The organism is Maricaulis sp. (genome assembly GCF_017642925.1).
Classification (GTDB): Bacteria; Pseudomonadota; Alphaproteobacteria; order Caulobacterales; family Maricaulaceae; genus Maricaulis.
Window position 1 is genome coordinate 55,506 of record NZ_JAEPOL010000006.1, and the last position, 112,341, is coordinate 167,846.

108 protein-coding genes, 1 other RNA gene and 1 pseudogene (2 of these 110 running past the window's edge) are annotated in these 112,341 nt (G+C 65.2%); 45 read left to right on the plus strand and 65 right to left on the minus strand.

Translation table 11 applies throughout. The features are described 5' to 3' along the window. From JJ918_RS06470 to JJ918_RS06485, 4 genes are all read right to left on the minus strand, one after another. Nucleotides 1-46 carry the beginning of a type II and III secretion system protein family protein gene (locus JJ918_RS06470; protein WP_291884759.1) on the minus strand. Its footprint begins 1,415 nt before the window's first position, so 46 of the gene's 1,461 nt are visible here — the first part of the coding sequence; its start codon is at nucleotides 44-46; its stop codon lies beyond the left edge, outside the window. A gap of 11 nt (nucleotides 47-57) precedes the next feature. After that, nucleotides 58-900, minus strand: coding sequence for a Flp pilus assembly protein CpaB (gene cpaB, locus JJ918_RS06475; RefSeq protein ID WP_291884761.1), 843 nt, complete (start codon nucleotides 898-900; stop codon nucleotides 58-60). Nucleotides 901-1,077: 177 nt separating this feature from the next. Continuing rightward, entirely contained in the window at nucleotides 1,078-1,575 is a 498-nt protein-coding gene (locus tag JJ918_RS06480) for a prepilin peptidase (protein ID WP_291884764.1), read from the minus strand. A gap of 156 nt (nucleotides 1,576-1,731) precedes the next feature. Next, a complete protein-coding gene (locus tag JJ918_RS06485; RefSeq protein ID WP_271186343.1) occupies nucleotides 1,732-1,893 on the minus strand; it encodes a Flp family type IVb pilin in 162 nt (53 codons plus the stop codon). Nucleotides 1,894-2,165: 272 nt separating this feature from the next. On the opposite strand from JJ918_RS06485, the gene JJ918_RS06490 reads away from it, so the two are divergent. From JJ918_RS06490 to JJ918_RS06500, 3 genes are read left to right on the plus strand one after another with little or no spacing between them, the layout of a single operon-like run. Further along, nucleotides 2,166-2,630 (plus strand): pilus assembly protein N-terminal domain-containing protein, encoded by a 465-nt coding sequence (locus tag JJ918_RS06490; RefSeq protein WP_291884767.1) that lies wholly within the window; start codon nucleotides 2,166-2,168, stop codon nucleotides 2,628-2,630. Between the two features lie 25 nt (nucleotides 2,631-2,655). Beyond that, entirely contained in the window at nucleotides 2,656-3,222 is a 567-nt protein-coding gene (locus tag JJ918_RS06495; RefSeq protein WP_291884770.1) for a TadE/TadG family type IV pilus assembly protein, read from the plus strand. After that, nucleotides 3,215-3,754: a TadE/TadG family type IV pilus assembly protein gene (locus tag JJ918_RS06500; protein WP_291884772.1), complete on the plus strand. Its 540-nt coding sequence runs from the start codon at nucleotides 3,215-3,217 to the stop codon at nucleotides 3,752-3,754. Before JJ918_RS06495 ends, JJ918_RS06500 begins: the two co-directional genes overlap by 8 nt. Here the strand turns inward: JJ918_RS06500 and JJ918_RS06505 are convergent. The 8 genes from JJ918_RS06505 to JJ918_RS06540 all read right to left on the minus strand — a co-directional run bounded on the left by JJ918_RS06505 (nucleotide 3,743) and on the right by JJ918_RS06540 (nucleotide 11,837). Continuing rightward, complete coding sequence (locus JJ918_RS06505) at nucleotides 3,743-4,543, minus strand: aminotransferase class IV (RefSeq protein ID WP_291884774.1); 801 nt, start codon at nucleotides 4,541-4,543, stop codon at nucleotides 3,743-3,745. The genes JJ918_RS06500 and JJ918_RS06505 overlap by 12 nt on opposite strands. Beyond that, nucleotides 4,540-5,814, minus strand: coding sequence for an aminodeoxychorismate synthase component I (pabB, locus tag JJ918_RS06510; RefSeq protein WP_291884776.1), 1,275 nt, complete (start codon nucleotides 5,812-5,814; stop codon nucleotides 4,540-4,542). The genes JJ918_RS06505 and pabB overlap by 4 nt, the downstream gene beginning before the upstream one ends. Nucleotides 5,815-5,836: 22 nt before the next feature. Further along, complete coding sequence (locus JJ918_RS06515; protein ID WP_291884779.1) at nucleotides 5,837-6,607, minus strand: tyrosine-protein phosphatase; 771 nt, start codon at nucleotides 6,605-6,607, stop codon at nucleotides 5,837-5,839. Between the two features lie 43 nt (nucleotides 6,608-6,650). Then, on the minus strand, nucleotides 6,651-7,280 hold the full coding sequence (locus JJ918_RS06520; RefSeq protein WP_291884782.1) for a DUF2306 domain-containing protein: 630 nt from the start codon (nucleotides 7,278-7,280) through the stop codon (nucleotides 6,651-6,653). A 127-nt stretch (nucleotides 7,281-7,407) separates the two neighbouring features. Further along, nucleotides 7,408-8,172 carry a MipA/OmpV family protein gene (locus JJ918_RS06525; protein WP_291884784.1) on the minus strand — a complete coding sequence of 255 codons (765 nt, stop codon included), beginning with the start codon at nucleotides 8,170-8,172 and terminating at the stop codon, nucleotides 7,408-7,410. A gap of 177 nt (nucleotides 8,173-8,349) precedes the next feature. Next, nucleotides 8,350-9,558, minus strand: coding sequence for an AraC family transcriptional regulator (locus JJ918_RS06530; RefSeq protein WP_291884788.1), 1,209 nt, complete (start codon nucleotides 9,556-9,558; stop codon nucleotides 8,350-8,352). A gap of 85 nt (nucleotides 9,559-9,643) precedes the next feature. Then, nucleotides 9,644-10,270: a hypothetical protein gene (locus tag JJ918_RS06535; protein WP_291884790.1), complete on the minus strand. Its 627-nt coding sequence runs from the start codon at nucleotides 10,268-10,270 to the stop codon at nucleotides 9,644-9,646. Nucleotides 10,271-10,373: 103 nt separating this feature from the next. Next, nucleotides 10,374-11,837 carry an AMP nucleosidase gene (locus tag JJ918_RS06540; protein WP_291884792.1) on the minus strand — a complete coding sequence of 488 codons (1,464 nt, stop codon included), beginning with the start codon at nucleotides 11,835-11,837 and terminating at the stop codon, nucleotides 10,374-10,376. 171 nt (nucleotides 11,838-12,008) lie between these two features. Between JJ918_RS06540 and JJ918_RS06545 the strand changes: the two genes are divergently transcribed. From JJ918_RS06545 to JJ918_RS06555, 3 genes are all read left to right on the plus strand, one after another. After that, nucleotides 12,009-12,881 carry a DUF308 domain-containing protein gene (locus JJ918_RS06545; protein ID WP_291884795.1) on the plus strand — a complete coding sequence of 291 codons (873 nt, stop codon included), beginning with the start codon at nucleotides 12,009-12,011 and terminating at the stop codon, nucleotides 12,879-12,881. Between the two features lie 73 nt (nucleotides 12,882-12,954). Beyond that, nucleotides 12,955-13,770 (plus strand): crotonase/enoyl-CoA hydratase family protein, encoded by an 816-nt coding sequence (locus JJ918_RS06550; RefSeq protein ID WP_291884798.1) that lies wholly within the window; start codon nucleotides 12,955-12,957, stop codon nucleotides 13,768-13,770. Nucleotides 13,771-13,904: 134 nt separating this feature from the next. Next, nucleotides 13,905-16,478 (plus strand): bifunctional aspartate kinase/diaminopimelate decarboxylase, encoded by a 2,574-nt coding sequence (locus JJ918_RS06555; protein ID WP_291884801.1) that lies wholly within the window; start codon nucleotides 13,905-13,907, stop codon nucleotides 16,476-16,478. A 9-nt stretch (nucleotides 16,479-16,487) separates the two neighbouring features. Here JJ918_RS06555 and JJ918_RS06560 read toward each other — a convergent pair whose 3' ends face one another. Next, on the minus strand, nucleotides 16,488-17,264 hold the full coding sequence (locus JJ918_RS06560; RefSeq protein ID WP_291884804.1) for a DUF3800 domain-containing protein: 777 nt from the start codon (nucleotides 17,262-17,264) through the stop codon (nucleotides 16,488-16,490). Nucleotides 17,265-17,517: 253 nt separating this feature from the next. On the opposite strand from JJ918_RS06560, the gene JJ918_RS06565 reads away from it, so the two are divergent. Further along, nucleotides 17,518-17,823, plus strand: a complete 306-nt coding sequence (locus JJ918_RS06565) for a putative quinol monooxygenase (RefSeq protein WP_291884807.1) — start codon at nucleotides 17,518-17,520, stop codon at nucleotides 17,821-17,823. 6 nt (nucleotides 17,824-17,829) lie between these two features. On the opposite strand, the gene JJ918_RS06570 is transcribed toward JJ918_RS06565, so the two are convergent. Then, nucleotides 17,830-18,276, minus strand: coding sequence for a DUF4396 domain-containing protein (locus JJ918_RS06570; protein ID WP_291884809.1), 447 nt, complete (start codon nucleotides 18,274-18,276; stop codon nucleotides 17,830-17,832). Between the two features lie 77 nt (nucleotides 18,277-18,353). Between JJ918_RS06570 and cueR the strand changes: the two genes are divergently transcribed. Continuing rightward, nucleotides 18,354-18,737, plus strand: a complete 384-nt coding sequence (gene cueR, locus JJ918_RS06575) for a Cu(I)-responsive transcriptional regulator (protein ID WP_291884812.1) — start codon at nucleotides 18,354-18,356, stop codon at nucleotides 18,735-18,737. 81 nt (nucleotides 18,738-18,818) lie between these two features. Continuing rightward, a pseudogene (locus JJ918_RS06580) lies at nucleotides 18,819-19,588 on the plus strand (IS5 family transposase). Between the two features lie 458 nt (nucleotides 19,589-20,046). Here JJ918_RS06580 and ftsH read toward each other — a convergent pair. The 10 genes from ftsH to ybgC all read right to left on the minus strand — a co-directional run bounded on the left by ftsH (nucleotide 20,047) and on the right by ybgC (nucleotide 29,856). After that, on the minus strand, nucleotides 20,047-21,960 hold the full coding sequence (gene ftsH / locus JJ918_RS06585) for an ATP-dependent zinc metalloprotease FtsH (RefSeq protein ID WP_291884815.1): 1,914 nt from the start codon (nucleotides 21,958-21,960) through the stop codon (nucleotides 20,047-20,049). A 133-nt stretch (nucleotides 21,961-22,093) separates the two neighbouring features. After that, the gene (gene tilS, locus JJ918_RS06590) at nucleotides 22,094-23,422 is read right to left on the minus strand and encodes a tRNA lysidine(34) synthetase TilS (RefSeq protein ID WP_291884818.1); all 1,329 of its coding nucleotides are present in this window, start codon (nucleotides 23,420-23,422) and stop codon (nucleotides 22,094-22,096) included. Nucleotides 23,423-23,428: 6 nt separating this feature from the next. After that, complete coding sequence (gene ybgF, locus JJ918_RS06595) at nucleotides 23,429-24,373, minus strand: tol-pal system protein YbgF (protein ID WP_291884820.1); 945 nt, start codon at nucleotides 24,371-24,373, stop codon at nucleotides 23,429-23,431. Between the two features lie 126 nt (nucleotides 24,374-24,499). After that, nucleotides 24,500-25,024: a peptidoglycan-associated lipoprotein Pal gene (gene pal, locus JJ918_RS06600; RefSeq protein ID WP_291884823.1), complete on the minus strand. Its 525-nt coding sequence runs from the start codon at nucleotides 25,022-25,024 to the stop codon at nucleotides 24,500-24,502. A 131-nt stretch (nucleotides 25,025-25,155) separates the two neighbouring features. Next, nucleotides 25,156-26,511, minus strand: coding sequence for a Tol-Pal system beta propeller repeat protein TolB (gene tolB, locus JJ918_RS06605; RefSeq protein WP_291884826.1), 1,356 nt, complete (start codon nucleotides 26,509-26,511; stop codon nucleotides 25,156-25,158). A 24-nt stretch (nucleotides 26,512-26,535) separates the two neighbouring features. Continuing rightward, complete coding sequence (locus JJ918_RS06610) at nucleotides 26,536-27,381, minus strand: hypothetical protein (RefSeq protein ID WP_291884829.1); 846 nt, start codon at nucleotides 27,379-27,381, stop codon at nucleotides 26,536-26,538. Between the two features lie 11 nt (nucleotides 27,382-27,392). Further along, entirely contained in the window at nucleotides 27,393-27,827 is a 435-nt protein-coding gene (locus tag JJ918_RS06615) for a biopolymer transporter ExbD (protein WP_291884832.1), read from the minus strand. 3 nt (nucleotides 27,828-27,830) lie between these two features. After that, the gene (gene tolQ / locus JJ918_RS06620) at nucleotides 27,831-28,499 is read right to left on the minus strand and encodes a protein TolQ (RefSeq protein WP_291884836.1); all 669 of its coding nucleotides are present in this window, start codon (nucleotides 28,497-28,499) and stop codon (nucleotides 27,831-27,833) included. Nucleotides 28,500-28,662: 163 nt separating this feature from the next. Further along, a complete protein-coding gene (locus tag JJ918_RS06625; protein WP_291884839.1) occupies nucleotides 28,663-29,280 on the minus strand; it encodes a nuclear transport factor 2 family protein in 618 nt (205 codons plus the stop codon). A gap of 102 nt (nucleotides 29,281-29,382) precedes the next feature. After that, nucleotides 29,383-29,856: a tol-pal system-associated acyl-CoA thioesterase gene (gene ybgC, locus JJ918_RS06630; protein WP_291884843.1), complete on the minus strand. Its 474-nt coding sequence runs from the start codon at nucleotides 29,854-29,856 to the stop codon at nucleotides 29,383-29,385. Between the two features lie 80 nt (nucleotides 29,857-29,936). Between ybgC and JJ918_RS06635 the strand changes: the two genes are divergently transcribed. Further along, nucleotides 29,937-31,733 (plus strand): ATP-binding protein, encoded by a 1,797-nt coding sequence (locus JJ918_RS06635; RefSeq protein ID WP_291884846.1) that lies wholly within the window; start codon nucleotides 29,937-29,939, stop codon nucleotides 31,731-31,733. Nucleotides 31,734-31,745: 12 nt separating this feature from the next. On the opposite strand, the gene ruvB is transcribed toward JJ918_RS06635, so the two are convergent. From ruvB to ruvC, 3 genes are read right to left on the minus strand one after another with little or no spacing between them, the layout of a single operon-like run. Further along, nucleotides 31,746-32,801, minus strand: a complete 1,056-nt coding sequence (ruvB, locus tag JJ918_RS06640; RefSeq protein WP_291884848.1) for a Holliday junction branch migration DNA helicase RuvB — start codon at nucleotides 32,799-32,801, stop codon at nucleotides 31,746-31,748. Nucleotides 32,802-32,847: 46 nt separating this feature from the next. Further along, a complete protein-coding gene (gene ruvA, locus JJ918_RS06645) occupies nucleotides 32,848-33,495 on the minus strand; it encodes a Holliday junction branch migration protein RuvA (protein WP_291884852.1) in 648 nt (215 codons plus the stop codon). Continuing rightward, nucleotides 33,492-33,992, minus strand: a complete 501-nt coding sequence (gene ruvC / locus JJ918_RS06650; protein ID WP_291884855.1) for a crossover junction endodeoxyribonuclease RuvC — start codon at nucleotides 33,990-33,992, stop codon at nucleotides 33,492-33,494. The genes ruvA and ruvC overlap by 4 nt, the downstream gene beginning before the upstream one ends. 408 nt (nucleotides 33,993-34,400) lie before the next feature. On the opposite strand from ruvC, the gene JJ918_RS06655 reads away from it, so the two are divergent. From JJ918_RS06655 to JJ918_RS06670, 4 genes are all read left to right on the plus strand, one after another. After that, nucleotides 34,401-34,853 (plus strand): hypothetical protein, encoded by a 453-nt coding sequence (locus JJ918_RS06655; protein ID WP_291884857.1) that lies wholly within the window; start codon nucleotides 34,401-34,403, stop codon nucleotides 34,851-34,853. Between the two features lie 17 nt (nucleotides 34,854-34,870). Continuing rightward, nucleotides 34,871-35,428, plus strand: a complete 558-nt coding sequence (locus JJ918_RS06660) for a hypothetical protein (protein WP_291884862.1) — start codon at nucleotides 34,871-34,873, stop codon at nucleotides 35,426-35,428. A gap of 61 nt (nucleotides 35,429-35,489) precedes the next feature. Further along, entirely contained in the window at nucleotides 35,490-36,680 is a 1,191-nt protein-coding gene (locus JJ918_RS06665; protein WP_291884865.1) for a cupin domain-containing protein, read from the plus strand. A gap of 127 nt (nucleotides 36,681-36,807) precedes the next feature. Further along, nucleotides 36,808-37,956, plus strand: a complete 1,149-nt coding sequence (locus JJ918_RS06670; RefSeq protein WP_291884868.1) for an SMP-30/gluconolactonase/LRE family protein — start codon at nucleotides 36,808-36,810, stop codon at nucleotides 37,954-37,956. A 22-nt stretch (nucleotides 37,957-37,978) separates the two neighbouring features. On the opposite strand, the gene tkt is transcribed toward JJ918_RS06670, so the two are convergent. From tkt to JJ918_RS06705, 7 genes are all read right to left on the minus strand, one after another. After that, the gene (tkt, locus tag JJ918_RS06675) at nucleotides 37,979-39,961 is read right to left on the minus strand and encodes a transketolase (RefSeq protein WP_291884870.1); all 1,983 of its coding nucleotides are present in this window, start codon (nucleotides 39,959-39,961) and stop codon (nucleotides 37,979-37,981) included. A gap of 52 nt (nucleotides 39,962-40,013) precedes the next feature. Beyond that, entirely contained in the window at nucleotides 40,014-41,570 is a 1,557-nt protein-coding gene (gene pgi / locus JJ918_RS06680; protein WP_291884873.1) for a glucose-6-phosphate isomerase, read from the minus strand. Between the two features lie 69 nt (nucleotides 41,571-41,639). Further along, nucleotides 41,640-42,743: an AGE family epimerase/isomerase gene (locus JJ918_RS06685; RefSeq protein WP_291884876.1), complete on the minus strand. Its 1,104-nt coding sequence runs from the start codon at nucleotides 42,741-42,743 to the stop codon at nucleotides 41,640-41,642. 38 nt (nucleotides 42,744-42,781) lie between these two features. Beyond that, on the minus strand, nucleotides 42,782-43,543 hold the full coding sequence (locus JJ918_RS06690) for a YebC/PmpR family DNA-binding transcriptional regulator (protein WP_291884879.1): 762 nt from the start codon (nucleotides 43,541-43,543) through the stop codon (nucleotides 42,782-42,784). A 113-nt stretch (nucleotides 43,544-43,656) separates the two neighbouring features. Then, the gene (locus JJ918_RS06695; protein ID WP_291884882.1) at nucleotides 43,657-44,739 is read right to left on the minus strand and encodes a mannose-1-phosphate guanylyltransferase/mannose-6-phosphate isomerase; all 1,083 of its coding nucleotides are present in this window, start codon (nucleotides 44,737-44,739) and stop codon (nucleotides 43,657-43,659) included. A gap of 93 nt (nucleotides 44,740-44,832) precedes the next feature. Beyond that, complete coding sequence (locus tag JJ918_RS06700; protein WP_291884885.1) at nucleotides 44,833-45,108, minus strand: hypothetical protein; 276 nt, start codon at nucleotides 45,106-45,108, stop codon at nucleotides 44,833-44,835. 265 nt (nucleotides 45,109-45,373) lie between these two features. After that, on the minus strand, nucleotides 45,374-46,189 hold the full coding sequence (locus tag JJ918_RS06705; protein ID WP_291884887.1) for a TIGR00282 family metallophosphoesterase: 816 nt from the start codon (nucleotides 46,187-46,189) through the stop codon (nucleotides 45,374-45,376). Here JJ918_RS06705 and JJ918_RS06710 point away from each other — a divergent pair. Genes JJ918_RS06710 through JJ918_RS06725 form a run of 4 tightly spaced genes read left to right on the plus strand, consistent with a single transcriptional unit; the run spans nucleotide 46,127 to nucleotide 48,621 of the window. Next, complete coding sequence (locus JJ918_RS06710; protein WP_291885088.1) at nucleotides 46,127-46,306, plus strand: hypothetical protein; 180 nt, start codon at nucleotides 46,127-46,129, stop codon at nucleotides 46,304-46,306. The two genes, JJ918_RS06705 and JJ918_RS06710, sit on opposite strands and share 63 nt — an antisense overlap. Next, a complete protein-coding gene (locus tag JJ918_RS06715) occupies nucleotides 46,303-47,337 on the plus strand; it encodes a glycosyltransferase family 2 protein (protein WP_291884890.1) in 1,035 nt (344 codons plus the stop codon). Before JJ918_RS06710 ends, JJ918_RS06715 begins: the two co-directional genes overlap by 4 nt. Beyond that, a complete protein-coding gene (locus JJ918_RS06720) occupies nucleotides 47,334-48,191 on the plus strand; it encodes a hypothetical protein (RefSeq protein WP_291884893.1) in 858 nt (285 codons plus the stop codon). Before JJ918_RS06715 ends, JJ918_RS06720 begins: the two co-directional genes overlap by 4 nt. 1 nt (nucleotide 48,192) lies before the next feature. Then, nucleotides 48,193-48,621: a GtrA family protein gene (locus JJ918_RS06725; protein ID WP_291884896.1), complete on the plus strand. Its 429-nt coding sequence runs from the start codon at nucleotides 48,193-48,195 to the stop codon at nucleotides 48,619-48,621. A gap of 8 nt (nucleotides 48,622-48,629) precedes the next feature. Here JJ918_RS06725 and JJ918_RS06730 read toward each other — a convergent pair whose 3' ends face one another. The 5 genes from JJ918_RS06730 to metF form a co-directional block, all read right to left on the minus strand. After that, nucleotides 48,630-50,111, minus strand: a complete 1,482-nt coding sequence (locus tag JJ918_RS06730; RefSeq protein ID WP_291884900.1) for a hypothetical protein — start codon at nucleotides 50,109-50,111, stop codon at nucleotides 48,630-48,632. Next, entirely contained in the window at nucleotides 50,104-51,255 is a 1,152-nt protein-coding gene (rffA, locus tag JJ918_RS06735) for a dTDP-4-amino-4,6-dideoxygalactose transaminase (RefSeq protein ID WP_291884903.1), read from the minus strand. The genes JJ918_RS06730 and rffA overlap by 8 nt, the downstream gene beginning before the upstream one ends. A gap of 72 nt (nucleotides 51,256-51,327) precedes the next feature. Continuing rightward, nucleotides 51,328-53,988: a methionine synthase gene (gene metH, locus JJ918_RS06740; protein WP_291884906.1), complete on the minus strand. Its 2,661-nt coding sequence runs from the start codon at nucleotides 53,986-53,988 to the stop codon at nucleotides 51,328-51,330. A 13-nt stretch (nucleotides 53,989-54,001) separates the two neighbouring features. Beyond that, nucleotides 54,002-55,060, minus strand: a complete 1,059-nt coding sequence (locus JJ918_RS06745; RefSeq protein WP_291884909.1) for a homocysteine S-methyltransferase family protein — start codon at nucleotides 55,058-55,060, stop codon at nucleotides 54,002-54,004. Next, nucleotides 55,060-55,965 carry a methylenetetrahydrofolate reductase [NAD(P)H] gene (gene metF / locus JJ918_RS06750; protein ID WP_291884911.1) on the minus strand — a complete coding sequence of 302 codons (906 nt, stop codon included), beginning with the start codon at nucleotides 55,963-55,965 and terminating at the stop codon, nucleotides 55,060-55,062. The genes JJ918_RS06745 and metF overlap by 1 nt, the downstream gene beginning before the upstream one ends. Nucleotides 55,966-56,206: 241 nt before the next feature. On the opposite strand from metF, the gene metK reads away from it, so the two are divergent. Both metK and ahcY read left to right on the plus strand, forming a co-directional pair. Further along, a complete protein-coding gene (gene metK, locus JJ918_RS06755) occupies nucleotides 56,207-57,373 on the plus strand; it encodes a methionine adenosyltransferase (protein WP_291884914.1) in 1,167 nt (388 codons plus the stop codon). 114 nt (nucleotides 57,374-57,487) lie between these two features. Further along, on the plus strand, nucleotides 57,488-58,915 hold the full coding sequence (gene ahcY / locus JJ918_RS06760; protein ID WP_291884917.1) for an adenosylhomocysteinase: 1,428 nt from the start codon (nucleotides 57,488-57,490) through the stop codon (nucleotides 58,913-58,915). A gap of 65 nt (nucleotides 58,916-58,980) precedes the next feature. Here ahcY and JJ918_RS06765 read toward each other — a convergent pair whose 3' ends face one another. The 4 genes from JJ918_RS06765 to JJ918_RS06780 form a co-directional block, all read right to left on the minus strand. Next, entirely contained in the window at nucleotides 58,981-59,556 is a 576-nt protein-coding gene (locus tag JJ918_RS06765) for a 5-formyltetrahydrofolate cyclo-ligase (protein ID WP_291884920.1), read from the minus strand. 22 nt (nucleotides 59,557-59,578) lie between these two features. After that, a non-coding RNA gene (gene ssrS, locus JJ918_RS06770) (6S RNA) lies at nucleotides 59,579-59,738 on the minus strand. A gap of 36 nt (nucleotides 59,739-59,774) precedes the next feature. Then, complete coding sequence (locus tag JJ918_RS06775) at nucleotides 59,775-60,194, minus strand: cell division protein ZapA (RefSeq protein WP_291884923.1); 420 nt, start codon at nucleotides 60,192-60,194, stop codon at nucleotides 59,775-59,777. A gap of 5 nt (nucleotides 60,195-60,199) precedes the next feature. Further along, nucleotides 60,200-60,490, minus strand: coding sequence for a DUF4164 family protein (locus JJ918_RS06780; protein WP_291884926.1), 291 nt, complete (start codon nucleotides 60,488-60,490; stop codon nucleotides 60,200-60,202). A gap of 206 nt (nucleotides 60,491-60,696) precedes the next feature. On the opposite strand from JJ918_RS06780, the gene JJ918_RS06785 reads away from it, so the two are divergent. Then, a complete protein-coding gene (locus JJ918_RS06785; protein ID WP_291884929.1) occupies nucleotides 60,697-61,278 on the plus strand; it encodes a hypothetical protein in 582 nt (193 codons plus the stop codon). Nucleotides 61,279-61,285: 7 nt separating this feature from the next. Here JJ918_RS06785 and JJ918_RS06790 read toward each other — a convergent pair whose 3' ends face one another. Further along, nucleotides 61,286-62,281, minus strand: coding sequence for a glycosyltransferase family 2 protein (locus JJ918_RS06790; protein ID WP_291884932.1), 996 nt, complete (start codon nucleotides 62,279-62,281; stop codon nucleotides 61,286-61,288). A 125-nt stretch (nucleotides 62,282-62,406) separates the two neighbouring features. Here JJ918_RS06790 and cysQ point away from each other — a divergent pair, with 125 nt between their 5' ends. Both cysQ and JJ918_RS06800 read left to right on the plus strand, forming a co-directional pair. Then, entirely contained in the window at nucleotides 62,407-63,219 is an 813-nt protein-coding gene (gene cysQ, locus JJ918_RS06795; protein WP_291884935.1) for a 3'(2'),5'-bisphosphate nucleotidase CysQ, read from the plus strand. Between the two features lie 93 nt (nucleotides 63,220-63,312). Then, complete coding sequence (locus JJ918_RS06800; protein WP_291884938.1) at nucleotides 63,313-64,632, plus strand: methyl-accepting chemotaxis protein; 1,320 nt, start codon at nucleotides 63,313-63,315, stop codon at nucleotides 64,630-64,632. 11 nt (nucleotides 64,633-64,643) lie between these two features. On the opposite strand, the gene JJ918_RS06805 is transcribed toward JJ918_RS06800, so the two are convergent. Together JJ918_RS06805 and JJ918_RS06810 are read right to left on the minus strand one after the other, a co-directional pair. Next, on the minus strand, nucleotides 64,644-65,135 hold the full coding sequence (locus tag JJ918_RS06805) for a GNAT family N-acetyltransferase (protein WP_291884941.1): 492 nt from the start codon (nucleotides 65,133-65,135) through the stop codon (nucleotides 64,644-64,646). Then, on the minus strand, nucleotides 65,128-65,679 hold the full coding sequence (locus JJ918_RS06810; RefSeq protein WP_291884944.1) for a hypothetical protein: 552 nt from the start codon (nucleotides 65,677-65,679) through the stop codon (nucleotides 65,128-65,130). Before JJ918_RS06810 ends, JJ918_RS06805 begins: the two co-directional genes overlap by 8 nt. A gap of 174 nt (nucleotides 65,680-65,853) precedes the next feature. Here JJ918_RS06810 and JJ918_RS06815 point away from each other — a divergent pair, with 174 nt between their 5' ends. From JJ918_RS06815 to JJ918_RS06825, 3 genes are all read left to right on the plus strand, one after another. Continuing rightward, complete coding sequence (locus tag JJ918_RS06815; RefSeq protein WP_291884947.1) at nucleotides 65,854-66,495, plus strand: MarC family protein; 642 nt, start codon at nucleotides 65,854-65,856, stop codon at nucleotides 66,493-66,495. A 193-nt stretch (nucleotides 66,496-66,688) separates the two neighbouring features. Continuing rightward, nucleotides 66,689-66,946, plus strand: a complete 258-nt coding sequence (locus tag JJ918_RS06820) for a YjhX family toxin (RefSeq protein ID WP_271186275.1) — start codon at nucleotides 66,689-66,691, stop codon at nucleotides 66,944-66,946. Between the two features lie 120 nt (nucleotides 66,947-67,066). Further along, nucleotides 67,067-67,255, plus strand: a complete 189-nt coding sequence (locus JJ918_RS06825; protein WP_291884952.1) for a hypothetical protein — start codon at nucleotides 67,067-67,069, stop codon at nucleotides 67,253-67,255. A gap of 59 nt (nucleotides 67,256-67,314) precedes the next feature. Here the strand turns inward: JJ918_RS06825 and aguB are convergent, their stop codons facing one another. The 4 genes from aguB to JJ918_RS06845 all read right to left on the minus strand — a co-directional run bounded on the left by aguB (nucleotide 67,315) and on the right by JJ918_RS06845 (nucleotide 73,739). Beyond that, a complete protein-coding gene (gene aguB, locus JJ918_RS06830) occupies nucleotides 67,315-68,169 on the minus strand; it encodes an N-carbamoylputrescine amidase (RefSeq protein WP_291884955.1) in 855 nt (284 codons plus the stop codon). Nucleotides 68,170-68,173: 4 nt separating this feature from the next. Beyond that, the gene (locus tag JJ918_RS06835) at nucleotides 68,174-69,346 is read right to left on the minus strand and encodes a serine hydrolase (protein WP_291885085.1); all 1,173 of its coding nucleotides are present in this window, start codon (nucleotides 69,344-69,346) and stop codon (nucleotides 68,174-68,176) included. Nucleotides 69,347-69,352: 6 nt separating this feature from the next. Continuing rightward, nucleotides 69,353-70,387 carry an agmatine deiminase family protein gene (locus JJ918_RS06840; protein WP_291884958.1) on the minus strand — a complete coding sequence of 345 codons (1,035 nt, stop codon included), beginning with the start codon at nucleotides 70,385-70,387 and terminating at the stop codon, nucleotides 69,353-69,355. A gap of 106 nt (nucleotides 70,388-70,493) precedes the next feature. Next, nucleotides 70,494-73,739, minus strand: a complete 3,246-nt coding sequence (locus JJ918_RS06845; protein ID WP_291884961.1) for a TonB-dependent receptor — start codon at nucleotides 73,737-73,739, stop codon at nucleotides 70,494-70,496. Nucleotides 73,740-74,068: 329 nt separating this feature from the next. Here JJ918_RS06845 and JJ918_RS06850 point away from each other — a divergent pair, with 329 nt between their 5' ends. Next, complete coding sequence (locus JJ918_RS06850) at nucleotides 74,069-75,643, plus strand: glycosyltransferase family 39 protein (protein WP_291884964.1); 1,575 nt, start codon at nucleotides 74,069-74,071, stop codon at nucleotides 75,641-75,643. Here the strand turns inward: JJ918_RS06850 and argC are convergent. The 3 genes from argC to JJ918_RS06865 are packed head-to-tail and all read right to left on the minus strand — an operon-like array spanning nucleotide 75,640 to nucleotide 78,910. Then, nucleotides 75,640-76,569, minus strand: a complete 930-nt coding sequence (gene argC, locus JJ918_RS06855; protein WP_291884966.1) for an N-acetyl-gamma-glutamyl-phosphate reductase — start codon at nucleotides 76,567-76,569, stop codon at nucleotides 75,640-75,642. The genes JJ918_RS06850 and argC overlap by 4 nt on opposite strands. After that, entirely contained in the window at nucleotides 76,566-77,903 is a 1,338-nt protein-coding gene (locus JJ918_RS06860; RefSeq protein WP_291884969.1) for an acetylglutamate kinase, read from the minus strand. The genes argC and JJ918_RS06860 overlap by 4 nt, the downstream gene beginning before the upstream one ends. Next, complete coding sequence (locus JJ918_RS06865) at nucleotides 77,900-78,910, minus strand: N-acetylornithine carbamoyltransferase (protein ID WP_291884972.1); 1,011 nt, start codon at nucleotides 78,908-78,910, stop codon at nucleotides 77,900-77,902. The genes JJ918_RS06860 and JJ918_RS06865 overlap by 4 nt, the downstream gene beginning before the upstream one ends. A gap of 188 nt (nucleotides 78,911-79,098) precedes the next feature. On the opposite strand from JJ918_RS06865, the gene kdsB reads away from it, so the two are divergent. Continuing rightward, nucleotides 79,099-79,881, plus strand: coding sequence for a 3-deoxy-manno-octulosonate cytidylyltransferase (kdsB, locus tag JJ918_RS06870; protein ID WP_291884975.1), 783 nt, complete (start codon nucleotides 79,099-79,101; stop codon nucleotides 79,879-79,881). Beyond that, nucleotides 79,878-80,507: a histidine phosphatase family protein gene (locus JJ918_RS06875; RefSeq protein WP_291884977.1), complete on the plus strand. Its 630-nt coding sequence runs from the start codon at nucleotides 79,878-79,880 to the stop codon at nucleotides 80,505-80,507. The genes kdsB and JJ918_RS06875 overlap by 4 nt, the downstream gene beginning before the upstream one ends. On the opposite strand, the gene JJ918_RS06880 is transcribed toward JJ918_RS06875, so the two are convergent. Then, a complete protein-coding gene (locus JJ918_RS06880; RefSeq protein ID WP_291884979.1) occupies nucleotides 80,504-81,379 on the minus strand; it encodes an alpha/beta hydrolase in 876 nt (291 codons plus the stop codon). The two genes, JJ918_RS06875 and JJ918_RS06880, sit on opposite strands and share 4 nt — an antisense overlap. After that, nucleotides 81,379-82,776: an MFS transporter gene (locus JJ918_RS06885; protein WP_291884982.1), complete on the minus strand. Its 1,398-nt coding sequence runs from the start codon at nucleotides 82,774-82,776 to the stop codon at nucleotides 81,379-81,381. Before JJ918_RS06885 ends, JJ918_RS06880 begins: the two co-directional genes overlap by 1 nt. Before the next feature lie 211 nt (nucleotides 82,777-82,987). Here JJ918_RS06885 and JJ918_RS06890 point away from each other — a divergent pair, with 211 nt between their 5' ends. Beyond that, nucleotides 82,988-84,715, plus strand: a complete 1,728-nt coding sequence (locus JJ918_RS06890; RefSeq protein ID WP_291884985.1) for a M28 family metallopeptidase — start codon at nucleotides 82,988-82,990, stop codon at nucleotides 84,713-84,715. A 79-nt stretch (nucleotides 84,716-84,794) separates the two neighbouring features. Here JJ918_RS06890 and JJ918_RS06895 read toward each other — a convergent pair whose 3' ends face one another. From JJ918_RS06895 to JJ918_RS06905, 3 genes are read right to left on the minus strand one after another with little or no spacing between them, the layout of a single operon-like run. Beyond that, the gene (locus tag JJ918_RS06895) at nucleotides 84,795-85,415 is read right to left on the minus strand and encodes a helix-turn-helix domain-containing protein (RefSeq protein WP_291884988.1); all 621 of its coding nucleotides are present in this window, start codon (nucleotides 85,413-85,415) and stop codon (nucleotides 84,795-84,797) included. A gap of 44 nt (nucleotides 85,416-85,459) precedes the next feature. Beyond that, complete coding sequence (locus tag JJ918_RS06900; RefSeq protein WP_291884991.1) at nucleotides 85,460-86,110, minus strand: helix-turn-helix transcriptional regulator; 651 nt, start codon at nucleotides 86,108-86,110, stop codon at nucleotides 85,460-85,462. A 1-nt stretch (nucleotide 86,111) separates the two neighbouring features. Further along, entirely contained in the window at nucleotides 86,112-86,759 is a 648-nt protein-coding gene (locus tag JJ918_RS06905) for a helix-turn-helix transcriptional regulator (protein WP_291884993.1), read from the minus strand. Between the two features lie 234 nt (nucleotides 86,760-86,993). Between JJ918_RS06905 and JJ918_RS06910 the strand changes: the two genes are divergently transcribed. Both JJ918_RS06910 and JJ918_RS06915 read left to right on the plus strand, forming a co-directional pair. Further along, a complete protein-coding gene (locus JJ918_RS06910; protein ID WP_291884996.1) occupies nucleotides 86,994-88,118 on the plus strand; it encodes a hypothetical protein in 1,125 nt (374 codons plus the stop codon). A gap of 97 nt (nucleotides 88,119-88,215) precedes the next feature. Further along, nucleotides 88,216-88,794, plus strand: a complete 579-nt coding sequence (locus JJ918_RS06915) for a helix-turn-helix transcriptional regulator (RefSeq protein ID WP_291884998.1) — start codon at nucleotides 88,216-88,218, stop codon at nucleotides 88,792-88,794. Between the two features lie 6 nt (nucleotides 88,795-88,800). Here the strand turns inward: JJ918_RS06915 and JJ918_RS06920 are convergent, their stop codons facing one another. The 4 genes from JJ918_RS06920 to gcvA form a co-directional block, all read right to left on the minus strand. Beyond that, nucleotides 88,801-89,853 (minus strand): 2-oxoacid:ferredoxin oxidoreductase subunit beta, encoded by a 1,053-nt coding sequence (locus JJ918_RS06920; protein WP_291885001.1) that lies wholly within the window; start codon nucleotides 89,851-89,853, stop codon nucleotides 88,801-88,803. After that, nucleotides 89,850-91,685: a 2-oxoacid:acceptor oxidoreductase subunit alpha gene (locus tag JJ918_RS06925; RefSeq protein ID WP_291885004.1), complete on the minus strand. Its 1,836-nt coding sequence runs from the start codon at nucleotides 91,683-91,685 to the stop codon at nucleotides 89,850-89,852. Before JJ918_RS06925 ends, JJ918_RS06920 begins: the two co-directional genes overlap by 4 nt. Continuing rightward, nucleotides 91,682-93,478: an FAD-dependent oxidoreductase gene (locus JJ918_RS06930; RefSeq protein WP_291885007.1), complete on the minus strand. Its 1,797-nt coding sequence runs from the start codon at nucleotides 93,476-93,478 to the stop codon at nucleotides 91,682-91,684. Before JJ918_RS06930 ends, JJ918_RS06925 begins: the two co-directional genes overlap by 4 nt. Nucleotides 93,479-93,914: 436 nt before the next feature. Then, on the minus strand, nucleotides 93,915-94,850 hold the full coding sequence (gene gcvA, locus JJ918_RS06935) for a transcriptional regulator GcvA (RefSeq protein WP_291885009.1): 936 nt from the start codon (nucleotides 94,848-94,850) through the stop codon (nucleotides 93,915-93,917). Between the two features lie 182 nt (nucleotides 94,851-95,032). Here gcvA and cysG point away from each other — a divergent pair, with 182 nt between their 5' ends. From cysG to JJ918_RS06985, 10 genes are all read left to right on the plus strand, one after another. After that, nucleotides 95,033-96,361: a siroheme synthase CysG gene (gene cysG / locus JJ918_RS06940; protein ID WP_291885011.1), complete on the plus strand. Its 1,329-nt coding sequence runs from the start codon at nucleotides 95,033-95,035 to the stop codon at nucleotides 96,359-96,361. Then, entirely contained in the window at nucleotides 96,358-96,627 is a 270-nt protein-coding gene (locus JJ918_RS06945) for a DUF2849 domain-containing protein (RefSeq protein WP_291885013.1), read from the plus strand. The genes cysG and JJ918_RS06945 overlap by 4 nt, the downstream gene beginning before the upstream one ends. Nucleotides 96,628-96,631: 4 nt before the next feature. Continuing rightward, entirely contained in the window at nucleotides 96,632-98,269 is a 1,638-nt protein-coding gene (locus JJ918_RS06950) for a nitrite/sulfite reductase (protein ID WP_291885015.1), read from the plus strand. Further along, the gene (locus tag JJ918_RS06955; protein ID WP_291885018.1) at nucleotides 98,256-99,371 is read left to right on the plus strand and encodes a phosphoadenylyl-sulfate reductase; all 1,116 of its coding nucleotides are present in this window, start codon (nucleotides 98,256-98,258) and stop codon (nucleotides 99,369-99,371) included. The genes JJ918_RS06950 and JJ918_RS06955 overlap by 14 nt, the downstream gene beginning before the upstream one ends. A gap of 33 nt (nucleotides 99,372-99,404) precedes the next feature. Continuing rightward, the gene (locus tag JJ918_RS06960; protein WP_291885019.1) at nucleotides 99,405-100,421 is read left to right on the plus strand and encodes a cysteine synthase A; all 1,017 of its coding nucleotides are present in this window, start codon (nucleotides 99,405-99,407) and stop codon (nucleotides 100,419-100,421) included. A gap of 45 nt (nucleotides 100,422-100,466) precedes the next feature. Continuing rightward, nucleotides 100,467-101,285, plus strand: a complete 819-nt coding sequence (locus JJ918_RS06965) for a ferredoxin--NADP reductase (protein ID WP_367277658.1) — start codon at nucleotides 100,467-100,469, stop codon at nucleotides 101,283-101,285. 75 nt (nucleotides 101,286-101,360) lie between these two features. Then, nucleotides 101,361-102,113: a DUF72 domain-containing protein gene (locus JJ918_RS06970; RefSeq protein ID WP_291885024.1), complete on the plus strand. Its 753-nt coding sequence runs from the start codon at nucleotides 101,361-101,363 to the stop codon at nucleotides 102,111-102,113. Nucleotides 102,114-102,491: 378 nt separating this feature from the next. Beyond that, nucleotides 102,492-103,484: a homoserine dehydrogenase gene (locus tag JJ918_RS06975; protein ID WP_291885028.1), complete on the plus strand. Its 993-nt coding sequence runs from the start codon at nucleotides 102,492-102,494 to the stop codon at nucleotides 103,482-103,484. After that, nucleotides 103,484-104,422, plus strand: coding sequence for a homoserine O-succinyltransferase (locus tag JJ918_RS06980; RefSeq protein ID WP_291885032.1), 939 nt, complete (start codon nucleotides 103,484-103,486; stop codon nucleotides 104,420-104,422). Before JJ918_RS06975 ends, JJ918_RS06980 begins: the two co-directional genes overlap by 1 nt. 1 nt (nucleotide 104,423) lies before the next feature. After that, complete coding sequence (locus tag JJ918_RS06985) at nucleotides 104,424-105,566, plus strand: PLP-dependent aspartate aminotransferase family protein (protein ID WP_291885035.1); 1,143 nt, start codon at nucleotides 104,424-104,426, stop codon at nucleotides 105,564-105,566. Nucleotides 105,567-106,336: 770 nt separating this feature from the next. On the opposite strand, the gene JJ918_RS06990 is transcribed toward JJ918_RS06985, so the two are convergent. From JJ918_RS06990 to glpK, 3 genes are all read right to left on the minus strand, one after another. Next, the gene (locus tag JJ918_RS06990; protein WP_291885038.1) at nucleotides 106,337-107,203 is read right to left on the minus strand and encodes a hypothetical protein; all 867 of its coding nucleotides are present in this window, start codon (nucleotides 107,201-107,203) and stop codon (nucleotides 106,337-106,339) included. Nucleotides 107,204-107,345: 142 nt separating this feature from the next. Beyond that, nucleotides 107,346-107,804 (minus strand): hypothetical protein, encoded by a 459-nt coding sequence (locus JJ918_RS06995; RefSeq protein ID WP_291885041.1) that lies wholly within the window; start codon nucleotides 107,802-107,804, stop codon nucleotides 107,346-107,348. A gap of 30 nt (nucleotides 107,805-107,834) precedes the next feature. Further along, the gene (glpK, locus tag JJ918_RS07000; RefSeq protein WP_291885044.1) at nucleotides 107,835-109,340 is read right to left on the minus strand and encodes a glycerol kinase GlpK; all 1,506 of its coding nucleotides are present in this window, start codon (nucleotides 109,338-109,340) and stop codon (nucleotides 107,835-107,837) included. Nucleotides 109,341-109,431: 91 nt separating this feature from the next. Here glpK and JJ918_RS07005 point away from each other — a divergent pair, with 91 nt between their 5' ends. From JJ918_RS07005 to JJ918_RS07015, 3 genes are all read left to right on the plus strand, one after another. Continuing rightward, nucleotides 109,432-110,376 carry an alpha/beta fold hydrolase gene (locus JJ918_RS07005; protein ID WP_291885047.1) on the plus strand — a complete coding sequence of 315 codons (945 nt, stop codon included), beginning with the start codon at nucleotides 109,432-109,434 and terminating at the stop codon, nucleotides 110,374-110,376. A gap of 2 nt (nucleotides 110,377-110,378) precedes the next feature. Further along, nucleotides 110,379-111,560 (plus strand): NAD(P)/FAD-dependent oxidoreductase, encoded by a 1,182-nt coding sequence (locus tag JJ918_RS07010; RefSeq protein ID WP_291885050.1) that lies wholly within the window; start codon nucleotides 110,379-110,381, stop codon nucleotides 111,558-111,560. 140 nt (nucleotides 111,561-111,700) lie between these two features. Then, nucleotides 111,701-112,341, plus strand: the 5' portion of a protein-coding gene (locus tag JJ918_RS07015) for an efflux RND transporter periplasmic adaptor subunit (RefSeq protein WP_291885053.1). 427 nt of this gene lie beyond the right edge of the window; only the first 641 of its 1,068 coding nucleotides appear in the window; its start codon is at nucleotides 111,701-111,703; its stop codon lies beyond the right edge, outside the window.

The following is a 112,341-nucleotide window of genomic DNA, read 5'->3' on the forward strand; positions in this document are numbered from 1 at the left end:
GAGCGGCAACCGCCATCGCGGCGAGAAGGATCAGGGAGCGGATCATCGCGTCAGTCCTCACTCGTCTCCGGCCAGCGCGATTTGCTGGGCATGGCCGTAACGGATCAGCGTCACCTGGTTCGTGCGCGGTGACAGGCTTTCGGTCATCCCAGCGGCGTCGGCCACTTCGCCGCCGGTCACAAGAACAGGACCGCCTTCATTGTCGGTCAGGCTGCGCAGCACGAGGCTCACCTCGCCGCGGGCAACCGCGACGGCAACGGCACGGGCCTGCTCCGGAGTCAGCTCAAGCGTGGCGGTATCGCCGATGACATTTTCCTCGCCCTCGCCATCACCGAACATTTCGTCGATGGCCAGCACGCGTGCATTTTCGACGATGGTGCGGGCGACAAAGGCCCGGCGGCCGCCGCGGGCGCCCTCCCCGTCATCCTCGAAGGAGACGATGACATCGACGCGGTCATTGGGAAGAATGAAGCCGCCGGCACCGCGCTCGGCCGAGATCGGCACGGCCACTGCGCGCATTCCCGGCGACAGGACCGCTGCCATGAAGCCGGCATCGCCGGGCTGCACCAGGCGGCGGCCGGTTATCGGCTCACCCTGGGCGATCGGTGCGCGAACAACGGAACCGGCAAAATCCTCGATACCCTGGCCCTGGCCTTCGACGATATAGCCGTTGGAAACGGCTTCTTCGGGCCAGGCCTGCCAGTAGAAATCGGCAGCACCAACGCGCGCGCCCGTCGCCAGGTCGTTACGTGCCGCCAGGATGCGAACAGCCGGGCGTTCTTCCTGAACCTGCACGACCTGCGGAGCATCGGACCCCGACATGGCCTGCTTTACGAAGAAGGCCACGGCGATCGCTGCGATCGCGGCGGCGGCAAGAATGGCAATACGGACAGCGTTCATGGGACGCTTCGAACCTCTTGGGCGCACGAATACGCCCCACAGGAGAAGCCGAATTCCTCAAAGTCGCGTTAATGCTATCCGGACAATCCGTTTGAACTCGGGATTTTTCAGCATGTGCCGGTAATTCCGGATGATTCGCTTGCGCGGCAAGGTTTACCGTGCCCGGGTCTGAGGCACTCAGACAGCCGCAAACAGCGCGCTTCCCGGCAAGGTCCACAAGGCACCCGCGGCGATCGCGATTCCATAGGGGACCGGCGCGCCTTCCGCGATCGCGGTTCGGGCGACCCATCCGGCCGGAAGATCGAAAACGGGAACCATGCGGCGGATGCCGATCAGAAGCAGGACCAGAACACCGCCAGCGAGCGCGGTGTGGAAGGCGAAGGCCGCCAGATCCGCCCAGCCCATCCAGAGCGCGGCCGCGGCAATCAGCTTGGCGTCACCGCCGCCGATCCAGCCCGGCGCGAAGAGCGCGAACCCGAAAACAAGGGCGACAAATCCCGCGAGGACATGCAGGCCGGCATCGGCCCAGCCCAGTCCGGCCGCCAGGGCAACAAGCGGAAATCCGGCGGCGATGACGCCACACAGCCAGTTGGGAATTGTAAAGCGCGTCGCGTCGGAGAACGCGGCGGCCACCATCAGGCCGGCAAAGGCGAGCAGCAGGATATCGGTCAGCATGGTTTCCCTCCTGGACGAGGGCGATGCTGCCGCAAAGGCCTTAATATCGGGTTGGCGTCGCAACAAGGCCGCGCAAGTCATGGCCAGACAAGCGAAAAGAAAAGGGCCGCCCTTTCGGGGCGGCCCTTCCACTGCGCTGGGCAGTTTTTACGCGTCTTAGTTGACCGCGTCAGACACCGTCGTGAAGCCGGTGTTGATGCCCGTACCGAGCGTGGTCACGGCGCCGATGATAACGACGGCGATAAGGGCGGCAATCAGGCCGTACTCGATCGCGGTGGCGCCAGATTCGTCTTTGAAAAAGCGAGAAACGAGTTTCATTTTTCTACTCCCGTGTAGGTACCTCACCATCAGGAGCCGATCCGTCCCGACCCCTCCTGAACGAGGCCCATCAAACACGAGAACGCTTTCAGTTCAGTAAAAATACGTGCTTAATAAAATCTGTACGAACACCAATCTTCGCTATAGTTAACATTGAAATAACAATACCGTCCGATTTCAAAAACAAATACGCGCAGCGCCGTTTAGAAAAGATTCAGACGCGCGCGCGAGACTGGAGGCCATGTTCAGCCGACCGGGACGGAGTGCCCATCATGTTCTACAGGACCGCCGCCGCATTCACCTTGGCCATCGCCTGCACGATGCCGGCCGCTGCCAGCGAACTCTCTGTCGCTGTCGAGCATGCGCAGGTCGTACGCCTGCCCGGCGAGGCGTCTGCCATTGTAATCGGCAATCCCTCGATCGCGGACGCCCTGGTCCATGATGGCCGGACCCTTGTCGTGACCGGCCGCCTGCAGGGCCGCACCAATGTCATCGCGCTGGATCGCGTCGGACGCATTATCTACTCGCGCGAGATCGTGGTGACCAATCCGGTCGAGGGTCAGGTCGCCTATTTCCGCGGCACCGATCGCCAGACACTCTCCTGCGGCGATGTCTGCGAAAACGTCCCGCGCGTCGGCGACGCGGACGAACGCTTCAACCAGCTGACCGCCGCCCAGCAAGCCCGCCTCAGAACGGCCGAGGCCGGGCTGGGCGATGGCGGCGGCCAACCGCAATAGTGGCACCGCAGAACGGAGGCGCAGCATGACGTGTTCAGGCCAGCCGACGTGTTCCGGCTTAGCGGCAAAACGCACGCGCGCATTGCTGCGCCGGTTTGCCCGCAATCGCTCCGGCGTTGCCGCCGTCGAGTTCGCGTTGATCGCGGCCCCTTTCTTTTTCCTGCTGTTTGCGATGATCGAGATTGCGGTCGTGTTCTTTCTCGGCTCGGTCCTTGAGAACGCGGTACTGGAAACCGCCCGGGACATCCGCACCGGCAGAGCCCAGTCTTCCGGCATGTCCCAGGCTGCGTTCCGCACGGCCGTATGCGATCGCATTGTGGTGCTGGGCACTTGCGACAATGTCGAGATCGACGTGCGGGTCTTTGAGGACTTCGACAATGTCGACCAGTCCAGTCCGATCCAGGACGGCGCCATCAACACGGATGATTTCGGTTTCGATCCCGGCGATGCCGGTGACATCGTCCTGGTCCGCGTCTTTTATCGCTGGCAGCTGCTAACACCGGGCTTTACCGGTGCCCTGGCGAATATGAGCGGAAACCAGCACCTGATCACGGCGGCAACCGTTTTCCGCAACGAGCCTTTCGATGACTAGTTCGCTGACGCAATGCCTGCACCGCTTCTGGCGCGACTGCCGCGGCCTTTCAGCTGTCGAGTTTGCGCTTATCGCACCGGTGATGATCCTGCTCTATCTCGGCGCGGTCGATCTCAGCCTCGTCCTGTCGGTCGACCGGAAAGTCACGAGCGCGGCCAGCGCCCTTGCCGATCTCGTCGCCCAGGACGACATCATCACCGATGACGAGATGGTTGAAATTCTCAATGCAGGCGCTGTCATTCTTGCGCCCTTTGACCCGACGCCCATGCAGATCCGCGTGTCCAGCGTGATGATGGACAATGGCGGAGACGTCGAGGTGCAATGGTCGGACGCGCGCGGCATGTCGCCCTATTCGGAGGGGGCCGGTGTGGCGATACCCGGTGGCATCCTGCAGCCGAACCGTTCCATCATCATGGTCGAAGTGAATTACGAGCACGAGACGCTGTTCAGCGAGCTCGGCCTGTCGCGCTTCAACCTGAATGAGGCCTTCTATCTGCGGCCGCGGCGCTCGCTCGTCGTGTCACGCGAATAGTGCGGCGATCCGGGGCGGCAATTCACCGCTGCCCAGCGGCACCCCGTCCAGCGAGACCACGGGCACTGCGCCAATCGCGGCATTGGTGACGAAGACGGCATCGGCCTGCATCAACGCGCCGGGTTCGTAGCTTCCCGTCTCGACGGGAATGGAATCGAGAATCTCGGCCCGCACCGTCCCGGCCAGGACACCGCAGCGCAGGTCCGGCGTGAAAACCTCCTCCCCGCGTGTCCAGAACAGGTTGGCACAATCGCCGCCGGAGAGATTGCCCCGGGTGTCGAGCAGAAGTGCCATGTCGGCGCCGGCGCCGCGGGCCTGCCGCCGCGCCTGCAGATTGTCCATATAGCTCAGCGTCTTGTAGCGAGCCACAATACTCGCCGGAGATCGCCGGATCTCGCTCAGCGCCAGGCGGTATTGCGCTGGCGGGGACGTGAAAGGCGCGGCTGACAGGGCCAGGGACGGGATGATCTCGTCCGGCCGGTCAAGACCGCGCGGTCCCGGCCCGGCCGTCAGTGTCAGACGGACCACCGCATCCTTCAGCGCATTCTCGGCAACGAGCTCGGCAATGAGGCCGGCAATGCCCTCCGGGTCCTTCGGGCCGGGCAGGCCGAGATCGGAACAGCTGCGCGTCAGTCTTTCCATATGCCGGTCGAAACGCAGCACCCGCCCGCGCTCCACGCGCATGGTCTCGATCAGCCCGTCACCCAGCAGCGCACCCCGGTCATTGAGCGCCCAGGCCTTGCGGGTCTCCTCGATCCAGTCGCCGTCCTTGAATGCGATACCGCTCATTCCGCCTCCACGCCGAACGCCCGCCGCAGGGCCGAGGCCTTGGTCAGGGTTTCCTCGTATTCTGCCTGCGGATCGCTGTCGGCGACAATGCCGCCGCCCGACCGCACGCTCGCCCGCCAGCGCCCGTCGACACACCGCAGTGCTGCGGTACGGATCATGACATTGAGATCAAGCGCGGCAGATCCGTCGATCCAGCCGAGCGCGCCGCAATAGGGACCGCGCGGCTCGCCCTCGAGTTCGGAGATGATTTCCATGGCCCGGACCTTGGGAGCGCCCGTGATCGAGCCCGGCGGAAAGCTGGCGGCCAGAAGGTCGAAAACATCGTGATCCGCGGCCAGCTCGCCTTCGACGACAGAGACCAGATGGTGCACATTTGCGTAACTTTCCAGGTCACATAAGTGTGGCACACGTACACTGCCCGGCCGACATACGCGTGACATATCGTTACGCATCAGATCCACAATCATCAGGTTCTCGGCGCGATCCTTCGTGCTGGCCGACAATTCGGCGGCGAGCGCGGCGTCGGCGGCCGGATCGGCCGCGCGGCGGCGGGTGCCCTTGATCGGACGCGCCTCGACCCGGCCATCCCGGACCTTGAGAAATCGTTCCGGCGAGTTGGTCAGCACGACCCGGTCGGCATCGAGCCGGAGAAAGGCCGCATGCGGCGCCGGACTGTACGCGCACAGGCGGCGAAAGACCGCCCAGGGTGTGTCGTCCTCCGCCAGTTCGATATCGAAGGCCTGGGACAGATTGACCTGGAACACATCGCCGGCATGGACATAGTCGCGGGCGCGGCGGGCGGCGGCGAGATAGCGCTCGCGGCTCCAACGGGGTTCAAGCCGGGCACCGGCAACAGACGGAGCCGGGACGCGTTCGTCTTCCCCCAGCGCGCCGGCCAGCCGTTCGGCGGCTGCGGCGGTTTCGCCATGGACGCGGCAGGTCCCGGCTTCCCGGTCGAACTCGGCCCAGGCGGGGTAGCGGGCCATGGCCAGCATCGGCCAGCGCGGATCGAGATGCGGCAGGCGTTCGAAGGCGGCGGCGAGGTCGTAGCCGAGAAGCCCGGCATGCGGCCCGCCCCTGGACCGTGCGGAGTGTGCGAGCGCGTCAAAACCGGCCCGCCCCTCACCGTCGAACACCGCATCCGGGAAGGCGAAAATCCGTGCGCGGCCATTGCGGCCGTCATGCAGCAGGAGCGCGTACGGCTCGCCGGCCAGCGGCGCAAAGGCTGCCAGCGGGTCCCGCCAGGGCAGGTCGATCGATTGGCCCGTCATGTCATGCGCGCCATGGCCGCTCTCAGGACGTAAGCCAGCGCTCGCGCAGCGCCTGGCGCTCGGCTTCGGTAATCCCGAGCTGGCCGGTCACATAACTGCCGGTATCGCCCATGGTGCGGAAGGCCTCGGCCAGATAGTCGGCATCCACGCCCAGGAAGACCTGCATGATTTCCGCCGGCATCGCCTGGCCGTACTGGGCCGTGGCGCGTTGCTGGATGAGCGGGATCAGGCTTTCGAAATCCACCGCCTCATTGGTCAGCAGATAGTCCGCCATCACGGTATCCCGGTCGACGCCGAGCTCCTCCAGGATCAGGGCGCAGAATATCCCCGTCCGGTCCTTGCCGGCGGCGCAGTGAACCAGGAATCCGCCATCCGCCTCGCCCGATGCCAGCGCCCGGTAGCCTTCGCGGTAGACCTCCTGATTGCACGCCTCCATGGGGATGCGGCGATAGGCCGACAGCATGTAGTCGCGCACGGCTTCAGGCGTGTGGACGCCCTTGCGCATGAAGGCCAGGTGCGGCGGCTCGCCGGCATCGCCCAGATCCGAGGCGATCACACGGACGGCCATGTCTTCCGGCCAGGCGGAGGGTTCATTGGTGCGTTCGCGTGCCTTGCGCAGATCGGCGACGACGCGGATACCCAGCTTGCGCATGATCTCCAGATCGGCCGCCGTGGCCCGGCTGTGATGGCCGGAGCGGTAGAGCCCCTCGCGCACTTTCGCGCCGCCGGCTGCGTCATAGCCGTGGAAATTACGAAAATTGTGGACGCCTTCAAGCGGTGTAATCCGTATCATACCATGGAGGTACGCAATCCGCACCGCCGCGGCAAGAGGAGCATCAGGCCGGCGGGGTGCGGCGGGCCGGCGGCCAGCGCAGGATCAGCCATTCTGCGACGAGGAGATTGCCGACCCAGCACAGCCAGGCGGCGATGCCGTAGGCGGCGGCGAATTCCATGTCTGCCGCCAGGGCCAGAAGAAGTGTTTCTGCTCGCAGCGTCACGCCGGAGAAGGCGAGTGCATAGGAGCGGATCATCCAGCGGCGATGCTGCAGGAGATCGCCGGCGATGACGGCGCGGATGCCGGTCGCCGTCGCGACGAACCAGAGCACCGCGAGCATCGCGAAGGCCGCCGTGTTGGATGGCGGGCCGAAAGCATGCCCGGACAGCGCCAATCCGCTTGCAGACGCGCTGACGACGGCGAGCGCATAGACCCAGCCATTGATGCGATGCAGGACAGGCCGGCGTTCACGCAGGCCGCGCAGGAACTGCACCGGTCCGGCGAGGAGCGCGAGCATTCCGCCGGCCACGTGCACCAGCAGCGCCGTGCGATTGGCGGCAAAAACGGCGCTCTGTTCCTCGAAGGGATAGGCATCGGCCGAAACCATGAAGTAGCGCAGCGACACGGCGCACACGGCCAGCGCCGACAGAAAGACAAGCGCCAGCGCATAGCGGCGCGAAAGTGCGGGCATGATTGTCTCCGGTGAACAGAGCGTGATCAGGTGAAGTGGGTACCGGTTCACCGGTTCGATCACGCGACCACTCAGGATCCTGCTCCAGCGGCGCGGGGCGGTCGCAGACCGGCCCCGCCCCGGCGGATCAGAAGCGGACCATCAGCCCAAGAAAGGCGCCATAGCGGGCATCCGCATCGATGATCGGGCTGTCGCGGCCGGTATCCGGTATGGCCTCGACCTCGATTGCACCGACAACGGCGATCCGCTCGGTCAGGGCATAGCGCCCCATGGCCGCCATGAAGGGCGCGACACTGTCATCCGCGGTGTAGGCAGCGCGGCCGGGCCGGACCTCGTCGGCGTAGATGCCGTACATATAGGTGCCCAGATCGCTGTCGCGCCAATAGGCCCCGGCCTCCGCCGAGATCGCGAAACGCGGCGTCAGCGCCGTTTCCGCTTCGACCGACAGGGTGACTTCCTGTCCGTCATGCCGGCCCGAGATATCGGCGAGATAGGCCAGGGACACCGTCACCGGACCGCTGGCCGCTGCCAGGCGAAATCCGCCATCGACAGCAATGTCGCGCTCGATGTCTTCCAGCCCGGCGACATCGCCAGGTTCGGCAAACTGCCAGCGCGGCGCGACCAGCGCTTCCAGCCGGATCGCCTCGCCGCGGTAGAGCGCCATCGCGGCCCCCTCGGGACTGACGGAGAGCCAGTCATTCTCATAGGCGATGTAGGGGATGGCCGTGGCTTCGACATCGTCATCGGCGCCCAGATAGGGATTGGAGTTGACGACAACGCCGAGGCCCGCCGTCCAGCGGAGTTCGGCGTCCTGGGCGGAGGCCACAGCCGCCAGGCAAGGGAAAGCCAGCCCGGCCGCAAGGGACACGGCCGGGAAGAAAGCGGATTTCATGATCGGATACACCTTTGCAGTTCGGGGGATGGCCCGCTGCACCAGGCTGGGGATCGAGAGCTGAACGGTGCGGCGGGCCGCCCGTCTTGTGCCGCGCCGTCGCGGCCGGGTCGTCCGGACGGTCACGCCGGGACGCGGAAATGTCCGGACGCTCACGCCCGGACATGGCCGGTCGATCTATTCTGCCGGTGAAGCCTCGATCCGCGGCAGCCCGTCCGGCCAGTCCGCGGCAGGCTGGCGGCGCCAGGCGCTGGGCGTGGTGCCGGTGTGCTTGCGGAAGGCGGCATTGAAGGTGGAGCGGGAGTTGAACCCGGTCTCGTGCGCCACGTCCAGCACGCGCGCGCCCTCCCCCAGGCGCTGGCAAGCCTCGGCGATCCGCCACGCATTGACATAGTCGAAGAAATTCCGGCCCAGCCGGTCATTGAGCGTCTGGGAGATATAGTTCTGGGAGACCCGGATCGTGTCGGACAATTGCCGCAGCGAGAGCGCCGGATTGCGGTAGAGATGCTGCTCGCGCATGGCCGTTTCGATCCGGGCAGCGATCCGGTCCATGCGCTGAGCGTCCAGCGCCGAGCGGGTGTATTTCGCCGCCTCTACCGGAGCCGGCAAGGTGCGGGCAGGAAAGATCTCGCCCTGGCGGATGCCGAAGAAGGCGAAGGCAAACACCCATCCCATTTCCAGAATACTGGCCAGCGGTCCCTGCCATTGCGGCACCTGGTCGTCGAGCCGCCAGAGCGTGCTGGCCGCGCCCCAGATCCAGGCTGCCGACAGAACCAGCAGGACCGCGCGCACCCAGTTCAGCGACTTGTCCTCGATATTGGCAAACAGGTTCCGCAGGCTGCGCATGTGCGCGAGAAGGCCCCGGAAGGCGAGCAGCAGGGAGGCCAGCGCGATGACCAGGAAGAGGACGCCCAGAATGGCCGGGACCGCTGACGCGATCGTATCCGGCGCGTCGCCGCCTGCGAGCATGGCCAGCTTCTCCTCGCCCGGGCGCAGGAAGAAGGGCAGCGCGATAAGATAGCCGGCCGGAACCGGCCAGGCGTAGCGGGCAAAGCGCGCCGGCGTCATCGGCGGGCGCTCGGCAGCGGTCATGTCGCGGACATAGAGCAGGATGGCCGGGCCGATGATCACGATAAGCGGCCACGCCAGGGCAATGCTCCAGGGATACAGCGCGTATCCGCCTGCATGCATGTAAAGCTCGTCGAACTCCGAGACCGCGGTCGCCAGGAAAAAAAGCGCCAGTCCCAGAGCCCGCATCCGGGCGTCGTGATCGCGGGACAGGAGCAGGAGCGCGGCAAAGCCTGCAATAGCGGCCGTCATCGCGCCGATCACGATCTGCAGGAAGTCCAGCGCTGACAGATCAAGCGGCACGTACTGACCGAGCATTGGGCAAGCCCCGGGACGTTTCGCGCCAGTCTGGCGCAAGGGTGGCGGACCGGAACGTCAGGCCGGTACCGCCGAAAGGATGACTCTAGTCCAGCCCGGCTTCGCGCAGATCTTCAAGCAGGCGGCGGTACTGGTCGATCAGGAAGCGTTCCTGTGAGGCCAGCTCGCTGAAACCGATCTGGGTGAAGCGCAGGCTGGCCTCGAGATCCTGTTCGCGCATCACCTGCGGCCCGGCGAACAGGAGTTCGACGATCTGCCGCCAGGTGGCCTCCACGCCGCTGGCCTGCATGCCGTAGACCCGCGCCGTCCCGGCCACGATGGCGTAGGGCAGCACGTCCAGCCGGCCATGCTGCTGGGCGTGTTGCCAGGCAAAGCTGGACAGGCCGGGCGCATTGACGCCGCGCGGCATGAGGTCGTCGAACTCGTCGAAGGCGACACCGCGGACGGGCTCGCCGGCCGCCGCGATCTCGGCGAGGCGCTCGTCGATCCGCTCGACGACGCTCTCGTGATAATCCACCACCGCTTCGAGCTGGGCGATATTGGTCTCGATCTCGGTGACCACGCGGCCCATCGCCGCTTCGGCCGCACGCCGGTCGGAGACGTCCTCGCGCCATTCATTGACGACGAAACCGAGCACCACCGCGAACACGATGAGTGCCGCCTCGATGACCGCACGGCCAAGCCAGGCCTGGACGGAAGAAGTCTTCGACATGGAGCGCCCCTCGCAAACCAGGGGACATGTACCTGCGGTACGTGTCCCCATCCTCACCCAACGCTTTTACCGGGACACGTACCGCAGGTACATGTCCCTCTTTTCACCGGAAGGGCGGCTCATCGAAACTGCGCAGCTTGCGCGAGTGCAGGGCCGCGCCCTCGTCGCGCTTGAGGATCTCGATTGTCTCGAGACCGGCGGCGAGGTGTTCGGAGACCGAGCGCTGGTAGAAGAGATTGGCCGCACCGGGCAGTTTCAGCTCGCCATGCAACGGCTTGTCGGAGACGCAGAGCAGCGTGCCATAGGGCACCCGCATGCGCAGGCCGTTGGCCGCGATAGTGGCCGATTCCATATCCAGCGCGATGGCGCGCGACTGGTTGATGCGGCGCGACTGGGCGGCATAGGTGAGTTCCCAGTTGCGGTCGGCATAGGTGGCCACGGTGCCGGTACGCAGGCGCGCCTTCAGGGCATCGCCGCTGTCGCCGCTGACCGTGGCGACGGCCTCTTCCAAGGCGATCTGGATTTCCGCGATCGGCGGGATGGGGATCTCGATCGGCAGCGCCTCGTCCAGCACCGCGTCATAGCGCAGATAGGCGTGGGCCAGCACGTAATCGCCCAGACGCTGGGAATGGCGCAGGCCCGCGCAATGGCCGATCATCAGCCAGCATTGCGGGCGCAGCACGGCCAGATGGTCGGTGATATTCTTCGCATTCGAGGGGCCGACACCGATATTCACCAGGGTGATGCCGCGCCCGCCGGGCGCGATCAGGTGATAGGCCGGCATCTGGAAGCGCCGCCAGGGCGCACCTTCCACCAGGGCATGGGCATTGGGCGTATCGGCGTCGACGCGCACATGCCCGGCTGCCGAGAAGGCCTCGTAGTGATTGTCTTCCTTCAGCTGCCGGATGGCCCAGGCGGTGAAGACGTCGACATAGCGGTGGTAATTGGTGAACAGGATGAACTGCTGGGTGTCCTCGTAGGGCGTGCCGGTATAGTGGCGCAGCCGCTGCAGGGAATAGTCGACCCGTGGCGCCTCGAACAGCGAGAGCGGTTTCACCTCGCCCGGCACGGAGGGGCGCTGGCCATTGGGCAGGTCGTCATCGATCCGCGAGAGATCGGCATAGGGGAAGTGACGCACCAGCTCGGCCGGCGTCACCGCATTCATGTCCAGATCGTCAGCGCCGTCGAGCACGTAGGAGAAGGGAATCTCCACCTGCGACGGGCCGGTCTCGATGGTGATCTCGTACTGGTCCGCCAGCAGGGTGAGCTGTTCGATCAGATAGGCGCGATAGAGCTTCGGATGCGTGATCGTGGACGCGTAGACGCCGGTATCGGTGAATTTGCCGAAAGCGCGGCTGACCGGCGGCGGCGGGCCGTCCGGCACGTAGGTAACCCGCAGCTCGGGATAGACGAAAACTCCGGACTTGCGGTCCTGGTCCGATGGCGGCTTCCCACCGGTCAGGAATGTTCTCAGGGCTGTCTGGAGACGTTCAACGGAAGCCTGATAGAGCGCATCGAGCTGCTCCACCGCTTCCTCGGGGCTGTTCGCAACCGTAAAGACTGTCATCGCGCACCTCATGCCCCAATTCTTGCGGGGGGTAAATCTCCCAGATCACGAAATATCGGCGACAGCGCGGGTCCGGGCATCGGGCCCGGCTCGCCTGGCAGGCGAAGTTATTCACAAAGCGTTCAGCTCTGGCGTTTCATCGTGGAGGCTGGAATTAGCGCGGGGGCGTCCATGTTTCTGGTTTTCAACTTCAAGGATCTGAGCAACGCGGTCCTCACCCTGGTACAGCTGCTCATCCTTGCGATGATTTTCATCGTCTTCCCGTTCTGGTTCCTGCAGACACTCATCTATCTCGCCACATCGAGCGGCTGGTATCTCGTTGCCGGCCTGGTCCTTCTCGTCGCGGGCTTCTTTTTCGCCCTGATGAAGAAGCAGATGATGCTGGCAACCCTGCTGGGTATCGCCAGCCTGGCCATGGCTGTTTGTGTCATGGTGGTCGGCAACAATATGCGCACCAACGCCGTCGAATTCGGATCGCCACGCAATGTGCTGTGGGTTCAAAGCCTGGACGCGATCTATCCCTATCCGGTGTGCCGGGATGAGTGCGTCACCTTCCGCCCGATCCTACCGCAAGCCGTCCGGGCCATAACCGACAATGTCAATCTGGATGAGCGCGTCAATTACGATTTCGGCCAGCGCGCGCGCCGCGCACCCGGCTCCATCGAGATCACGAATTATCGCATCACGCCGGAGGATCTGTTCGACCGCTATATCGAGGTCGCCCGCACCGAGGGTGACTGGCTGGCCTTCCACGCCGAATGCGTGCTGGGCGACCGGCAATGCGGTGCCGATAGCGACACGGTCGCCGAAGCCGTCCGGGAGGCCCGTGGCCGCTATGGCATCGATGTGCCTGGCCGCATCGCCGCCCATCTCGGCATGGCTGAGCTGACGCCGGAGACGATGGAAAACTCGGCCGAATTCGCGGCCGCCTGTCACGCCGAGGCCCCCTGCCGCAGCGTCATGGGGGGGATCGGCTGGCCCGTCATTATCGGCGCCGCGTCCGGTCAGCCTGTCGTCGTCCACACGCCGCGCCGCCGCGACTAGACTGAGCCGCCAGCCGTTGGCGGATACCGCCGGAGGCTTTAAGCACGGACGCCTGACACAAAAGGATGGCGTCATGACGCAGCCCCGAACCTTCCACGACCGCGTTGCGGTTTCGCTCAGCGATCATATCGCCCGGATCGAGATGATCCGCGAGGACAAGCTGAACGCGCTCGACCCGGCGATGTTCGACGCGCTGATCGAGGCCGCAGCCTGGCTGCGCGAGCAGCGCGAGGCGCGGGTGGCGATCCTGTCCGGCCGGGGCCGGATGTTCTGCGCCGGGCTGGATTTCGGCAGTTTCGCCGCGATGGCAGGCGAGGACGGGACAGCATCGACCTCGCTGGAGCCGCGCACGCACGGCCTGTGCAATACGCCGCAATACGCCGCTTATGCCTGGCATGAAGCGCCTGTGCCTGTGGTCGTGGCGATCCAGGGCGGCGCGCTGGGCGGCGGGCTGCAGATCGCGCTGGGCGGCGATATCCGCATCGCCGCGCCAGACGCCAAGATCGCCATCGCCGAGACGCAATGGGGCCTGGTGCCCGACATGTCGGGCATGGCCCGCGTGCGCCGCCTGGTGCGCGACGATGTCCTGCGCCGGCTGACCTATACCGCCGAACGCATCGATGGCGGCCAGGCGCGCGAGGCCGGTCTTGTCACCGAAGTGCATCCCGATCCGCAGGCCCGCGCCCTGGAGATCGCACAGCAGATCGCCCATCGCAGCCCCTCGGCCATCCGCGCCTGCAAAGTGCTTCTCAACGGGCTGGACGACGCCAATGCCGGCGAGATCCTGGCCGCCGAGTCCCGCCTGCAGCAGGCGATCATCGGCAAGCCCAACCAGGTGGAGGCCGTGATGGCCAATCTGGACAAGCGGACCCCGGATTTCCGCGACTAGCCAGCACGCAAAATGCGCACAACGGCCCTGCGGACTGAGATTCGCGCAATTATCTGTTGTTGCGCCGCAACAGGGCCTGTATGCACGCCGCGCCCCGAGGGCCACGCCGGCCCTGCGGCGTAATGGAGATAGTCATGAGCAACACGCAGAACTGGGTCGTACTGAAATTCGGCGGCACCAGCGTCAAATCGCTGGCGGACTGGCGTGTTATCTCCAAACGGATCGCCGACGTGCGGGCGGAAGGCAAACGGGTCTTCGTCGTGCACTCGGCCGTCGCGACGATCTCGGACCTGCTCGACACGCTGGTGACCCGCGCGGTCGCCGGCGAGGGCGAGGCCGAACTCGCGGCGATCAAGGCGCGCCATATGGAGCTGGCGACCGAGCTGGGTGTCGAGGGCGAGGCCCTGCTGGCGCCCTATTTCGACGAACTGGACCGGCTGCGGGCCGGCCTGTCGCTGACCGGCGATGTGTCGCCGCGCCTGAAGGCGCGCATCATGGCCCAGGGCGAGCTGATGGCGACGACGCTGGGCCAGGCCTGGCTGGCACGTGAAGGCGTGGCCTCGGCCTGGCTGGACGCGCGCGACCACCTGACCGCCGCCCACGCCTCCGGCGCCCGCGGCTATCTGGCCTGCGACTGCCCCTTCGATGCCGACGCGCATCTGCAGCGCACGCTGGCAGACCTGCCGCCGGTGATCGTCACCCAGGGCTTCATCGCCCGGCGCGAGGATGGCGACACCGCCCTCTTGGGCCGCGGCGGCTCGGATACGTCGGCGAGCTATTTTGCCGCCAAGCTGGGCGCCGAACGTATCGAGATCTGGACCGACGTGCCCGGCTTCTTCTCGGCCGATCCGCGTCTGACCGGCGCCGCCCGCCAGATCCGCTCGCTCGCCTATGAGGAAGCCCAGGAACTGGCCTCGATGGGCGCCGGCGTGCTGCACCCGCGCGCCATCGGCCCGGTGCGCCGCGCCGGTATCGAGATGCAGGTTCTGTGCACGCACCGGCCCGAGATGACGGGCACGACGATCTCGGCCACCCCGTCGGAAGACACGCCGCGCATGAAAGCGGTGTCGGTGAAGCACGGCGTGCGCCTGATCACGCTGGAGACCGACGGCATGTGGCGCGCCTCCGGCTTCCTGGCGCGCGCCTTCGAGCCCTTCTCGCGCCATGGCGTCTCGATCGACCTGGTCTCCACCTCGGAGACCTCGGTCACGGTATCGCTGGACGACGATCCGGGCCTGACGCCGGACGTGCTCGGTGCGCTGGAGGACGAGCTGTCGCAGATCGCCAGCGTCAAGCTGATCGAGGATTGTGCCGCCGTCTCGATGGTCGGCCGCGGCGTGCGCGCCCTGCTCGCCCAACTCGGTCCGGCGATGGAGGCCTTCGCCCATTACCCCGTGCGGCTGGTCTCCCAGGCGGCCAATGACCTCAACCTCACTGTCGTGGTGGATGGCGATCAGGGCCGGCCGCTCTGCCGCCGCCTGCACGACCAGCTGATCCAGCCCAAACCGCGCGACAAGACCTTCGGTCCGTCCTGGCGGGAAATCGGCGAGAACCTGACCGAAGCAGCCCCGGCCGGCGCGGGCACCTGGTGGCGCAACAAGCGTCAGGCGCTGCTCGATCTCTGCCCGGCCGACGGCGCGGTCTATGTCTACGATCTGGAGACCGTGCGCACGCGCGCCGAAGCGGTCTCCGGACTGAAGCATCTCGACCGCGGCTGGTATGCGATGAAGGCGAACGGCCATCCGGACATGATCCGCACCGCCGTGGCTGCGGGCCTGGGCGTGGAATGCGTCTCGATCAACGAGGTCCGCGCGGCCCGCGACGCCGTGCCGGGCCTGGAGGCCGACCGCATCCTGTTCACGCCGAACTTCGCGCCGAAGGCCGAATACGCCGAAGCGCTGGAACTGGGCGTGCATGTCACGCTGGACGGACTGCACCCGCTGCGCGCCTGGCCGGAGATCTTCAAGGGCCGCAAGATCACGCTGCGGATCAATCCGCAGCGCCCGGAAGGCCATCACAAGCATGTCCGCACGGCCGGGCCGGAAGCCAAGTTCGGCCTGCATGCCGACGAGCTGGACGAGGCCCGCACGCTGGCGGCTGACGCCGGCGCGATCGTCAACGGTCTGCACGTGCATTCCGGTTCGGGGATTTCCGACCCGGATCACTGGCGCCGGGTCGGCCTCTTCCTGGTGGAGACGGCGCGGTCGATGCCGGATGTCGAGATCCTCGATCTGGGCGGTGGCCTGTCGGTCGACGAAGCCTCGGGCGTGCGCCGCATCGACATGGCGGCGCTGGATGCCGTGCTGGGCGATCTCAAGACCGCCCATCCGCAATACCAGCTGTGGATCGAGCCGGGCCGCTATATCTCGGCGGAAGCCGGCGTGCTGCTCGCCCGGGTGACCCAGCTCAAACACACCCCGGATGCGCGCTTCATCGGCCTGAATACCGGCATGAACTCGCTGATCCGGCCGGCGCTCTACGGCGCGCGGCACGAGATCGTCAATCTCACCCGGCTCGACGAGGACGCCGCCTGGATCGCCGATATTGTCGGTCCGATCTGCGAAACCGCCGACCGTCTGGGCGCCCAGCGCCTGATGCCGGAAACGCAGGAAGGCGATGTCATGCTGATCGCCAATGGCGGCGCCTATGGCCGCGTCATGTCGTCCAGCTACAACATGCGCGAACCGGCCGGCGAGGTGGCGATCTAGGGAAGCGCCTCAAGAATCCGATTTGAAGGTCTTTTTGCCGTCTGGACCATAGTGGACGTAGCGCGCCGTTCTTTTATGTATCTTACTATGCGTGGACGCTGCATCGACACGTGTCTTAAAATACTTCGTGGCCCATTCCATTTCTGCGTATTCTACAGGAAACTCCTGATGAGTAAGCAAAGGACCGATTATCGATGACACCCAATCTGCCATCTGTATAGTTCCATATAAGTGGCTTTCAACATGATAAGGCGGCTCAACCAAACGCTTGGCTGGCTTTTCTCGAGAAAACATTGTTTTCATAGCGCCTTCCAACAAGCGCGTTCGGGAGCCGTGCTCGTCCATAACTATTAGATAGTTACTTGATTTGGTCGAAAAATATCGCTCAATTTCACGAATAGCGTGACTCAATACGGTTGCATATAACCCTGTCGGCTTCGAACGATCAGGGGTCATATCCTTTACTACTCCATGATAAAATATCTTTCCGCGCCTTTGCTTTATGTTATTTATCAAAGCATACCCAAGGCGCTTATTTTTATGCACTCGCCCAGAGGTAAATAGCGAGTTTCCTTTTTTCTCCCAGACCGACGAATTTGCGCCAGCCAATTCGATATCACGCTCGAAAGCCGCTTCTTTTAGCTTGTGAAACCAATGAGCTAAGTCCCTCACTTGATCGACGTCTAATATAAACCCGCTGACGCCAAATATGGGGCTTGTTTTATATTTTTCGTGATTCTTGGAAACGAAAGGACCTATATGTCCAAATTCGTCTAGAAATACCATATGCATGCGATATTCGTACAAAAGCACGAAAGCCCACACAAGCTATTTGTGTGGGCTCCGGCAACGAGAGCGGGGATATCCCATCGCGTCTCAGACTAGAAACTATGCAAACCCCCTTAAGGTTTCAATAGCGAGCTGCTTTTTTTGCTACACCGCGTGAATCGCTTCACTAGTCTCATTCGATAAATTTTTCCGCTAATTGCGGAACTCTCGCAGTTAAGTCATCTGAAAGCGGCATATCGACAGGACACGCATGTACGGTCTGATCGGGAAGTTCATTGCGGCGGAGGGGCAGCGTGATGCGCTGGTCGATATCCTGCTGGAGGGCATGGCCAGCATGCCGGGCTGTTTCAGCTATGTCGTCGCGCGCGATCCGCAGGAGGCCAGCACGATCTGGATCACCGAGGTCTGGGACAATGCGGAAAGCCACCGCGCCTCGCTGGAACTGCCCTCGGTGCAGCAGGCGATCGCCCGCGGCCGGCCCCTGATTGCAGGCATGGAGCGGATCGCCGAGACCGCACCCGCGGGCGGGCACGGTCTGGCGAAGGAACCGCTCTAGCCGCAATTAGTGGCAGCTCTTTCCCAGCGCGGCGAGGCGCCAGTAATTATAGGGCAGGGGCGCCAGGAAGCCGGCCAGCAGCATGATGGGCAGCACCCACCAGGTCAGCTTGGCACCACCGGTCAGCAGCACATCCACCGAATTCATCACCGCCTCCATGGCGATCATGGAGATGAAGGACATGCCGATGGCGGTCCGGAAGGCGGTCTTCAGGGCCATCTGACGCGACAGGATGAAGGTCTCCAGCGCGATGGAGGTGAGCAGGCCGTTGACGATGGCCAGGCACATGATCGCCAGTGTCGGCCAGGGAATGCCCGTGGCCTGGAAGAAGGCGATGGTGCCGAAATCGCCGATGGAGCAGCCCAGCAGACACCAGGCGGTGTTCTTCGAAGCCCGGCCCCACAGGGGGGCGCGTTGCCAGAAGCCCGGCCGGGCAAGGGAGGTCGCAGTCATGATGATGGTCTCCGGTTTACATCAACTGCCGCACTACCTAATCTTTCCTGTAGCTGGAGAGTCAAGGATATCGCCGCATGAATATCGGAAGCGCTGCCAAGGCCGCCGGACTGCCCGTGAAAACCGTGCGCTATTATGCCGATATCGGCCTGGTCGAAGCGCCGGACCGGACGCAGACCGGCTATCGGCGCTATGATGAGGCGGCTGTCCGCAAGCTGGCCTTCGTGCGCCGCGCCCGCGATTTCGGCTTCTCGATCGAGGAGTGCCGCGAATTGCTCAGCCTGTACGAGGACAAGAGCCGCTCAAGTGCCGATGTCCGCGCCATAGCGGCGGCGCATCTCGAGGAGATCGAGGAGAAGCAGCGCCAGCTGGCCGCCCTGCGTGACGAGCTGGCGCATCTGGTCACCGCCTGCCGCGGCGACGACCGGCCGGACTGTCCGATCCTCGACCGGCTGGGCTAGGTTCAATCGACATTCAGGGATTCACAAAGTTGGTCGGGGTGTGATTCATAGGGTTCCAGATTCATTGATCTGGAGCCTTGGATGTTACGACCGAAGCGCTACGAGCTAAGTGCGGAACAATGGGACCGGATCAAGGATTTACTGCCCGGCAAGGTGGGCGATCCGGGGCGGTCGGGGGCGGATAACCTGACCTTTGTGAACGGGGTGCTCTGGGTCTTGCGGTCCGGCGCGCACTGGCATGATCTTCCGGAGCGTTACGGCAAGTGGAAGACGGTGCACAAGCGCTTCACCCGCTGGGCGAAGGCGGGCGTGTGGGAGCGCGTATTCGCGAATCTGATCCGCGATCCGGACAATGATTATGTCAGCCTGGATTCCAGCCTGGTGCGGGCACATCAGCAGGCAGCCACCGGCAAGGGCGGCGGCCAAAAAGGGGGGACCAGGCTCTGGGGCGATCCCGAGGAGGACTGACCACCAAGATCCACATGGCGGTCGATGCCCTGGGCCGCCCGCTCAAGCTGATCCTGACACCCGGCCAGCGCGGCGATGCGCCGCTCGCCCCGGCCCTTCTTGATGGCCTGTCGCCGCGCCGCGTGCTGGCCGACAAGGCTTACGACTCAAACGCCATCAGAGCGCTGGTCGCAGGCATGGGCGCCGAGGCGGTTATCCCGTGCAATCCAACCCGCAAGCGGCTCATCGCCTATGACTTCGAAGCCTACAAGATGAGAAACACCGTCGAGCGCGGCTTCAACAAACTCAAACACTTCCGCCGCATCGCAACCCGCTTCGACCGCCGCGCAATCTACTTCCTGGGCTTCCTGCAGATCGCTGCTGCCATGCTCTGGATGCGATGAATGTCGATTCAGCCTAGAGCATTTTCAGCAAAAGTGGGGACCGGTTTTGCGGTTCGAAAATGCGACCGCCAAGAACCCGGCATTTTCAGAAAAAGCGGGAACCGGCACCCTGGGGGATATCCGGCAACTTATCCCCGCCCCCTCTCGCTCGCCTATACTGTCTCCACGGTCCGGTGACGCCGGTGCACAGGCGGGCAGGACCGGGTGGCGCTGACGCGGGAAGCGATCGTCCCGCGGCTTAATCCGCTTCACCGGGTTGCAGACGATCCTCCGGGACTTCGCGTGCCCATATCAAGTACCAGATACCCCCCGGCGGGTCGTCTGCAATGCCCGAACCTCCGGCGCCCGGCGCGTGCGGAGCTAGCAGCTTGTGCACCATCTCCCGGACAGTGCCGCAAGAAAAAGCCCGGAACCTTGCGGGTCCGGGCTTTCCGTTTTCGTTCTTACAGTGGCAGCGATCAGGCGCCCTGCGGTTCCGGTCCGGTTTCCGGACCTTCATCCGTCGTCGGCACGGCGCTGGTCGGCGCACTGGGCGGCGGGGTCGGATCGTCTTCCGGGCGGCTCGGCGGCTTGCCGTTCAGCAGGTCGACGATCTCGGCACCGGAGAGGGTCTCGTATTCCAGCAGCCCTTCGGACAGGGTCTCCCAGTCCTTGCGCTTCTCGGTCAGGATGCGGCGCGCCTCATCCATGCCGGCCTGGACCAGACCGCGAACCTCTTCCTCGATCTTGCGGGCCGTGGTGCCGGAGACGGACTTGCTCTGCACCAGCTGCTGGCCCAGGAAGACCTCGCCCTGATTGTCGGCATAGTCGATCGGACCCAGCTCGTCGGAGAAGCCCCACTGGGTGACCATGGCCTTGGCCAGACGGGTCGCCTGCTGGATGTCGGACGCCGCACCGGACGTCACCTTCTCCTTGCCGAACTTCATTTCCTCGGCGACGCGGCCGCCCATCATGATGGCGAGGCGCGAGGTCATCTCCTCGTGCGTCATCGACATCTTGTCGCCTTCCGGCAGCTGCATGACCATGCCCAGCGCGCGGCCGCGCGGGATGATCGTCGCCTTGTGGACCGGGTCGGCCGCGGGCACGTTCAGCGCCACGATGGCGTGACCGGACTCGTGATAGGCGGTCAGCTGCTTTTCCTTCTCGGACATGACCATGGAGCGGCGTTCCGGCCCCATCATGACCTTGTCCTTGGCGTCCTCGAACTCCTGCATGGAGACAAGGCGCTTGTTGCGGCGTGCCGCCAGCAGCGCGGCCTCGTTCACCAGATTGGCGAGGTCGGCACCGGAGAAGCCCGGCGTACCGCGCGCGATAACCTTGGGATCCACATCGGAAGCCAGCGGCACGTCGCGCATATGGACTTTCACGATCTTCTCGCGGCCGGTGATGTCCGGATTGGGCACCACGACCTGGCGGTCGAAACGGCCCGGACGCAGCAGCGCCGGGTCCAGCACGTCCGGACGGTTGGTCGCGGCGATGAGGATGATGCCCTCATTCGACTCGAACCCGTCCATCTCGACGAGGAGCTGGTTCAGCGTCTGCTCGCGCTCGTCATTGCCGCCGCCCAGGCCGGCGCCACGCGAACGGCCGACAGCGTCGATCTCGTCGATGAAGATGATGCAGGGCGCGTTCTTCTTGGCCTGCTCGAACATGTCGCGCACGCGGGACGCACCGACACCGACGAACATTTCCACGAAGTCCGAACCGGAAATGGTGAAGAAGGGCACATTGGCTTCGCCGGCGACAGCGCGGGCGAGCAGCGTCTTACCGGTACCCGGAGGGCCGACCAGCAGCGCGCCTTTCGGGATCTTGCCGCCCAGGCGCTGGAATTTCGACGGATCCTTCAGGTATTCGACGACTTCCTGCAGCTCGTCCTTCGCCTCGTCGACACCGGCGACATCGTCGAAGGTCTTGCGGCCGTGATGCTCGGTCAGAAGGCGCGCCTTGGACTTTCCGAAGCCCATGGCACCGCCGCGTCCGCCGCCCTGCATCTGGCGCATGAAGAAGATCCACACCCCGATCAGCAACAGGAAGGGGAACCAGTTGATCAGCATGGTCACCAGGAAATTGCCGTCCTGGTTCTCTTCCTGAACGCGGATATCGACATCGTTCTCGCGCAGGATGCGGACGGTGTCATTGTCCTGCGGCGGCAGGGTGGCGATGATCGTTTGGCCGGTCGCGGTCTGCGCCCGGATCGTGTCGCCCTGGATGGTCGCCTGGGAAATCTCGTCGCGTTCCACACGGTTGAGGAATTGCGAATAGGTGACCTCGCTGGAAGGCGTCGCGGGGTCGGAGGAATTCTGCAGCAGCTGGAACAGCGCCAGCAGCAGCACGAAGACCAGGGCCCAGATCGCGAGATTTCTCATTTGCATGCGTCAGTTCCGTTCAAGTTTCGGCCGTGTACGACCGATATGTGGGCATTGCGGAGCCATCTTGCCAGCCGGTGCCGCAGTGTGAAAGCGCGTTCGGGAAAGAGCCTAAAGGCGAACTGGCCCGCCTGCCGCGTCATTTTGTATCAAACCATACCGCCGGAGCGGCCGATAGAAGCCGGGTGCAAAATCTGTGCGCCTGCAGCGGTTCGATCTGCACTCGGCTGTCCTGGCTGCCCGGCACGCCTGCCAGGGCGACGACGGTGCCCTCTTTGCACCCGCCTTCGCGCACGGCCAGAAGCCCCGGCCGGGCAAAGCCGGGGATTGCGTCCAGTATATCACGCCGATCAAGGCCATCATATGTCCGGCCCAGAGGTCCGGCCGTGAGGCCGGCACCCAGCCCCGTGACGGCAAAGCGGCCGTCCCAGACACCGTCGGCATCGAGGCTGCCGATGCCCGGACGGTCCACCCGTCCTGTGACGGCACCGGGATCGCGCACCAGCCAGGTGCAGCCCTGCCAGGGCGCCAGCATGACCCCGCCCGCCGTTGCGCGACCTCCCGCAGCCAGAGCCGCAGACAGCCGGCCGATCGCGCGCCGGCCCGGCAGGCTTTCCCGCCCGGAGACGGCCAGCACGGCGGCTTCCAGCACGGCATGGCGGATCACCGGCGCCGCCGCGTTGAGGGCATCGGGATCGATCCTCATTCCGCCCCAGGGCCGGATTTCGCAGGCCTCCGCAGCGAGACGGGCCGCCATTCGCTGTTCGGCATCGCGCAGGGCAGACAGATCGCCCGCCAGCTGCGCCAGCCGGGCGACATCGAAGCCGGTGGCCTCCAATGCCGTGAGACGCTGGCGGATACGCACGCGGGTATAGCGGGCATCCGTGTTGGATGGATCCTCGACCCAGCGCTCGCCCTGCCCCATCAGCCAGTCCCTCAGCACCTGCCGGCGCATCGCCAGCAGCGGACGGTAAAGAACGACATCCCGCCCGTCCGGCCAGACCGGCGACGGCGCGACCGGGCGCATGGCCGCCGCGCCGCGCCAGCCGCCACCGGCCGCAAGCCGCATGGCAAGGGTCTCGATCTGGTCGTCGAGTGTATGGGCGAGGAGAAGCCCCGTCGCCCCGGCCTCGTTGCAGGCCCGGGCCAGCAGATGATGACGAGCCTGGCGCGCGGCCTCCTGCAGACCGCTGGCCGGCTTGGGTCCGGTCCAGACGAGACACTGTGCCGCATGCCCCAGCGCTTCGGCACGGCGCACCACGAAAGCCGCTTCATCGGCGCTTTCGCGGCGCAGGCGATGATCGACCGTCAGGACGTGAAGGGTGCGCCCGGCCTGCGCGGCCCAGCGGCTGGCCGCCAGCAGGAGGGCCAGCGAGTCACTGCCGCCGGAACAGGCGACCGCGAGCGGCCCGGGCGGCACATGCCGGCCGAGCCAGTCGCCGGCCGCGGCCGCCGGATCGCCCGCCATGCGGGATCAGCAGCCGGCGCGAACCGCCTCGCGGGAGGCCCGGGCGCGCGAGGCCGCAGATGCGTTGGGGAACTGGCTGTCGAACCGCTCCAGCGTGCCGCAGGCATCGGCCTGCCGGCCCATGCCGTTCAGCGAGGCCGCCAAGCGCACCAGGGCGTCGGGCGCCTTGTCGCCATTCGGCTCGGCCCGCAGCGCGGCGATATAGGCATCGGCCGCGCCGGTGAAATCGGAGCGTACGAAGAAGGTCTCGCCCAGCCAGTACCAGGCCTCGCCGGTGCGGGCATGATCGGGATAGGCGTTCACGAACTGCTCGAAATCGACCTGGGCACCGCCGAAATCGCCTTCCAGCAGCTTGTCACGGGCATCGCCATACAGCGTTTCCGGATCCCGCGCGGCAGGTGCACGCGTGTCGCTGGACGGCTCGCCGGCCGGGCGGCGCGACGGCGCCCCTAGCACACCCGTCGCTTCGGCACGGGCCTCGGCATAGGGATCGTCGGGATCGACCACGGCAATGTCGCGGCCGCTTTGACCGGCCTCGTCCAGGCCTTCGCTCATCCAGGCGACGGCGTCCTCGTCGAGATCGCCACGATCGACGCCCCCGGCACCGGCAGCGTCCGGACCGCCATCCATACCGTCATACCCGCGAGGCGTACGGCCGCCGCGGTCGAGCTGAGCCTGCAGCGCTTCCACTTGGCTGCGCAGCTGACGGTTCTCGAAGGTGAGGCGTTCGGTTTCGCTGGTCAGCTCGCGCATCTGGTAGTCCAGCTCGTCGAGCCGGCGCAGGAGCGTTTCAGCCACCGGGTCCCCGGCCATCGACGAGGTCTCGACCTCGGCGATCCTCGCTTCCACGGCGTCGAGCCGTTCGGCCAGTTCACGGCGGGACTGGGAATGGGCGGGCGCCGCAACCAGGAGGGCGGCAGTCAGGGCGGACAGGCAGAGTGTCTTGATCATGGAAGGCACCATAATGAGGAGCGCGGCAAAATTACGGCGTCCGGGACGGTCTGCCGCCCCCGGACAAGCAGACGCCCGCGACATGATCTGCCGCGGGCGCCGGAATGCTTGCGGTCAGCGCGTCACCTAGTTGGTGTAGCTGCTGCCGACGATCGAGGTGGTCGCATTGCGGTTGATCGCCCAGCAACGTTCGCCCGACTGCGTGCAGCTCGGACGTTCCTTGCCGTAGGAGGTCGTGGAAATGCGGGACGGATCGACGCCCTGGCTGACCAGATAGGACCGGGCCGCATTGGCGCGGCGGGCGCCGAGAGCCAGGTTGTACTCGCGCGTGCCGCGCTCGTCGCAATTGCCGGCGATCAGGATGCGGGCATCCGGATAGCTGGCAAGCCAGGCGGCCTGGCGGCGCAGGGTCTCGCGGCCTTCAGCCGAAAGATCGTTGCGGTCCAGGTCGAAGAAGACGCGGTCGCCCGCCGTCTGAACAAAATGCTCCGTCGTGCCCGGGATCGGGCCGGCAGGCTGGTTGGACCCGGTATCGGCCGGCTCGACCGAGCGCGGCGGCTCGACCGGCGTGGTATCGTCCGCCGGCGGGGTCGATGCGCAAGCGGTCGCGAAAGCGCCGAGCGCTGCAATGGCAAGCAGTCTGATTTTCATGATGTTACACCCTCATCCGGCCAGCCCCGAAATGAGCACTGGCCTACTCTCTTCACGACACGCGTGACACGGTTTGCGCCTGCGGCTCCCCCAACTGGCGCCGCTCGGCAGAGACGTTAAGCGGAAACCGATTACTCGATCAAGGGCGACCACGCCGGGTCGGAGGCCATTCCGCCCGTTGCCAGCCGCCGCAGATTGAATCCCGCCAGATCGATACTCCAGATTTCGTAACGCGTACCGTCCGAGCGCGGTTCCCCGCGCGTGAACAGCAAAACACGCCCGTTCGGCGACCAGGCCGGTGTATCGACAAAATAGCCCTCGAACAGGATGCGCTCGATGCCCGAGCCGTCGGCCCGCACGACACCCAGCGAGAAAGTGCCGCCGCTCTGCTTGGTAAAGGCAATCAGATCGCCGCGCGGCGACCAGACCGGTGTCGTGTAGATGCCGTCACCGAAGGTGATGCGCTGCACGTCCGTGCCGTCGACATTCATCGTGTAGAGCTGGGAGCCGCCGCCGCGCGACGAGGAGAACACGATCCGCTCGCCATCCGGCGCGAAGGAGGGCTCCACATCGTCAGCCGGGTGCTGGGTCAGCTGGGTAAGATTGCGCGTGCGCAGATCGAACAGGTGGACATCGTGACCCGACCGCCCCTGGATCGACACGGCGAGCCGTTCGCCGTCCGGCGAGAAGCGGGCCGACAGGCTCTGACCGTCCGGATTGAGGCCCGCCTGGCGCATGGCGGAGGAGAAGAGCGCCTCCTGGCGGCCGGTCTCGAGATCGTAGAGATAGGTCGTCGCCTGCCCGTCGAGGAAGGAGACGTAGGTGATTTCCTGCGAGTTCGGCGAATAGTTCGGCAAGAGCGCCATGTAGGAGCGGTCGGTCAGGAAAGACGGGTTGGCACCGTCCTGATCCATCCAGGCCAGCTGGCGCAGCGGCTCGCCATCGGACCCGCGGCCTTCTGAGACATAGACGATGCGCGTGTTGAAATAGCCTTCTTCGCCGGTCAGGCGCTCATAGACCTCGTCGGCGACGCGGTGCGCCACGCGGCGCCAGTTCTCCGGTGCCGTGCGGTATTGCAGGCCCAGCAGCTGTTCTTCCAGACGCGTATCCCAGAGCCGGAAAGCGACAACCAGCCGGCCATCCTCCTGGATCGTCACACTGCCGACCAGAAGCGCCGAGGCGTCGATCACGCGCCAGTCGGAAAAGCGCGGGCGCAGGTCGATATTCTCGATGTCCTCGATATAGGCCGCCTGATCGACCGGCGCGAACAGGCCTGAAGACGCCAGGTCGTTCGTCACGACGCGCGTGATATCCGCACCGCGCGCGGCGGCCTCATCGCTCGAGCCGACAAAGTCCGGCAGCGCGATCGGCAGGGGATCGAGATTGCCGCGGGTCACATCGACGCGCAGCGGCTCCTGGGCCACGGCCAGTCCCGCGAACGCCAGGCTGGCGAGAACGGCGGTGAAGACGGCGATAAGTCGGCTCATGCGGCGAAACTCCAGTCTGATCGATCAGCGGCTGTATAAGGACGGCGCGAAATTGACCTCAATTTGACGCCATTGCGAATAATGCTCCGGAGGCAACGGATAGGGCGCACATTGGTTCGCGGCCCGCAAGGCCCGTTCACCCGCGACGCGGAGATAGGGGTTGGGTGAATTGAGCACGCGCGCCTGGTCGACCAGGCGCGGCGGGCTCGTCAGTTCGCCATTGCGGTCGAGACTGAACACGATCCGCACAGCCAGTTCGTCCGGATCCGGGGCGTCGAGGGAATTGCGCCAGCAGCGCGCCAGATGGCTCTGCAGCATATCCTGCAGCGTCGCCGTCATCTGCTCGCCGTCACCGGCGGACCGGCGGCGGTCGCCGGTGTCGGGCGTGCCCCGGTCGCGGCTTTGGGCAACCTGGCGCTCGATATTGCCCAGCATGTCTTCCAGCGACGGCTCGGCCGGACGCTGCGGCTCGCGGCGCACGGGTTCCGGTTCAGGCTGAGGCTCGGGTTCCGGCTCGGGCTCTTCCTCAACGGGGGCTTCTTCAACCGGTTCCGGCTCAGGCGCCGGTTCGGCTTCAGCCTCGGGTTCCGGAGCGACGGGTTCCGGTTCAGGCTCGGGCTCCGGTTCAGGCTCCGGAGCGGGCGGCGGCGTCTCGATCGCGTCCTCAACGGTCTCTTCTTCCGCCGGCTCTTCCTCGACGGGTTCCGGCTCGGGCGCCGCGGCGCGCACATTGGTCACGTCGGACACCGTGACGAGTTCGATCGGCACGATCGGCGTGTTCTCGAACACCTGTGCGGCCCGGGGCAGATAGACCAGCCCCGCCGCCAGAATGCCGGCATGTACGAAGAGGGAGAGAACAAGACCTCGCACGGATGGCTCCGCTACCGCTCGATCGGGTCCGTCACCAGGCCCAGATTGGTAAAGCCCGCCGCATTGATATTGGCCATCACGCGCGCCACCTCACCGTATGCCGCGCCATCGTCGGCACGGATATAGATGCGGCTTTCATAGCCTGTGCCCGCAATGGCCCGCAGGCGCGGCGCCAGTTCGGCGAGTTCGACTTCGGTTTCCTGCAGGAAAATCCCGCCATCCGCCGTGATCGTGATGGTCAGCGGCTCCTCGCCGGAGGGCAGGTTGCGCGCCTCGGTTTCGGGCAGATCGACCGGAACGCCGACAGTCAGTAGCGGCGCCGTGATCATGAAGACGATCAGCAGGACGAGCATCACGTCGACGAAGGGCGTGACATTGATTTCCGCCTTGGGTTTCCAGCGGGCCCGGCCGCGACCGGATCCGCCGCTGTCGAGAGAAACGGCCATGGACTAGTCTCCATCCCGCTCGGCCAGCGCCGACAGCTCGTCGACAAATCCGTCCAGCCGCGCGCCATACTTGGCGAGATTGGCGGACAGGGCGTTGAAGAAGATCACCGCCGGCACAGCGGCCAGAAGGCCCAGCGCGGTGGCGAACAGCGCTTCGGCGATACCGGGCGCGACGACGGCAAGATTCGTGTCCTGCGAGGCGGCGATCGAGCGGAAGGCGTTCATGATGCCCCAGACCGTACCGAACAGGCCGATAAAGGGCGCTGCCGAGGCAATGGTCGCCAGGATGCCCAGGCCGCCTTCGGTATTCGTCATCTGCCGGCCCGCTTCGGCGCCGGCTGCCTTGGACACACGGCCGCCTGCATTGTCGCCATTCCATTCGCGCAGCCCTGCCGCGAAAACGCGGGAGAAGGGCTCCTTGGGGTTCTTGGCAAACTGGTCGGTCAGCGCGTCGAGCGACCGGCCTGCCCAGAATTCGCGCTCGAAATGACGCGCCTTGGCATGCAGGCCGCGCAGATGAAACGCCTTGTCGATGGCGATGGCCCAGGACCAGACCGACATGAAGGCCAGAATGGCCATCACGCTTTTTACCACCCAGTCGGCACGCATGAAGAGCGCATAGAAGCTGAACCCTTCGATCGCCTGCGCAACCTCGACGACACTCGATTCCATGAACCTACCCTCTGGATCGGCCGCTCCGTTCCGACGCGGCGAGACTAAACCGGTATGACACCATGCATATTGAGTGCCTGACGGCTACCCGGTCCTGCGGTCCGGCCCGCTATGCACAGCGATTAAGGCGAATTTCGGGAGAAATAGCACATCCGCGCAGCGATCAGGACTCGTCGTTATGGGCCACCGTGTGCGGGGCGACCGGCTGGATCGCGTCCCAGTGTTCCACAATCATCCCGTCGGCCAGACGAAACAGGTCGCAGGCCCTGAAATTCTGGCCTGCTTCATCGAAGCAGGAGAAAACTGCTGCAAAATCGCCCTCTGCAACCAGGTCGTCGATTCCGTGATAGCGCACACCGTCGCGCGGTCCGCGCCGGGCAATCAGCTGATCCAGCCGTTCGCGCTGGCCGCTCGGCCCGGCTCGCAGAAGATCGAAGGCGACGTGATCGATAAAGGGCTCGAGCGTTGCCCGGGCCGCACCGGCCATCACGGCGTCGATGAACCCGCGCACCTGAACCCGGCTGGTCTCGGTGTTCTCCGGCGGCCCGTTCGGAATGGCATAGGCCGCCATCGACGATACGATCCGCTCCTCACAGACCGGACTTACGGAAATCTGCCGGCGCACCGACATCAGACCGCTGTCATCGGTCCGGATCAGGCTCATTGTCAGCCAGGCCTCGGCACCGCCTTCCGGCTCATGCACGGCTTTCACGAAAGTATCCGGCCCGTCCTGCAGAACACGGGTGACGGAAAAGCCGAAATTGGGCGGGCGACCAGACATGTCTGCCTGCTTGTCCTGTCCTTCGTCCAACCGGGGCTCCCTTTTGCCCAAGGGTAACCACCGATGTTGCTTTGCGGCAAGCCCCTGCGGAAACGAAGGAATTCAAACCGACGGCCAGTCGGCACCTGCCGGAAGGACAAATGACGCCCAACGCGCCGCCATGGATCGCGGCGGCCGCTTGGCCCGGCCAGCCCCGTCAATACAGACCGCCTGCACCTGTGCACCGGCGATCGTTTCGGGACCGCGGCGGATCCTCTGGTCGATCATCAGGCGCGCGCCCTTCTGCGGCCGGTAGAGCGTCTCCACGACAAGAACGTCATCCACCCGTGCCGCCTTTTCGAATTCGACATTCATCCGCCGGACCGCGAAGGCGAGCGGCTCGTCGGCGGCGGCCAGTTCGGAGTGGTGAATGCCGATCGCTCGCAAGCTTTCCGTCCGCCCGCGCTCGAAGAAGTGCAGATACCGCGCATGGTAGACGATGCCGGAGAAGTCGGTGTCCTCGTAATAAACGCGCACCGGCAGCCGGTGAATGCGGTCCGGCCCGAAACGGCCGGATGCGGGCATCAAGTCTGTCATCGTTAATCCATTTTCAGCGTCCTGCCGCCAGAATGCGCACCGGGACAAGACAGAGATAGTCGGCAAGGGGGCCGGATGTCATGAGAAAGCTGTGGGAACTGGCATGGCCGCCGGTCCGGGACGGTGACATCCTGCGCGCAGCGCGCGAGCGCATGCTGAACATTATGGCGATCACCGTGGCTGTGCTCGGCGGCTTTGCCGGTGCCCTCAACTTCGTCGAGAACATCGAGGTTTATCCTGTCCAGGCGAGCGCCGGGCTTGTCATTCCGCTCAGCGCACTGTCGATCCCGCTCATCGCACGCAGTCCACGACTGGTGAAGCCGGCGGGTATCGCCTTGTGTGTCGCTCTCTACCTGCTAGTGACCGGGATGATCGGCACAATCGGTGGCATGTACCACCCTGCAGCCATCTATTTCGTTGGCCTGCCGGTCCCGGCTGCTTTCCTGATCGGTCACAGATCCGGCCTTGTTGCCGCGCTCTTGTGCTGCCTTACCATGCTGTTGCTCTACTCGGTCGGTGGTCCGGGCGGTCTCATCGAGAATCCCTTCGAGAACGATATTTCCGCCTACCAGGTGGGCTGGACAACCGTCGTCCTCGTTATCATCACGCTGGGTGTGGGCATCGCTGCATCCGTCTTCCAGCACGAGCTGGAGGGCGCCGGACGCGCACTCGACCAGGCGCGCCAGAGCGCCAACGCCGCCAATCGCGCCAAGTCGGACTTCCTGGCCGGCATGAGTCACGAAATCCGCACCCCCATGAACGCCGTGCTGGGCATGGCACAGGCGCTGGAGCAGGCCGATATTCCCGATGCTCACAAGCGGCAGGCCGAGACCCTGGCCCGGTCCGGCCGCCTGTTGCTGCGCCTGGTCAATGATGTGCTGGACCTGTCGAAGATCGAGGCCGGCAAGCTGGAGATCGAGGCCACACGCTTCAACCTCGCCGACGTCGCCGGAACGGTGGAAGCGCTCTACGGCCCGGCGGCGCGTGAAAAGGGTATCGGTTTCTCCATCGCGCTTGGTGAGGGCGCCCGGGAGGACCTGATCGGCGACCCGGTGCGGATCAGCCAGGTCCTGAACAATTTGGTGTCCAATGCCATCAAGTTCACGGCCGAAGGCGAGGTGCGCGTCGAAATCGACTGCGAGCGCGCCGCAAGCTTGCCGGGACGGGACATCCGGATCACCGTGCGCGATACCGGGATCGGCATCGCCGCACCGGACGTCGAACGCCTCTTCCAGCCCTTCACCCAGGCCAAGCCGGGAACGGCGCGTACTTTCGGCGGCACGGGGCTCGGACTGGCGATCTGCCGGCGCCTGTGCGAACTGATGAGCGGCGAGATCGCCGTCGACAGCACGCCGGGCTCCGGCTCGACCTTCCGTGTCCGGCTGCGCGTGGATCCGGCCGACACGGCGGCGCCCGTACTGGACTGCGGCTGCCCGTCGGCCTTGTGCGACACCGCCCTGCGCGGCCAGCGCCTCCGTGTCCTGGCCGCCGACGACAATCTGACCAATCGCATGGTGCTGAAAGCCTTGCTGGCCGATGTGACGGAGACGCTCGTGATGGTCGAGGACGGGCAGCAGGCCCTCGACGCCCTCGCAAGCGGCGATTTCGATCTTGTCCTGATGGATTCCCAGATGCCCGTTCTCGACGGGATCACCGCAACCCGGCAGCTGCGCGAGCGGGAAGCGGCTGCAGGCCGCGCGCCGGTGCCGGTCTATGCCGTGACGGCCAATGTGATGCAGACCCATATCAACGAGTATGTGTCCGCAGGCATGACCGGCGTGATCGCAAAGCCGATTTCGCGGGAAGCCCTGCTGGAAGTCCTGGGCCAGCATACACGTGACGCCGCAATGCCGGCCGCGACCAGACGCAGCGCCTGACGGGGCTGCGGTCTACTTGCCAAACAGGCCGGTCTGACCGGTATTGCCGCTTTGCGGCGGCGCCAGTCCCAGATGCTCCCATGCCCGCGCAGCGGCCAGTCGGCCACGCGGTGTGCGCTGGATGAAGCCCTGCTGGATCAGGAAGGGTTCGACCACGTCCTCCAGCGCGTCGCGCGCCTCGGCGAGTGCCGCAGCAAGCGTCTCGACCCCGACGGGGCCGCCGCCGAAGCTCTCGGTGAGCGCCTTGAGATAGCGGCGGTCCAGACTGTCCAGGCCCAGCGCATCGACTTCCAGACGCCCCAGGGCGCGATCGGCGACAGGTGCGGATATCTCGGTTGCCCCTTCCGCCTCCGCGAAGTCCCGGACCCGGCGCAGCAGACGGCCGGCCACGCGCGGCGTGCCGCGGGCGCGGCGCGCGATCTCGCGAGCCCCGTCCGGCGTCGCATCGATACCGAACTTGCTGGCCGCCCGCGAGACGATAAAGCCGAGTTCGGCCTCGTCATAGAATTCCAGCCGGACAGGCACACCGAACCGGTCGCGCAGCGGCGTCGCCAGCAGGCCAGCCCGCGTGGTTGCGCCGACCAGTGTGAAGGGCGGCAACTCGATCCGGACCGTGCGGGCGGAAGGCCCCTCGCCGATCACGAGATCGAGGCAGAAGTCCTCCATCGCCGGATAGAGGATTTCCTCGACCGCGGGGGCAAGCCGGTGGATCTCGTCGATAAAGAGAACGTCGCGCGGCTCCAGATTGGTCAGGATGGCGGCCAGGTCGCCCGCCTTTGCAATCACCGGCCCCGAGGTCGCCCGGAAGCCGACACCCATTTCCCGCGCCACGATCTGGGCCAGCGTCGTCTTGCCGAGGCCGGGCGGTCCGGACAGCAGGACGTGGTCCAGCGCCTCCTCGCGGCGGCGGGCCGCCTCGACGAAGACCTTGAGATTGGCGATGGCCGCCTTCTGACCGACGAAGTCGGAAAAGCTGAGCGGGCGCAGCGCACGGTCCCGCCCGTCGCCGGGTTGTTGTTCCCGGCCGATCAGTCGTTCGTCGTCGTCGCTGTCGGGCATGTCGCTCATCAGACCGGGTCTAGACCGATCCGCGCGCCGGAGAAAGCCGCCCGCATCACGGCGCCAGCTCCTTCAGCGACAGGCGTATGACGTCGTTGAGCGGCGTATCCTCACCCTTGTCCCGCAACACGGTGGCGACCGCCTGGCGTGCGAGGCTTTCGTGATAGCCCAGATTGGTCAGGGCCGAGACCGCGTCTTCCCGAGATGCGCCGCCCGCCGACCTCTCAGGCTTGCGAGCCACCGTCTCGCTGGAGCCTGTGTCCGCAGAATGCGGCGCCAGCCCGATCGAGAAGCTGCGCCCCTGGGGCGGTGCCTTGTCCTTCAGCTCGGTCGCGATACGCGTCGCCAGCTTCGGTCCGACACCCTTGGCGCGGGCAAAGGTCGACTTGTCCCCCAGCGCGGCGGCATTGGCGATCTCGGAGACCGGAACGGTGTCGAGTATCGCGAAGGCCGCCTTGGCGCCGACGCCCTGGATGTTCTGCAGGTGAACGAACCAGGCCCGCTCGATATCCTCCAGGAAGCCGAACAGGCGAAAGGCGTCCTCGCGGACATGGGTTTCAATGTGCAGCGTGACAGGCTGGCCCGGTTCGAGCCGGGCGAGCGTGCGCGAGGCGCAGCCCACAAGATAACCCACGCCGTTGACGTCGATCACCGCTTCGTCGGCGCCGACGGCCTCGACGATACCCTTGAGCATGCCGATCATGCTGCGCTCCCGATGCTGGCGGCCTTGCGATGATGAGCGTGACAGATAGCAACCGCCAGCGCGTCGGCTGCATCGGCCTTCGCCTTTGTCCCCGGCAGGAGCACGCCGACCATCGCCGCCACCTGATCCTTGCCGGCCCCGCCGGTGCCGACGACGCTCTTCTTCACGAGCCGCGCTGCGTACTCGCTGACCGGCAAGCCGGCACGGGCGGGCGCAAGCAGCGCCGCCGCCCGGGCATGCCCCAGCTTCAGCGCAGATGCGGCGTTTGCCGCCATGAAGGCTTCCTCGATCGCGGATTCATCCGGCCGGTACTCGGCCACAAGGTCCGTCACGGCCTGGAAGATGTGATCCAGCCGCACGGAGAGCGCCGCGTCGGTCGGCGGCGTGACGACGCCATGCGCCACTGCGCTCAGCCGCGTGCCGTCTGCACGGACGATACCCCACCCCATCCGGCGCAATCCGGGATCGATACCGAGAATAGTGACCGCTGCAGACATTCCGCCCCCTGTTTGCACCAGACTTAGCACCATCCGGCAAACCGGAACAAGCCGTGAACGCAAGCCGCCCGACTTGCAAATGAGACGCACAAATGGGCGCAAGTGAAAATCAATAGCAATTACTTTGCGACACCCTCGCAATAAAGCTCGTAATATATTGTTTTATAATACAAATTAATTCACGTATTTCGTTTGACCGGATCAGCGCGGCGGAGGAAGATTGCCGTAACGCATTGCGCGTGCAGCGCAGTCTGCATGGCGATTGCGCCGATGATGTGCAGACGGGACAAACGTCCAGCCTTTATTTGGCGGACGTTGGGTTTCGACGGCACGCATCAGATCCGCGCAGGCGGGCAGAGGGACAGGGCGGCCCCTGGGGAGGGTCCGCAGCAAGGCAGGGGAGCCGACATGGCCAAAAAAGGAAAGCTGAGCCGCCGTTCATTCCTGGCGCGCGTTGCAGGTGCTGCCGCGATGACAGGCGCCGCCTCGATCGTGACGGGTGGCGCACAGGCCCAGAACTATACGGGACGGACCGACAGCGACACGGGAAGCTATGCCGACCGGGCCGGCTATGGCCGTACCGGCCTGACCGACAGCGATACCGGTCCGAATGCCGACCGCGCAGGCTATGGCCGCGGCGGCTCGCGCTCCACGACGGGCATCACCGACAGCGATACCGGCACCTATGCCGACCCGGCCGGCAATGGCCGCGGCTCGTCCGGCAACAGCTGGACCGATGCCGACAGCGGTTCCTGCGCCGACCCCGGCGGACGCGGACGCGGGCCGGTGCGTAACGGCACGACCGACAGCGACACCGGCTCCTGCGCCGATGCCGTGGGCCGTGGCCGTCCCGGCTACTGACCGGGAGGCGGCAGACCATGGCCAAGCGCGGTAAACTCAGCCGGCGCTCCTTTCTGACCCGGGTTGCCGGCGCGGCGGTTTCCGTCGGCGCCGTCGGAACGGTGACAGGCTGCGCCACGACCGGCTATTCCGACAGCGATCCCTATGATCCCGTTGGCGGCGGACGCGGCTATCGCGGCGGCGGTATCACCGACAGCGACACCGGCCGCTATGCAGACCCACCCGGCCAGGGACGGGGCGGTGGCATCACCGACCGGGATACCGGCCGCTATGCCGATCCGGTCGGACGGGGCCGCGGCTCCGGGATCACCGACAGCGATACGGGCAGCTATGCCGACCCGCCGGGCGCCGGACGCGGCAGCACGGGGATCACTGACAATGACAGCGGCCCCTATGCCGACCCGGCCGGCCGCGGGCGCGGCGGTTACGGTTCCGGCATCACGGACAGCGATTCAGGACGCTATGCCGACCCGCCCGGCAATGGCCGGGGCGGTAGCGGCGGCTATAATTCCGGTTGCACCGACAGCGATACGGGCAGCTATGCCGACCCGGTCGGCAATGGCCGCTATTGCTGATCCCTGACGTTTCGACTGCCTCTCCTCCACGCTTTCGCTACACACGCGGAGTCCCATTGCCATGTCCCGTCCTGCCTGGCTGAACGACCCGATCGCCAGCCTCATTGCTCCGTTCGACGCGGAAACCTTTTTTCGTGACTATCATGAGCGCAAGGCGCTGATCGTCCACCGGGACGATCCTGCGCGCTATCAGGGTCTGCTCACGATCGACCGCATCGACGCGATTGTATCCTCGCGCGATCTGCGCGCCGGATCACTGGACATGGCGCGCTCGGAACCGCCGGTGCGGCCGAACGACTTCACCTTCGAGACCGGCTATATCGATCCTGGCGGCGTGGCCGACCAGTATCGTCGCGGCGCGACCATCATCCTGCCACAGCTGCACCTCGCCGATCCGGTGCTCGGCGAGTTCTGCCGGGCGATGGAGGCGCTGCTCTCCTGCCATGTGCAGACCAATATCTATCTCACGCCGCCGCACAATCAGGGCTTCCGGACCCATTACGACGATCACGACGTCTTCGTGCTGCAGGTTTCCGGCGAGAAATACTGGCGCCTCTATAACACCCCCGTCGAAAATCCCTATCGCGGCGAAGGCTTCCGTCCGGACGACCACAAGGTCGGGGAACCGGTGGAGGAGTTCGTCCTGAAGGCCGGCGAATGCGCCTATGTCCCGCGCGGTCTGATGCACGACGCCTCGACCCACGGCGACGAACCCTCCCTGCACATCACACTCGGACTGATCGTGAAGACCTGGGCCGATCTGATGCTGGAAGCGGTGTCCGAAGTGGCGTTGCGCCATCCGGCTTTCCGCCGCTCCCTTCCGGTCGGCTATGCCCGTCCGGACTTCGACCGCACTGATGCCCAGGCCCATTTCGCCAGCCTGGCTGAAACCCTGGCCGGCGAAGCCAGGCTGGACGAGGCGATGGACCTGTTCGCCGACAGCTTCATCCGTTCCCGCATGCCGGATGTCGGCGGCACGATTTCCGGCTTTGCCGCCCCGTCCGAACCGGGACGCAACTTCCGGCTCCGCCCCTTCGTGCCCTGGCGCCTGGCTGGCGATGGCGAGGATGTGGTGATCGTGACCGCGGGCGGAGAGGTTCGCTTCCCGGCGGCGGCCGAGCCGGGCCTGCACACACTGCTCGATGGCGGAACGGTCTCGCTGGAGACATTTGACGGTCTGGACGCGGATGCCGCCCGCGACACGATGGGCAAATTGCACGCCTTCGGCCTGATCGTCCCGGACGAGGCCTGATACCTCAGGTCATAATTCAGTACCGGAGTTCGCCTTGCAGGGGATACAGCTCTAACTCTACATGCGGCCCCTGCGCACGGCCCGCGACTGTCGGGACGTGCGATTCCTGTGGCGAACCGGCGAGCGCATGCGTCTGAGACTGACCCTCATCCTGATCGGCTGCCTGGCCGCGTTTACCCTGTTATGGTCGATGTGGCCCTCGCCTATCAGTCCGACCTACTGGGACGAACCGGTTGCGCCGGCGATGACCGGCGCTCTGGAGCCCGATGGCGCACTGGCCGATGCCGTCGCCATCAATGTCGGCCTGCCGGGAAGCGGCGAAGGCATCGCCGTTTCCGATAGCGGCACGATCTATTTCGGCACCGCTGACGGACGCGTCATGCGTCTTTCCCCCCACGAGGGCATTGACGAACCGGTCATCGAAGAAGTCGCGCGGGTCTGCGAGACGCTGATCCTCGGCCTCGACTGGATCGCTCCGAACGTTCTGGGGGTGGCGGCCATATCGGGCCTTTATGCGCTTGATGTGGAGACCGGGCATTATACGCTTGTCAGCTCCGGGGCACCGGCGCACCCGTTCGGCTATGTGAACGATCTCGCCGCAGCGCCGGACGGCCGGATCTTCTTTACCGACTCCTCCACCCGGTGGGGCCATGGCAGCAATCGGGACGGCTATCTCCACGACATGATGGAAAACCGCCCCAGCGGTGCGCTCTATGTCTGGGATCCGGCCACGCACCAGACCCGACTGGTCCGCAGCCGGCTGCATTACCCCAACGGAATCGAACTGGCCGCCGACGGTCGCTCGGTTCTCGTCGCCGAGACATTCCGCTACCGCATCGTTCGGATCTGGATCGACGGGCCGGACGCGGGCAGCAAGGATATCTTCATCGACAATCTGCCAGGCCTGCCGGACGGGTTGGCGACGGACAGCCACGGCCGTCTGCTCGTCACCATGCCGTCACAGCGCGTACCGCTTCTCGGCTTCCTGCATCGTCATCCGCGCGTCACGCAATTCCTGATGAAAGTGCCGGAATGGCTGCGCCCCGGCGCCGGCCCCGCACGCGCCTTCATTCTCGCGCTCGACCCGGAAACCGGAGAGGCGCTGGACAGCTGGCACGATCCCGAGGGGCGCCTGGGCTATCTGTCCAACACGGTCGAGGCGCCGGACGGGGATTTCTGGATCGGCACGACAGATCGTGGCCACCTGGTCCGGTTCTCTCCGGACCGGCCGGACACCGCCGGCGATACCGGCGCACCGGTATCGCTCGACGACTGACCGCCTCTTAGCCGCGGAGGCGCTAGCCGCGCACAAGCCCGCGTGCAGCTGCCGCAATCGCGTCGGCCGTGATACCGAAGTGCGCGTACAGCGTCTCGGCTGGCGCACTGGCACCAAATCCGTTCATGCCGACGAACGCCCCGCCGCGGCCGATCACGGCATCCCAGCCATAGCGCAGCGCAGCTTCTGCCGCGACACAGGGAACGCCCTGCGGCAGAACCGCGTCCTGATAGCCGGCATCCTGGGCCAGGAAACGCTCGACACAGGGCGCGGACACCACACGTGCAGCGATACCCTCGCCGGCCAGCGTTGCGGCGGCGTCGACGGCCAGCGACACTTCCGATCCCGTCGCGATCAGCAGCACATCAGGCGCGCTATCGCTGTCGAGCAGGGTATAGGCGCCGCGCGCCGACAGATTCTCGGCACCATCGTCAGAACGCAGATGCGGAAGTTTCTGGCGTGACAGGGCCAGCACGGTCGGACCGTCGAGACGCGTCAGCGCGGCTTCCCAGGCCTCGGCGGTTTCCAGCGCATCGCAGGGGCGGAAGACCTCGACATTGGGAATGGCCCGCAGCGCAGCCAGCGTTTCCACCGGCTGGTGGGTCGGCCCGTCCTCGCCCAGACCGATCGAGTCGTGGGTCATCACATAGATGACCGGCTGCTGCATCAATGCCGACATGCGGATCGACGGGCGGCAATAATCGGAGAACACCAGGAAAGTCGCCACATGCGGACGGAAGCCGCCATGCAGCGACATGCCGTTGGCGCAGGCTGCCATGCCGTGCTCGCGCACACCGAAATGGATGTACTGGCCGGCATAATCGCCCGCCTTCACCACACCGACATCCGGCGTCTTGGTGAGGTTGGACCCGGTCAGGTCGGCCGAACCGCCCACCAGGCCGGGCCAGTCGCCGATAATGGCGCCGAGGGCCTGGCCGGACGAGGCACGCGTGGCCAGGGCCGGCTTGTCTTCAGCCACCTTCCGGCGCCACGCGGCCAAAGCGGCCAGCTCGGCTTCGCCCGGTTCACCGGACAGCTGGGCCACGAAGGCATCGGCCTGGTCGTGGTCGGCCAGGCGTTCGCGCCAGGCAGCGTGCGCGTCCGGAGAGCCGGCGGCGCGCCAGGCGTCCAGGATGTCGGACGGGACTTCGAAGGCCGGGTGATCCCAGCCCAGCGCCTTGCGCGCACCGGCGATCTCGTCCGGCCCCAGCGGCGAGCCGTGGCTGCCGGCGGTTCCGGCCTTCGTCGGCGCGCCATAGCCGATCGTCGTGCGGCAGGCGATCAGCACCGGCTTGTCGCTCGTCCTGGCCGCCTCGAGCGCCGCGTCGATCGCCTCCATGTCGTGACCGTCGATACGCGACACGACCCAGTTGGCCGCCTCGAAGCGCTTGAGGACATCGGTCGACTCGGAGAGCTGCGTCGGGCCGTCGATCGAGATCTCGTTATCGTCCCACAGGACGCAAAGACGGTTCAGCCCGAGATGCCCCGCCAGCGAGATCGCCTCGTGGCTGATGCCTTCCTGCAGGTCGCCGTCCGAGGCGATAACCCAGGTGCGGTGATCGACGAGATCGTCGCCATAGCGGGCATTCATCATGCGCTCGGCCAGCGCCATGCCGACCGACATGGAGATGCCCTGCCCCAGCGGCCCGGTCGTCGCCTCGACGCCCGGCGTGTGGCCGTATTCCGGATGGCCCGCGGTGAGCGAATCGAGCTGACGGAACTGCTTGATCTGATCCATCGTCATGTCCTCGAACCCGGTCAGGTGGAGGAGCGAATAGAGCAACATCGAGCCATGGCCGGCCGACAGGACGAAACGGTCGCGATCGGCCCAGGCCGGTGCCGCCGGATCGAACTTCATGTGGCGCGACCAGAGAACGGTCGCCACGTCGGCCATGCCCATCGGCATGCCGGGGTGGCCCGAATTGGCCGCCTGGACGGCATCCATGGACAGGGCACGTATGGCGTTCGCCATCGCCGTGAGCGAGGTTCCGTTCGGTGCTTTCATGCGGCGATCTCCACTGGTCGGCCGGTCGGACACCGGCGCGCGATCGCCGGCACTAGTCCTGTATCAGACCCGTACGGGCAAGAAGGGCACGAGTCGAGGCGTCATACTCGGATATCTCGCCGTCCAAAATCCCCTTGGTCAGAACTTTTCCCAGCTCGACGCCCCATTGATCAAAGGGATTGATCTCGTACATCACGCTTTCGACGAAAACCTTGTGTTCGTGCAAGGCGATAAGCGCGCCGAGCGTGCGGGCGGACAGGTCGTCGAGCAAAAGCGTGTTCGACGGACGCCCGCCCGGCATGGACTTGTGCGCCGCCAGCAGGGGCTCGGCCTCGGGGTCGACCTGCCGTCCATCCAGCAATGCAGCCCCCTGGGCCGCCATATTGGCCGCCAGCGCCCGCTCGCGCGGATCGGAACTGGCGAAATGCCGGGCGATGCCGATGAAGTCGACCGGCACGACATCCCTGCCCTGATGCAGCCACTGGAAAAACGAGTGCTGGATCTCGGTGCCGTTGCCGCCCCAGACAAGCGCCCCGCCGGGCGTCGGTCCCGGGCGATTGTCCAGCGTCACCGACTTGCCGAGCGATTCCATCTCCAGCTGCTGGAAATAATCGGCCAGCTTGCCGAGGCGCGCCGAATAGGCCGCGACGCAGCGGCTGGGATAGCCCAGCGCCACACGGTTCCATACGTCGATCAACCCTTTGAGCACCGGAAGGTTCTCTTCCAGCGGCGCGACAGCGAAATGCGAGTCCATGTCGCGGGCACCGGCCCGGAAGTCCTCGAACAGATCCGGGCCCAGTCCGATCTCGAGCGCCAGTCCGACTGCGCTCCATACCGAATAACGTCCGCCCACCCAGTCGGGAAAATCGAACACATGCTCCGGCGCGATGCCGAACGCCCGCGCCTTGTCCGGTGCTGCCGAGGCAGCCACGAAATGGGCACCGACTCGCTCGGGCCCGACATGCCCTTCCAGCCAGTCGCGCGCGGCCTCGGCCGACATCAGCGTTTCCTGGGTCGAGAATGATTTCGACGCGACCACGAACAGGATGGCTTCCGGCTCGACGCCCGATACGGCCTGTTTCAGGTCGCTTGGATCGAGCGAAGCCACAAAGCGCAGCTCGGGCCCGTCACCGGCCAGGTCCGACAGGGCGTCTGCCACAAGCCGCGGTCCCAGATCCGATCCGCCGATACCGATATTGACGATGCGGGTGATCGGCCGGCCCGACGGTGCGTAGTCACCGGACCGGACGGTCTCCGCAAAAGCGCGCGTCTGCGCCTGGGTCCTGTCGACGAGCTCGGCCTCCGGCGTGCCGGATATCCTGGCGCCATGCCGATAGGCCATGTGCAGGGCGGGACGACCCTCGGTCGGGTTCACGACACCGCCCGACAGGAGCCTGTCGCGCTGTTCTTCCAGCCCGGCTTCGCGGGCCGCCTTGAACAGCGCAGTGAGCGCCGCCTCGTCGAGCCGCTGCTTTGACGCGTCGAACTCGATGCCGGCGGCGCTGGCGAGCAGGCGGTTCGAACGCGTCTCGCCGCTGTCGGCGAGCGTGCGGAGCGAGACTTTGCCGAGGCGTTCGGCATGGGCGGCAATGTCGGACGTCAACACCATGAATATCCCGTCTTTCGGTCAGGTCGAGACCGTAGAGTTAGCGCTCCCATATGACAATATGAACTGCGCTCAGAGATGGCGTTCCACTTCCGCCAGAGCACCGACGAGGTGATAGAGCGTCGAGGCTGGCATGCCCGATGCCAGATCCTCACCACCTGCGCCCCGCTTGTCGATCCAGCCGCCCGGAACGACACCTTCGAGATGCCAGCGAACCAGCGTGCCGCAGGCCTGGTCGAGCTCGCCGCGGCTGCCCGCGACGGCGGCCGCGCGCACCCATTCGGTCTGCATCCAGGTACGCGAGCGGGCGTCGACGATATCGCCTTGCGCTGTCATGCCCGCCATCAGAAGGCCGGTCTGCTCACTGCGCCCCTGCTCCATGGCCCGCCGGTAAAGCATCGGTCCGGCCGGGTCTGCTTCGCGGCCCAGAAGCCGGCCATGCTCGGCAAGCAGCCAGGTCCATTCGCACCAGTGCCCGGGCTCGACATGAGCGCCCTTTTCGCCATGCGGCTGCCAGTCCGGTTCGAAGAATTCCCGCAAGAGCCCGGTCTCGGCCACAAAAAAGTGCCGGTCGAAAAGCCCCTTGATCGCATCGATCCGCGGCACCAGACCGGTCTCGCCGGTCAGCTCGTAGAGCGACAGCAAGGCTTCAAAAAGATGCATGTGCGGGTTTTGCCGGCGGGGCAGAAGCGGCGCCCCGATCGCCTCGCGGTAGCCGCCGTGACCGGCCGGCATGTGCGTGTCGAGAAAGGCCAGCGTCTCGTGTGCCATGTCGAGGAAGCGTACAGCACCGGTTGCTTTCCAGACCCAGGCCGCCGCCAGGATGATGAAGGCATGATCGTAGAAGTCGCGCCGGCTGTCGGCGACCCGGCCATCATCATGGACCAGGTGCACCCAGCCCGGCTGGCCGTCGGGCGACCGGGCAATCCGTGCCAGCCGGTCCAGGCCGGCTTCGGCCAGATCGGTACGATCGAGCCAGCCCTCGCAGGCGGCGCGGGCGAAGACATAGGCCTGGCGGGCCTGGGCCCGCACGCGCCGGATATCGCCGGTTATGCCGGCTCCGTCCATGTCGAGTGTTTCAAAGAAGCCGCCATTATGCCGGTCCCAGCCCCGCTCTGCCCAGAATGGCAGAGCCTGGCTGCGGCCCCAGTCGGCAAAACGGCGTGCATGCTCCATGAATGTCCCCGGCAAACTGCCCCCTAAAGGAGGTCCTATCAGCCCAGGGCGGCCATGTCCTCGTCGGAAACGTCGAAATTGGCGTAGACGTTCTGGACGTCGTCGCAATCTTCCAGCGCTTCCATCATCTTCATCAGCGTCGCGACCTTGTCGCCGGTCACCTCGATGAGGTTCTGCGGCTTCCAGATCAGCTTGGCCGAGGAGGGATCGTCGAACGTGCCGGACAGGGCCGTCACGACATCCATCAGATCCTCGCGGGCGGTGTAGATGATGTGTTCGCCTTCCTCATCCTCGTCACCGGCTTCGGAGGCTACATCCTCGGCGCCGGCCTCGATGGCGGCTTCCATCATCGCATCCTCGTCCGCCTTGGAGAGCGGATAGCGGATCTCGCCGACATTATCGAACATGAAGGCGACCGAACCGGTCTCGCCCATATTGCCGCCATTCTTTGCGAAGGCGGTGCGAACCTCGGCAGCGGCGCGGTTGCGGTTGTCGGTGGACACTTCCACGATCACCCCGATGCCGGCCGGACCGAAGCCTTCATAGCGGATGTCTTCGTAGGCTTCGCTGTCGCCGCCGGACGCCTTGTCGATGGCGCGCTGGATATTGTCCTTGGGCATCGACTGGCCCTTGGCATTGGCGATGGCCAGACGCAGGCGGGGATTGGCGTCGGGGTCCGGGCCGCCCATTTTCGCAGCGATCGAGATTTCCTTCGACAGACGCGAGAACAGCTTGGAGCGCAGCTTGTCCTGGCGCCCTTTGCGGTGCTGGATATTGGCCCATTTGGAGTGTCCGGCCATGGTGACAATCCCTCTTCCTGCGGATTTGAGGGACACTGCATACTCAGATTGAGCGGCGATGGCCACTGCTCACGACACACGAAACGCGCACCCGGCCCGGGCCGGATTGCCCGTCAGAGCAGGTCTGCCCGCCCCTCGGCCTGCAGCGCTTCGACGATCGACTTGACCGACTGACTGGTCTCCCGGCGCGTCACCAAGACAGCATCGGCGGTTTCCACGACCACCAGGTCGTCGACACCGACCACACCGACCTTGCGGCCCGTCGAAAGAACATAGCTGCCGCGCGTATCGACCAGATCGACATCGCCGCGCGTCACATTCCCCGCCGCGTCGCGCTCGGCGATATCCCACAGCGCCCCCCAGGCCCCGACATCCGACCAGCCGATATCGGCCGGTACGACCGCCGCATTTTCCGTACGCTCCATCACCGCATAGTCGAACGAGATCGACGGGCAGGCGGAAAACGCGGCAGCGTCGAGCCGCAATGTCGACGGATCGCCGGCGGCTGCCTCGACAGCGGCCCGGCTGGCCGTGAGCACATCCGGGCAGTGCTGCGACATCTCGGTGGCAAGATGCCCCGCACCGAACAGGAATATGCCGGCATTCCAATAGTAACCGCCATCGGCCAGGAAGCCCTTGGCACGCTCCAAGTCGGGCTTCTCCGTGAAGGCCCGGACGCGATAGCCGCCGTCCAGCGCCTCGCCCCGGCGGATATAGCCATAGCCGGTTTCCGGGCGCTCGGGCTGGATGCCGAAGGTGATGATGTGGCCGTTCTCGGCAAGTCCGGCTCCGGTTGCGACTGCCGCCCTGAAGCCGGCCGCATCGCGAATGTGATGATCGGCCGGCAGCAGCAGGATCAGCGCGTCCTCGCCATGCTCGCGGCGGACAAGTTCCGCCGCCACGGCTGCGACCGGGGCCGTATTCCGCCCCACAGGTTCCACCACCAGACGCACAGCACCGGCGTCCATCGCCTCGAGCTGCGACCGGGCCAGATCGCACTGCCGCTCGTTGAGCACCACGATCGGTGGTTCGAAATGATAACGCTCATCCGCGCCGCTGACGCGGCGGACGGTTTCCTGCAGCATCGTCCGCCCGGAGACCAGCGCGTGGAGCTGTTTGGGATGCGCGGTGCGCGAGAGCGGCCAGAGCCGCGTACCGGAACCGCCGGACATGATCACTGGTACGATACGGGTCACGCGCTCCCCCGGAGTTTCTGCAGGAGCATCATCCCGCGCGGACGCTTCAGATCAAGACCTTATCTCAGAACAGCGCCGGGGTCGGCCGAAGGCTCAAAGATAATAGCGTTCCTTGCGGAATCCGGTTTCCGCGGCCGGCGGGAAGTCGTGAACCGACAGATAGGCGAGAAAGCGGCCGAGCAGGTCGGCATTGTCCGTCTGGACCACGCGGATATAGGCCCCGTCATCCTCAAGCCGGGTCGTGAAGACACACGCCTCATCATCGCCCTGTGCGGTCTCCTTGTCGCACAGCCGGAGGAAATCCGTCATGTGCCGGTCGAACACATAGGCGTCCTGTGCGCGTTCGAAGCGGATCGTCTGCTTGAACATGAATTCCCCTGCACTCACTGACCTGACTGGCACCACACGCAAGAATCATTCCCCCGATTGCGAACGCATGCCGGCCCAAAGCGATCCACCTTGCGCGCAGTGCGGTCCGCCTGAACGGCGCGCGCCCGCCTGGCCGGCACCAGACATCATCGCAGGCAGGCCGCGACAATCCGGTCTCGTCACGCTAGCGGAGGCGGGGAGACGATCAAGCGAGGCGAGCGGCTGGAAACGGAAGAAACCGTCGCGACGCATCATTTTTGTCACATCAGCCGGGAATATATTCCGAAAGTTGGCCGCCAATCCGCACAGGTTCGCACCGCACGGCCAGCCCGGTCGCATCGTCCGTCTCGACGAAGACGCCGCACAGGGTCGCCTCTCCGGTCGCCGGCTCGAAGCGGCCGGAGCGCATGCGGGTGGTGAAACGGCGTAGAGGCTCTTCCTTGTCCATGCCGATGACACTGTCATAGTCGCCGCACATGCCGGCATCGGTCTGATAGGCCGTACCGCCCGGCAAGATACGCGTGTCCGAAGTCGGCACATGCGTATGGGTGCCGACCACGAGACTGGCCCGGCCATCGCAGAAGACGCCCATGGCCATCTTTTCGCTGGTGGCCTCGCCGTGAAAGTCGAGCAGCACCGCGTCCGCGACCACGCCCAAGGGCGCTGCGGCCAGTTCCCGTTCAACCGCCGCGAACGGGTCGTCGAGCGTTTCCATGAAGAGATTGCCCATGGCGTTGATCACCAGGATGCGGCGGCCGTCGGGCAGATCGTAGAGATTGGCGCCGGCGCCGGGCGTCGACCCCACCGGATAGTTGGCCGGGCGCAGGAGACGCGGCTCCCGCTCGATATAGCTCAGCGCCTCGCGCTGGTCCCAGGCATGATTGCCCAGCGTGATGACATCGGCGCCCAGGTCGAACAGCTGATTGCAGATCCGCTCGGTGATGCCGAAGCCGGCCGCCGCATTCTCGGCATTGATGACCACGAAATCGAGCGCCAGGCGTTCCCGGAGGTCCGGCAAGTGGTCCTCGACAGCGCGACGACCCGTCTTTCCGACAATATCTCCAAAGAAGGCGAGGCGCATATTCCATCCTTTTTCGTGCTCGATTGCGCTCTGGTGCCGCCGCCGAAGGCGACATTGCAACCGTTCTTGTTCTGGTTCATTAGGAGGGCAAAGAAAAGAGTGGGTAACAATCCTTGAGCGTTCATCAGCCCGTGCCGCAGATTTCAGCGCCCCATGTCGGTGCAACGCCGGACGATGCCGACCTTCCGGAGATCGCCGTCATTGTCCCTGTCTACAAGGGCGCCGCGATGCTGGGAGAACTCGTTCGCCGCTTGCGCGAAACGCTGCGCGGGATTAATGCGCGCTACCAGATCGTGTTGGTGGACGACCGCAGCCCGGACGACAGCTGGACCGGAATTCTCGCGGAGAGCGCTGCTGATCCCGGCGTGCTTGGGGTAAGACTGAGCCGCAATTTTGGCCAGCACGCCGCAATTTCTGCCGGCATGGCACACGCCAGGGCCCGCTGGTATGTGGTGATGGACTGCGACCTGCAGGACCCGCCCGAAGCGATTGCGGATTTGTACCGCCATGCGATCGAAACCGGTGCCGACGTCGTGATTGCCGAGCGCGAGACATCCGGATTGGGCGCCGGTCGCAATCTGGGTTCCACCCTGTTCAACACCGCACTGCGCTGGTCGTCCGGCCTCGAAGTTTCCAGCAAGTTCGGAAATTTCAGGATATTCTCCGACAAGGTCGCCGCGGCCTTCCGGGCCTATCCCGAACAGCTGCGCCTCTTTCCCGCAATCATGACGCAGCTCGGCTTCGAAACGCGCCGCCTGCGCCTGCCGCGCAATGAGCGGGCCGAGGGCAAGTCGTCCTACAACCTGTTCAAACTGGCCAAGCTCGGCCTGGAAACCATCATCGCCTATTCCGAAAAACCGCTCTGGCTGATGACCGGGGTCGGCGTTGCGGTGTGTATCGCCAGTGTGCTCTTTGGCCTGACCATCACGGTCAACGCGCTGGTCAACGGCATTTCCGTACCCGGTTACGCCTCCCTGGCGAGCCTGATATCCTTCCTGGGAGGCTTGCAGGTTTTCCTGATCAGCCTGGTCGGCCTCTATGTCGGACGGGCACTGGCGGAGGCGAAACGGCGGCCGGTCTTCATCGTCGACACACTCGCAGCCGCGGACGCTCCCGGCACGCCGCCACGCCCGAAGGACACACCATGAGCGAGACGCGCTATCCCTCCCGTATCGACGGCACGATCGAGGCTGATGAAGTCATTATCGGCGAAGGTGCAATCGTCGAGGAAGGGGCCATAATCCGGGGCAAGTCGGGGCCGGCCAAGCGTGTCGTTATCGGCGACTTTGCCTATGTCGGCGCCGGCGCCAAGATCCTGTGCCCCGAATTCGTCATCGGCGACTACACCAAGCTGCACGAGCGCGCCTTCTGCCACGGCGTTCACCCCCTGCGCATCGGCCGGAATTGCTGGTTCGGCGGCAATGTCATCCTCGACACGATGGGCGGGCTGGACATTGACGACAATGTCGGGATCGGCGCAGGCAGCCAGATCTGGACCCATGCGCAATTCGGCGATGTGGTCGAGGGATCGCGCTTTTACTCCCACAAATACATGCATATAGGAAAAGACGCCTGGCTGGTGGGACATTGCCTGGTCTCTCCCGTTCGCATCGAACCGAAGAGCATGGCCATGCTGGGCTCGGTCGTTACCGGCGACATGCTGGAGAACCGGATTTATGGTGGTGCACCGGCCAAGGACCTGTCGGACAAGATCGGCTTTCAGTTCCTGGACCGCTCGGTCGACGAGAAAATCGCCAAGCTGCAGGAGTTCATCGACGCATTTGAAGCCGAGAACCCGCGATTTGCCGGACAACTCGTCGCCGTCGACAGCCTCCCGGAGACCCCCGACCCGCAGACATCCTATTTCAACCTGTCGGACCGGACCTATACCCGCCGCCGTTCCGAGGCAGAGACCGCCTTCCTCCGGAAGAATGTCCCGCTGATCAAGTTTGTCCCCCACGACGTGCCGGAGTTCTACCGCCCGTCCGCCCCGGCCGCCTGACATGTTCCCGGACCCGGCTTCATTGCCCCGGCCCGCCACCCATCCGGCGCTGTTCCGGCTGTTGCGCTATCTGGTGGTCGGTGGCGGAACCAATCTGCTGCTTTATCTGGCTTATCTCGGCATCACCTTTCTCGGCGTATCGCCAGAAATTGCGACAACCGGAGCCTTCGCGGCCGGCATAGCGATCACCTACCTGCTCAACCGGGGCTGGACGTTCCGCAGCACCCACGCCTGGCAACGCACAGCGCCACGCTATGTCGCTGCCTATCTGATGGGATACGTCGTGCAGATCGGCGCGCTGGCGGGGCTCTACCGGCTGCTCGACATACCACATCCGCTTGCCCAGCTCGTCGCAATGGGCCTGGCGGCTGTGACAATCTTTTTGTCGCTGCAGTTCTGGGTTTTCGCCGAGCAGACGCCGCAAGACTGAAGCGGCTCTCACTCGGAGATGCGCACGGCGCGTTTTTCCCGCACAAGATCGACTGCTGCCTGACACATCTCCAGCGGACGGCGGCACCGCAGCGCCTGCGCGTCCTGTTCGGTCAGAACGGGGTGACCGTAGAATATCTCGGCCTGCCGCGACATGTAGCGGCGTGTGTAGTCGACCTGTTCCTGAAGATATGCCGCATACCCCCACATCGAAGCCAGGCTGACCAGCAACATCGCACCGGCACCGGCCACCGCAGCGATACTCGACCACCGTGCAAAGCGCTGGCGGGGAACACTGCGTTCAACGACGAGTGCGCGCACAGCAAACAGGAAAGCCAGCAGGACACCGATCCAGAAGAAGCTCAGCACACCTTGGTAACGCGGTGCTTCAACCACGCCTCGCACCAGTCCCGCACCGATGGCGGCGAGCACTGCATGCCCCATGAGTGCCAGCACAACGATATGTCCGCGGGCGATCAGGAATGGCGCCACGGCCGCGCTGCAGATTGCGCACAGCACCAGCAACCCTGTCTTGATCGCCTCGGCCTTGTCAGCGAGCTCTAAATAGTCCGTCAGGGTCGCCCCTCCGAGACTCTGATAGACGCCGGAGCGAACCCAGCCGACGAGATCGGCGATCCCGACACTGCCTGGATCGGGCGCCCGATAGCCGGTTTTCGCCAGAAGCACGTCATACAGCAGCCAGCTGGCCGCGAAACAGGCGATCACCACGCCATGACGCAGATAGGCCTTCGGCAAGGCAGCCAGGTCTCCGGCCCGGATCCGGGCAAAAAGATCCGGCAATGACACAAGCGCCATCGCGGCGAAGCCGGCAGCGTAGAAGGTCTTGAAAGTCGCCACGCCCACGACGAAGACAGGCACAATCGCCACGACGATGAAGATCAGGTGTCCGATCCGCCGGCGCACATAAAGCGCTGTACACACCAATGTCGCTGTGAATGCGACATAGGCAAGATTCCCGTTCAGGGCGAGCATGTCATAGCTGAAGTCGACCGAACGCAGCGGCGTGAAAACGAAAAAAGCAACCATCACCGCACCGCTGGCCATCCACACGGCCCGGTACTGCGGATTCCCGATCTCCGCGTCACGTTCGAACTCGGCGATATACCCGCGGACGAGCATCACCAGCCCGATCAGGGCAAGCGGACCGGTCGCCGAGAACACAAGCGTGTTATAGCCGAACTCCTCAAGGAGCAGATACGACATGATCTTGTAGGAAAAGTGGAAATGGGGTCCCTGGCTGTGCAGCAGGTAGTCGGGGTCCAGCATGCCTTCGGCGCCCATTATCGCCGGAATGAAGAAGTTCAGGTCATCGGCATGGGGAATGCCGTTCTTGAACCGGAACAGGTAGACCACCCACATCAGCGCAAAGACCGCTGCGCAGGTGAAGTACACAAGCCCGGCCGGCCCGGCATTGAAATGGCGTGTCCCCGACGAACCGGCCGGTCGATTATCTTGACCGGCGTCAGCCATGTCCGGCGGACCGCAACGCGGTTTCGATGATCCGGTCCAGGTTCTGGCCGACCCCCGGATAGAGCGGAAGACGCACCAGCCGATCGGAAAGCTCGTCCGTCACCGACATCGCCCCGTGCACCCGCGAACAGGTCCGGCCGAAAGGCGACGAGTGAAGCGGAACATAGTGGAAGGGCGTGGTGATACCGGCTGCCTTCATACTCGCGATGAAGGCCGTGCGCGCATCCAGATCCGGCATGAGCAGGTAATACATGTGCGCGTTGTGCTCACACACGGCCGGGATGACAGGGCGCCGGACCCCGGCCGTTCGCTCGAGCGGTTCGAACGCCGCGTGATAGCGGTTCCAGACAGCGATCCGCTCGTTGTTCAGCGCATCCAGCTTCTCGAGCTGCCCGAACAGGAAGGCCGCAACGAGCTCGCCGGGCAAGAATGAAGAGCCCATATCCACCCAGCTGTACTTGTCGGTCATGCCACGGAAGAACTGGGCGCGGTTAGTGCCTTTTTCACGAATGATCTCGGCGCGCAGCGAAAGCCCAGACCGGTTCACGATCAACGCACCGCCTTCACCGCTGATGATGTTCTTCGTCTCGTGGAAGCTGAATGCCGCCATGTCGCCGAAAGAGCCCGCAGGGCGGCCGTTGCGGGTCGCACCGAGTGCTTGGGCAGCATCCTCCACGACCATCAGGCCGTGTTCGGCAGCGATCGCGCAGATCGGATCCATGTCCGCGACCACGCCGGCATAATGGACCGGGAAAATTGCGCGTGTCCGGTCAGTAACAGCGTCCCGCACCTGTACGGGGTCGATGTTCAGTGTCTCCGGCTCGATATCGACAAATACGGGCGTCGCACCACGCAGCACGACTGCGTTGGCCGTGGAAACGAAGGTGTATGAGGGCAGGATCACTTCATCGCCCGGACCGAGATCGCAAAGGATCGCGGCCATCTCCAGGCCGGCGGTACAGGAGTGCGTCAGATGCGCCGAAGCACCGCCGATGCGCTGCAACAAGGCTTGCTCGCACCGCTCGGTGAAAGGCCCGTCGCCGGCCAGCTGGCCGGAGTCGATCGCTTGCTTGATATAGTCCAGCTCCCGGCCGGCCAGAACCGGCTTGTTGAACGGGATCTTGGGCGCAGACATATCGTTCATTGAACTCCCCTAGGTGAACGATGGTGTATCGTTTCCCCAAGGTAGCAACAACCACTAAGACAGGCGCCGCACTCAGGCGCTCTGCCGGATATCGCCCGGGGCATAGTCCAGGATGGGGGCCAGCATCCGCTCGCATTCCTCGACCGTCCAGCCCTTGCGCCCGGCATAGTCCTCGACCTGGTCACGCTCGATCCGGCCAACGGCGAAGTAGTGGCTGTCCGGATGAGACAAATAGATTCCGGAAACCGACGAGGCCGGTGTCATCGCAAAGGAGTTTGTCAGGCTGATGCCCGCATTTTCCGGCGCATCGAGGAGTTTGAACAGCGTGACCTTCTCGGTGTGGTCGGGCTGAGACGGGTAGCCCGGCGCCGGTCGGATGCCGGCATAGGCCTCCTCGATCAGCTCGCGATTGGAGTGGGCCTCGTCCGGCGCGTAGCCCCAATGGTGCTTGCGCACCTCCTCATGCAGCCATTCCGCCGCAGCTTCGGCCAGGCGATCGGACAGCGCCTTGAACATGATGGCGCTGTAGTCGTCCTTGGCCTTCTCGAAGGCCGCAAGCACGTCGGGATTGTCGCCGGCGGTGACGGCAAACCCGCCGATCCAGTCCTCATTGCCCTCGGGCGCGAGGAAGTCGAACTGGCTGAGATGCGGCCGGTCATTCGACTTCGCAGCCTGCTGGCGCAGCCCGTAGAAGCGGTCGAGCACGGTCTTGCGGCTGTCATCGGAGTACAGCACCACATCATCACCGTCGCGATTGGCCGGCCAGAAGCCGCAGACGGCGCGCGGCTTGAGCAAGCCCTCATCCACGATCTGCCTGAGCATCGCCTGGGCGTCGTCGAACAATGACCGGGCCGCTTCGCCGCGATTGGGGTCGTCGAAGATCGCCGGATAGCTGCCCTTCATCTCCCAGGTGAAGAAGAAGGGCGTCCAGTCGATATAGTCGACCAGCGTCGCGACATCCGGCTCGAAGGTTTTCACCCCGGTCCAGTTCGGGCGGGGCGGTGTGTATTGCGACCAGTCGCAATCCCAGCCTTTGCGGCGCGCCTCGGCGAGCGGCACGCGCTTCTTTGAGGAACGGGCGGCCAGGCGGCGCTCGCGGATCCTGGCGAGATCGGCACGCACATCGCGGGCATAGTCGTCGCGACCGTCGGAGAGGAGTTTCGACACCACGCCGACCGCGCGGCTGGCGTCGAGGACGTGAACCACGGGCGCGACCGAGATCGCCGGATCGATCTTCACGGCCGTGTGGGCCGGTGAAGTCGTCGCGCCGCCGATGAGCAGCGGAATATCGATCTGTTTACGCTCCATCTCGGAGGCCACGAAAACCATCTCGTCGAGCGAGGGCGTGATCAGTCCGGACAGGCCGATCACGTCGGCCTTCTCCTTGCGGGCGGTCTCCAGGATTTTCTCGCAAGGCACCATCACGCCGAGATCGATCACGTCATAGCCATTACACTGCAACACGACGCCGACGATATTCTTGCCGATATCGTGGACATCGCCCTTCACCGTCGCGAGCACGATGCGGCCATTGGATGACTGCTCCTCGCCCGCTGCCTCTTTCTCCTCCTCCATGAAGGGAATGAGGTGAGCCACGGCCTGTTTCATGACGCGCGCCGACTTCACCACCTGGGGCAGGAACATCTTGCCGTCGCCGAACAGGTCGCCGACGACATTCATCCCGTCCATCAGCGGCCCCTCGATCACATGCAGGGGGCGGTCGAACTGCTGGCGCGCCTCTTCGGTGTCCTCGACGATGAACTCGTTGATACCGTGCACGAGGGCGTGCCGGATACGGTCGCCGACCGCGGCCTCGCGCCAGGAAAGGTCGCGCTCCTTGCCCGTGCCGCCGCCCTGCCCACGATACTGTTCGGCCGCCTCGAGCAGCCGGTCCGTGGAATCGTCGCGGCGATTGAGGATGACATCCTCGACCAGCTCGCGCAGCTCGGCATCGATATCGTCGTAGATGTCGAGCTGGCCGGCATTGACGATGCCCATATCCATCCCCGCCTTGATGGCGTGATAGAGGAAGACCGAGTGCATCGCCCGGCGGACCGGTTCATTGCCGCGAAAAGAGAATGAGATGTTCGACAGGCCGCCGGAGACATGGCAGCCGGGCAGGTTCTCGCGGATGCGCTTGGTCGCCTCGATGAAATCGACCGCGTAATTATTGTGCTCCTCGATCCCCGTCGCCACCGCGAAAATGTTGGGGTCAAAAATGATGTCCTCGGGCGGAAAGCCGATCTCGTCGACGAGGATCTTGTAGGCCCGCTCGCATATCTCGTACTTGCGGTCGGCGGTATCGGCCTGCCCGGTCTCGTCGAAAGCCATGACCACGACGGCGGCGCCATAGGCCAGACACTTCTCGGCGTGTTCGCGGAACTGGTCCTCGCCCTCTTTCAGGCTGATCGAATTGACGATGGCCTTGCCCTGCACATTCTGCAGACCGGCCTCGATCACTTCCCATTTCGAACTGTCGATCATCACCGGCACGCGGGCCACATCGGGCTCGCCGGCGATCATGCGCAGGAAAACAGTCATGGCCTCGACACTGTCGAGCAGGCCCTCGTCCATATTGACGTCGATCACCTGCGCGCCGTTCTCGACCTGCTGACGGGCAACCGAGACGGCCTCGGCATAGTCGCCCTCCGTGATCAGCTTGCGGAAGCGCGCGGAGCCAGTGACATTCGTCCTCTCGCCGACATTGACGAAGGTGGGTACAGCAACAGCCATGAAATAATTGCCTTCAGGCGGAAAGTTCGAAGGGTTCGAGGCCGGACAGACGCATGGCCCGCTCGCGTTTGGCCGGACGGCGCGGCTTGGCGCCCTTCACGGCCTCGGCGATGGCCCGGATATGCTCCGGCGTGGTGCCACAGCACCCGCCCAGGATATTCACCAGGCCCGACTGCGCCCATTCGCCGACGAAACCCGACGTTTCGTCCGGGGTCTCATCATACTCGCCCATGTCATTGGGCAGGCCGGCATTGGGATAGGTGATGATGCGGGTGTCCGCGACCCGGGCGATCTCCGCGATATAGGGCCGCATCTCCTCCGCCCCCAGCGCACAGTTCAGCCCCACGGCCCAGGGCCGCGCATGGCGCACGGAGTACCAGAAGGCCTCGGCCGTCTGTCCGGACAGGGTACGTCCGGACCGGTCGGTGATCGTCCCGGAAATCATGATCGGCCGGTCGATACCGGTCTCGGCCTTGAGGTCGAGCAGCGCCTTGATGGCGGCTTTGGCATTGAGTGTGTCGAACACGGTCTCGATCAGGAAGAAGTCGACATGCTCGGCCATGGCAGCAGCCTGCTCGTGATAGGCCTTGCGGATGGTTTCGAAGTCGATGTCGCGGAATCCGGGATCGTTCACATCCGGCGAGATCGACAGCGTCTTGTTGGTCGGCCCGATCGCCCCGGCCACGCCGCGCGGCGTGCCGGTTTCCGCCTCGATCTCGTCGGCGGCCTCACGGGCAAGGCGCGCACCTTCGCGCGCGATCTCCGGCGCGAGGTCCTGCATGCCGTAATCGGCCTGGGCGATGGAGGTGGCGGAAAACGTGTTGGTCTCGACGATGTCGGAACCAGCCTCGAAATAGGCCTTGTGGATCGCCTTCACGGCTTCGGGCGTGGTGAGATTGAGAATGTCGTTATTGCCCTTGATCGCCGACGGCCAGTCGGCAAAGCGCTCGCCGCGATAGCCCTCTTCATCCAGTTTGAGATCCTGGATCTGGGTGCCCATCGCGCCGTCGAGGATCAGGACACGCTCGCGCCCCAGCGCGGCAAGCGCTTCAACCCGTTCGCCCGTCTTCATCACGCAACCCCCACCGGTTCACGCTGTTCGGCCTTCACGCCAAGCAGCTGGCAGGTGGAGAGCGCCAGCTCGGCCCGGTTGAGCGTGTAGAAGTGGAAATTGTCGACACCGCCGGCCTGCAGCTTGCTGCACAGTTTGGCCGCGACATGGGCCGTCACCAGCTTGCGCGTGCCGGCGTCCTCGTCGAGTCCTTCATAGGCCTCGTGCAGCCAGACCGGCAGGCTGGCCCCGCACAGCCCCGCCATCCGCTTGAGACCATTGAAATTGGCCTGCAGCATGATGCCCGGCACGATCGGGATGGTGATACCGGCGCGCTCCGCCCGCTCGCGGAAGCGGAAATACACATCCGGTTCGAAGAAGAACTGGGTGATGGCGCGCGTGGCCCCGTTGTCGATCTTCTTCTTCAGCAGGTCGATATCGTAGTCGAAATCGCGGCTCTCCGGATGCTTTTCCGGATAGCAGCCGACGGAGATCTCGAAATCGCCGATCTTGCGGATTCCGCCCGCGAGTTCCGCAGCGTTGGCATAGCCGCCCGGATGCGGCGTGTAGGCCTCGCCGATCCCGTCCGGCGGATCGCCACGCAGGGCGACGATGTGACGGATACCGGCCGACCAGTAGTCGCGGATCACGTCATCGATCTCCTCACGCGTCGCCGAAACACAGGTCAGGTGTGCGGCGGGCCGGATCCCCGTCTCGCGCACGATACGGCGCACGGTCCGGTGCGTCCGGTCGCGCGTCGAACCGCCGGCACCATAGGTCACCGACACGAAACTCGGCGACAGGGGCTCAAGCCGGGAAATCGACTCCCAGAGCGTCTCTTCCATCGCCTCGGTCTTGGGCGGGAAGAATTCGAAGGACACGTTCAGTCCGTTCCGGGGCTGCATCGTACTGCCGTCCGCACTCATGGGTCACCTTCAGTTGGCCCCGCCGGCGCGCAGCCGGTGTTTCAGGGCATGTCGAATTCGCTTGCGCCAATCTATAACGCAATAACATGACGACATAAAGATATCTTTATGTGCGATGGATTGAAAGGGGGTGGCTGCAGCGGAACCGCCGGGCATGTTTTCACCAAGAGGCTTGCATCCGGCCCGCGTATCTGTTCTACCCCACGCGATATAAAGCGATCTTTATATGAGGATATGCGCAGTGAGCAGACCTTCTTATATCTTTACCTCCGAGAGCGTTTCCGAGGGCCATCCGGACAAGGTGTGCGACCGTGTCTCCGACACGATCGTCGACCTTTTCCTGTCCAAGGACCCTGAAGCGCGCGTGGCGTGCGAGACCCTGACCACGACGAACCAGATCGTCCTGGCCGGCGAGGTCCGCTGCGCGGCGGAGATCGACAATGACGAAATCGAGCAGGCCGCCCGCGAGGCGATCCGCGATATCGGCTATGAGCAGGAGGGCTTCCACTGGAAGCACGCCAACTTCCAGAATTTCCTGCACGAACAGTCCGCCCACATCGCCCAGGGCGTGGACGCTGGCGACGACAAGGATGAAGGCGCTGGCGACCAGGGCATCATGTTCGGCTATGCCTCGGACGAGACGCCGGAGCTGATGCCGGCCCCGATCCTGTATTCCCACAAGATCCTCAAGCGGATGGCCGAGCTGCGCAAAAGCGGCGAGCGGCCGGAGTTCGAGCCGGACGCCAAATCCCAGGTAACGATGCGCTATGAGAACGGCATTCCCGCCGGGATCACGTCCGTCGTCGTCTCGACCCAGCACAAGCCCAATCTCAACCAGGCCCAGGTGCGCGAACTGGTCCGCCCGGTGGTCGAGGAAGTCCTGCCCGATGGCTGGCTGCCGCCGGAGGACGAGTTCTACGTCAACCCGACCGGCACGTTCGTGATCGGCGGCCCGGACGGCGATGCCGGCCTGACCGGCCGCAAGATCATCGTCGACACCTATGGCGGCGCGGCCCCGCACGGCGGCGGCGCCTTCTCGGGCAAGGACCCGACGAAGGTCGACCGCTCGGCCGCCTATGCCTGCCGCTACCTGGCCAAGAATGTCGTGGCCGCCGGCCTGGCCAAGCGCTGCACGATCCAGGTGTCCTACGCGATCGGCGTCTCCAAACCGCTTTCGCTCTATGTCGACTGCCATGGCACCGGCCAGGTCGATGAAGTGAAGCTGGAGGATACGCTGCGCCAGCTGGTGGACCTGTCGCCCCGCGGCATCCGCACCCATCTGAAGCTGAACCGCCCGATCTATGCCCGCACCGCGGCTTATGGCCATTTCGGCCGCAAGCCGGCCGAGGATGGCGGCTTCTCCTGGGAGAAGACCGACCTGGTGGACGCGCTGCGCGGGCTCGCCTAGACCACCCCGAACCTAAATGACGGGGCCGGCCGCAGCCATGCGCCGGCCCCGGTATTTCCGGCGCTCATCCGGCGCCCCGTCAGAAACCCGAAACACGAAGAGGACCTGAAGGTCATGACTGCTGTTGCGGATAAATCCCAGTTCGCCGCCGACCACCCCCACGTCATCAAGGACATCTCGCTGGCCAAATGGGGCCGGACCGAGATCGAGATGGCCGAGATCGAGATGCCGGGCCTGATGGCCCTGCGCGAGGAGTTCGGCAAGGCCCAGCCCCTGAAGGGCGCGCGCATCGCCGGCTCGCTGCACATGACGATCCAGACCGCGGTTCTCATCGAGACCCTGGTCGCGCTGGGCGCCGAAGTGCGCTGGGCGTCGTGCAATATCTTCTCCACCCAGGACCATGCCGCGGCGGCCATCGCCGAGCAGAAAATCCCGGTCTTCGCCTACAAGGGCGAGACGCTGGAAGAGTACTGGGACTATGCCGACGCCATCTTCCATTGGCCGAACGGCGAAACCGCCAACATGATCCTGGACGATGGCGGCGATGCCACCATGTATCTGATCCTGGGCGAGAAGGCCGAGGCCGATCATTCCCTGCTGGATCACCCGAAGTCCGAGGAAGAGACCGCGCTCTTCGCCCAGATCCGCAAGCGTTTCGAAGCCACGCCGGGCTGGTTCACCAAGGCCAAGAACGCCATCCAGGGCGTCTCCGAAGAGACGACGACCGGCGTGATGCGTCTCTATCAGATGGCCAAGCGGGGCGAGCTGCCCTTCCCGGCGATCAACGTCAATGACAGCGTCACCAAGTCGAAATTCGACAACCGCTATGGCTGCCGCGAAAGCCTGGTCGACGCCATCCGCCGCGGCACCGACGTGATGATGGCCGGCAAGAAGGCCGTCGTCTGCGGCTATGGCGATGTCGGCAAGGGATCGGCGGAATCGCTGCGCGGCGCCGGCGCCCGTGTCTATGTCACCGAAATCGACCCGATCTGCGCCCTGCAGGCCTGTATGGACGGTTTCGAGGTTGTGCGCCTGGACGATGTCACCGCCGAGATGGACATCTTCGTCACCGCGACGGGCAATAAGGACATCATCACCGTCGACCACATGCGCGCCATGAAGGACATGGCGATCGTCTGCAATATCGGCCACTTCGACAACGAGATTCAGGTCGAGAGCCTGAAGAACTTCCAGTGGACGAATGTGAAGCCGCAGGTCGACCTCGTACAGTTTCCGGACGGCAACCGCATCATCCTGCTGTCCGAAGGCCGCCTGGTGAATCTGGGCAATGCGACCGGCCACCCCTCCTTCGTGATGTCGTCCTCCTTCACCAACCAGACGCTCGCCCAGATCGAGCTCTGGACGAGGGGCGACGAGTACAAGAACGAGGTCTACATCCTGCCCAAGCACCTGGACGAGAAGGTTGCCCGCCTGCACCTCGACAAGCTCGGCGCCAGACTGACCGAACTTTCCAGCGACCAGGCCGATTATATCGGCGTGCCGCAGACCGGTCCGTTCAAGGCGGAACATTACCGCTACTAGGCGATGTCCGGACTTTGAAGAATGCGGAGCGCCCTGCCTTTCTGGCGGGGCGTTTCCTTTTGTGCTCAGGGGAAAGCCTGCCAGCCTTCGTCGGTAACCAGCGCATCGAGACGCTGGTCATGATCCTCGCAAGGCAGGCGATCGACGCATTGTTCGGGATAGGCCAGCCCGACGACCCGCACCTCGCCGGCTTTGCGCAGCCGGGCCAGCGTGCGGTCGTAATAACCCGCCCCGAAGCCGAGGCGTACACCCTGGCGGTCCACACCGACCAGCGGCACAAGAACCAGATCGGGGACGGCTTCAGGTGCCCGGTCCGTGGGCTCCTTCACGCCGAAGGCCCGGGCTTCCAGCGTGTCGCCGGCGCGCCAGCACCGGAAGACCAGTGGCCGGTCCCGCCCCTGGACGACAGGCAGGCAGAGCTGGGCGCCTGCCGCGGCGAATGACGCCATCAGCGGCCCGGGATCGATCTCGTGCGGCAGCGGATGATACCCCGCCACGACCATGCCGGCGTGCGGCCGCCAGTTGGGTGCAAAATGATCAACCAGCCGTTCGCCGGCCTTCGGCCGGGCGGCCGATGCGGCAATGCGGTCGGCGATCAGACGGCGCCTCAGGACGGATTTTGCGTCAGTCGTTTCAGTCATGATCCTGGCGGACAGCGGGTGTGACGGCTCCACTTGCGCCGGTGGTGCGTGTGTATCCCCACGGACCCGACAATTCAGGTGGGCGCCGCGTGAAAGGGACCACGGTCCCGAACAGAGGCAGCTCCCTCGTGGAGATGTACGGTCAGCGGGATAAACGCTCCTATCGCACGCAGCAGATAACCGTCACGATGTCTATGTGGCGCTTTCCGGCGTCAGTCTCAAGCGCGCGCATCTGCAAGGTGTGCACCCGCCGCATCATCCGTATCGGACTGGGCCGGCGGCTCGCCTTCCAGATCGGTCGCAAAGGCCTCAAGGCGCTCGGCCACATCGATCAGGCAGCTGACCATGCGCTGGCGTTCTTCGGCCTGCAGGCTGGCTGCGCCATGGCGTTCATGACGCAGACGCTCGATATGGCCCTCCAGCGCCTCGACCCGCCGCTCCGCATCCTTCTGCTCGTCGATCAGCATCAGGGCTGCCATCAGCAGGAGCCGGACATCGCCGATCTGGCCGACCTGTTCGACGATCCCGCCGACGCGCTGGTCAAGCTGACCGGCGAGCTCGCGCAGATAGGCTTCCTGGCCGTCTTCGCAGCCGATGGTGAACTCGCGGCCATTGAGTGTCACGGTGACCTTGGACATGCCGCCTACTCCTCACCTGCCAGACCGCGCAGGTCCTCGATCGCCCGGTCGAGCGCATCGGACGCTTCCTGGGCAGCCTGATGCAGCGCGGCTTCGCGGCCGCGCGCCTCGTCCAGCGCTTCGGCCAGCCGCGCCCGGTCGTCATCGGCATTGCGAGCCTGGTCGGCCGCCGTCTCGGCGCGTTCGACGCGCGCCCGCATACGGCCGGCCACGCGCTCGACACGCGTCATCGCACCATCAAGCCGGGCGACGGCCTCCTTGAGCGGATCTGAGGGCAATTCCGGACGCACGTTCATACGTCCAGAATCGGCTGCGTCGGTGAAAAGTTCAAGTGACCTCTCAAGTTTTCCGCCGGACACACTGGCGTTCACGGCAGATATCATCAGCAAAACGCGGCCATTTTGAGTCCGTGACGAGCGATCCGCGGGCAGGGCGGCGCGATTGACCTTCTCCGCATCACGGGCCAAACAGTCGCACCGGTAACGCGATCACGGGATGCGCGATGTTCTCCTTGCCTGACTGGGCCTTTTACCCGATCGCCGCCCTCGTCACGGGCGGCATGGTCGCCGGCGCCCTCGCTTTCGGCGATTCCACCAAGCGAACCCCGGAGCAGATCCAGGCGGAGGGCCTGGTCTATGAAGGCGACACGCTGAATGCGATCGGCACGGGTAACGGGCTGGAAGCGACCTTCCTGACTGAGGGACAGACCGCTTTCGTGCGCATCGCGGCATCGCGCGGACCGCTGGATGGCATGCAGTCGGCGGGAGCCTTTTTCGCACTGGCGCCCAATGAGCTCGAAGCCCTGCAGGGTCACCGCCTGCGCCTGACTTTCCGCGTACGCGCTGCCGCAGACCAGCCGGCGGAAGGGGTACGCTTCAACGTCTTCCTGCCCGGCATCGGCCAGGACGGATGGGAGCGCCATGCCGTCGGCGACGACTATCAGGACATCACTTTCGACGTATCGCCGCCCACCTGTGTCTGGGATCACGGCTATATCGGCATCTGGCCGGACTGGGATTTCGAGCGCAACACGATTGATCTGCAGCGCGCCGAGCTGATCGCGCTCGAGGAAATCGAGTGCTGAAGCCCGGTCAGCGCTGAACCGGCCGGATATCCGGCTCGCGGGTCAGAAGCGCCCGGGAGTTCCAGCACATCATCCGCGCAAAGACTGACGGCTTCACCGTACGCGCCGCCTGAAGCTCGCGACGCTCCCGCATGATCCGCGGCCAGTCGGCCAGGGCATCCCGGACAGCCCGGCCGTAGAGCCCGAACTGGCCCTGCCGCGCCGACGCCCCCCAAAGGGCGAGATTGGCGATGACGTGAAACGGGACCAGCACCGGAAACAGCCAGCCCGGCATGTCGCGGGCGAACACCCAGATCCGGTTGCGCACGCCGTGATAGGTGGCAAATTCCGACCGCCGCCCCGACGAAGCATACCCCATATGCTCGACGGCTGCCTCACGCAGCTGGATGGCCCTATGGCCCAGCAGGCGGGCGCGGAAAGCGAGATCGACGTCTTCATTGTAGCAGAAGAAGCTTTCGTCGAAGCCGTTCAGCGCCTCGAAAACATCGCGCCGGACCATGGCCGCAGCACCGCAAGGCCCGAACACCTCGCCCTCCTCCGGCAGAAGGGAGACAGGGCGCATATAGGCCGCCCGATAGGCCAGACCGGCGGCGTGATAGACATCGCCGGCCCCGTCCAGCAGGTCCGGGCGCTCGGCGCTGTACTGGGTGGAGCCGAACAGGGCGACGTCCGGATAGCGCTCGATCGCGGCTGCCAGCTGTTCGATCCAGTCGGGCCGCGCAAAGGCGTCGGGATTGAGAAAGACCACCCAGCGGCCGGAGCTCTTCGCGACCAGCCGGTTATTGCCGGCGGCAAAGCCCAGATTGGTGTCGGACTCGATAAAGGTCGCCCAGCCCGGCAGGTCTGCAGCCGTCACCCGCTCGCCCTCCGGCGAGCCGTTTTCCAGGACCAGGACCTCGCCCGGCCGCACGGTCTGGGCCTCGAGCGCGGCAAGGCAGCGCCCGATCGTGTCACGGCTGCGATAGGCGACAATATGTACGCAAATGTCCGGCGCCTGCGTCACACCCTGCTCCCGTCCTGATCCGGCCCGCGCCGGAAACCCTGCATACAGGCTTGGCGCGGCAGGGCAATTCCCCTATGCCCCAAAGCACACTTCTTTACGCCGTTTCTCACTAGGTTATGCCGACGATGTCCCTGCCCGCCGACCGCAATGCGCTTGCCTTCGAATTCGCCCGTATCTGCAGCCTTGCGGCGGTAAAGGTGATGGAGGTCTACAACAGCGATTTTGACACGCGCGGCAAGGCCGACCGCTCGCCGGTGACGGATGCGGACGAACTGGCCGAAGCCATTATCCTGGAAGAGCTGGCAAAGTGCGTACCGGATGTGCCGGTGCTCGCCGAGGAGAGCTTCAGTGCCGGTCTGCGCCCGGATACGGGCCGCGCCTTCATCCTGGTCGACCCCGTCGACGGCACCAAGGAATTCATCAACAAGAACGGCGAGTTCACGATCAATATAGCGCTGATCGAGGACCGCACCCCGACCGCGGGCTGCGTTTATGCGCCGGCGCGCGAGCGCATTTTCGTCGGCGGCGAGACCGCCTGGGCCGGCGCGCTGAAGCCCGGCCAGCCGGTCAGCCGCGACAGTCTTGAGCCGATCGTCACGCGCCAGGCTCCCGAAGGCGGCAAAACGGCCGTGATGAGCCGTTCCCACGCCGACGAGAAGACCGTCGCCTTCGCCGACAGTGTCGGAGTCACCGAAAAAGTCTCCGCCGGAAGCTCGCTGAAATTCTGTCTGGTGGCGGAGGGTTCGGCCGATGTCTATCCGCGCTTCGGCCCCACCTGCGAATGGGATACCGGCGCGGGCCACGCCGTGCTGAAAGCGGCTGGAGGCGATGTCCTGACGCCCGAAGGCACGCCCTTCCTCTACGGCAAGTCGGACACCGATTATCTCAATGGTGCCTTTGTCGCCTGGGGCCGGCCGGACTCTTTGACGCAGGGCTGATCGCGGTTACCTCATTTTTACGCTCACGGCGCACAAGATCGGACCAGACCGGAACACCCGGAAGTCCGCACAGCAGCCAGGGGCGTCTTCACCGTGACCCTTTCGATCAAAGGCCGTTTCGTCGTGATGGTGGTCACCGCAGGTGCCATCATGATGGGCGGTACCGCCTTCGCCTTCTACGCCTTCCGTCAGGCCATGCTCGGCCAGCTCGGCTCGCCCGAAGCGGCCCAGGCCTTCGTCTCCGGTGACATCGCCGCACACATCGACGCGCTGATTGCCGACCAGATGCTGGTGATCGGCCTGACCTGCGCGCCTGTCGGTCTGGCCTTCCTCGGCCTGGCCATCTGGCTGGCCCTGGGCGTAGCACGCCCCCTGGGACGTTTGCAGACAGGGCTGGACCGGCTGCGCAGCGGCGATCTCGATATCGAGATCGACGGGGCCGACCGCGGCGACGAGATCGGCGCCATTGCCCGTTCGGTAATCGAATTCCGCACCAATCTGGCCGATCGCGCTCGTGAAGAAGCCGAGCGGCAATATGCCCAGCAGACGGAGATCGCCCGCGAACGCGAGGCCCTGATGCGTCAGGTCGCCGAGGACTTCGAGCGCTCGGTCCTTACCGTCGTGAACACGCTGACCGATGCAGCCGGCACGGTCGGGCGGCATTCCGGTGACCTGCAGACAGCCGTGGAACAGTCCCTGGCCTCCCTGCAGGAAGTGCGCACGGCGTCCGGCGAATCGCGCACCCAGGTAGAAACCGTTTCCCGCTCGGCAGATGCGCTGTCACTGTCGGTTGCCGACATCAACACCAATGCCGACCAGGCCGCCGAGATCGCCGCGACGGCGGTCGCCGAGGCCCGCAAGACCGACGAGATCGTCGGCCGCCTGTCCGAGACGGGCCGAACGATCGGCGAGATTGTCGAGCTGATCAGCCAGATCGCGAGCCAGACCAATCTTCTCGCGCTCAATGCCACCATTGAGGCCGCCCGCGCAGGCGAGGCAGGCAAGGGCTTCGCCGTCGTGGCGAGCGAAGTGAAGGCCCTGGCCGAACAGACCACGAAGGCGACGGAAGACATCACCGCCCAAGTCGCCTCGGTGCAGGACGTCGCCCGTCAGTCGGAGACCGCGATCCGCAATATCGCCGCAACGATCGACCGCATCAGTGCCCTGTCCGGAACGATCCGCCAGGCCGTCGAGGACCAGTCCAGCGCCACCCATCAGATCGATGACAGCGCCCGGATCGCCAGCACAAGCTCCGAGCGCGTCGCGGAGAATGTCGCCCGGCTGGACACGGCCATGACATCGAGCCGGAATGCGACCGCCGGGATGCAACGCGCCTCAAGCGACCTCACCTCGGCCTCCGGCGAGCTGCACGTCCAGGTGACGCAGTTCCTCGAAAGCATCCGGGCTGCCTGAACCAGGCCCGCCTATTGCTCGCGCAGGAAGACTTTCGATACGGCGCGATAGCCCCGCGCCTCGAAGAAGCTGTGGGCGCGATCATTGGCAATGCCGCTTTCCAGCATGATCCGGTCGGCATTGTTTTCGCGGCAGAGCGTCTCGGCAGCTTGGAGCAGCCGGGACCCCAGTCCATGGCCCCGCCCGTCTTCACCGACCAGCAGGTCCTCGATCGTCGCGATCCGGGTGCCGGCAGCACTTTCGAGCGCAACCGCGCACAATCCCGCGATCGAATCGCCCCGCCGCGCGACAAGCACAAACCCGCCGCCTTCCAGGCAGGCCGAGAAATCCCTCGCCAGCACGACATCCAGATCCTCCGCCCAGCGCTTTCCGTCCGGACTGCGGCCGGACAGGATTTCCCCGTGCGAGATATAGGCCGGCATCGGCCGGAGCTGGGCAGCCGCCCATTCGGCTGCTGCGGCAATTCCGGCGGGCTCAAGCGGGCGGATATCGATATCAGGCATTGTCGAGCCACTTTTTGACCGTGCGGCACTTCATCTGCTTCGCCGCCGCCTCGAAGAAGAAGTGCTGGCGCTCTTCAAAGGGTATGGAGAGGTCCGGAACGGTGCGGAAATAGGTGTCGAATATACCCCGCATGTCCGGTGAATAGTGCAGCCGGTAGTCAGGCCAGTTGCGCCGGAACCAGCCCATCTCCGACACTTCGAGAAACCAGGACACCCAGGTCCCGAAAATCATCGGATCGAGATTGCCCCGGCTGCGCAGCCGCACCGCAATCTCGAACAGGTTCAGGATCTGGAGGAAGTAATTGTTGGCAACGACAGTCTCTTCATCATCCAGCTCGACCGGCCTGTCCCCGGGCTCGTTGAATATCCGGGCCAGAACGGCGCGATGCTCTGCTTCGAAGCGGAAGATGTTCAGCGCTTCGGCCTCCAGATTGATATAGGTGGAACGCCGGGTTTCCCGCGCATTCCACATCACACCGATGATCAGCGCGGCAAATGCTGCGATGTCCAGCGTCCCGAGTATCGGTGGTAACCAGTCCGGCATGATCCCTCCCCCGTCTGCAATCTGCAGAATATCCGCCCGCAGCGCGCGAGACACACCTTTCCTCAGCCCGCCCACGGCCAATTTGCATGACTATCCTGCAAAGCCATGCACGAGAAATTCCGTGACCTTTCTGCGCGCTCCGGTTATGCGGGCGGCCACAGACAGGACACCGGCATGCTCGAACTCTTCACCTCCGCCCTGGTCACCTTCTTCGTGGCCATCGACCCGCCCGGCGTGGCGCCGATCTTTGCGGCGCTGACCGATGGCGCGCCGAAATCGCACCGCCGTTCGATGGCGATCCGCTCGGTGGTGATTGCCTCGGGCGTACTGCTGGGCTTCGCCCTGGGCGGGGCCTGGCTGCTGAACGCCATGCATATCTCGCTGGACGCTTTCCGCGCCGCCGGCGGCGTTCTGCTGTTCCTGATGGCGCTGGAAATGATCTTCGAGAAGCGTACCGAGCGCCGCGAGGAGCGCGCCGAGGAAATCATCGGCGAACACGATACGCATCCGGAAAAGTGGGACGACATCTCTGTCTTCCCGATGGCCATCCCGATGCTGGCTGGCCCCGGCGCCATCGCCACAATGATGCTCTTCATGTCCGACGCCACCAGCCTGACCGAGCAAGGCATTGTTCTGGCGGCCGTGGCGATCATCCTGGTTTTCTGTCTGGTCGTCTTCCTGATGATCGGTCCGGTGATGAAGCTGATCGGCGAGTCGATGGCGGCCATGATCACCCGGATCCTCGGCGTCATCCTTGCCGCACTGGCCGCGCAATTCATCTTTGACGGGATCAAGGGCGCCCTGATGGGCGGGTAACCGCCCCCGCCCGGCTTGCACGGCAACGCCGAAGCGACTATCTCCGAAAACCTGACTTTCGGAGACTTTATGTCCATCAGCCAAGAGGCCCGATAGGGCCCGGTCAAGACCGACCGGGCCTGATCGATCGACGCTGCCGCATGCGTGAGCTGCGGCCGGCGTTTTCGTGTGCCTTTTTCAAGCTGACATCACCATGGACATATCCAAGCCCGAGCAGCGGGTCCTGCACCTGCTCGCCCAGGGCGGCCGTATCGATTTCGAGAAGGACGAACGCGGCCGCATTATCGATATCACCACCGTCACGCGCGACGGATGGGCCTGGAACGGCTGTTCCCTTGCCCTCTTCGCCAAGCTGCGGCGCCGGCGCTATATCGCGTCGCACGGCAGCGGCCCCTACCGGATCACCCGGCTGGGCCTGAAACGCGTCCGGTCTCAACCCGACAACCGGTAACAGACCGCCGCCGGCGCCCTTCAAGGCGCCGGCGGCGGAAACCGATCGTTAGCCAACACCTGCCATGATAAGGCCCTGAAGGACCGCTACCGGTCTCTTGAGGGGGGACTGGAGGAGTAGATGGCATTCCGCCTGATCGTGCTGCTCACGGCAGCCACCCTGTCATCGGCCGGCTTTACCGCGGCCGCCTGGAGCCTGACCCGCGGTCAGACCGATCAGGCGATCGCGTTCGGCTGGCCGGCCGTCGCGGTCGCTATCACCGTTGCCATCCTTGTCCCCTTCGGCAAACGCCCGGGTACAGACAGCTAGAGCATTTTCAGCAAAAGTGGGGACCGGTTTTGCGGTCCGAGAATGCGACCACAAAAAAGCTAGACCTTCGGCGAAAAGAACGGCGCGTAGAGATCCTGGCGGCGATCCCGGAAGAAGCCCCAGGCTGCGCGGTGACGCTGCAGGAAGTCCAGGTCATAGGTCGATGAGACCACGCCGGTCTCGTTCCGGCCCAGCTCTTCCAGCTTTTCACCCGTATGATCGGTGACGAAGGATGAACCATAGAAGACCTGGCCATCCTCATTGCCGATCCGGTTGGCGGCGATCACGGGAATGACGTTCGAGACGGCGTGCCCCTGCATCGCCCGCTGCCAGCGGATAGCGGTGTCGAGGCTGTCATCATGCGGCTCCGAACCGATCGCGGTCGGGTAGAGCAGCACCTCTGCTCCCAGCATGGTCATGCAGCGCGCCGCTTCCGGGAACCACTGGTCCCAGCAGATGCCCACACCGATCTTGCCGGCCTTCGTATCCCAGACCTTGAAACCGGTATCGCCCGGCCGGAAGTAGAACTTCTCCATATAGCCGGGACCGTCGGGAATATGGCTCTTGCGGTAGACGCCCAGCGCCTTGCCATCGGCATCCAGCACGACGAGCGAATTGTAGTAGTGCGGCCCGTCGCGCTCATAGATCGAGACCGGAATGACCACGCCCAGTTCGGCAGCCAGCGGCGCCAGCGCCGTCACGCAGGGATGTTCCATCGCCGGCCAGGCCGTCGCGAAGAAGCGCTCGTCCTGGACCTTGCAGAAATAGGGCCCCTGGAAGAGTTCCGGCGGCAGCACGACCTGGGCGCCGCGGCCGGCAGCCTCGCGCACGAGTTCTTTCACGGTCGCGATATTGGCGTCCATGTCCTCGCCGAATGCCGCCTGCAGGGCGGCCACCGAAATCGTACGGGCCATCCCGTCAGTCCTCCATAACCTCTTCGATCCAGTCGCCCGGCCCGTCGCCGGTGCGCAGATCCATCACGGTCGGCCACAGCCACCAGGCCGGCCGGTTGTCCGAATTCCACAGCGCCACAAAGGCAAAACCGGTCTCCGGTTCGAGCACGATCTGGGCGCCATAGCCGGACAGATAGCCCGAGTGCAGCACCAGCGTGCGGTCGCCCCATTCATAGATGCGCCAGCCGAGCCCGTAGGCCGTGCTGTCGACCCGATCGCGCAGCCGGCCCAGACGGCGCGTCTCGCGCAGCGTGTCGGTCAGCGGGCTGTGGATGCGCACCCGCACGGCCTCGTCCAGCCCGGGCAATGTTCCCAGCTGTACCTGCGCCCAGGCGATCAGATCGTTCAGCGACAGGTTCAGGCCGGACGCCGACGGGATAGAATCATAGGGGGTGGTCGGATTGCCCGGTGTATTCGCCGTACGCCGCCAGCCGCTGTGCGGCCGCGCCCAGGAGGGTGACGCTTCGAGCGCCGCCGTTCCGACCGACGCGGCCGGCAGCCCCAGAGGCTCGATCACATAATCACGCAGCGCCGTGTTGAAATCGGTCCCGGTGGCGTCCTCCACCACGCTTTCCAGCGCCGAGAAGGCGACGTTCTGGTAGGTGTAGCAATCGCCGACCGGGCACAGAAGATCGACCCCGGCCAGGCGCATGCGAATGCGGTCCGGCGCCTGTCCGGCTTCCAGGTCCAGATCGTAGGCATTGGGCGGCAGGCCGGTGCGGTGGCTGGCGATTTCCTCCAGCGTCGGCTGGCGATCGCCGCGCAGCTGCAACACATCGACCGGCACCGGCGCGCTCATATCGACCAGGCCCTGCGCCTCGAGCACGCCCAGCAAGGTGCCGGTGAAGGTCTTGGACACCGAGGCGGCGCGGAACATCGTCTCCGCGGTGACGGTCTCGCCGGACCCGGCAGCGGTCTCACCATGGGTATAGATGAAGACCGGTTCGCCGTGCTCGATCACGGCCGCCACAAGGCCGACCACACGCTGGTCTCCAGCGGCCTCGTCCAGCCTTTCGCGCAAGGCGCCAAGATAGGGATAGTCTTCCCGCTCGGTCGGGCTGGCGCTGTCATGGCCGGCGGCAGCCGCCGGCACCGTCGAGACGAGCACAAGGCCCAGGGCAGTCAGTACGCTTCGCATCAATCCTCACACTCCGGGCTGATGGCATGTGACACAATGGAAAGCCCCTCCGCCCGAAAGTATGGCACGCGCTGACGATCCGACAACGGTGTGATGCGGAAACAGGGGGCGAAGCGCTGCAACGGCAGCGTTTGCGCTGGCCGTGCCATAGGTCGGCACGACCACATTGCGCGGTCCGATCACCCAGTTCATGTGGCTGGCGGGCACGGTCTCGCCATCGCCCAGATCCACCCGCCCCGGAGACGGGATGGTGTAGACTTTCAGCCGCCGGCCCTTGGCGTCGGTCATGCGCGAAAGCTGCCGGGCGATCGATGACAGCACCGCGGTCTGCGGATCGTCCTCGCCCGACGGCGCCTGGCAGATCACAACACCCGGCCGGGCAAAGCGGACGATATTGTCGATATGCCCGTCGGTGTGATCGGCAACCAGGCCCTCATCGATCCACAACACCTTGCGCACACCGAAAGTCTGCTTGAGCACATCCTCGACCTGCGCCTCGGTGAGGCCGGGATTGCGGTTGGGATTGAGCAGGCATTGCCGCGTCGTGATCAGTGTGCCGTCGCCGTCGAACTCCAGCGCGCCGCCTTCGGCAACCAGGTCGACATGACGTTCGGACGCGTCCGCCATGCGCGCGATCGCACCGCCCACCGTGTCGTCGCCGGGCAGGTCGTACTTGCCGCCCCAGCCGTTGAAACGGAAGCGGATGGCAATGTCCTTGCCGTGATCCCTGACGAAGACGGGACCGGTGTCGCGTGCCCAGACATCCCCGAAAGCCTCGCGCACGACGCGCGCACGGCGCCCCATCGCCTGGCGGGCCGAAGCCTCGGCCTGGGCCGTCGCCGCGAGCACGACCAGATCCAGCGTTTCGCCGCGGACGGACGGTTCGGCGAGCGCGTTGAGAAAGGCGCCGAACTCGGCCTGGGCCGGTTCGAGATCCTCTTCCCACAGATCGGCCGCGGACGGCCAGCAGGTGAAGATCCGCCGGACCGGAGCGGTCTCGTGCGGCAGGGCGAGTGCGGGGGGAAATGGCAGGGTCGTCATGGGCCGCGGCTCTATCATGACGCGGGCCGCCGCGCGAGACACAAAACGAAGAAGGGCGGCCACAAGGGCCGCCCTTCCACAAGTCCGGTCATCCGGAAAGTCTGGCCTAGAACTCGTAGCGCAGACCGACGCGGATGGAGTACAGCGAGCTGCCGCGGCTGGCCGTGGAATTGGCACGGCTGCCGTTGAAGGAGTTGAAGCGGTACACGCAGTCACCAGCCGAGAGGCAGGCCGTACGCGGCGCATCACCCGTCAGGGCCGTCGCACCGTCGACGCCATTGATGGCGACGTCGGCAGCGGACACCAGATCGGCGGACACGATGTTGGCCTGACCGAAGGACGGGCCGTTCACTTGCGTGCCCCACTCGTCGTTCAGCAGGTTGGCCACGTTGAAGATGTCGATGACCATGTTCAGGCGGTTCTCACCGACCCACTGCTCAACAGCACCCGAGAAGAAGGGCAGTTCCTGCTGGATACGCAGGTCCCATTGCTGGTTCCACGGCGAGGTCAGCGAGTTGCCTTCGAAGATCTGACCGCGGGGCACACCTGCGCTGTCGATCAGGTCGTTAAAGCCGGCTTGATCGAAACCGCTGGCGTAAACGACGCGCGCATCGGTGGCTTCCGGGATGTACAGCAGGTCCGCATCGTACGGGCTTTCACCCTGACCGGCGCGGCCGAAGAGCGGGTTCGAGGAACCCACGTCGAAGGTGTAGCTGTACGGGGAGCCCGAGGTGAACTCGCCGATCAGGTCGAGGCGGGTCGTCAGATCGCCGAAGAACTCACGCTCGTACCAGAAGGCCGTCACGAAACGATCTTCAACCTGGTAGAGCGAGGTCGAGGCGGACACATCGTTCCGGTCCGACGTGGTCTGCGAACGCCAGGAGGAAATGCCGCGCGAAGACGTGTCGTACAGGGCCGACTGGACGTCCTGGTAGGCATAGCTGACGTTGAAGCCGAGACCGTTCTCGTACTCCTTCGACAGGCCGACGGTGAAGACGTGGCTTTCGCCGCTGTCGACATTCGTCAGCATGGTCAGGTTGGCTTCACCCAGATCGTCGAGGTCGGCATAGATGGTACGACCGTCCGGAGCCACGCCCGGGGCGTAGCCGAGTTCCAGCTGAGCCAGGTTGTCCCAGGCGAAGCTGTTTTCGGACTTGGAGTACAGGTACTGCGCCGTGAAGACGTAGTCGCTGCCGAAGTCCAGACCACCGAAGCGCAGGTCGAAGCTCTGGTCGAGGCGCAGGGAGGCGCGCCAATCGGCCGGGATCTCGAAGCTCGGATCGATCATGTCGATCGAGACCGGAGCCTGGCTGGCGACGTCATCACGCAGAGATTGCGGGACGCTCAGGTCGGTGATGGTCGCACCGTCGAGACGCGAGTAAACCGTCGGCGTCTGGAAGGCGTTGGAGATCCAGACCTGCGGCGCACCGCCCGAGAACAGGCCGAAACCACCCGACACCGTCGTACGGTCCAGGGCATCCCAGCGGAAGCCGGCCCGCGGCATCAGGATATCTTTGCCATCCAGGTTGGCCGAGGTGTCACGGCCGTACTGAGCGGCGATGACCGGGTCGGCATACGGCTCGTCGTCCTGGCTGTAACGCTCGTAGCGGACACCGTAGTTGACCGTCAGGTCGTCACGCAGCTGCCAGGTGTCTTCGGCGAAGGCCACGAAGCGGTCGAAGCCCCAGCTGGAAGCACCGTCAACAGCATTGTTGGACGTCACGTTGCGGTATTCGACGCGACCGATGCCGTCGATCAGATCCTGCGGGCTGGAGAAGGTGAATTCGCCGTTCGACTGCTGACCGAAGAGGTTGAACAGGTCGAACTGCTCGTATTCACCGCCGACCGTGAAGATGTGGTCGTTCCAGGTGTAGTCGGCAGAACCGAACACGACGAAGCGGGTGTCGTTGTACTCGTTGCCGTGACGGTAGATGTCGCAGCCTGCGACGATGTTGGACAGGTTCTGGGTGGCCAGGCCTTCCAGCGGGGTGCCGACGAGTTCAGCAACCGTCCAGCCATCGAAGGAGAGCTGCGGCTGGTCGGAACCGGCGCCACAATTCTGGCCCTTCACGAATTCCGTGTTCGAAATCCGCAGGGTGGTGGACAGGCGATCAGACCAATCGGAGTAGACCTGCAGGGTCATCGCCTCGATTTCCAGCGGCACGCCGTAGAAGGCCGTGTCGTAGTTGTAGGCCGAGGTCGAGGTGTCGAGTTCTTCGGTCGACTGGTAGGTGAACGAGGCGCGGTGGTTCTCGTTGATGTTCCAGTCGAACTTGGCGAGCAGACGCTCGGACGTCGACGGATAGGATTCCTGGAGCGGACGCGAGCCGATGTCAAAGCCGTACTCGTTCTGGACCATGCTGGCCAGCGTCGTCCAGAAGGCCGGGTCGATGCCGGCGTTTTCGTACGTGGCCGAGCGGTCGGTCGGGGTCGCCGCGGTATACTCGTCATAGGAGACCAGGAAGAACAGCTTGTCTTCGATGATCGGGCCGGAGATCGAGATGCCGTACTCTTCTTCTTGGTACGGAACGGCCGGGACGAGAACGCCGTCGGTCACATTGCCGCGGAAGTCTTCGTCGGCACGGTAGTAGAAGGCTGCGCCGTCGAACTCGTTCGTACCCGAGCGGGTCACGACGTTGATCAGGCCGCCCTGGAAGTTACCGGAGGTCACCGAATAGTCGGCGGCCACGACAGACGCGGACTCGACGATATCGATGTTGATCGGCGAACGGCTGGTGGCATAGGTGTTCGAACCCAGGCCGAAATTGTCCTGCTGCAGCGAGCCGTCGATGGACACGGCGTTGAAGCGCGGGGACTGACCGGCGATCGACATGAAGCTTTCGCCCGACTGGGAAACCAGCGGATCAAGGCGCAGCGTGTCGATCAGGTCGCGGTTCAGCGACGGGGCGTTGGCGACGTCACGCGCGGAGTAGGTCGAACCCACGCCATTGTTCAGGTCCAGCGTGTTGATGGCCTGGCCGGTGACGGTGATCACGTCTTCTGTGGCGGAGCTCAGACGGATGGTCAGCGGAGCTTGCGAGCCCGGCTGGATCATCAGGTCGTCGATCACGTCGCCCTGGAAACCCGGAGCCGAAACGAAGATGCGGTAGGGACCGCCGACGCGCAGACCGCTCTCGAAGAAGGAGCCGGTCGAGGTCGTGGTCGCCGTGCCGGACGTACCGGACGGCAGGTGCATGATGGTGACGGACGCACCGGACACCGGAGCGCCGTTTTCGTCCAGCACGGTGCCACGCAGCTGCGCGGAGGTCACCTGGGCGTGAACGGCAGCCGGAGCGGCGGCCAGCAGGGCGATGGTCGCCGCGCTATAGGAAAGCTTTTTCATAAAAGACATGGAGCATGTCCCCCAATGGATGATCAGATGGGGGCACGGCCCCCGGGTACGAAGCACGCGCCTCGTACGCCGGGCGTAAAAACTTTCCAAGACGTATATGAGAAGCTTTTGTGACGCTCCGGCAGGTTAACCCTGACAACCAACCCGTCGCTGCGGTGCAGCAATCACAAAATATGTGTGTGCAGCCGCACAAAACCTCAAAATCCGGGATGCCGGCCTGTCCGGAACCCGGAATTTTCTCCACGGGGCCCCTTTACCGGCCCGTGCGAAAAGCGCATAGGCTGCGGCGAAAATGTTACACTTTTCAGCAGCGGAAACGGGACGTCCGAATGACTGATTCCACCTTCGCCGAATCTTCACGGACGAATCCCTGGCGACAGGCAACGATCGGCCTGATTATTGGCGTCGCGTTGATGCGCCTTGTGGCATTGGCGGTCTCGCCGGTTGCGCTCTACGCAGACGAGACCCAGTACTGGATCTGGTCCCGCGAATTCGACTGGGGCTATTTCTCCAAACCGCCCATGATCGCCTGGCTGATCGCCGCCTCGACCGGTCTTCTCGGCGACAGCGATTTCGCCGTCCGCCTTCCCGCACCCCTGCTGCATTCGGTAACGGCGGCATTCCTTTTCGCAAGTGCACAAAGGCTCGCGGACACCCGAACCGGCTTCTGGGCAGCGGCTGTCTATCTCACCCTGCCCTCGATCTGGCTGTCCGGCGTCGTCATCTCGACCGACGCGCTGCTGCTGTGCGCCTGGTCGGCTGGCCTCTACGCCCTGCTGCGCCTGCGTGAGGACCGCGGCTGGGTTTCCGCGGCGGGTCTGGGCCTCGCTATCGGCCTCGGCTTCCTGTCCAAATACGCGATGATCTATTTCGTCGTCGGCACGGCCATCGGCATTGTGATCGACGCGCCGCTGCGCCGGGCGCTGCTGAGCCTGAAAGGTGCCATCGCCGCACTCATCGCGCTCGCCTGCCTGGCCCCCAATCTCGCCTGGAATGCAGCAAACGATTTCGCCACCGTCACGCATACCGCGGCCAATGCAAACTGGGGCGGCGACCTGTTTCACCCTGCAGAAATGGCCGAATTCCTTGTCGAGCAGATTGCCGTCTTCGGGCCGCTTCTGTTTCCGGTCCTGATCGGCCTGCTGATTGCCGGCGTGCTGAAGCTTCGCAACATTGCGCCCGAACGCCGCCTGCTCGCCGCCTTTATCGTGCCCGCGATTCTCGCCGTCTCGATCCAGGCCTTCATCAGCCGCGCCCATGCCAACTGGGCGGCCGGTGCCTATGTCGCTGCGACGCTCCTGGTCACGCTCTTCCTGCTGAACGGGCCGGGCTGGCGCCGCTGGGTGCTGATCGGTTCGATCGCCCTGCACAGCATTGTCGGCATCGGTTTTGCCATGGTGGCCGCCAGCCCGGCTCTGGTGGAGATGGCCGGCCTCGACAACGCCACCAAGCGTATCCGCGCCTGGCCGGAAACGGCCAGCGCCATCGCCGACGCGGCCGCCGCAGACGACTACGCCTTCATCGTGTTCGACGATCGCAATGTCTTCCACCAGACCCAGCGCTATGCGCCGTCCCTGCAGGGGCAGCTGCGGATGTGGCTGCGCTATTCCGGGCCGGTGAACCATGCCGAGGATATCTGGCCGCTGCCGGAGACGATCGACGGCCCCGTGCTGATCGTGTCGCACCGCCCGCTGGAAGTACCGCGCCTGCGGGAGGACTTCCGGACTTTCGAACCCGTCGGCGAACTGGCCATTCCGCTCGACGGCGGCCGCACGCGCGACTTCACCCTCTGGCGGGCCGAAGGGCATGTCCGCGTCGCGCGCGATGCTGCGTATGAAGACCGCTGGCAGGCGATCGACGCCGAAGCGGGCGTCGTGCGCGGCTACTCCAACGATGACGGCTAGCCGCGCAGCTCTTCCAGCCCCAGTGCTAGGGTCAGATTCTGCATCGCCTGGGTGGCCGCGCCCTTGAGAAGATTATCCAGCGCGCTGACGATCACGGCATGGTGGCCGCTTTCATCCACGGCGAACCCGCCGACCACCGCGCCGGGATTGCCGGCGCCGTCGCGCACTTCCGGTATGCGCTCGACGACTTCGATCAGAGGTTCGTCGGCATAGGCATCACGAAAACATCCGATCAGCGTGTCGCGATCCATCGGCTCGGCCAGCTCGACATGCACCGTCGCCACGATGCCGCGGAAGAATTGCGCGACATGCGGGGTGAAGCGGACGCTCTCGCCGAGATGCCGGCTCATCTCGCCCTCATGGATATGACCCATCAGGGCATAGGGCATCAGATTGTCGGCCAGCGCATCCGGATCATTCTTGCGCGATGGCGTGGTACCGGCGCCGGAATAGCCCGACACGCCGAACACATGCGCCGGACCGGCCAGGCGGCCGCGCAGCGGCGCGATCGCCAGCTGGCCGGCGGTGGCATAGCACCCCGGATTGGCGATGCGGCGGGCATGGCGGATCGCCTCGCGGCCGTGGATTTCCGGCAGGCCGTAGACCCAGGCATCGTCAAACCGGTAGTCGGCCGACAGGTCGACGATCACGGTTCCGGCCGGAATGGCCGCGACGAACGGCGCCGCGGCCCCGTTCGGCAGCGCCAGGATCACGGCATCGACGGGCCGCGCGGCGACATCCTCCGGCGAGAGGGCTTCAAAGGCGAGATCGCCGCCGATTTCCGGCGCCATGTCGGCCACGGGCTTGCCGGCAAACTCGCGCGAGCTGGCATAGGCCAGAACCATGTCGTCGCGGCTGCCGATCAGGCGCAGCAATTCCCGGCCGGTATGACCGCGTGCACCGATCAGTCCGATCCGGGCGGTCATTTCGGCGCCTCGAGCGTGGGCGGCAGGGAGAAGGCTTTCTCGACCACAGCATCGATCCCGGTCAGGCTGACATCCTCGCCGCGCCAGAACACGGTCCATTCATCGCGGCGCACCGCGCCATCGCATTCGTCGAAATAGAAGCCATTGACCGGATTGCTGGTGCGCGACCGCCAGATCAGGCGCGGCGCGTACTCGACCAGCCGGTGCCAGACCGCCCGGCCCAGCCCCTCGCCGCGCGCATCGTCGAGCACGGCGAACTTGTCCAGATAGATCCAGTCGTCCAGCCGTGTCGTCAGCGCGGCGGCCCGATAGCTGTCGGTCACGAAGGCCTGATCGAGAACCAGGCTGTCCCAGTAGCCGGCGATCGGCGGACGCCCGAACGCCTTGGCCACCAGCGTGTCGAGCTTTGCGATATCCAGCTCGTCCTTCGAAGCTGCCGACTTGATGCGCTCGCCGCGGCGGATCAGCGTGCCGGCACCGGCATGGGTGAAGAGCTCGCGGGCCAGTTCGGCCGGGCGCGTGATCGACACCGAGGATGACAGCGGCAGGTCGTCAAGCAGGCGCTTGATCTCCTCCAGCTTCAACCGCATGCCGCCATTGACCCAGTCGGCTTCCATCAATTCCGCGAAATCGGTCGCCAGGTTGATGGAGGACAGGATGTCCCCGTACTGGTCCAGCAGCCCGCCCGTCCCGGTCAGGAAGACCACCTTGTAGGGCTGCAGCGCATGCACCAGCGCGCGCACGGCGGTATCGGCGTTGACGTTGACGAGACATCCGTCAGCCGTCTCCCCCAGACAGGCCAGGATCGAGGCCTGGCCGGCCCGGGCCGCAGCCGCCACCAGGTCCAGCCGGACCCGGCTTGGCTCGCCGACCCGTCCGAGGGTCTTCTCGTCGACCAGCTCGGCCTCGAACACACCGCGCGGGATGGCCGCCGCCCGGCCGCCGGCGGCGCGGATCGCGTCCACCAGGGCGAGATTGGCTTCCGTTAGCGTATCGCGAATGATCGGGATGGCCGGTTCACGCGTGACGCGCAGGCCGTTGATCCGCTCGGTGGCGATCCCCGCCGCGTCCAGCGCCGCATCCAGCTGCGGCCCGCCGCCATGCACCACGACCGGCGTCAGGCCGACCGTCTGCAGGAAGGCCAGCGCCGAGGCCAGCCCTTCCAGATCGTCCTGGATGACCGCGCCGCCGACCTTGATGACGGCAAAGCGTTCCTGGTCGACGCCGGAGAAGCGGTGCAGGTATTCGCGGATCTCCTTGCCGTCGCGCATGTGCGACAGCAATTGAACAATGGTCTGGCGAACCGGGGGCTGGACCGGATCCTTGCCGCTCATTCCGCCCCCCCTTGCAGGGCCAGGGCTTCCATCACGGCTTTCTGGACGTGCAGCCGGTTTTCCGCTTCGTCGATCCCCATGAAGGCGTCGCTGTCCACCACGGCGTCGGCGATCTTCACATTACGGCGCATCGGCAGGCAGTGCGAAACGACGGCATTATTGGTCAGCGCCATCTTGTCCGGCGTGATCATGAAGTCGGCGCCCTTCGCCCGGAACGGCGCCTCCTCGTCCCAATTGCCGTAGAAGGGCAAAGCCCCCCAGCTCTTGGCATAAACGACATCGGCACCCGAATAGGCCGCCTCGACATCGGTCGTCAGCGTCACCGAGCCGCCGCCTTCAGCCGTGAAGCGTTCCGCAGCCGACATGTAGCGCTCGTCGAGACGGTAGACCTCATCCGGCACCAGGATGCGGACATTGGCGCCGAACTTCGACGCGATCAGCAGCGAGGAATTGGCCACGGCCGTATTCAGCGGCTTGGGATGCGGCACCCAGGTCAGAAGATAATTCTTGCCCGCCACCGGACCGGAGCGCTCCTGCAGGGCCAGCATGTGAGCCAGCTCCTGACAGGGGTGCACAATGGTCTCCATATTGATGACCGGCACCGTCGCGTGTTTCGCAAAGGCGGAGATCATCGGATCCTCGCGCTCGTCCTGCCAGTTCTTGAACTCAGGGAAACAGCGGATGGCGATCAGGTCGACATAGCGCGACAGCACGCGCGCGGCCTCGCGCACATGCTCTTCCTCGGCACCGTCCATGATGGCGCCGTCACCGAACTCCATCGGCCAGGTCGCGCCCTTTGCGTCCAGCACGATGGCATGGCCGCCCAGCTGGTGCGCGCCGATGTCGAAACTCGATCGCGTTCGCAGTGAGGGATTGAAGAAGACCAGCGCAATCGACTTGCCCTCCAGCGATCGGCTCTTCACGCCCGACTTGAAGGCGGCTGCTCGGTCGAGCAGGCCCTGAAGTTCGTTGCGGGACCAATCTTCGGTGGACAGGAAATGGCGCATCTAACGTCCTCGTTTCGCCTTCAGTGACAGGAGTCCCGGGCTGTTCAGGTTCCGGGCGGCGTCATGTGTACACATCAACGCCGCGAGTGCACGGGGAAATTCTGCATCCAGGGTCGTGGATACAGCCAATATGGCAATTCCCGGCGGAGTGTGGAACAAGCCGGACCATTGCAGGGAGTTTGCGCCACATGTCCGTTCTTGCCGTCATTCCCGCCCGCTACGGGTCGACCCGCTTTCCCGGAAAACCGTTGGCGAAGATCGCCGGCCGGATGATGATCGAGCGGGTCTGGCGGATCGCGGCGGCGGCCGACGGGGTCGACCGCGTCGTGGTCGCGACCGATGACGCGCGCATCCTGGATGCCGTGACCGCTGCCGGCGGCGAAGCCGTGATGACAGACCCCGCCTGCCGTAACGGAACCGAACGCGCGCTCGACGCCGTGCGCCGCCTCGACAGCGATGCGGAAATCGTCATCAACGTGCAGGGCGACGCACCGCTGATCCCGCCCTGGGTGATCGGCGGCGTCGCCGAGACGCTGCGGGCGGATCCCTCCCTTCAAATGGCCACACCCGCCATCGAACTGCCCGCGGAGACCGAAGCCCGGATGCGCGCCGACAAGGCGAAGGGCTCGGCCTCGGGCACGACCGTCGTCTTCAACAAGGCGATGGACGCGATGTATTTTTCCAAGGCCGTCATCCCCTTCCGGCGCAAGCCGGGAGAAGGCGCGCCGACCTATCAGCATATCGGTCTCTACGGCTATCGCCGCGACACGCTGGAGAAACTGGTCGCGCTGGAGCCGACCCCTTTCGAGCTGACCGAGAGCCTTGAGCAATTGCGTGCCCTGGAGAACGGCATCCCGATCCGCGTCGTGCTGACCGACTATCGCGGCCGCTCGGCCTGGTCGGTCGATGCACCGGAGGATGCCGTGCGCGTGGAAGAGATCATCGCCCGCGAAGGGGAGCTGGTGGCATGACGAAAATCCTGCTCGCCCGCCACGGCAATACATTCGGCCCCGGCGACACGCCGGTCTGGGTCGGCGCGAAGGAAGACCTGCCGCTGGTCGAGAGCGGCGAGGCCCAGGCCCGGGCGCTGGGCGAAGCCCTGGCCGCGGCCGGTCTGACACCGGGCCGTATCGTCTGCGGCCCCCTGAAGCGCACGCGGCGCGCCGCGGAAATCATCGCCGGACTGACCGGCTTTGCCGGCACGCCCGAAATCGACGAACGCCTGAAGGAGATCGACTACGGCGCCTGGGGCGGCAAGTCGAATGACGAGATCGTCGCCGCCTTCGGCCAGGACGCGCTGGACAGCTGGGACACGCATCACCGCCGCCCGGAGGGCTGCGACTGGTCGCCGGACGAGGCGACACTGAAGGCCAATGCGCTCGCGGCCATGCGCGATGCGGCACAAACGCCCCTCACCCTCGTCATCACATCAAACGGCGTGCTGCGCTACATGCATGCCGCGCTGGCCGGTGCGGACAGCAATGCGAAGGTGAAGACCGGCCATATCTGCGCCGCCGATATCGAGGGCGAAACCGGCACCCGGCTGTTCTGGAATGAGAAGCCGGATGCCGGACTGCTTGCACAGACCTTGGGTTAGTCGACCCGGTCCAGAAACGCGTTGATCTCGGCCCAGGCTTCCGGCTCGGTCATGAAGGGAGCGTGACCGACATCGGGCACTTCCACCACGCCCAGATCGGGCTTGCGCCGGCGCATCTCGGCCACCGTTTCCGGCGAGAGAAGATCGCTGATCCCGCCGCGCACGACGAGGGCCGGAATGGTACGGAAGGGTTCCCAGAACTCCCAGAGCTCCGGTAGGGGTCCGTCATCGCCGCCCAGCATGGACAGGATCGCGCCGTCATAATCGAGCACGACCGCGCCATTCTCGCCGTCGATCCAGGTCTTCTTCGCGAAATCGAGCCAGAAGGCCTCGTCGTCGGCGCGCGCCGGGAAGGCGGCCAGATTGCTCTCACGCGTGCGCGCCGCCGCCTCGTCCCAGCTGGCCGCGGGATCGCGGCTGGACGTGTTCAGCTTGATCCGGTCCAGGCCTTCTTTCGAGACCACCGGTCCGACGTCGTTGATCACCGCCGCGGCGATGCGCTGCGGCTGGACGCCGGCAACGACAAAGGTCATCAGCCCGCCCATCGAGGTGCCCACAAACACCGCGCGGGCAATCCCCAGCGCATCAAGCAGGCCCAGCATGTCGGCAGCATAGACCGGCGGCTGGTAGCGCTCAACTTGCGGATCGGGATCCGACCGGCCGCGGCCGCGCTGGGAGGCGACGATCACCCGCCGCCCCTTCGCCGCGATCTTCGGTGCCAGATCCTCGAAGTCCTTCACATTGCGCGTCAGCCCGTGCAGGCACAGCACCGGCACGCCGGTCTTAGTGCCCTGGGCCGGGTAGTCGCGATAGTGGATGCGCAACCCGTCGGCATTGGTGAAGAAATGGTCCGTGAACATGTCGCCAGGCATCAGTTCGGTTCAGCCTCGGTCGGCGGTTCCGCTTCCGGTACCGGGACGGTCTCGCCCTCACCTTCCCAGTCACGGGCCAGATAACGCGATGCGAGGAGGAGAAGACCCGCCGCGACGAGATAAAAGATGCCGCCGCTCATAATCGAATATCTGAGCGATTCCGAACCGAACTGAGCTGCAAAGCTATCTGACATCACACCAAGGAACACGTCCCCCAGACCCAAGCCGACGAGATTATTGATTAGCAGGAATATGGCTGAGGCCGTCGCCCGCATATTCGGCGGCACGATATGTTGAAATGCCGCGAGTACCGGCCCCAACCACGCCAATGACAAAGCGGTCGGGATCAGCATTACGAAGAAGATGACCGCAAGCGAGTCACTAATCGTTCCAAGGATGAGGAAGGGTGCCGTCGCGAGAAACGCGAAGGCTGGTATCCGGGCATAGTTCGCTTTCGAGGCACCGCCAAGACGGTCCGCCAACGCCCCACCGGTAAAAATGCCGACAATTCCGCCTGTGAGAACTACAGCCCCATAGAAATAGGACGCATAGAGCAGGGTCGGCGCGCCCTCCGGCACCAGCCATGTCGGCGCCCAGGAAAACAGCACCGGGAAACCATCCGCAAATGAACGCACAAGAAATGTTGGTATCCAGGCAAAAAGCCCATATCCCATCATGGACGAAAACGCGGCGCCCAGAGACAAGAGCCAAAAACTCGGCTTTGACACGAGCTTTTTCAGAACCGGTGCAACTCCAACAGGTTTCGGCTTCTCGCCTCCGTCGAATTGACCACGCTCCGGCTCTCGCGTCGTCAACCAAAAAATGGGAGCCAAAATGACCCCTAGGCCACCAACGATCAAAAACGCTGCGCGCCAGTCCAGCAAAGTCGCGATGACCCCACCGAACACAATTCCGACAGCGCTACCAATGGGTATGCCGAAGGAATAGACGGCTAGCGCCCGAGCTCGCTGCTCCGGAGGAAAGTAGTCGGAAACGATCGAATATGCCGGCGCGACGCCGCCCGCTTCACCGACACCAACCCCCATGCGGGCGAAGAACAACTGAACCGGAGTCGTAATCAAGCCGCAAACCATGGTCATGATCGACCATAGCGAAAGTGCGATCGCCATGATTTTCACGCGATTGTACCGGTCAGCCAGCCATGCGATCGGTACACCTAGCGTGGAATAAAAGATGGCGAATGCCAAACCACGCATTACGCCCATCATTGTATCCGAAACGCCAAGCTCTTGCTGGATAGGGACGGCTAGAATGCCAATGATCTGACGGTCGATAAAATTGAACGTGTAGACCACGATCAGGATGAAAAGGACATAGCCGCGATACCCGGCTGCCGCCTCCAATCCTGTCTTCGTCTTGGTCGCAGATTCCGCCATGATCTCTCCCCTCAGGCGTACCGGTCTTTCGACCCACTCTTCTTGTGTGTGGTCAGCACCAAACATGAATGGTCATTCAGGTTTGGTCAAACCCCATTTCCGCACGATCTCAGTGACGCCACCCCTTGTGCGCGACGAGCACGAATGCAGGATGTGCCACAGTTTTGCGCCAAAGCCCAAGGCCCAGTTGGCCGCAACATGGGGGAGAACCATGAGAAGACTAGTTTTGAGCACTCTGGCGGGCGGGCTCCTGCTCGCTGCCTGCACCCCGGCAGACGAGGTGGACACGGCCGCCGCGCCGGCCCCGGAGACGACCACCGAGACGACTGACGCGGGCCATTCCGCGCCGGCGGACGATACCGCAGTTTCCAGCGCTGCGATCGCGGAAGCCGATATGCGCCGCATGATCTCGACCCTCGCGGACGATGAATTCGAGGGCCGCGCGCCGGCCACGCCGGGCGGGATCGCCGCCAGCCAGTGGATCGCCGACGAGATGGCCCGCATCGGTCTCGAGCCCGGCTATGAGGGCAGCTATTTCCAGCCGGTGCCGCTGCTGGAAGTCACGCTGGATGAAAGCACGTCCAGCTTCGACATCGCCCACAATGGCGAGCCGCTCGGCCTGACCACGAATGAAGACGTGGTGTTCTGGACCAAGCGCGCCGCCGACGAGGTCTCGCTCGACAGCTCGGACCTGGTCTTTGTCGGCTATGGCGTCGTCGCGCCGGAGTACGGCTGGAACGATTACGAGGGCGTCGATGTCGAGGGCAAGACGGTGGTCATGCTGGTCAACGACCCCGGCTATGCCGATCCCGAATCCGGCCTCTTCAACGGCAATGCCATGACCTATTACGGCCGCTGGACCTACAAGTATGAGGAAGCGGCCCGCCAGGGCGCGGCCGGCGTCATCCTGATCCACCAGACCGCCCCGGCCTCCTATGGCTGGAACGTGGTCTCGGGCTCCTGGACCGGCGCCCAGCTGGATCTCGCCCGCGAACCGGGCGAAGGCACATTTGCTGCCGTCGAGAGCTGGGTCACCGAGGATGTGGCCCGTCAGCTGTTCGAACTGTCCGGTCTCGATTTCGACACCGTGACCGCCGCCGCCTCGCAGGCCGACTTCGAAGCCGTGCCGATGGAGGGCCTGACCGCCTCCGCAACGCTGCACAATTCCACCCGCACGCTCGACTCGCGCAATGTCGTCGGCGTGGTCCCGGGCACGACGCGGCCGGACGAGTACGTCATCTACACCGCGCACTGGGACCATATCGGTATCCGCGACGTGGCCGAGGGCGAGGACGGCATCTATAACGGCGCCGTCGACAATGCGACCGGCACCGCCGCCATCCTGGAGATCGGCGAAGCCTTTGCTGCCAATCCGCCGGAGCGTTCGGTCATGATCCTGGCCGTGACGGCCGAGGAATCCGGCCTTTTGGGCTCGGCCTATTACGGCGAGAACCCGATCGTGCCCTTCAGCCAGACCGTGGGCGGGATCAATATCGACGCCATGCTGCCCACCGGCCGCTCGCGCGACATCATCGTGGTCGGCCACGGCGCCTCGGAGCTGGAAGACGTTCTGGAAAGCGTCGCCTCGGAGCAGGACCGCTACATCGTGCCGGATCCCAATCCGGAAGCCGGCTATTTCTACCGCTCCGACCATATCTCGCTCGCCAAGCACGGCGTGCCGATGCTGTATGCCGATGGCGGCGAAGACCTGCGCGAGGGCGGCACGGAAGCCGGCCAGGCCGCCGGCGAGGACTATCGCGCCAACCGCTATCACGGCCCGGCCGACGAATACTCCGCCGACTGGCCGATGGACGGCATGATCGAGAATGTCGAGCTGTTCTATGAGGTCGGTTCGCGCCTCGCCAATTCGGACGACTGGCCGAACTGGCATGAGGGCAACGAGTTCCGCGCCCTGCGGGATGCCCAGCGTAGCGAATAGCGCTGGCGCAAGCCTGACAGGAAAGGGGCGGCTCCGGCGGAGCCGCCCCTTTTTCATGTCCGGTATCCGATACCCACGATCAGAAGGTCCGGCGGAAGACGACCTTCTCGCCGCGTTCCTCGAGCCGTGCCGTATAGCGGGACTCGTCCAGCACGGCGCCGGAATGGATGCAGTAGACAGTCCGGGCTTCGGAAATGCGCGGCCAGTGCAGGAAATCGCACAGGCGCGACTGCATGCCCGAGGACACATTGATCTCCATCGAGCCGAGGCTCTGGGCGTAGGCCAGATTGCTCTGGAACATGCCCTCCTCGCGGATCCGTTCCAGCGCCGACATGAAGTCGCCGCCGACGAAGTCGCGGAGATTGCGCCCCTCGATCTCGTGACGCGCCATGCCGAACAGTTCCAGCGCACCGCGCGAGATCGCCTTCACCATGCCCATCGAGTCCGTCACGAACTCAACCGACGGGTTCAGCGTGATGAGATCCACCCAGGTGGGCGCCGGCGCGACGACGAAGGCGTCCTGGACCAGCTCCGCCATGCGGCGCTTGACCCGTTCGGGCGGATCGCTGTCGCCGTTCTCCCAGCGCGAGATCATCGCCTGGGTCACGCCCAGATCCGCCGCCAGCGCAGCCTGCTTGAGCCGCTTGGACATCCGGAAGTTCCGGATCACCGACGGCCAGTTCACCTTGCTGGAAGACACAGACAGTTTGATATCCTGTACCAATTCTGCCCCCCCTTCAGGGCTCAGCGTGCCGGGTGGAGCGCGACCTTGCCGGCCCGCTCGCGGCACAGTGTTTCGTATTCGCCCTCGTCGATCGGGGCACCGGACAGCATCCAGCGGATCGCCCCATCCTCGCCCGTGTGCGGCCAGTGCAATCCTTCGATGCACACGCAGCTCACCTGTCCCTCGCGATCGACGAAGGTATATCGATCCACACTTTCGACGCTTTCGAGCCTGCCGTCAAAGAATCCCGACGCGCCAAGCGTTTGGAAGAGGTCCGGCAGGTCGCCGGACAGCACGTCTTCCAGCCGGGCGCCCTCAACCTCGGCGCGCTCGCGCGCCAGCAGACGCAACAGCCCGGCGCTGGCCGTCTCGATCATGCCGGCCCGGTCGATTACCGCCGCAATACCGGGCTGGGCCGCCGTGTGACTGCGCCAGTCGATCAGCGGTGCCGAGACCTCGCCGGTTTCGAACAGGCCCATGATACGGGCGCGCATCTCGGCACTCGGGGTCACCACACCCGATTCCCAGCGCGACACCATGGCCTGGGTCACGCCCAGATCGGCCGCCAGGGCCGCCTGCTTGATATTGTGGGTGAAGCGGAACCGGCGCAGCCGCGCCCGCCAGAGGTCCGGCGGCTCGCTGGCAACAGCCCTCTGCGCCCGCCTCGGCATGTCAGATACCCTTGCGGATCACACGCGGGCCGCCCAGCCGCAGCCGGACGTCATCGAAGACGGCCTGGGTGACTTCGGCCGCCGACAGCAGCCAGACGATACGCGGACCGGGCAGGAAGGTCGGTCGGTGCAGGCCATGCACCAGGCGTGTCACGGGCGCCCCCTTGCCCGGCGGCAGGAACTCGATCCGGTCCATGCTTTCCGCGGAGGCGACACGGCCCTCGAAGAAGCCGCTGGCGTCGAACGTGTCGAACAGGTCGACAAGATCGCCCTGGAACGCCTCGGCCAGATAGCGGCCCTCGACCGCGTGACGTTCGCAGCCCAGCGTCCTGACGAGACCGCGGCTGGCCCGCTCGATCCGGCCGCGACCGTCGATCACGGCAACGAGGGAGGGGTGCCGCCCGATCCGGTCCATCCAGGCCGCCCGCGAGACCGATGTGTGTGACGACCAGTAGAGGTCGAAAATGCGCTCCTGGATCCGCGGACTGGGGAGCGCCACGCCGCTTTCCCAGCGCGACACCATGGTCTGGGTGACATTGAGATCGTGTGCCAGCGCGGCCTGTTTCAATCCCTTGGACAAGCGGTAATGGCGGATCACCGACGGCCAGTGAATGGCCTGGGTCTCGATCGTTCGTGTCATCGAATTCATGCGCGCGTCTCCGTTCCGGACGGGGCGCCGGCCAAGTGGGGCAGCGGTTATATTTTATAACCCTAAACCGGCCCGATGTGAAGATAGATGCTTAATGCTACTTTCCGGACGCAATGCCGGACATGCATCACGACAGTTTTGTGAAATTGTCACCCGGTTGCCGTTTGCCGATTGATCCGCCGACAGGGAACTTGCTACCTGCCCCCGCACTTCCCGGAAGAAAGGTAGTCCGTCATGGCTGATCTCACGCTTGCAGCCTGGGTCTTCTCGATTGTCGGCTTTCTGATCGCCTCCTACTCGATCGTCGCCAATGACGCGATCCAGACGCTGGGCACCTTTCTGTCCTCCAATGCCAAGCGCCCTTGGTGGATCCTCTGGCTCTATGCCTGTTCGATCCTTACGGCGGTGATGCTGTGGGGCTATTTCGGCGGCAATCAGGACATCGCCTTCGACCGGCTGAACGAGCTGCCCTATCCCGAAGGCGGCGTGAAATGGTGGCATGCCATTCCCCCGCTCTTCCTGCTGATCCTGACGCGGTTCGGCGTGCCGGTCTCCACGACCTTCCTCGTCCTGACGATCTTCGCCCTCACCGGCGGTGCCGAGACCGAAGGCGTGCTGCCGAAAATGCTGACCAAGTCGGCGCTCGGCTACATCGTCGCCATCGGCGCGGCCTTCGCGGTCTATCTTGTCATCTCGCGCATCTTCGAGCGCTGGGTGCACCGCACCCACTCCGAGCCGCACAAGCCCTACTGGTTTGTGCTGCAATGGCTGTCGACCGCCTTCCTGTGGTCGCAATGGCTGATGCAGGACCTGGCGAACATCTTCGTCTTCCTGCCGCGCACGACCGAACTCGTGCCGGTCATGGAAAACGGCGCGCCGCTGCTGCAGGACGGCGTCGCCGTGATGCAGACCCAGGTCAGCTTCTCGCCGATGCTGCTGGTCTTCGCGACGCTGGTCATGCTGGCGCTGCACGCGATCATCTTCGCGACACGCGGCGGCGAGATCCAGAAGATCGTCCTGAGCAAGACCAATACAACCGATGTGCGCGCCGCCACGCTGATCGACTTCATCTACGGCGTGATCCTGTATTTCTTCAAGGAACTGAACGACATCCCGATGAGCACCACCTGGGTGTTCCTGGGCATGCTGGCCGGCCGCGAGATCGCGATCTCCTATATCGCCGGCCTGCGCTCGCACATGGATGCGCTGTGGGACGTCATCTCCGACATCCTGCGCGCCTTTGTGGGCCTGGTGATCAGCGTCGTCCTGGCCATCCTGCTGCCGGCCATCGCACGCGGCGAATTCGGCCTCCTGATGTCGGACCTGCCGGGCTATGTCGGCCGCGCGCTCGGCTTCTGATTTTCATTCGCGAGCAAAGTTCATCAAATATGAGTGCCGTCCCGCGGCAGGCTTCCCTAAGACCGGATTCACCTTGGGGACTGGAAGTGACTGCGGAATGGACTGGGCATCACGCGTTCGTACCGTGCGGCAGAGGCTGCACCTGAAACAGGTCGCCCTGGCTCAACTCATCGGAGTGAGCCAGACCTATGTATCAAGACTTGAGGCCGGCAGTGTCACGCCGCCCGATGATATCGTCGCGGCGCTCGAACGCCTGAGCGAGGATCCGCGCACGCGCAGCCCGTTCGACGATCTGCTGGCGCTGGTCCGCTTCAGCCCGTTTGCCTGTTTCGTCGCGCGTGCGCTTCCCGCCGACGGCCGTTTCCCCGTCGAAGCAGCCAGCGTCTCCATGCGCGAGACCTATCTCGGACCCGAGTGCCTGGATCTGGCGGATGACGACAGGCTCGCGGCGCTCTGCGCGCACGCGGCCGCGATCCATGAAGCCGGGCTTTGCGAAGGCCGGGTTGTCGCCGCGACGGCACCGTGGACAGCCCCGAACGGCGAGACCGTGACGCTGCACTATGTGCCGCTGCGCGACGGGGCGGGCGGCTGCTTCATCCACGCCAGCCTGGCCGCGCATGACGGGTCGGACCGGCTGCGCATCACGCCGGCCGACCACCTCTCCGCCACCGGCTGACGCCGGTCAGCGATAGCGCTTCTGCAGGGCCGCCAGCGCGCCAGAACCCGGGTTCAGCTGGTCATAGGACAGCGTGTTGAGCGGTGCGTCCGGCAGCCGGTTGGCGGCATGCATGTCGGCCATGTCCTCATTGAGATAGAGCAGGCCGGTGCGGATCTCGCCATCGCTGCCGCCCAGCATCAGCGTCTCGATCGCCTGGGCGCGGTCGCGCGGATCATAATCACTGTCGGTCTTGCGCAGCAGCAGCTCGCCGCCATCATGCATGGTCACCCGCATCGCACCGTCATCGGCATACTCGCCGGTGATCTCCTCGGCATGGGCCACGAAATCCGTGTGCACCAGCGGGTGATAGTATTTGTAGGTATGGGCATAGCTCTTGGTCGAGCCGGCATGATCGTTGAAGGTCACGCAGGGCGAAATCACATCGATCAGGGCAAAGCCCTTGTGCATCAGTCCGGCCTTGATCAGCGGCACCAGTTGCGACTTGTCGCCGGAGAAGGCCCGCGCCACGAAGCCGGCCCCCAGGGTCAGCGCCTGCACGCACGGATCGATCGGCGTCTGCTCGTTCGGCACGCCCTTCTTCGACTTGGAGCCATAATCCGCCGAAGCCGAGAACTGACCCTTGGTCAGCCCGTACACGCCGTTGTTTTCCAGCACGTAGAGCATGTTGAGATTGCGGCGGATGGCGTGGGCGAACTGGCCGAAGCCGATCGACAGCGAGTCCCCGTCACCGGAGATGCCGATATAGTGCAGCTTGCCGTTCACGGCATTGGCGCCGGTCGCCACCGAGGGCATGCGGCCGTGCACGCAATTGATGCCGTGCGACTGGCCCATGAAATAGGCGGTCGTCTTGGACGAACAGCCGATACCGGAGACTTTCGCGGCACTTTCCGGCGCCAGGTCCAGCTCCCAGAAGGCCTGCACCAGGGCTGCCGTGACCGAGTCGTGGCCGCAGCCGGCACACAGGGTCGACATCACGCCTTCATAATTACGGACCGACAGGCCCAACTTGTTCTTGGGCAGGTGCTTGTCGATGAAGGGTTTCGGCATGGAGGTCATGCGGCGTCTCCCACAATTTCGAGGTGCGCAGTGATGCCCTCGACAATGAATTTCGGATTGGCGGCCATGCCGGCATAGTCGAGCACCGGAATGAGGCGCGTCTTGTCGGCCGAGGTCTCGTTGATCAGCAGGGTGCGCAACTGCGCATCGCGGTTCTGTTCGACGACGAACACTTCGTGATAGCTGGCGATGAAGTCGTCGACCTCCTGGCTGAAGGGGAAGCCGCGAACCCGCAGATAGTCCAGATGCACGCCGTCGGCGGCCATCCGGTCCATTGCCTCGCGCACCGCGCCGTCACAGCCGCCGACCGAGACAATCGCCCGCCGCGCAGGCTTGCCGCACTTGATGATGACCGGCGCCGGCACGGCGGCCGCGGCGTTCTTCCACTTCTGCGTCAGCCGGTCGAGCACCTCCTTGTACTCGTCCGAATCCTCGGTATAGCCGCCCTTCCAGTTATGCCCGGAACCGCGGGTGAAATAGGCGCCCTTGGGATGCACACCCGGCAGGGTGCGGTAGGGAATCGCGTCGCCGTCGCGGTCTTCATAGCGGTAGAATTTCTCGATCGCCTCGAGCTCGTCCTTGCCCAGCACCTTGCCGCGATCGGGCTGGTAGCTGTCATCCCAGGTGAGTTCCGGGATCATCCAGTCATTCATGCCGATATCCAGGTCGGTCATGAAGAAGACCGGCGTCTGGAAACGTTCGGCCAGATCGAAGGACTGCACCGCCATCTCGAAGCATTCCTTCGGATTGGCGGGGAAGACGAGGATGTGCTTGGTGTCGCCATGGCTGGCATACGCCGCCAGGGTGAGATCGCACTGCTGGGTGCGCGTCGGCAGGCCGGTCGACGGCCCCGCCCGCTGCACGTCGAACAGCACGACCGGCACCTCGCCATAATAGGCAAAGCCGATGAACTCGCTCATCAGCGAGATGCCCGGCCCGGACGTGGGGGTGAAGGCCCGCGCGCCGTTCCAGCCGGCACCGATCGCCATGCCGATCGAGGCCAGCTCGTCCTCGGCCTGGATGATGCAGAACTTCTTCTCGCCGGTATCCTTGTCGACGCGGAATTTCTCGCAGAACGACTTGAACCCGTCCATCAGCGAGGTCGAGGGCGTGATCGGATACCAGGCGCCGAAGGTCGCCCCGGCATAGACACAGCCCAGCGCGGCGGCCGTGTTGCCGTCGATCATGATATGCCCGGACGTCCCGTCCATCGCTTCCACGCGCAGCGGCAGCGGGTCGGGATAGTGCTCGCGCACATAATTCAGCCCCAGCTCGATGGCTTTCATGTTGGCATCGATGAGATGCGCCTTGGTGCCGAACATCTCGGTTACCAGGCCGCGGATCACCTCGACATCGATCCCGGTCAGCCCCGCCACAGCGCCGACATAGGCCATGTTCTTCATCAGCACGCGGGTGCGCGCATTGTCGAACTGCTCGTTGCACATGCGCGCCAGCGGCACGCCGATGGCGGTGATATCGGTGCGGCCGTGCAGGTCCGGACGCGGCCAGGTCGAATCGTACAGCAGGAAACCGCCCGGCGAGACCTCGGCGAGATCGCGGGCATAGGTTTCCGCATTCATCGCGACGACGAAATCCGCCGTGCCCGAGCGCGCGAAATAGCTGTCCTTGGTAATCCGGATCTCATACCAGGTCGGCAGACCCTGGATGTTGGACGGGAAGAGGTTCTTGCCGACCACGGGCACGCCCATGCGGAAGATCGCCTTCATCAGCAGCCCGTTGGCCGAAGCCGAACCGGTGCCGTTCACATTGCCGATCTTGATCACGAAGTCGTTCACACGCACTTCGCCCGGCGTTTCCACGACGTCCTTCATTCCGCCGCCACCTTTCCGGCTTCATTGTCGACATGCGGAATGAAAATATCCGCATCCTGCATGTCCCACGCGGCGGTGGGGCAGCGCTCGGCGCACAGGCCGCAGTGCAGGCAGAGATTCTCGTCCTTCACCATCACCCGGCCGGTATCCTTCAGCGGCTCGGAAACATAGAGCGCCTGCTCCTTGTTGGCCGCCGGCACTTTCATCCCCTGGCGCAGGGCCTCTTCCTCGCCATTGGGCAGGATCGACAGACAATCGACCGGACAGATGTCCAGGCAGGCATCGCACTCCTTGCACAGTGGTGCCTCGAACACGGTCTGCACGTCGCAGTTCAGACAGCGCTGCACCTCGGTCGCGATCCGCTCGGCGTCAAAGCCCAGCTCGACCTCGGTCTTGCGGTTGGACAGGCGTTGTTTCAGCTCGACCAGCGGCATGTCGCGGCGATGGGCGCCGGTATAGGCGTTGGAATACATCCACTCATTCACGCCCATCTTGGCGGACTGGAGATTCACCCCGCGCGGCATGCGCTCGGTGATCGCCTCGTCCTGGCAGTGCTTGTGGATGGAGATGGCGGCCTGGTGGCCATGCTCGACCGCCCAGATGATATTCTTCGGACCGAAGGCGCTGTCGCCGCCGAAAAAGACACCCGGCAGGGTCGACTGGTGCGTCGTCTCGTCGACGACCGGCACGCCCCATTTGTCGAACTCGATACCCAGATCGCGCTCGATCCAGGGGAAGGCGTTCTCCTGGCCGATGGCGAGGATGACATCGTCGCAGGGGATCACCTTGGTGCCCGCCTTGCGCGTCTCGGTGATATTGCCGTCATCGTCGAGCTCATATTCCATCAGCTCGAATTCCATGCCCACGAGCTTGCCGTTCTCGACGACGAAGCGCTTGGGGGAATGATTGACGACGATCTCGACATTCTCGTCCTCGGCATCCTCCAGCTCCCAGGGGGAGGCCTTGAAGAATTGCCGCGGCTTGCGGGCCATCACCTTCACATCGTCCGCGCCCAGGCGCAGCGAGGTGCGGCAGCAATCCATCGCGGTATTGCCGACACCGATGATCAGGACGCGCTTGCCGATCTTGTCGATATGCTCGAAGGCGACGCTTTCCAGCCAGTCGATACCGATATGGATATTAGCATCGGCCTCCTGCCGCCCCTCGATGTCGAGGTCCTTGCCCTTGGGCGCGCCGGAGCCGACGAAGACCGCGTCATAGCCGCCTTCCATCAGGGCGCGCAGGCTTTCCACCCGGCTGTTCAGCTTCAGCTCGACACCCATGTTCAGGATGTAGCCGATCTCCTCGTCCAGCACTTCCTCCGGCAGGCGGAAGGCGGGAATATTGGCGATCATCAGCCCGCCGGGCCGGTGATGCGCCTCGAAGATCGTGCATTCATAGCCCAAGGGCGCGAGATCATTGGCCACGGTCAGCGAGGCGGGGCCCGCGCCGATCAGGGCGATCTTCTTGCCGTTTGTCTTGTCCGGCTTTTGCGGCAGGAGATGGCTCACCTCGTCGCGATGGTCCGCGGCGACGCGCTTGAGGCGGCAGATCGCCACCGGCTCCTCCTCCACCCGGCCGCGCCGGCAGGCCGGCTCGCAGGGCCGGTCGCACACCCGGCCCAGAATGCCGGGGAAGACGTTGGAGCGGCGATTGACGAGATAGGCCCCGGTGAAGTCACCCTGGGCGATCAGACGGATGTATTCGGGCACCGGCGTATGTGCCGGACAGGCCCACTGGCAATCCACGACCTTGTGAAAATAGTCGGGATCGCGCGTATCGGTCGGTTGCATTCTCCTCACCCCGGGCGATACCGCCCGTAACCTGTTGGCGCATGTGGTCCTTGCCGGCCACTTGTTAGGCGCATTCTCACATGGTCACGGCCGCGCCGGTCAAGCGAATTCCCCTTGCAAACAAGCCGAATTGAACGGGTTTGTTTGTTTATGAGAGTGAGTTGCAGGGTGTGAGCCTTTCTTCCCCCCGTGTGGGGAAGTGGGCCGCGGCGTCAGCCGCGGGTCGAAGGGGTTGCGGCCGCAGGCCGCAATGAACCACCGGCATCACCACATTGATCCCGCATATTTTTCCCGGCCGCATGCCCCGCGAAGGCGGGACGAAGAGCCGGGACCGACAGAACGGGCATCGGGCTGGCCTCCCGCTCACTGGATCCCGGATCTTCAGCCTGCCTCCGCAGGCTTCCGTCCGGGAAAAGTGAGGGAGGGACAGCCCCCCCTACAACTCATCCACCGAGTGCTCGTGCACCCGCGCCTCCGCCCGCAGCCACGCAATGAAGGCCTCCGCATCCGGGCTGAGCGGGCGATTGCGCGCCGTGACGATGTGGTAGGCGGAGCGCACGGGTGAGGTGCCGTCGGCGAAGAGGGCGACCAGGCGGCCGGAGGCCAGGTCGTTCTGGGCCAGGGCGCGTTTGGCGAGCGCCACGCCGCGGCCGGCCACGGCGGCATCGATCACCAGGGCGGACTGGTTGAAACGCACACCGCCCGCCGTATCGACCCCGCGGATATTGCGGGCCTTCAGCCAGGACGGCCAGTCGGCGCCATCGACCTCGCTTTCCGGCGAAGCGTCGTGCAGCAGGGTGTGGCCGTCCAGATCGCGCGGCGTCGCCAGGCGCGGCCCGTCGCGCAGCAGGTCGGGCGAGCACACCGGCAGGACTTCCTCGGGTAGGAGGGTTTCCTCGTTCAGCGTCATGTCGCCGCCGGGCCCGTAGCGTATGCCCAGATCGGCGGCCCCGGCCGACAGATCGACGCGTTCCGACGTCGCCGCGATCCACACTTCAACGCCCGGCTGGGTCTCCTGGAAACGGTGCAGGCGCGGCGCCAGCCACTTGCCGGCAAAGGAGGGCGCGACCGATACGGTCAGCGCGCGGCGCTGCACGGGCTGGCGCATCAGCGAGACGGCGCGCTCCAGGGTCTCGAAGGCATCGGAGGCCACATTCGCCGCTGCGCGGCCGGCCTCGGTGAGGGAAAGCCCCCGCCCCTCGCGCACAAAAAGCTGGGCGCCGACATGCTCCTCCAGGGAGCGGATCTGCTGGGAAATCGCCCCCGGCGTCACGGCCAGCTCGTCGGCGGCGCGGGCGAAACTTTCCAGGCGCGCGGCGGCCTCGAAGGCACGCAGCGCATTGAGCGGGGGAAGGCGGGAGGAGCGGGCCATGACGTCAGTTTAGTTTTTCTAATCTGAAATGCCAAGAAACGTCGTTTGAAACCGCTGCATCGAATAGAAATATTGCACTCGTCGCGCCACGAAGGCGCAGGATCGGATGAGTGAACATGCAGGTCTTTCCAGCCTCCATTCCCCTAGATGGGCGCACGGTGATTGTCGTCGGACGTGGACCGATGGCCGAACCGAAGGTCCGCCTGTTCGCTGCCTCCCCTGCCCGGTTGCTGTGGTTCACCGGAAACACGGACGATCCTGTTCCCGCGGATATCGCCCAATATGCGCGGATCGAACGCCGCATGCCGACGCGGCGGGACCTTCGTGGCGCGACTTTGCTTTTCATCGCCGGCAGCGACGACATCCCCGTCGACGCACTGGCCCGCACCGGCCGCCGTCTGGGCATTCCGGTCAATATCGTCGACAGCCCGTCGGCCTCCGATTTCCAGACCCCCGCCATTGTCGACCGGGACGGCATTGTCGTTGCCATCGCCTCGGGCGGTGCCGCGCCGGTCCTGTCAGTGGATATCCGCGCTGCGGTGGAACAGGTCCTGCCCGCGCGCATCGGCTCGCTGGCCGATCTGGCGCGCGAGCTGCGCGGCACGGTGAAGTCGGTCCTGACGAAATTCGACGATCGCCGCGCTTTCTGGGAACGCGCCCTGCGCGGCAAGGCCCGCGATCTGGCGCTCTCGGGCGACAAGGCCGGTGCCCGTCGCGAAATGCTGCGCGAGCTGAACGGTGAACGCGCGGAACGCAGCGGCATCGTCCACCTGGTCGGCGCCGGTCCCGGCGATCCCGATCTTCTCACCCTCAAGGCCGCCCGCCTCTTGCGCGAAGCCGATGTCATCGTGCACGACCGCCTGGTCTCCGAGGGCGTGATGGCGCTGGCGCGCCGCGACGCGCTGCGCATCGATGTCGGCAAGACCAAGGGCCATCACCCTGTGCCGCAGGACGAGATCGGCGCAATCCTGGTGCGCGAAGCCCGCAAGGGCCAGCGCGTCGTGCGCCTCAAGGGCGGCGATCCCTTCATTTTCGGCCGCGGCGGCGAGGAGCTCGACGTGGTGCGCGCCGCCGGTATCGCCGCTGAAGTCACGCCCGGCATCACCGCCGCCATGGCCTGCGCTGCTTCGGCCGGCGTGCCGCTGACCCATCGCGATCATGCCCAGTCCGTCACCTTCGCCTCCGGCGTTGTGAAAAAGGACGGGCCCGATGCCGACTACCGCGCCCTCTCGGCCCCCAATTCCACTGCCGTCTTCTATATGGGCGTCGGCGCTGCGCCGGAGATCGAGCGCAAGATGATCGCCGCCGGCCGGGCACCGTCCACGCCCGTCGCCCTTATCGAGAACGGCACGCACGACACCGAACGCCGTGTCTTCGGCACGCTGGGCGGCCTCGCCGCACTGGTCGAGCGCGAAGGCATTGCCGGCCCCACCGTCATCATCGTCGGCGAAAGCGCCGGCACGGCCGCGGCCCAGGCTGCGGCTCAAGCCTCCCTGGAGAACTACGCATGAAAGCGATCACCGCAAACCGCCTGACCGACGGCCGCGTGATCTACCGCACGGCCGAGGGGCAATGGTCCAGCCGCCTGGACGAGGCCGAACATCTGGACGGCGACGCCGCCGAGGCCCGCCTGGCCCAGGCCGAGGCCGAGTTCGGCATCGCGGTCGGCCCCTATCTCATCGATATCGAGGACGAGCGCCCCGGCGGCCAGAAATGGCGCCGCGAGGCGATCCGCCTGACCGGCCCGACGACCGGTTCCACCCGCGAGCCCGCCTGATCCCATGTACAAGTACGACGCCTACGACCATGCCCTGGTGCGCGAACGGATCGAGGAATTCCGGGACCAGGTCGCACGCCGCCTCGACGGCCGGCTGACGGAAGACCAGTTCAAGCCGCTGCGCCTGATGAATGGCGTCTATCTGCAGCTGCATGCCTACATGCTGCGGGTGGCGATCCCCTACGGCACGCTGAACGGTCCGCAATTGCGCACCCTGGCCCATATCGCCCGGCGCTATGACCGCGGCTATGGCCACTTCACCACGCGCACCAATATCCAGTTCAACTGGCCGGCGCTGGTGGATGTGCCGGACATTCTCGACCATCTCGCCAAGGTCGAGATGCACGCTATCCAGACCTCGGGCAACTGCATCCGCAATGTCACCGCCGACCCCTTTGCGGGCGCCGCGGCCGACGAGATCGAGGACAGCCGCCCCTGGGCCGAAATCATCCGCCAATGGTCGACCTTCCACCCGGAATTCACCTTCCTGCCCCGCAAGTTCAAGATCGCCGTCAATGGCGCCCGGGACGACCGCGCCGGCATCCGGGTGCATGATATCGGCCTGCAGATCGTGAAGAACGAGGCCGGCGAGACCGGGTTCGAGGTCTGGGTCGGTGGCGGCCAGGGCCGCACGCCGCGCCTGGCGCAGAAGATCCGCGACTTCCTGGAGCCGCGCGACCTCCTGTCCTACCTCACCGCCATCCTGCGCGTGTACAATCAGCACGGCCGCCGCGACAATCTCTACAAGGCCCGGATCAAGATCCTGGTCGAGGCGCTGGGCGCCGAGGAGTTCGGCCGCCAGACCGAAGAGGAATGGGCCGATATCCGCGAGGGCGAGCTGGAATTGCCCGCCGCCGAGATCGCCCGCATCCGTGCCTTCTTCGACCGTCCCTCCGTGTCGAAGGCGCAGCCGGTTCCGGTTTCCGGCAAGCCCGGTTTTGCCGGCTGGCTGCGCCGCAATCGCCGCGCCCACCAGGTCGAGGGCCTGTCCTCGGTCGTCATCTCGCTGAAACCGGTCGGCGGCACGCCGGGCGACATCACCGACGACCAGCTGGACATCGTCGCCGACCTGGCCGAGCGCTACGGTTTCGACGAGGCCCGCGCCACGCCGGACCAGAATCTGGTGCTGCCGCATGTGCGCAACGAGGATCTGGAAACCGTCTGGGATGCCCTCGTTGCGGCCGGTCTGGCCACCGCCAATGCCGGCCTGGCGACGGACATCGTCTCCTGCCCGGGGCTGGATTATTGCAGCCTGGCCAATGCCCGCTCCATCCCGATCGCCCAGGCGATCTCCAGCCTGGTGGAGGCGGAAGGCCTGGCCGAACCCGTCGGCGATGTGACGATCAAGATCGATGGCTGCATCAATGCCTGCGGACACCACCATGTCGCCCATATCGGCGTGCTCGGCGTCGACAAGCGGGGCGAGGAATTCTACCAGATCACCCTGGGCGGCGCCTTCGGCAATGATGCGTCAATCGGTGGCATTGTCGGCAAGGGTCTGGCAGGCGAAGACGTACCCGGCGCGATCGTGCGGGTGCTGAAAACCTATCTGGAAATCAGGGACGAAAACGAACGCTTTATCGACACGCTGCGGCGCGTCGGTGCCGATGCGTTCAAGGAGTCGATCTATGTTGCAGCTTGAGCGCAATCCGCAATCCCGCAAGCGCGTCGAGGCCCAGATGGAAGCCGGTGGCGGCGCCGTGGTGGAAATCCCCGGCGAGACCGACTGGCGCGAGGCCGCCGAACAGGCGCGCGGCGCGGTGCAGGTCGATATCCGTTTTGCCAGCTTCAAGGACGGGCGCGGCTTCTCGCTCGCCGCCCTTCTGCGCGAACGCGCCGGCTATGCCGGCAAGCTGCGCGCCGTGGGCGATCTCATCCCCGACCAGGCCATGCATCTCAAGCGCGTCGGCTTTGACGATGTAGCCCCGGACAATGACAATCTGGACGCCGACTGGGCCCGCGCCCGCGCGCGCTTCTCGCACGCCTACCAGCCTGCCCAGGACAAGCGCACGCCGGTCTTCCGCCACCGCCAGGCCGCGCCGGCCGGTGACGATCTGGCCGCCCTGAATGCCCGCTATCGCGGTCTCGATGCGATGGAGATCCTCGAGGACGCGATCCGCAATGAGTGGACCGGCAGGATCGCCATGCTCTCCTCCTTCGGCGCGGAAGCCGCGGTCGGCCTGGACATGATCGCCCAGATCGCCCCGGACACGCCGGTCGTCTTTCTCGATACCGGCCGCCTCTTCGCCCAGACCGAACAGTATCAGCGCGCGCTGAGCGAACAGCTGGGCCTGACCAATATCCGCGTTCTGGCACCCGACAGCGCCGAAGCCGCCGCCGAGGATGGCGATGATCGCCTCTGGCAGCGCAATCCCGATGCCTGCTGCGCCCTGCGCAAAGTGCGCCCGCTGGCGCGCGCCATCGGCGATTACGACGCGCTGATCACCGGCCGCAAACGCTTCCATGGCGGCGAGCGCCTGGCCCTGCCCGTCGTCGAGCGCATCGATGGCCGCATCCGGGTCAATCCGCTGGCGGCCTGGGATGCCGAACGTGTGAACGCCTATTTCAAGCGCTTCGATTTGCCGCGACACCCCTTGAGCGATATGGGGTATGCATCCATCGGCTGCTGGCCGTGCACCGCCCCGGTCGAGGATGACGGCGATGTGCGCTCCGGCCGCTGGCGCGGACGCGACAAGACCGAATGCGGCATCCATGCCCCCGCCGAGCGTATCGCGGCGGAATAGGCTGGACACACAAACCTGGAAGGACACACCCGCGTGTCACATGTGCTCGACCTGATCGGCAATACGCCGCTGATCCGGCTGGACGGCCCGTCGGAGGCCACCGGCTGCGAGATCCTCGGCAAGGCCGAATTCCTCAATCCGGGCGGTTCCGTGAAGGACCGCGCCGCGCTGAACATCGTGCGCGAAGCCGAGGCCGACGGCTCGCTGAAGCCCGGCGGCACGATCGTGGAAGGCACGGCCGGCAACACCGGGATCGGGCTCGCCCTGGTCGGCGGCGCGCTGGGCTATGACGTCATCATCGTCATGCCGCGCACCCAGTCGGAAGAGAAGAAACAGGTCATCCGCTCGCACGGCGCGCGGCTGATCGAGGTGGATGCCGCCCCCTTCTCCAGCCCCAATCACTTCGTCCACTATTCCCGCCGCCTCGCCGAAGAGCTGAACGAGAGCCAGCCCAATGGCGCGATCTGGGCCAACCAGTTCGACAATCTCGCCAACAAGCGCGCCCACGAGAAGACGACCGGTCCGGAGATCTGGCAGCAGACCGGCGGCAAGATCGACGGCTTCATCTGCGCGGTCGGTTCCGGCGGTACGCTCGCCGGCGTCGCCGCCAGCCTGCGCGCCAACAGGCCGGACATCGCCATCGGCGCCGCCGACCCGGCCGGTGCAGCGCTCTATAATTACTACACGAAGGGCGAGCTGAAGGGCGAAGGCTCCTCGATCACCGAGGGGATCGGCGTCAATCGCATCACCGGCAATCTTGAAGGCCTGGATGTCGACCACATCTACCGCATCGAGGATGCGGAAATGCTGCCCATCCTGTTCGAACTGGTGAAGACCGAGGGCCTGTCGCTGGGCGGTTCGGCCGGCATCAACATCGCCGGAGCCATCCGCCTCGCCCGCGAGCTGGGCCCCGGCAAGACGATCGTAACGATGCTGTGCGATGCCGGATCCCGGTATGCCGGCAAGCTGTTCAATCCGGAATTCCTGTCCAGCCGGGGCTTGCCCGTCCCGCCCTGGGCCGATAGCGAAGCGCCGCGCGCCACGGCCTGATCTCGGGCCGCCAAGGTAGAAGAGACGACGATGAACGACATGACGATGACCTCGACCGCCCGCGTGAAGAACGCGATCAGCGCCAAGCCGGGCCCCTACACGATCGAGACCGTGCTCGAGGTGAAGCACTATACCGACCGGCTGTTCTGGTTCCGCATCACGCGGCCGGACGCGTTCCGCTTCCGCTCGGGCGAATTCGTCATGATCGGCCTGCCCAAGGAAGACGGCAAACCGCTTCTGCGCGCCTATTCCATCGCCAGCCCCTTCTGGGACGAGGCGCTGGACTTCTACTCGATCAAGGTCGCCGACGGTCCGCTGACCTCGCGCCTGCAGCACATCCAGCCGGGCGACCAGGTCCTGCTGGGCAAGAAGCCGACAGGCACGCTCGTGCTCGACGCGCTCAAGCCCGGCAAGCGGCTCTACATGGTCTCCACCGGCACCGGCATAGCGCCGTTTGCCAGCCTGATCCGCGATCCGGAGACCTATGAGAAGTTCGACCAGGTCATCCTCACCCACACCTGCCGCGAAAGCGCCGAGCTGACCTATGGCAACGAGCTGGTGGAAGCTGTGAAGTCCGACGAGCTGATCGGCGAGATGGCGCAGGAGAAACTGGTCCACTTCGCCTCCACCACGCGCGAGGACAGCCCGGTGAAGGGCCGCGTCACCGATCTCATCGAGAGCGGCGAACTGTTCGGCCACCTGAACGTCCCGCCGCTCGATCCGGCGGTCGACCGCGTGATGATCTGCGGTTCCGAAGGCCTGTTGAAAGACACCCGGCAGATCTGCCTCGACCGCGGCTTCATCGAAGGCTCCAACGCCGCCCCCGCCGACTTTGTTGTCGAAAAGGCCTTCGTCGCGACTTAGCAGACGCACCCTCGCGCCCCTATATAGGTCGGACCATACAGGTCGGGACTGGCAGCGACGGGGAGCGAGCACGCCATGACGGGAATGATCAGGGCCGGGATCGGCGGCTGGACCTACGCGCCCTGGCGCGGCGTCTTCTATCCGGAGAAGCTGAGCCAGAAGCGCGAGCTGGAATACGCCTCGCGCCAGATGAATTCGCTGGAGATCAACGGCACCTATTATTCCGGTTTCAAGCCCGATACCTGGATGAAATGGCGCGACGAGACGCCCGAGGATTTCGTCTTCGCGGTGAAGGCCAGCCGCTTCTGCACCAACCGCAAACTCCTGTCCCAGGGCGGCGAAAGCGTCGAACGCTTTCTCGACCAGGGGCTGACCGCGCTGGGCGACAAGCTGGGCCCGATCAACTGGCAGTTCATGGCGACCAAGAAGTTCGATCCGGAGGACTTCGAAGGTTTCCTGAAACTCCTGCCGCAGGAGAAGGACGGCATCCGCCTGCGCCACGCGCTGGAAGTGCGCAGCCCCACTTTCGACACCGAGGAATTCTACGATCTCGCCCGCAAATACGGCGCCGCCATCGTCTATGCCCATGACGACGAAGCGCCCGACTGGCCGCGCATCGACCAGGACACGGCGGACTTCAGATATGCCCGCCTGATGTCGAGCCGCGAGGACGAGCCCACCGGCCTCTCCCCGGAAGAACTCGACGGCATCGCCGGCCAGACCCGCGCCTGGGCCAGGAGCGGCGACGTCTTCGCCTATTTCATCGCCGGGGCGAAAGTGCGCAATCCGGCCGCAGCGCAGGCGCTTCTGGCGAAGCTCGAGGCGTAGGCCGAGCGCAGCCCGCCTTTCTTCCCCATTTCGTGGGGAAGTGGGCCGCGGCTTCAGCCGCGGGTCGAAGGGGCCGGCGCGCCAGCGCCGGAAGATGGTGGCGCTTGCCTCAAGCACACCGCCGCGTACCGCGGCGCCCCTCCCCCGCTTCGCGGGTCCCCCTCCCCATTCCATGGGGAGGAAAGACACCCCGCACACGCCGCTTGACACACATAAACATATCTTTATACGTGAAGACGCGCCGATTTGATGTTCAGCTTGCGGGCGCGGAATAAGTACGGCTAAAGCGGAGCGAACGGAGGAATATCAACGGCTTGCCGCCAATCCTCCGTTTCCGCAAATCGGCGTTCGTTCTTTTCCGCGCATATGGGAAACGACATGACGCAACTTGCGGCCCTCGATTTCGAGCTTCCCTCGCACAATGTCCGCCCCCTCCGCACCCGCCTGCGGGCGGTGCTGCTGGGTTGCGGCACGGTGAATTCCGGTGTTCTGGACGGGCTGGCAGAGATGTCCGAAGCCGTCGAGGTGTCTGCCGTGGTGACGCGCCGCGCGCGCACCGGCAAGGATGGCCGCACCGCCTGGCTGACCGATATCCGCGACGCGTTCGACACCGGGCCGGACCTGGTGATCGACGGCCTGCCGGACTGTCCGGCCGCCGAGAAGGCGCTGGAACTGGCCGTCGAGCGCGGCATCCATGTCGTCTCCGCCAACAAGGCCGTGATCGCCCGCCGCCCGGATCTGGAAGTGCGCGCCCGCCGCAAGGGCACACGCTTTGTCTATTCCGCCGCGGTCGGCGGCGGCGTGCCGGTGCTGGAAACCGTTATCCGCCTCACCTCCGCCGGCGAACGCATCGCAAGCGTGCGCGGCGTGCTCAACGGCACCTCGAATTTCGTCCTGGGCCTACTGGAACAGGGCACGGGTTTTGACGAAGCCATCGCCGCCGCCCAGGCCGCCGGCTTTGCCGAGGCCGACCCGTCTGCCGATATCGACGGGCTGGACGCGGCGGCCAAGCTGGCCCTTATCGCCCGCAAAGCCTTTGCCTTCGCCCCGGACGCCGCCAGCATTCCGGCGCAAAGCCTGCTCTCGCTCGATCCCGGCCAGGTGTGCGGCGCCCGCGAGAACGGGCTGCGCTATCGCCAGCTGGCCGAACTGAACCGGCTGGAAGACGGCACGATCGACGCCCGGGTCAGCCTTACCGCCCTGCCGGAAGACCACCCGCTCGCGCGTCCGGAAAACGAAGAGAATACTGTCGAGATCGTCTGTGAAAGCGGCCTGAAGGTCGTGCTTCACGGCAAGGGCGCCGGCCGTTCCCCCACGGCCGGCGCCGTGCTGGCCGACATCCGCGATCTCGTCGAAGCCGGAGAGGTATGATGGCCGTGACCCTGGAATGCATCCCCTCCACCCGATGTCGTGACATCACCACGATCGCCCTGGCCGGCAATGGTTCGCCGGTGCGCGTGACCGGCCGGATCACCGGTCCGGACGAAGCCCCGGCGGTTGTCGTGCTGGGCGGCATCTCCTCGGGCCGCAATGTCACCGATCATGAGGGCGAGCCCGGCTGGTGGGCCGCCCAGGCCGGACCGGCCCGCGCCATCGATACCGACCGCCGCCGCATCCTCTCCTTCGACTTCATCGGCGAGGCGCTTTCCCCCTTCCCCACCACGCAGGACCAGGCCCGCGCCATTCTCGCCCTGGCCGACGCGGCCGGGATCGACCGGTTCGATATTATCGGCTCCTCCTATGGCGGCATGATCGGCCTCGCCCTGGCCGCGCTGGCACCGGCACGGGTCGGCAAACTGCTGGTGATTTCCGGCGCCCATCGCCCCTGCGCCATGGCGCAGGCCTGGCGCTCGATCCAGCGCGAGACCGTGGAACTGGCCCTGCGCCTGGGCGACGGCGCTGCCGGGCTCGACCTCGCCCGCCGTCTCGCCATGACCACCTATCGCACACCGGACGAGCTGGAAGACCGGTTCTACGCGCCCGATCCGGACAGCCGCGACGCCTGCGGCATTGCCGGCTATCTGGAAGCCCGCGGCCGCGACTATGCGCAAACCGTGTCGCCCCAGCGCTTTCTCGCCCTGTCCTGGTCCATGGACGCCCATGATGTGGACCCGGCCGGTATCGCCTGCCCGGTCACCTATCTGGCCGTGCTGGAAGACCGGCTTGTGCCCGCCTCGCAGATCGCCGAGGCCGCCGGCCGCACGCCGGACGGACGGCTGAAAACCCTGCATTCGCGCTATGGCCACGACGCCTTCCTGAAGGAAGAGACGGCCATCGCCGACACCATCACCGACTTCCTGCGGAGCTGATATGAGCCAGGATCCCCGCACACGGGCCATCCGCGCCGGCCTCAACACCGACCGCAGCTGGAACGCCGTCATCCCGCCGATCTCGCTGTCGACTGCCTATCGCCGCGAGGACCCGGCGGTGCAGCCGGCCTATGACTATGCCCGCACCGCCAATCCGGGCCGCTCCCTGCTGGCCGATGCCATCGCCGAGCTGGAGAATGCCGCCGGGGCCGTGGTCACCGGGTCGGGCATGTCGGCGATCGACCTCCTGCTGCACGATCTGCCCTTCGGCGCGCGGGTGATCTGCTCGCACGACGCCTATGGCGGCACGCGCCGCCTGCTCGATGCGCGATCCTCCGGCGGACGCCTCGTGCCGGTCTATGTCGACACGTCCGACCTCGACGCCGTCTCCGCCGCCCTCAATGAGGACGCGGCCCTGATCCTGGCCGAGACCCCGTCCAATCCGCGCCTGCGCATCACCGATATCCGCGCCCTGGCCAAGCTCGCCCGCACGGCCGGCACCGAACTGGCCATCGACAACACCGTGATGTCGCCCGCCCTGCAGCGGCCGCTCGACTGGGGGGCGGATTATTCCGTCCAGTCGATCACCAAGCTGATCAACGGCCATTCCGACATGGTGGGCGGCGTGGTGTGCTGTGCCGATCCGGAACGGGTCGAGCGCCTGACCTGGTGGGCCAATTGCGTCGGCACCGGCGCCGGGGCCTTCGACAGCTATCTCGCCCTGCGCGGCCTGCGCACCCTGCCCCTGCGGGCCAAGGCCCAGTGCGAGAGCGCACAGGAAGTCGCCACCTGGCTGGCGCAGGACGATCGCATCGCCCATGTCGACTATCCCGGCCTCAAGACCCATCCCGGCCATGACATCGCCGCGCGCCAGCAGGACGGGTTCGGCCAGCTGATCTCGATCCAGCTGTCGGACCGTGCCGCCAGTGCCCGCGATGTCGTCTCCCGGCTCGACCTCTTCACCCTCGCCCAGTCCCTGGGCGGCGTGGAAAGCCTCGTCTGCATCCCCGCCCTGATGACCCACGCCTCCATGTCCCCGCAAGCCCGCAAGGAGGCCGGCGTGCCGGATACGCTGATCCGCCTTTCGGTGGGACTCGAGGGTGCCGCCGACATGATCGCCGATCTGGACAAGGCGCTGGGTTAGTTTCCCCGGCCTCTCCATTTTTCCCGGATGAAAGCCTGCGCAGGCAGGCTGCAGATCCGGGACCGACCGAGGGCGGTTTCAACTGATGAGTCTCCCGTAGATCCCGGCTCTTCGCCCGGCCCAAGGCCGGGCTTCCGGCCGGGAAAAAGCAGGGTGCAAATGCCGGCCACCGGACAAGGCTTCCCCTGCGCCAGCGGGGGAAGTGGCCGAACCCGGCCTCGGGCCGGGTGAGGTCGAAGGGGGTGAGTCACAAGTGCGCGCTGCGCGCTCCGCGGCGCTTTCGCACCGCCCCCTCAGTCCGCTACGCGGACAGCTCCCCCGCAAGCGGGGCGAGCCCTGGGTCCGGCACCTGTCCCCAATCCATACCTTTCCTTGAACGGGTCCGGGGGAAGCAACCACTTCCATACCGTCATCCTGACGAAAGTCAGGACCCAGATCGCAAAGGGAGACATCGGCGAGGCGGGCGCAAACGCGCGCGCTCCACCGCGCGGGACAAGCGCGAGCTCGCGCCCACCCTGCCCTACGAACTGGATCCTGACTTTCGTCAGGATGACGGTGGAAGTTGGGGAATTCAGCGTCCAAAAGCCAGCAAGCGGGTGACGGTGCTTGTGGGGGTGTTGGCGCCCCCTCTCCCCGACCGGGGAGAGGGCAGGGTGAGGGGCGGCCGCGGGAGCGGCCACTCAAGACTCTTCGATAGCGCGGCGTTGCCGCGCGCCCCTCATCCGCCCTGCGGGCACCTTCTCCCCAGTCGGGGAGAAGAAGAACCCCGCCTATTCCCCGCCCAGGGCACCCGGCAGATGCGGCGGCGTTGTCTCGTTATTGGCGGCGGACCAGACGTTCGGCAGGATATTGCATTGCAGGCCTTCGGAATCCTGGCCGATCTGGTAGGGGCCGGCATAGAGGGGGCATTTGCACTCGGCGAGGCCGTCGCCGTCCTCGTCCGTGCAGGGCGCGGTCATGCAGCCGGCATAGAGGCGGATATCGTTCTCGCTGCAGTCCTGCGAGCCGAAATTGTGCACTTCGCTGGAATAGAAGGAGAAGGTGGAGATCAGCGTCGCATCGCCCCCTTCATAGAGCGACTGGGTGGCGCCGGTCTCCAGATCGCCCAGCAGGCTGCACACCGGTGCTTCCTGGCAGAACTCATACTCGTCGACATGCGGATCGTCGGCATTGTTGCAGATGCCCGAGGCCAGATGGGCCATGTTGAGGCAGTTCGAGCCGTCCTCATGGCAACGCAGCTCGGTTTCCGCGCGGGCGACCGGATTGAGGATCGAGCCGATCAGCACGAAATTATAGCGCAGGCCGGGCTCGAGCATCTGCTCGGTGACGGCATAGCAGGTGCAGTCGGCGTGTTCGGGACCGCCGATCGTGCACGGCAGGGGCGGCGTTGCGCTCTGGCCCGGCGGGGTGGGCTCTTCCGGCCCGGAATAATAGCACAGCGCATAGGCATTGCCCGAACAGGCGAGGAATTCGGACAGCTCGTCATACTGGTCGGCGCGCGGCGGCGGATCGTCCTGCGCGCTGGCGGCCGGGATGGCCAGAAGGCCGGCCAGGCAAAGCCCCCTGAACAGGTGTGCGGCAAGCTGGCGGGCGGCGAACAGGCGGCTGACGAGCAGGCGGGCAAGGGTGGAAGGCATGAGCGTCTCCTCGAGGAGCCGGGGCTCCGGGGCAGCGTTAAAGACCTACGCGTACAGACGCATCACACCTAACATTCAATGCCCATTCCTGACAACCCAAAATAGAATTTATCGGAGCAAGCCGGCGCTCGCCGGAAACCGGTCAGGCCGGGTATTTCAGCAGCAGGGACAGGGTCCAGCCATCGCCGGCCACATCGTCGATCTGCCAGCACCCCTCGCGCGTCCGGTCGAAATAGAAACGCAGGTCGCGCGGCTCGCCGAAATTGGTGAAACGGGCCTCGACCACCCGCCGGTCCTCACGGCCCCAGACATCCCGCCCGGTCACGGAGACATCGTCGATCAGCCAGTCCTGCCCGTCGACCCAGAAGCCGAAACCGAGCCGGTCCGCACTCTCGTCGAACAGGGCGTTGAGCCGGCCGGTATAGATCACCCCGCCGGCAGCCGGCGGTGAACCACTGCCCTGCAGCCGCTCATAGCTGGCCGCGATGAAGTCGACGGGCGGGCCGTAGTCCGCGCCGCAGACCGATGTCTCGCTGTCCGCCGCCACAGCGGCTGCGCTCGCCGCAATCGCCAGAACCATGGCCGATCCGATTGTCCGCATCGCTATCCCCTTCTTTCAGACTATTCCCTGTCAAGCCGCGCCGGATGAACCCGGGCTGACCCGGCCCACCGCAGTCTTCCATCCAGCCCGTTCGGCGTCGCGGCGCGCAATGTCGCAGGCCGGCGTGAAGCTGCCGTCCTGCGCCCACAGGCGTCGGCCGTCTTCCAGGCTGGCGAAAATCCCCGCCCCGAGACCGGCCAGGAAGGCCGCGCCCCAGGCGGTCGCCTCGGACTGGACCGGGCGCACGACCTCGATCCCGGTGAGATCGGCGAGGCGCTGCATCAGGGCATTGTTGGCGGTCATCCCGCCATCCACCCGCAGGCGTGTTGCCGCGACACCGTCGGCGGCGATGGCGTCGAGCAGGTCGCAGGTCTGGTGGACGGTGGAATCCACCGCCGCGCGCGCGATCTCGGCCCGGCCGGACCCGCGGGTCAGCCCGACAATCGCGCCGCGGGCATCCGGGTCCCAATAGGGCGCGCCCAGCCCGGTGAAGGCTGGCACCAGATAGACGCCGCTGTCCGGATCGGCGGCCGCCGCCAGCGCCTCGATCTCCGAGGCCTTGGCGATCAGGCCCAGCCCGTCGCGCAACCATTGCACGGTCGCCCCGGCCGACAGGATCGAGCCTTCCAGCGCATAGACGGTCTCGCCGCCGATCCGCCAGGCGATGGTGGTGAGGAGCTGGTTCTGCGACAGCACGGGTTCGTTGCCGGTATTGATCAGGAGGAAGGCGCCGGTGCCATAGGTGGATTTCATCTCGCCCGGCATAAGGCAGGCCTGGCCAATGGCGGCGGACTGCTGGTCGCCGGCGACGCCGCATACCGGCAGGGCCCGGCCCAGAACCGCCGCATCCGACACGCCGAATTCGCCCGCACTGTCGCGCACCTCCGGCAGCATCGCCGCCGGCACGCCGAACAGGGCGAGAAGGTCCTCGTCCCAGGCATTCGTGCGGATATTGTAGAGCGCGGTGCGGCTGGCATTGGTGGCGTCGGTGGCATGTACAACGCCGCCCGTCAGCCGCCAGATCAGCCAAGTGTCGACCGTGCCGAACACCAGCTCGCCCGCCTCGGCGCGCGCGCGGGCACCGTCGGCATGGTCGAGTATCCAGGCAATCTTGGTGGCGGAGAAATAGGGGTCCAGCACGAGGCCGGTCTTCTCGCGCACCCGGTCCGCATGACCCGCCTCGCGCAGCGCGGCACAAGTCTGCGCCGTGCGCCGGTCCTGCCAGACGATGGCATTGTGCACCGGCTCGCCGGTCTTGCGGTCCCAGACGAGTGTGGTCTCGCGCTGATTGGTGATGCCGATCGCGGCCACCGCATAACCCGCCTTATCCGCCGCCGCGAGCGCCTCACGGGCCGTCGCGCGCACGGTCGCCCAGATGACGTCCGGATCGTGCTCGACCCAGCCGGGCTGGGGATAGATCTGCTGGAACTCGCGCTGGGCAACGGCAATCACCTCATAGCTGTCGGTGAACACCACTGCGCGGGAGCTCGTCGTGCCCTGGTCGATCGCGAGGATCGCCGTCTTGCGCTGCGCCATACTTGTCCCCCTCTGCGGTTTTCGTGCGACTATAGCCATGACGCGCCTGGAAGAAACGCGCTAGGCTCGAAACCAATACGGGGGAGCATGCATGACCGACGCCGCCTTCACGCCCGAAAGGCTCGCCAGCCCCACCGGCGCCGACCTGTGTGTCTATACGCGCGAGGCCGACGGTGCGGCACGCGGCATCGTGCATATCAATCACGGCCTGGCCGAACGCGCGGCGCGCTATGCCCGCTTCGCCAACTATCTCGCATCGCGCGGCTATCACGTCATCGCCCACGATCATCGCGGCCACGGCCTCACCACCGCTGAAGACGGCGCCCCGCGCCGCTTTGCCGACGCGGATGGCTGGAACAAGGTGATGGGCGATGTGAAAGCGGTCGAGGACGAGGCGAAACGCCGCTGGCCCGGCCTGCCGCTGGTGGTCTTCGGTCATTCCATGGGATCGGTCGTTGCGGTCAATCACGCCCTGCGCGAACCGGACAGTATTGACGGTCTCGCCGCCTGGAACGGCAATATGGCGCTGGGCGGGCTGAAATCCGTGATGCGGTTCGTGCTGTGGTGCGAGGCACTCGTCGGCGGACGGTTCACGCCCAGCACCACGATCGACAAGCTGACCTTCAAGGCCTGGAACAAGCGCTTTCCCGAAGGCCGCACCGATGCCGACTGGCTGTCCTCGGACCGGGCCGAAGTCGACGCCTATGTCGCCGACGAGCTGTGCGGCTGGCCGTCCAGCGTCTCGCTCTGGCGCGACTTCCTGGACGGGGTCGCTTTCGCCGAGGATGACGGCAATCTGGAGAAACTGCCCAAAGACCTCCCCGTCCACCTGATCGGCGGATCCCTGGATCCGGCGACCGAGGGCGGCAAGACTGTGCGACATCTCGGGGCACGAATGGAGCGCCTGGGGATGACCCATGTTACCCTTAAAGTGCTCGAAGGTTACAGGCACGAGACAATAAACGAAGTCGGACGCGACGCCGCCATGGCCGATTTCGCGGACTGGCTCGACAGCGTCTGCGCCAAGCCCGCCTAGCCATGACCCGCTACGACGTCGTCATTGTCGGCGCCGGAGCTGCCGGCATGATGTGCGCGATCGAAGCCGGCCGCCGCGGCCGCTCGGTCTGCGTCATCGAGCATGGCAAGGCGCCGGGCGAGAAGATCCGCATTTCCGGCGGCGGGCGCTGCAATTTCACCAATCTGCACACCGGGCCGGGCAATTTCCTGTCGGCCAATCCCCACTTCGCCAAGTCGGCGCTGAAGCGCTACACGCAATGGGATTTCATCGACTGGGTCGACCGCCACGGCATCGCCTGGCACGAAAAGACGCTGGGCCAGCTCTTCTGCGACCAGTCAGCCCGGCAGATTGTCGACGGGCTGACAGGCGATATGCGCGACGCCGGCGCGACGCTGCGCCTGGGCGTCTCGGTGACCGCCCACATGCGTGAGGGCGAGGGTTTCCGGCTCGATCTGTCCGACGGCAGCACCCTCACCTGCCAGTCGCTGGTGATCGCCTCGGGCGGCAAGTCGATCCCCAAAATGGGCGCGACCGGTTTCGGCTATGACGCCGCCCGGCAATACGGGCTGGCCGTCACCGAGACCCGCCCGGCGCTGGTTCCGCTGACCTTCGATCCGGACACGCTGGCGCGCTTCAAACCCCTTTCCGGGGTGGCGGCTGACGTCTCGGCGCGCTGCAACGGCACCGCCTTCGAGGAGGCGATGCTGTTCACCCATCGCGGTCTCAGCGGCCCGGCCATCCTGCAGATATCCTCCTTCTGGCGCGAGGGTCACGATATCGTGATCCGCTTCCTGCCCGGCCGCGACTGGTTCGACACCCTGCGCACGGCCCGCACGGAAACACCGCGCCAGGCGCTGCAGAGCGTCTTGTCGGAACATCTGCCCAAACGCCTCGCCCAGCTGCTGGCCGAGGAGGCCGGCCTCGCCGGCAACATGGCCGACCAGTCCGACAAGAAACTGCAGAATACCTGCGCTATGCTGGAGTCTTGGACGCTGCGCCCGACCGGCTCGGAAGGCTATCGCACGGCAGAAGTCACGCTGGGCGGGGTCGATACAAACGGGCTGGACAGCCGCACCCTGCAGGCCCGCAGCGTACCCGGCCTGTACTTCATCGGCGAGGTGGTTGACGTGACGGGCTGGCTTGGCGGATACAACTTCCAGTGGGCCTGGTCGTCCGGCTGGAGCGCCGGTCAGGTGGTCTGAATGCGACAGGTCCCGACGAAGATTTCGTGCCGCGAGAAAACCCTCGTCATGCGGCACATCGAGCGCTATCTAGAGGGGCAAGTAAACACTGTTCTCCGCAAGCAGGCCGTCCGGTCTGAGGCGGGCAAGCCGATCGTGACATGAACCGTTCCTATATCGCCGCCCTCGCCATTTTCGTCGCCGTGGTCCTCCTGTTCACGGTGGGGACGCTGCTCAATGGCGAGGCGGATTCCCGCGACGCCGAACAGACCGAGACCAGCCACCGATTCGAGGTTGTGGTGCGTTCGGTCGAGGCGCAGATGCGCCCGGCCAACCTGTCGCTGCGGGGCCGCACCGAAGCCTTCCGCGAAGTCGTCGTGCGCGCCGAGACCGGCGGCCGGGTCGCCGAGGCCGAACGGCTGGAAGGCACGCCCGTCACCGCAGGCGATGTGCTGTGCCGGCTCGATGTCGATGCCCGCTCGGCCTCGGTCCAGCAGGCCGAAGCCGATCTGCGGGCGCGCCAGCTGGAATATGACGCCGCTGCGGAACTGAACCAGCGCGGTCACCGCTCGGCCAACCAGGTCGCGGCCGCCGAAGCCGCGCGCGATGCCGCCCGGGCCCGCCTGAGCGCCGCGCGCGAGGAGCTGGCCAACGTCAATATCGCCGCGCCCTTCGACGGAATTTTCGATGGCCGGACCGCCGAAGTCGGCGACTTCCTGCGCACCGGCGATGCCTGCGGAACGGTGGTACAGCTGGATCCGATCCTGGTGGTGGCCGAAGTCGGCGAACGCCATGTCGCCGA

Coding starts and splice junctions, on each gene's coding strand:
- cpaB (WP_291884761.1), bottom strand. CDS start 900: ATGAACGCTGTCCGTATTGCCATTCTTGCCGCCGCCGCGATCGCAGCG.
- JJ918_RS06480 (WP_291884764.1), bottom strand. CDS start 1,575: ATGCTGACCGATATCCTGCTGCTCGCCTTTGCCGGCCTGATGGTGGCC.
- JJ918_RS06485 (WP_271186343.1), bottom strand. CDS start 1,893: ATGAAACTCGTTTCTCGCTTTTTCAAAGACGAATCTGGCGCCACCGCG.
- JJ918_RS06490 (WP_291884767.1), top strand. CDS start 2,166: ATGTTCTACAGGACCGCCGCCGCATTCACCTTGGCCATCGCCTGCACG.
- JJ918_RS06495 (WP_291884770.1), top strand. CDS start 2,656: ATGACGTGTTCAGGCCAGCCGACGTGTTCCGGCTTAGCGGCAAAACGC.
- JJ918_RS06500 (WP_291884772.1), top strand. CDS start 3,215: ATGACTAGTTCGCTGACGCAATGCCTGCACCGCTTCTGGCGCGACTGC.
- JJ918_RS06505 (WP_291884774.1), bottom strand. CDS start 4,543: ATGAGCGGTATCGCATTCAAGGACGGCGACTGGATCGAGGAGACCCGC.
- pabB (WP_291884776.1), bottom strand. CDS start 5,814: ATGACGGGCCAATCGATCGACCTGCCCTGGCGGGACCCGCTGGCAGCC.
- JJ918_RS06515 (WP_291884779.1), bottom strand. CDS start 6,607: ATGATACGGATTACACCGCTTGAAGGCGTCCACAATTTTCGTAATTTC.
- JJ918_RS06520 (WP_291884782.1), bottom strand. CDS start 7,280: ATGCCCGCACTTTCGCGCCGCTATGCGCTGGCGCTTGTCTTTCTGTCG.
- JJ918_RS06525 (WP_291884784.1), bottom strand. CDS start 8,172: ATGAAATCCGCTTTCTTCCCGGCCGTGTCCCTTGCGGCCGGGCTGGCT.
- JJ918_RS06530 (WP_291884788.1), bottom strand. CDS start 9,558: ATGCTCGGTCAGTACGTGCCGCTTGATCTGTCAGCGCTGGACTTCCTG.
- JJ918_RS06535 (WP_291884790.1), bottom strand. CDS start 10,270: ATGTCGAAGACTTCTTCCGTCCAGGCCTGGCTTGGCCGTGCGGTCATC.
- JJ918_RS06540 (WP_291884792.1), bottom strand. CDS start 11,837: ATGACAGTCTTTACGGTTGCGAACAGCCCCGAGGAAGCGGTGGAGCAG.
- JJ918_RS06545 (WP_291884795.1), top strand. CDS start 12,009: ATGTTTCTGGTTTTCAACTTCAAGGATCTGAGCAACGCGGTCCTCACC.
- JJ918_RS06550 (WP_291884798.1), top strand. CDS start 12,955: ATGACGCAGCCCCGAACCTTCCACGACCGCGTTGCGGTTTCGCTCAGC.
- JJ918_RS06555 (WP_291884801.1), top strand. CDS start 13,905: ATGAGCAACACGCAGAACTGGGTCGTACTGAAATTCGGCGGCACCAGC.
- JJ918_RS06560 (WP_291884804.1), bottom strand. CDS start 17,264: ATGGTATTTCTAGACGAATTTGGACATATAGGTCCTTTCGTTTCCAAG.
- JJ918_RS06565 (WP_291884807.1), top strand. CDS start 17,518: ATGTACGGTCTGATCGGGAAGTTCATTGCGGCGGAGGGGCAGCGTGAT.
- JJ918_RS06570 (WP_291884809.1), bottom strand. CDS start 18,276: ATGACTGCGACCTCCCTTGCCCGGCCGGGCTTCTGGCAACGCGCCCCC.
- cueR (WP_291884812.1), top strand. CDS start 18,354: ATGAATATCGGAAGCGCTGCCAAGGCCGCCGGACTGCCCGTGAAAACC.
- ftsH (WP_291884815.1), bottom strand. CDS start 21,960: ATGCAAATGAGAAATCTCGCGATCTGGGCCCTGGTCTTCGTGCTGCTG.
- tilS (WP_291884818.1), bottom strand. CDS start 23,422: ATGGCGGGCGATCCGGCGGCCGCGGCCGGCGACTGGCTCGGCCGGCAT.
- ybgF (WP_291884820.1), bottom strand. CDS start 24,373: ATGATCAAGACACTCTGCCTGTCCGCCCTGACTGCCGCCCTCCTGGTT.
- pal (WP_291884823.1), bottom strand. CDS start 25,024: ATGAAAATCAGACTGCTTGCCATTGCAGCGCTCGGCGCTTTCGCGACC.
- tolB (WP_291884826.1), bottom strand. CDS start 26,511: ATGAGCCGACTTATCGCCGTCTTCACCGCCGTTCTCGCCAGCCTGGCG.
- JJ918_RS06615 (WP_291884832.1), bottom strand. CDS start 27,827: ATGGCCGTTTCTCTCGACAGCGGCGGATCCGGTCGCGGCCGGGCCCGC.
- tolQ (WP_291884836.1), bottom strand. CDS start 28,499: ATGGAATCGAGTGTCGTCGAGGTTGCGCAGGCGATCGAAGGGTTCAGC.
- JJ918_RS06625 (WP_291884839.1), bottom strand. CDS start 29,280: ATGTCTGGTCGCCCGCCCAATTTCGGCTTTTCCGTCACCCGTGTTCTG.
- ybgC (WP_291884843.1), bottom strand. CDS start 29,856: ATGACAGACTTGATGCCCGCATCCGGCCGTTTCGGGCCGGACCGCATT.
- JJ918_RS06635 (WP_291884846.1), top strand. CDS start 29,937: ATGAGAAAGCTGTGGGAACTGGCATGGCCGCCGGTCCGGGACGGTGAC.
- ruvB (WP_291884848.1), bottom strand. CDS start 32,801: ATGAGCGACATGCCCGACAGCGACGACGACGAACGACTGATCGGCCGG.
- ruvA (WP_291884852.1), bottom strand. CDS start 33,495: ATGATCGGCATGCTCAAGGGTATCGTCGAGGCCGTCGGCGCCGACGAA.
- ruvC (WP_291884855.1), bottom strand. CDS start 33,992: ATGTCTGCAGCGGTCACTATTCTCGGTATCGATCCCGGATTGCGCCGG.
- JJ918_RS06655 (WP_291884857.1), top strand. CDS start 34,401: ATGGCCAAAAAAGGAAAGCTGAGCCGCCGTTCATTCCTGGCGCGCGTT.
- JJ918_RS06660 (WP_291884862.1), top strand. CDS start 34,871: ATGGCCAAGCGCGGTAAACTCAGCCGGCGCTCCTTTCTGACCCGGGTT.
- JJ918_RS06665 (WP_291884865.1), top strand. CDS start 35,490: ATGTCCCGTCCTGCCTGGCTGAACGACCCGATCGCCAGCCTCATTGCT.
- JJ918_RS06670 (WP_291884868.1), top strand. CDS start 36,808: ATGCGTCTGAGACTGACCCTCATCCTGATCGGCTGCCTGGCCGCGTTT.
- tkt (WP_291884870.1), bottom strand. CDS start 39,961: ATGAAAGCACCGAACGGAACCTCGCTCACGGCGATGGCGAACGCCATA.
- pgi (WP_291884873.1), bottom strand. CDS start 41,570: ATGGTGTTGACGTCCGACATTGCCGCCCATGCCGAACGCCTCGGCAAA.
- JJ918_RS06685 (WP_291884876.1), bottom strand. CDS start 42,743: ATGGAGCATGCACGCCGTTTTGCCGACTGGGGCCGCAGCCAGGCTCTG.
- JJ918_RS06690 (WP_291884879.1), bottom strand. CDS start 43,543: ATGGCCGGACACTCCAAATGGGCCAATATCCAGCACCGCAAAGGGCGC.
- JJ918_RS06700 (WP_291884885.1), bottom strand. CDS start 45,108: ATGTTCAAGCAGACGATCCGCTTCGAACGCGCACAGGACGCCTATGTG.
- JJ918_RS06705 (WP_291884887.1), bottom strand. CDS start 46,189: ATGCGCCTCGCCTTCTTTGGAGATATTGTCGGAAAGACGGGTCGTCGC.
- JJ918_RS06720 (WP_291884893.1), top strand. CDS start 47,334: ATGAGCGAGACGCGCTATCCCTCCCGTATCGACGGCACGATCGAGGCT.
- JJ918_RS06725 (WP_291884896.1), top strand. CDS start 48,193: ATGTTCCCGGACCCGGCTTCATTGCCCCGGCCCGCCACCCATCCGGCG.
- JJ918_RS06730 (WP_291884900.1), bottom strand. CDS start 50,111: ATGGCTGACGCCGGTCAAGATAATCGACCGGCCGGTTCGTCGGGGACA.
- rffA (WP_291884903.1), bottom strand. CDS start 51,255: ATGAACGATATGTCTGCGCCCAAGATCCCGTTCAACAAGCCGGTTCTG.
- metH (WP_291884906.1), bottom strand. CDS start 53,988: ATGGCTGTTGCTGTACCCACCTTCGTCAATGTCGGCGAGAGGACGAAT.
- JJ918_RS06745 (WP_291884909.1), bottom strand. CDS start 55,060: ATGAAGACGGGCGAACGGGTTGAAGCGCTTGCCGCGCTGGGGCGCGAG.
- metF (WP_291884911.1), bottom strand. CDS start 55,965: ATGAGTGCGGACGGCAGTACGATGCAGCCCCGGAACGGACTGAACGTG.
- ahcY (WP_291884917.1), top strand. CDS start 57,488: ATGACTGCTGTTGCGGATAAATCCCAGTTCGCCGCCGACCACCCCCAC.
- JJ918_RS06765 (WP_291884920.1), bottom strand. CDS start 59,556: ATGACTGAAACGACTGACGCAAAATCCGTCCTGAGGCGCCGTCTGATC.
- JJ918_RS06775 (WP_291884923.1), bottom strand. CDS start 60,194: ATGTCCAAGGTCACCGTGACACTCAATGGCCGCGAGTTCACCATCGGC.
- JJ918_RS06780 (WP_291884926.1), bottom strand. CDS start 60,490: ATGAACGTGCGTCCGGAATTGCCCTCAGATCCGCTCAAGGAGGCCGTC.
- JJ918_RS06785 (WP_291884929.1), top strand. CDS start 60,697: ATGTTCTCCTTGCCTGACTGGGCCTTTTACCCGATCGCCGCCCTCGTC.
- cysQ (WP_291884935.1), top strand. CDS start 62,407: ATGTCCCTGCCCGCCGACCGCAATGCGCTTGCCTTCGAATTCGCCCGT.
- JJ918_RS06805 (WP_291884941.1), bottom strand. CDS start 65,135: ATGCCTGATATCGATATCCGCCCGCTTGAGCCCGCCGGAATTGCCGCA.
- JJ918_RS06810 (WP_291884944.1), bottom strand. CDS start 65,679: ATGCCGGACTGGTTACCACCGATACTCGGGACGCTGGACATCGCAGCA.
- JJ918_RS06815 (WP_291884947.1), top strand. CDS start 65,854: ATGCTCGAACTCTTCACCTCCGCCCTGGTCACCTTCTTCGTGGCCATC.
- JJ918_RS06820 (WP_271186275.1), top strand. CDS start 66,689: ATGGACATATCCAAGCCCGAGCAGCGGGTCCTGCACCTGCTCGCCCAG.
- JJ918_RS06825 (WP_291884952.1), top strand. CDS start 67,067: ATGGCATTCCGCCTGATCGTGCTGCTCACGGCAGCCACCCTGTCATCG.
- aguB (WP_291884955.1), bottom strand. CDS start 68,169: ATGGCCCGTACGATTTCGGTGGCCGCCCTGCAGGCGGCATTCGGCGAG.
- JJ918_RS06835 (WP_291885085.1), bottom strand. CDS start 69,346: ATGCGAAGCGTACTGACTGCCCTGGGCCTTGTGCTCGTCTCGACGGTG.
- JJ918_RS06840 (WP_291884958.1), bottom strand. CDS start 70,387: ATGACGACCCTGCCATTTCCCCCCGCACTCGCCCTGCCGCACGAGACC.
- JJ918_RS06845 (WP_291884961.1), bottom strand. CDS start 73,739: ATGTCTTTTATGAAAAAGCTTTCCTATAGCGCGGCGACCATCGCCCTG.
- JJ918_RS06850 (WP_291884964.1), top strand. CDS start 74,069: ATGACTGATTCCACCTTCGCCGAATCTTCACGGACGAATCCCTGGCGA.
- argC (WP_291884966.1), bottom strand. CDS start 76,569: ATGACCGCCCGGATCGGACTGATCGGTGCACGCGGTCATACCGGCCGG.
- JJ918_RS06860 (WP_291884969.1), bottom strand. CDS start 77,903: ATGAGCGGCAAGGATCCGGTCCAGCCCCCGGTTCGCCAGACCATTGTT.
- JJ918_RS06865 (WP_291884972.1), bottom strand. CDS start 78,910: ATGCGCCATTTCCTGTCCACCGAAGATTGGTCCCGCAACGAACTTCAG.
- kdsB (WP_291884975.1), top strand. CDS start 79,099: ATGTCCGTTCTTGCCGTCATTCCCGCCCGCTACGGGTCGACCCGCTTT.
- JJ918_RS06875 (WP_291884977.1), top strand. CDS start 79,878: ATGACGAAAATCCTGCTCGCCCGCCACGGCAATACATTCGGCCCCGGC.
- JJ918_RS06880 (WP_291884979.1), bottom strand. CDS start 81,379: ATGCCTGGCGACATGTTCACGGACCATTTCTTCACCAATGCCGACGGG.
- JJ918_RS06885 (WP_291884982.1), bottom strand. CDS start 82,776: ATGGCGGAATCTGCGACCAAGACGAAGACAGGATTGGAGGCGGCAGCC.
- JJ918_RS06890 (WP_291884985.1), top strand. CDS start 82,988: ATGAGAAGACTAGTTTTGAGCACTCTGGCGGGCGGGCTCCTGCTCGCT.
- JJ918_RS06900 (WP_291884991.1), bottom strand. CDS start 86,110: ATGCCGAGGCGGGCGCAGAGGGCTGTTGCCAGCGAGCCGCCGGACCTC.
- JJ918_RS06905 (WP_291884993.1), bottom strand. CDS start 86,759: ATGAATTCGATGACACGAACGATCGAGACCCAGGCCATTCACTGGCCG.
- JJ918_RS06910 (WP_291884996.1), top strand. CDS start 86,994: ATGGCTGATCTCACGCTTGCAGCCTGGGTCTTCTCGATTGTCGGCTTT.
- JJ918_RS06915 (WP_291884998.1), top strand. CDS start 88,216: ATGGACTGGGCATCACGCGTTCGTACCGTGCGGCAGAGGCTGCACCTG.
- JJ918_RS06920 (WP_291885001.1), bottom strand. CDS start 89,853: ATGACCTCCATGCCGAAACCCTTCATCGACAAGCACCTGCCCAAGAAC.
- JJ918_RS06925 (WP_291885004.1), bottom strand. CDS start 91,685: ATGAAGGACGTCGTGGAAACGCCGGGCGAAGTGCGTGTGAACGACTTC.
- JJ918_RS06930 (WP_291885007.1), bottom strand. CDS start 93,478: ATGCAACCGACCGATACGCGCGATCCCGACTATTTTCACAAGGTCGTG.
- gcvA (WP_291885009.1), bottom strand. CDS start 94,850: ATGGCCCGCTCCTCCCGCCTTCCCCCGCTCAATGCGCTGCGTGCCTTC.
- cysG (WP_291885011.1), top strand. CDS start 95,033: ATGGCCGAACCGAAGGTCCGCCTGTTCGCTGCCTCCCCTGCCCGGTTG.
- JJ918_RS06945 (WP_291885013.1), top strand. CDS start 96,358: ATGAAAGCGATCACCGCAAACCGCCTGACCGACGGCCGCGTGATCTAC.
- JJ918_RS06950 (WP_291885015.1), top strand. CDS start 96,632: ATGTACAAGTACGACGCCTACGACCATGCCCTGGTGCGCGAACGGATC.
- JJ918_RS06955 (WP_291885018.1), top strand. CDS start 98,256: ATGTTGCAGCTTGAGCGCAATCCGCAATCCCGCAAGCGCGTCGAGGCC.
- JJ918_RS06965 (WP_367277658.1), top strand. CDS start 100,467: ATGACCTCGACCGCCCGCGTGAAGAACGCGATCAGCGCCAAGCCGGGC.
- JJ918_RS06970 (WP_291885024.1), top strand. CDS start 101,361: ATGACGGGAATGATCAGGGCCGGGATCGGCGGCTGGACCTACGCGCCC.
- JJ918_RS06975 (WP_291885028.1), top strand. CDS start 102,492: ATGACGCAACTTGCGGCCCTCGATTTCGAGCTTCCCTCGCACAATGTC.
- JJ918_RS06980 (WP_291885032.1), top strand. CDS start 103,484: ATGGCCGTGACCCTGGAATGCATCCCCTCCACCCGATGTCGTGACATC.
- JJ918_RS06985 (WP_291885035.1), top strand. CDS start 104,424: ATGAGCCAGGATCCCCGCACACGGGCCATCCGCGCCGGCCTCAACACC.
- JJ918_RS06990 (WP_291885038.1), bottom strand. CDS start 107,203: ATGCCTTCCACCCTTGCCCGCCTGCTCGTCAGCCGCCTGTTCGCCGCC.
- JJ918_RS06995 (WP_291885041.1), bottom strand. CDS start 107,804: ATGCGGACAATCGGATCGGCCATGGTTCTGGCGATTGCGGCGAGCGCA.
- glpK (WP_291885044.1), bottom strand. CDS start 109,340: ATGGCGCAGCGCAAGACGGCGATCCTCGCGATCGACCAGGGCACGACG.
- JJ918_RS07005 (WP_291885047.1), top strand. CDS start 109,432: ATGACCGACGCCGCCTTCACGCCCGAAAGGCTCGCCAGCCCCACCGGC.
- JJ918_RS07010 (WP_291885050.1), top strand. CDS start 110,379: ATGACCCGCTACGACGTCGTCATTGTCGGCGCCGGAGCTGCCGGCATG.